This is a genomic window from Xylanivirga thermophila, from assembly GCF_004138105.1.
GTDB classification, from domain to species: Bacteria; Bacillota; Clostridia; order Caldicoprobacterales; family Xylanivirgaceae; genus Xylanivirga; species Xylanivirga thermophila.
This window is the reverse complement of record NZ_RXHQ01000002.1, coordinates 1-115343: the sequence shown is the minus strand read 5'-3', so window position 1 is coordinate 115343 and position 115343 is coordinate 1. Positions and strand designations below refer to the sequence as shown.

Annotated in this window: 97 protein-coding genes, 1 rRNA gene and 2 pseudogenes (1 of these 100 running past the window's edge); 84 read left to right on the top strand and 16 right to left on the bottom strand. The window is 36.3% G+C overall.

The window, feature by feature from the left end; translation table 11 throughout:
• Positions 1-78: the 3' end of an LURP-one-related/scramblase family protein gene (locus EJN67_RS01665; RefSeq protein ID WP_129721559.1), read on the top strand. It extends 420 nt beyond the left edge of the window; the window shows 78 of its 498 coding nt (coding positions 421-498); the start codon falls outside the window, past its left edge; its stop codon occupies positions 76-78.
• A 20-nt stretch (positions 79-98) separates the two neighbouring features.
• On the top strand, positions 99-1238 hold the full coding sequence (locus EJN67_RS01660; protein ID WP_129721558.1) for a THUMP domain-containing class I SAM-dependent RNA methyltransferase: 1140 nt from the start codon (positions 99-101) through the stop codon (positions 1236-1238).
• A 36-nt stretch (positions 1239-1274) separates the two neighbouring features.
• On the opposite strand, the gene EJN67_RS01655 is transcribed toward EJN67_RS01660, so the two are convergent.
• The gene (locus EJN67_RS01655) at positions 1275-2636 is read right to left on the bottom strand and encodes a hypothetical protein (RefSeq protein ID WP_129721557.1); all 1362 of its coding nucleotides are present in this window, start codon (positions 2634-2636) and stop codon (positions 1275-1277) included.
• A gap of 165 nt (positions 2637-2801) precedes the next feature.
• On the opposite strand from EJN67_RS01655, the gene EJN67_RS01650 reads away from it, so the two are divergent.
• The 6 genes from EJN67_RS01650 (at position 2802) to radA (ending at position 9572) form a co-directional block, all read left to right on the top strand.
• Complete coding sequence (locus tag EJN67_RS01650; RefSeq protein ID WP_129721556.1) at positions 2802-3428, top strand: RecX family transcriptional regulator; 627 nt, start codon at positions 2802-2804, stop codon at positions 3426-3428.
• 73 nt (positions 3429-3501) lie between these two features.
• Positions 3502-3978: a CtsR family transcriptional regulator gene (locus EJN67_RS01645; RefSeq protein ID WP_129721555.1), complete on the top strand. Its 477-nt coding sequence runs from the start codon at positions 3502-3504 to the stop codon at positions 3976-3978.
• 68 nt (positions 3979-4046) lie between these two features.
• Positions 4047-4553 (top strand): UvrB/UvrC motif-containing protein, encoded by a 507-nt coding sequence (locus EJN67_RS01640; protein WP_129721554.1) that lies wholly within the window; start codon positions 4047-4049, stop codon positions 4551-4553.
• A 15-nt stretch (positions 4554-4568) separates the two neighbouring features.
• Positions 4569-5597, top strand: a complete 1029-nt coding sequence (locus EJN67_RS01635) for a protein arginine kinase (RefSeq protein ID WP_129721553.1) — start codon at positions 4569-4571, stop codon at positions 5595-5597.
• A gap of 14 nt (positions 5598-5611) precedes the next feature.
• Positions 5612-8065: an ATP-dependent Clp protease ATP-binding subunit gene (locus tag EJN67_RS01630; RefSeq protein ID WP_129721552.1), complete on the top strand. Its 2454-nt coding sequence runs from the start codon at positions 5612-5614 to the stop codon at positions 8063-8065.
• Between the two features lie 124 nt (positions 8066-8189).
• Positions 8190-9572, top strand: a complete 1383-nt coding sequence (radA, locus tag EJN67_RS01625; protein WP_129721551.1) for a DNA repair protein RadA — start codon at positions 8190-8192, stop codon at positions 9570-9572.
• Here radA and EJN67_RS01620 read toward each other — a convergent pair.
• Positions 9544-9939: a nucleoside triphosphate pyrophosphohydrolase family protein gene (locus EJN67_RS01620; RefSeq protein ID WP_129721550.1), complete on the bottom strand. Its 396-nt coding sequence runs from the start codon at positions 9937-9939 to the stop codon at positions 9544-9546. The genes radA and EJN67_RS01620 overlap by 29 nt on opposite strands.
• Before the next feature lie 332 nt (positions 9940-10271).
• Between EJN67_RS01620 and EJN67_RS01615 the strand changes: the two genes are divergently transcribed.
• From EJN67_RS01615 to EJN67_RS01600, 4 genes are read left to right on the top strand one after another with little or no spacing between them, the layout of a single operon-like run.
• Complete coding sequence (locus EJN67_RS01615) at positions 10272-11273, top strand: efflux RND transporter periplasmic adaptor subunit (RefSeq protein ID WP_165000678.1); 1002 nt, start codon at positions 10272-10274, stop codon at positions 11271-11273.
• 13 nt (positions 11274-11286) lie between these two features.
• The gene (locus EJN67_RS01610; protein ID WP_129721548.1) at positions 11287-14250 is read left to right on the top strand and encodes an ABC transporter permease; all 2964 of its coding nucleotides are present in this window, start codon (positions 11287-11289) and stop codon (positions 14248-14250) included.
• Positions 14251-14254: 4 nt separating this feature from the next.
• A complete protein-coding gene (locus EJN67_RS01605) occupies positions 14255-14938 on the top strand; it encodes an ABC transporter ATP-binding protein (RefSeq protein ID WP_129721547.1) in 684 nt (227 codons plus the stop codon).
• Positions 14939-14948: 10 nt separating this feature from the next.
• Positions 14949-15854 (top strand): ATP-binding cassette domain-containing protein, encoded by a 906-nt coding sequence (locus tag EJN67_RS01600; protein WP_129721724.1) that lies wholly within the window; start codon positions 14949-14951, stop codon positions 15852-15854.
• Positions 15855-15960: 106 nt separating this feature from the next.
• Here the strand turns inward: EJN67_RS01600 and EJN67_RS01595 are convergent, their stop codons facing one another.
• Both EJN67_RS01595 and EJN67_RS01590 read right to left on the bottom strand, forming a co-directional pair.
• Entirely contained in the window at positions 15961-17160 is a 1200-nt protein-coding gene (locus tag EJN67_RS01595; RefSeq protein ID WP_129721546.1) for a sensor histidine kinase, read from the bottom strand.
• A 2-nt stretch (positions 17161-17162) separates the two neighbouring features.
• Entirely contained in the window at positions 17163-17834 is a 672-nt protein-coding gene (locus tag EJN67_RS01590; protein ID WP_129721545.1) for a response regulator transcription factor, read from the bottom strand.
• 205 nt (positions 17835-18039) lie between these two features.
• Between EJN67_RS01590 and EJN67_RS01585 the strand changes: the two genes are divergently transcribed.
• The 17 genes and pseudogenes from EJN67_RS01585 (at position 18040) to EJN67_RS01520 (ending at position 38048) form a co-directional block, all read left to right on the top strand.
• Positions 18040-19659, top strand: coding sequence for an HlyD family efflux transporter periplasmic adaptor subunit (locus EJN67_RS01585; RefSeq protein WP_129721544.1), 1620 nt, complete (start codon positions 18040-18042; stop codon positions 19657-19659).
• Between the two features lies 1 nt (position 19660).
• Positions 19661-20329: an ABC transporter ATP-binding protein gene (locus EJN67_RS01580; RefSeq protein WP_129721543.1), complete on the top strand. Its 669-nt coding sequence runs from the start codon at positions 19661-19663 to the stop codon at positions 20327-20329.
• A 12-nt stretch (positions 20330-20341) separates the two neighbouring features.
• Positions 20342-21517 (top strand): ABC transporter permease, encoded by a 1176-nt coding sequence (locus EJN67_RS01575; protein WP_129721542.1) that lies wholly within the window; start codon positions 20342-20344, stop codon positions 21515-21517.
• Positions 21518-21762: 245 nt separating this feature from the next.
• Complete coding sequence (locus tag EJN67_RS01570) at positions 21763-22527, top strand: iron-containing alcohol dehydrogenase (RefSeq protein WP_165000677.1); 765 nt, start codon at positions 21763-21765, stop codon at positions 22525-22527.
• A gap of 272 nt (positions 22528-22799) precedes the next feature.
• Positions 22800-24311, top strand: a complete 1512-nt coding sequence (gene arfA / locus EJN67_RS01565) for an arabinosylfuranosidase ArfA (protein WP_129721540.1) — start codon at positions 22800-22802, stop codon at positions 24309-24311.
• A gap of 125 nt (positions 24312-24436) precedes the next feature.
• Positions 24437-24700 (top strand): DUF6171 family protein, encoded by a 264-nt coding sequence (locus tag EJN67_RS14505; RefSeq protein ID WP_394347499.1) that lies wholly within the window; start codon positions 24437-24439, stop codon positions 24698-24700.
• A 369-nt stretch (positions 24701-25069) separates the two neighbouring features.
• On the top strand, positions 25070-25198 hold the full coding sequence (locus tag EJN67_RS14500; protein WP_394347503.1) for a hypothetical protein: 129 nt from the start codon (positions 25070-25072) through the stop codon (positions 25196-25198).
• A gap of 128 nt (positions 25199-25326) precedes the next feature.
• Positions 25327-25509 (top strand): alpha-L-arabinofuranosidase C-terminal domain-containing protein, encoded by a 183-nt coding sequence (locus EJN67_RS14355; RefSeq protein ID WP_341538789.1) that lies wholly within the window; start codon positions 25327-25329, stop codon positions 25507-25509.
• Positions 25510-25565: 56 nt separating this feature from the next.
• Positions 25566-26822: an endo-1,4-beta-xylanase gene (locus EJN67_RS01555; protein WP_243641200.1), complete on the top strand. Its 1257-nt coding sequence runs from the start codon at positions 25566-25568 to the stop codon at positions 26820-26822.
• A 92-nt stretch (positions 26823-26914) separates the two neighbouring features.
• On the top strand, positions 26915-28021 hold the full coding sequence (locus EJN67_RS01550; RefSeq protein ID WP_129721539.1) for a glycosyl hydrolase family 8: 1107 nt from the start codon (positions 26915-26917) through the stop codon (positions 28019-28021).
• Between the two features lie 98 nt (positions 28022-28119).
• Positions 28120-29640 (top strand): annotated as a pseudogene (locus EJN67_RS01545) (carboxylesterase/lipase family protein).
• A 131-nt stretch (positions 29641-29771) separates the two neighbouring features.
• A complete protein-coding gene (locus EJN67_RS01540; protein WP_129721538.1) occupies positions 29772-31280 on the top strand; it encodes a GH39 family glycosyl hydrolase in 1509 nt (502 codons plus the stop codon).
• Positions 31281-31328: 48 nt separating this feature from the next.
• Positions 31329-32408: an alpha/beta hydrolase gene (locus EJN67_RS01535; protein ID WP_243641199.1), complete on the top strand. Its 1080-nt coding sequence runs from the start codon at positions 31329-31331 to the stop codon at positions 32406-32408.
• Between the two features lie 86 nt (positions 32409-32494).
• Complete coding sequence (locus tag EJN67_RS01530) at positions 32495-33910, top strand: family 43 glycosylhydrolase (protein WP_129721537.1); 1416 nt, start codon at positions 32495-32497, stop codon at positions 33908-33910.
• 190 nt (positions 33911-34100) lie between these two features.
• Positions 34101-34334 (top strand): annotated as a pseudogene (locus EJN67_RS14495) (glycosyl hydrolase family 95 catalytic domain-containing protein); the annotation flags it as partial.
• Positions 34335-34648: 314 nt separating this feature from the next.
• Positions 34649-36127, top strand: a complete 1479-nt coding sequence (locus EJN67_RS01525) for an alpha-N-arabinofuranosidase (protein ID WP_129721536.1) — start codon at positions 34649-34651, stop codon at positions 36125-36127.
• Positions 36128-36773: 646 nt separating this feature from the next.
• Positions 36774-38048 (top strand): MFS transporter, encoded by a 1275-nt coding sequence (locus tag EJN67_RS01520; RefSeq protein ID WP_129721535.1) that lies wholly within the window; start codon positions 36774-36776, stop codon positions 38046-38048.
• A gap of 98 nt (positions 38049-38146) precedes the next feature.
• Here the strand turns inward: EJN67_RS01520 and EJN67_RS01515 are convergent, their stop codons facing one another.
• Together EJN67_RS01515 and EJN67_RS01510 are read right to left on the bottom strand one after the other, a co-directional pair.
• Positions 38147-39649, bottom strand: a complete 1503-nt coding sequence (locus EJN67_RS01515) for a sugar ABC transporter ATP-binding protein (RefSeq protein WP_129721534.1) — start codon at positions 39647-39649, stop codon at positions 38147-38149.
• A gap of 1 nt (position 39650) precedes the next feature.
• On the bottom strand, positions 39651-40436 hold the full coding sequence (locus EJN67_RS01510) for a DeoR/GlpR family DNA-binding transcription regulator (protein WP_129721533.1): 786 nt from the start codon (positions 40434-40436) through the stop codon (positions 39651-39653).
• A gap of 281 nt (positions 40437-40717) precedes the next feature.
• On the opposite strand from EJN67_RS01510, the gene chvE reads away from it, so the two are divergent.
• From chvE to mmsB, 3 genes are all read left to right on the top strand, one after another.
• On the top strand, positions 40718-41842 hold the full coding sequence (chvE, locus tag EJN67_RS01505; RefSeq protein WP_129721532.1) for a multiple monosaccharide ABC transporter substrate-binding protein: 1125 nt from the start codon (positions 40718-40720) through the stop codon (positions 41840-41842).
• Between the two features lie 98 nt (positions 41843-41940).
• Positions 41941-43482, top strand: a complete 1542-nt coding sequence (gene mmsA / locus EJN67_RS01500) for a multiple monosaccharide ABC transporter ATP-binding protein (protein WP_129721531.1) — start codon at positions 41941-41943, stop codon at positions 43480-43482.
• Positions 43479-44645, top strand: a complete 1167-nt coding sequence (mmsB, locus tag EJN67_RS01495) for a multiple monosaccharide ABC transporter permease (protein WP_129721530.1) — start codon at positions 43479-43481, stop codon at positions 44643-44645. Before mmsA ends, mmsB begins: the two co-directional genes overlap by 4 nt.
• A 353-nt stretch (positions 44646-44998) precedes the next feature.
• Here mmsB and EJN67_RS01490 read toward each other — a convergent pair whose 3' ends face one another.
• Positions 44999-46078, bottom strand: a complete 1080-nt coding sequence (locus EJN67_RS01490) for a GntR family transcriptional regulator (RefSeq protein ID WP_129721529.1) — start codon at positions 46076-46078, stop codon at positions 44999-45001.
• Between the two features lie 321 nt (positions 46079-46399).
• On the opposite strand from EJN67_RS01490, the gene araB reads away from it, so the two are divergent.
• From araB to EJN67_RS01435, 11 genes are all read left to right on the top strand, one after another.
• Entirely contained in the window at positions 46400-48070 is a 1671-nt protein-coding gene (araB, locus tag EJN67_RS01485) for a ribulokinase (protein WP_129721528.1), read from the top strand.
• Positions 48071-48091: 21 nt separating this feature from the next.
• Positions 48092-49576: an L-arabinose isomerase gene (gene araA / locus EJN67_RS01480; RefSeq protein ID WP_129721527.1), complete on the top strand. Its 1485-nt coding sequence runs from the start codon at positions 48092-48094 to the stop codon at positions 49574-49576.
• 33 nt (positions 49577-49609) lie between these two features.
• The gene (locus EJN67_RS01475; protein WP_129721526.1) at positions 49610-50311 is read left to right on the top strand and encodes an L-ribulose-5-phosphate 4-epimerase; all 702 of its coding nucleotides are present in this window, start codon (positions 49610-49612) and stop codon (positions 50309-50311) included.
• A gap of 238 nt (positions 50312-50549) precedes the next feature.
• Positions 50550-51197, top strand: coding sequence for a fructose-6-phosphate aldolase (gene fsa / locus EJN67_RS01470; protein WP_129721525.1), 648 nt, complete (start codon positions 50550-50552; stop codon positions 51195-51197).
• Between the two features lie 33 nt (positions 51198-51230).
• On the top strand, positions 51231-53219 hold the full coding sequence (tkt, locus tag EJN67_RS01465; protein ID WP_129721524.1) for a transketolase: 1989 nt from the start codon (positions 51231-51233) through the stop codon (positions 53217-53219).
• 17 nt (positions 53220-53236) lie between these two features.
• Complete coding sequence (locus EJN67_RS14200) at positions 53237-54046, top strand: glucosaminidase domain-containing protein (protein WP_243641198.1); 810 nt, start codon at positions 53237-53239, stop codon at positions 54044-54046.
• A 221-nt stretch (positions 54047-54267) separates the two neighbouring features.
• Positions 54268-54705: a MarR family winged helix-turn-helix transcriptional regulator gene (locus tag EJN67_RS01455; protein WP_129721523.1), complete on the top strand. Its 438-nt coding sequence runs from the start codon at positions 54268-54270 to the stop codon at positions 54703-54705.
• Positions 54706-54795: 90 nt separating this feature from the next.
• Positions 54796-56901 carry an efflux RND transporter permease subunit gene (locus EJN67_RS01450; RefSeq protein WP_129721522.1) on the top strand — a complete coding sequence of 702 codons (2106 nt, stop codon included), beginning with the start codon at positions 54796-54798 and terminating at the stop codon, positions 56899-56901.
• Between the two features lie 28 nt (positions 56902-56929).
• Positions 56930-59206, top strand: coding sequence for a hypothetical protein (locus tag EJN67_RS01445; RefSeq protein ID WP_165000676.1), 2277 nt, complete (start codon positions 56930-56932; stop codon positions 59204-59206).
• Positions 59207-59291: 85 nt separating this feature from the next.
• Complete coding sequence (locus EJN67_RS01440; protein ID WP_129721520.1) at positions 59292-60008, top strand: ABC transporter ATP-binding protein; 717 nt, start codon at positions 59292-59294, stop codon at positions 60006-60008.
• A gap of 4 nt (positions 60009-60012) precedes the next feature.
• On the top strand, positions 60013-60774 hold the full coding sequence (locus tag EJN67_RS01435) for an ABC transporter permease (protein ID WP_129721519.1): 762 nt from the start codon (positions 60013-60015) through the stop codon (positions 60772-60774).
• 3 nt (positions 60775-60777) lie between these two features.
• Here EJN67_RS01435 and EJN67_RS01430 read toward each other — a convergent pair whose 3' ends face one another.
• Positions 60778-61284, bottom strand: coding sequence for a flavin reductase family protein (locus tag EJN67_RS01430; RefSeq protein ID WP_129721518.1), 507 nt, complete (start codon positions 61282-61284; stop codon positions 60778-60780).
• A 193-nt stretch (positions 61285-61477) separates the two neighbouring features.
• Between EJN67_RS01430 and EJN67_RS13965 the strand changes: the two genes are divergently transcribed.
• Together EJN67_RS13965 and EJN67_RS01425 are read left to right on the top strand one after the other, a co-directional pair.
• The gene (locus EJN67_RS13965; RefSeq protein ID WP_165000675.1) at positions 61478-61636 is read left to right on the top strand and encodes a hypothetical protein; all 159 of its coding nucleotides are present in this window, start codon (positions 61478-61480) and stop codon (positions 61634-61636) included.
• Positions 61637-61825: 189 nt separating this feature from the next.
• Entirely contained in the window at positions 61826-62722 is an 897-nt protein-coding gene (locus EJN67_RS01425) for an MBL fold metallo-hydrolase (RefSeq protein ID WP_129721517.1), read from the top strand.
• Between the two features lie 100 nt (positions 62723-62822).
• Here EJN67_RS01425 and EJN67_RS01420 read toward each other — a convergent pair whose 3' ends face one another.
• The gene (locus EJN67_RS01420) at positions 62823-63500 is read right to left on the bottom strand and encodes a hydrolase (protein WP_165000674.1); all 678 of its coding nucleotides are present in this window, start codon (positions 63498-63500) and stop codon (positions 62823-62825) included.
• Positions 63501-63664: 164 nt separating this feature from the next.
• Here EJN67_RS01420 and fusA point away from each other — a divergent pair, with 164 nt between their 5' ends.
• The 5 genes from fusA to EJN67_RS01395 all read left to right on the top strand — a co-directional run bounded on the left by fusA (position 63665) and on the right by EJN67_RS01395 (position 69359).
• Entirely contained in the window at positions 63665-65746 is a 2082-nt protein-coding gene (gene fusA / locus EJN67_RS01415) for an elongation factor G (RefSeq protein ID WP_129721515.1), read from the top strand.
• Between the two features lie 129 nt (positions 65747-65875).
• Positions 65876-65959 carry an AraC family transcriptional regulator gene (locus tag EJN67_RS14490; protein ID WP_129721716.1) on the top strand — a complete coding sequence of 28 codons (84 nt, stop codon included), beginning with the start codon at positions 65876-65878 and terminating at the stop codon, positions 65957-65959.
• 226 nt (positions 65960-66185) lie between these two features.
• Entirely contained in the window at positions 66186-67568 is a 1383-nt protein-coding gene (locus EJN67_RS01405; RefSeq protein WP_129721514.1) for a glycoside hydrolase family 30 protein, read from the top strand.
• A complete protein-coding gene (locus EJN67_RS01400) occupies positions 67561-67740 on the top strand; it encodes a DUF3502 domain-containing protein (RefSeq protein ID WP_341538788.1) in 180 nt (59 codons plus the stop codon). The genes EJN67_RS01405 and EJN67_RS01400 overlap by 8 nt, the downstream gene beginning before the upstream one ends.
• A gap of 260 nt (positions 67741-68000) precedes the next feature.
• The gene (locus EJN67_RS01395; RefSeq protein ID WP_129721512.1) at positions 68001-69359 is read left to right on the top strand and encodes a glycoside hydrolase family 30 protein; all 1359 of its coding nucleotides are present in this window, start codon (positions 68001-68003) and stop codon (positions 69357-69359) included.
• Positions 69360-69415: 56 nt separating this feature from the next.
• On the opposite strand, the gene EJN67_RS01390 is transcribed toward EJN67_RS01395, so the two are convergent.
• Positions 69416-69940, bottom strand: coding sequence for a hypothetical protein (locus tag EJN67_RS01390; RefSeq protein ID WP_129721511.1), 525 nt, complete (start codon positions 69938-69940; stop codon positions 69416-69418).
• 156 nt (positions 69941-70096) lie between these two features.
• On the opposite strand from EJN67_RS01390, the gene EJN67_RS01385 reads away from it, so the two are divergent.
• Genes EJN67_RS01385 through pfkB form a run of 4 tightly spaced genes read left to right on the top strand, consistent with a single transcriptional unit; the run spans position 70097 to position 72895 of the window.
• On the top strand, positions 70097-70459 hold the full coding sequence (locus EJN67_RS01385; RefSeq protein ID WP_129721510.1) for a GntR family transcriptional regulator: 363 nt from the start codon (positions 70097-70099) through the stop codon (positions 70457-70459).
• Between the two features lie 8 nt (positions 70460-70467).
• On the top strand, positions 70468-71169 hold the full coding sequence (locus EJN67_RS01380) for an ABC transporter ATP-binding protein (RefSeq protein WP_129721509.1): 702 nt from the start codon (positions 70468-70470) through the stop codon (positions 71167-71169).
• Entirely contained in the window at positions 71162-71941 is a 780-nt protein-coding gene (locus EJN67_RS01375; RefSeq protein ID WP_129721508.1) for a hypothetical protein, read from the top strand. Before EJN67_RS01380 ends, EJN67_RS01375 begins: the two co-directional genes overlap by 8 nt.
• A gap of 21 nt (positions 71942-71962) precedes the next feature.
• Positions 71963-72895 (top strand): 1-phosphofructokinase, encoded by a 933-nt coding sequence (gene pfkB / locus EJN67_RS01370; protein ID WP_129721507.1) that lies wholly within the window; start codon positions 71963-71965, stop codon positions 72893-72895.
• A gap of 44 nt (positions 72896-72939) precedes the next feature.
• Here pfkB and EJN67_RS01365 read toward each other — a convergent pair whose 3' ends face one another.
• A complete protein-coding gene (locus EJN67_RS01365; protein WP_129721506.1) occupies positions 72940-73587 on the bottom strand; it encodes a bifunctional 2-keto-4-hydroxyglutarate aldolase/2-keto-3-deoxy-6-phosphogluconate aldolase in 648 nt (215 codons plus the stop codon).
• 307 nt (positions 73588-73894) lie between these two features.
• Here EJN67_RS01365 and EJN67_RS14350 point away from each other — a divergent pair, with 307 nt between their 5' ends.
• The 11 genes from EJN67_RS14350 to EJN67_RS01310 all read left to right on the top strand — a co-directional run bounded on the left by EJN67_RS14350 (position 73895) and on the right by EJN67_RS01310 (position 88705).
• Complete coding sequence (locus EJN67_RS14350; protein WP_129721505.1) at positions 73895-74590, top strand: cell wall hydrolase; 696 nt, start codon at positions 73895-73897, stop codon at positions 74588-74590.
• 284 nt (positions 74591-74874) lie between these two features.
• Positions 74875-76023 carry an N-acetylglucosamine-6-phosphate deacetylase gene (nagA, locus tag EJN67_RS01355; RefSeq protein WP_129721504.1) on the top strand — a complete coding sequence of 383 codons (1149 nt, stop codon included), beginning with the start codon at positions 74875-74877 and terminating at the stop codon, positions 76021-76023.
• Positions 76024-76241: 218 nt separating this feature from the next.
• Positions 76242-77246: an efflux RND transporter periplasmic adaptor subunit gene (locus tag EJN67_RS01350; RefSeq protein WP_129721503.1), complete on the top strand. Its 1005-nt coding sequence runs from the start codon at positions 76242-76244 to the stop codon at positions 77244-77246.
• An 11-nt stretch (positions 77247-77257) separates the two neighbouring features.
• The gene (locus EJN67_RS01345; RefSeq protein WP_129721502.1) at positions 77258-80107 is read left to right on the top strand and encodes an ABC transporter permease; all 2850 of its coding nucleotides are present in this window, start codon (positions 77258-77260) and stop codon (positions 80105-80107) included.
• Between the two features lie 13 nt (positions 80108-80120).
• Positions 80121-81113 carry a biotin--[acetyl-CoA-carboxylase] ligase gene (locus EJN67_RS01340; protein ID WP_129721501.1) on the top strand — a complete coding sequence of 331 codons (993 nt, stop codon included), beginning with the start codon at positions 80121-80123 and terminating at the stop codon, positions 81111-81113.
• Positions 81106-82044: a P1 family peptidase gene (locus tag EJN67_RS01335; RefSeq protein ID WP_129721500.1), complete on the top strand. Its 939-nt coding sequence runs from the start codon at positions 81106-81108 to the stop codon at positions 82042-82044. The genes EJN67_RS01340 and EJN67_RS01335 overlap by 8 nt, the downstream gene beginning before the upstream one ends.
• A gap of 161 nt (positions 82045-82205) precedes the next feature.
• Positions 82206-82823 (top strand): ECF transporter S component, encoded by a 618-nt coding sequence (locus EJN67_RS01330; protein ID WP_129721499.1) that lies wholly within the window; start codon positions 82206-82208, stop codon positions 82821-82823.
• A gap of 70 nt (positions 82824-82893) precedes the next feature.
• Positions 82894-83661, top strand: coding sequence for a type III pantothenate kinase (locus tag EJN67_RS01325; protein WP_129721498.1), 768 nt, complete (start codon positions 82894-82896; stop codon positions 83659-83661).
• 14 nt (positions 83662-83675) lie between these two features.
• Complete coding sequence (locus tag EJN67_RS01320) at positions 83676-84998, top strand: efflux RND transporter periplasmic adaptor subunit (protein ID WP_129721497.1); 1323 nt, start codon at positions 83676-83678, stop codon at positions 84996-84998.
• Positions 84999-88055, top strand: coding sequence for an efflux RND transporter permease subunit (locus EJN67_RS01315; RefSeq protein WP_129721496.1), 3057 nt, complete (start codon positions 84999-85001; stop codon positions 88053-88055). It abuts the gene before it with no gap.
• 131 nt (positions 88056-88186) lie between these two features.
• Positions 88187-88705: a hypothetical protein gene (locus EJN67_RS01310; RefSeq protein ID WP_129721495.1), complete on the top strand. Its 519-nt coding sequence runs from the start codon at positions 88187-88189 to the stop codon at positions 88703-88705.
• A 48-nt stretch (positions 88706-88753) separates the two neighbouring features.
• Here EJN67_RS01310 and EJN67_RS01305 read toward each other — a convergent pair whose 3' ends face one another.
• On the bottom strand, positions 88754-90538 hold the full coding sequence (locus EJN67_RS01305) for an ABC transporter ATP-binding protein (RefSeq protein ID WP_129721494.1): 1785 nt from the start codon (positions 90536-90538) through the stop codon (positions 88754-88756).
• Positions 90539-92290 carry an ABC transporter ATP-binding protein gene (locus EJN67_RS01300; protein ID WP_207207938.1) on the bottom strand — a complete coding sequence of 584 codons (1752 nt, stop codon included), beginning with the start codon at positions 92288-92290 and terminating at the stop codon, positions 90539-90541.
• Between the two features lie 404 nt (positions 92291-92694).
• Between EJN67_RS01300 and EJN67_RS01295 the strand changes: the two genes are divergently transcribed.
• On the top strand, positions 92695-93660 hold the full coding sequence (locus EJN67_RS01295; protein ID WP_129721493.1) for a sugar phosphate isomerase/epimerase family protein: 966 nt from the start codon (positions 92695-92697) through the stop codon (positions 93658-93660).
• 61 nt (positions 93661-93721) lie between these two features.
• Here EJN67_RS01295 and EJN67_RS01290 read toward each other — a convergent pair whose 3' ends face one another.
• On the bottom strand, positions 93722-94729 hold the full coding sequence (locus EJN67_RS01290) for a LacI family DNA-binding transcriptional regulator (protein WP_129721492.1): 1008 nt from the start codon (positions 94727-94729) through the stop codon (positions 93722-93724).
• Between the two features lie 323 nt (positions 94730-95052).
• On the opposite strand from EJN67_RS01290, the gene EJN67_RS01285 reads away from it, so the two are divergent.
• The 12 genes from EJN67_RS01285 to EJN67_RS01230 all read left to right on the top strand — a co-directional run bounded on the left by EJN67_RS01285 (position 95053) and on the right by EJN67_RS01230 (position 108422).
• A complete protein-coding gene (locus tag EJN67_RS01285; protein ID WP_129721491.1) occupies positions 95053-96447 on the top strand; it encodes an ABC transporter substrate-binding protein in 1395 nt (464 codons plus the stop codon).
• A gap of 118 nt (positions 96448-96565) precedes the next feature.
• Positions 96566-97501, top strand: a complete 936-nt coding sequence (locus EJN67_RS01280; protein WP_129721490.1) for a carbohydrate ABC transporter permease — start codon at positions 96566-96568, stop codon at positions 97499-97501.
• Positions 97501-98343 (top strand): carbohydrate ABC transporter permease, encoded by an 843-nt coding sequence (locus tag EJN67_RS01275; RefSeq protein ID WP_129721489.1) that lies wholly within the window; start codon positions 97501-97503, stop codon positions 98341-98343. The genes EJN67_RS01280 and EJN67_RS01275 overlap by 1 nt, the downstream gene beginning before the upstream one ends.
• Positions 98344-98360: 17 nt before the next feature.
• Positions 98361-99917 (top strand): DUF4127 family protein, encoded by a 1557-nt coding sequence (locus EJN67_RS01270; protein ID WP_165000673.1) that lies wholly within the window; start codon positions 98361-98363, stop codon positions 99915-99917.
• Positions 99917-101269 (top strand): ADP-ribosylglycohydrolase family protein, encoded by a 1353-nt coding sequence (locus EJN67_RS01265; RefSeq protein WP_129721487.1) that lies wholly within the window; start codon positions 99917-99919, stop codon positions 101267-101269. Before EJN67_RS01270 ends, EJN67_RS01265 begins: the two co-directional genes overlap by 1 nt.
• Before the next feature lie 81 nt (positions 101270-101350).
• Complete coding sequence (locus tag EJN67_RS01260) at positions 101351-103828, top strand: DUF4434 domain-containing protein (RefSeq protein ID WP_129721486.1); 2478 nt, start codon at positions 101351-101353, stop codon at positions 103826-103828.
• Positions 103829-104116: a discoidin domain-containing protein gene (locus EJN67_RS01255; RefSeq protein ID WP_341538787.1), complete on the top strand. Its 288-nt coding sequence runs from the start codon at positions 103829-103831 to the stop codon at positions 104114-104116.
• Positions 104117-104500: 384 nt separating this feature from the next.
• Entirely contained in the window at positions 104501-104893 is a 393-nt protein-coding gene (locus tag EJN67_RS01250; protein ID WP_129721484.1) for a hypothetical protein, read from the top strand.
• A gap of 75 nt (positions 104894-104968) precedes the next feature.
• Positions 104969-106132 (top strand): two-component system regulatory protein YycI, encoded by a 1164-nt coding sequence (locus EJN67_RS01245; RefSeq protein ID WP_129721483.1) that lies wholly within the window; start codon positions 104969-104971, stop codon positions 106130-106132.
• Positions 106129-106896, top strand: coding sequence for a hypothetical protein (locus EJN67_RS01240; RefSeq protein ID WP_129721482.1), 768 nt, complete (start codon positions 106129-106131; stop codon positions 106894-106896). The genes EJN67_RS01245 and EJN67_RS01240 overlap by 4 nt, the downstream gene beginning before the upstream one ends.
• Positions 106889-107770: a hypothetical protein gene (locus EJN67_RS01235; RefSeq protein WP_129721481.1), complete on the top strand. Its 882-nt coding sequence runs from the start codon at positions 106889-106891 to the stop codon at positions 107768-107770. The genes EJN67_RS01240 and EJN67_RS01235 overlap by 8 nt, the downstream gene beginning before the upstream one ends.
• A 1-nt stretch (position 107771) precedes the next feature.
• Positions 107772-108422: an ABC transporter ATP-binding protein gene (locus tag EJN67_RS01230; protein ID WP_129721480.1), complete on the top strand. Its 651-nt coding sequence runs from the start codon at positions 107772-107774 to the stop codon at positions 108420-108422.
• Positions 108423-108549: 127 nt separating this feature from the next.
• On the opposite strand, the gene EJN67_RS01225 is transcribed toward EJN67_RS01230, so the two are convergent.
• On the bottom strand, positions 108550-109182 hold the full coding sequence (locus EJN67_RS01225; protein WP_165000672.1) for an SdpI family protein: 633 nt from the start codon (positions 109180-109182) through the stop codon (positions 108550-108552).
• Positions 109169-109447, bottom strand: coding sequence for an autorepressor SdpR family transcription factor (locus EJN67_RS01220; RefSeq protein ID WP_129721478.1), 279 nt, complete (start codon positions 109445-109447; stop codon positions 109169-109171). Before EJN67_RS01220 ends, EJN67_RS01225 begins: the two co-directional genes overlap by 14 nt.
• Before the next feature lie 201 nt (positions 109448-109648).
• Between EJN67_RS01220 and dusB the strand changes: the two genes are divergently transcribed.
• From dusB to EJN67_RS01190, 6 genes are all read left to right on the top strand, one after another.
• Positions 109649-110617, top strand: a complete 969-nt coding sequence (gene dusB, locus EJN67_RS01215) for a tRNA dihydrouridine synthase DusB (protein WP_129721477.1) — start codon at positions 109649-109651, stop codon at positions 110615-110617.
• A gap of 62 nt (positions 110618-110679) precedes the next feature.
• A complete protein-coding gene (locus EJN67_RS01210; protein WP_129721476.1) occupies positions 110680-111738 on the top strand; it encodes a hypothetical protein in 1059 nt (352 codons plus the stop codon).
• Between the two features lie 214 nt (positions 111739-111952).
• A complete protein-coding gene (gene greA, locus EJN67_RS01205) occupies positions 111953-112429 on the top strand; it encodes a transcription elongation factor GreA (RefSeq protein WP_129721475.1) in 477 nt (158 codons plus the stop codon).
• Positions 112430-112437: 8 nt separating this feature from the next.
• Positions 112438-113940 carry a lysine--tRNA ligase gene (lysS, locus tag EJN67_RS01200; RefSeq protein ID WP_129721474.1) on the top strand — a complete coding sequence of 501 codons (1503 nt, stop codon included), beginning with the start codon at positions 112438-112440 and terminating at the stop codon, positions 113938-113940.
• 93 nt (positions 113941-114033) lie between these two features.
• Positions 114034-114816, top strand: a complete 783-nt coding sequence (locus EJN67_RS01195; protein WP_129721473.1) for a type 2 periplasmic-binding domain-containing protein — start codon at positions 114034-114036, stop codon at positions 114814-114816.
• A 327-nt stretch (positions 114817-115143) separates the two neighbouring features.
• Positions 115144-115343 (top strand): 16S ribosomal RNA (locus tag EJN67_RS01190); the annotation flags it as partial.

Genomic DNA, 115343 nt, shown 5'->3' with positions numbered 1-115343 from the left:
GCCTTTATATTGGCATTAGTTATAGTAATAGACCAGGTGTTGCACGATAATAATGCAAGTAACAATGGACAAAATTAAAACTGAGGTGTTAAATGGGCATGAGTAAATTTGAGTTTATAGCTACTGCTACTTTCGGTCTGGAATCGGTTGTGGCCAAGGAGCTTAGAAATTTAGGATATAATGATCTTAAGATAGAGAATGCAAAGGTTACTTTTAAAGCAGACTTGTTTGCCATATGTAGATGTAATCTATGGCTAAGATCAGCTGATAGACTTCTCATAAAGATGGGTGAATTTTCTGCTGTTACATTTGAAGAGCTTTTTGAGGGTACCAAGGCCCTTCCTTGGGAGAATATGTTGCCGATAGATGCAAATTTTCCTGTACAGGGTAAGGCTGTAAAGTCAAAGCTTATGAGTGTACCAGATTGTCAGGCTATTGTAAAAAAGGCTATAGTAGAGCGATTAAAGACTAAATATAAAAAAGAGTGGTTTGAAGAGGATGGACCGGTTTTTCCTATAGAGGTATCTTTGCTTAAAGATATAGCTGTTTTGACTATAGATACTAGTGGGCCAGGTCTGCATAAGAGGGGATACAGAGAGCTGGCCAGTCAGGCACCACTTAAGGAGACTTTGGCAGCGGCACTTGTGCAGATAAGTTATTGGAATGCGAATAGATTGCTTATTGATCCCCTCTGTGGTTCTGGTACTATTCCCATTGAGGCAGCTATGATAGGCAAAAATATGGCTCCAGGTATTAATAGATCCTTTATTTGTGAGAAGTGGCCTTGGTTAGAGGATCGATTATGGAAAGATGCTAGAATGGAAGCAGAGGATAGTATAAAAAGAGATGGAGATATAAAGATACTTGGATCCGATATAGATGGGAGAGTGTTAAGAATAGCTCGACATAATGCAACTTTAGCTGGAGTAGATGATTGTGTTTTTTTCCAGAAGCTACCCGTTGAGGAGTTACGCTCCAGTAAAAAATATGGATGTATAATATGTAATCCTCCCTATGGTCAAAGATTGGGTGAGAGATGGGAGGTAGAGGAACTCTATCGCAATATGGGTAAGGTATTTAAGGAATTTGATACTTGGTCTATATATGTATTAACTGCACATGAGGGCTTTGAACGGTTGTTTGGTAGAAAAGCCAGTAAGAAGCGCAAATTGTATAATGGAAGAATAAAAGTTGATTATTATCAGTTTTTTGGGCCACCGCCACCGTTTCAAAATTAAAATGGAATAGGGTTTAAACCCTATTCCATTTTAATTTTACTGTTCTTTATATTGAGAATAGCCAAATGAATGGTTTATAATGGCATCTTCCAGTTTTTCATTATCCTTTGCATCTTCATTGCTAATATCTAAATCCCCGGGCATCAGATTTGAAAATCCTATTAATCCATATCCAGCTTCAAAGGTACGTGTCTCAATATAAGTATCTTTGTAATAACCTTTTGTGTCAGGAACGGTATACTTAACCTTTATTCTTTGACCATCAGCCTCTTCTATAGTAGCCTTTAGTTTATGTGTTTTTCCATCTATCTTTATTTCTTGTTCCCAGGTATTTCCCTTTTCAAAGGGAAGTTTTAATATTACTAATTCATTTAGTTTAGAATTTAATTCATCTTTTTTAGTGCGCTCATTCGATAATACCTTTTCCATTATGGTACCTTTTGTATAGTCTATGGAATATTGTATTTCAAATTTATCTGGGGTACCTACGCCGTCATCATATACCCCGTTAAATTGGTATACTGCCTTTTCTTGATCTGCAGATACCTTTGTTAGCTTACCATTATGGCCATATTCGGCATATCCAAAGAATCCTAGCTCTTTATCAATGGGCGGGAGATATTTATTGATTTCGACCTTTTCGCTAAATCCAGTCATAGGATAATATAGCCCATATCCCATTGTGAAATTTTGTTTTTTATCCTTTGGATCCACATATAATTTTTCAAAGGATATTACGCCTACCCCTTCTTTTATCTCCCGCCTTTCATAATAATCACTGTTCTTGTCTTTATACGTGACAACATATATTTTTTTATCCTGTTCAGATTTCACATCATCAATGGAAGATTCTAATTCTATTATATTTCCATCTTTATCTTTTACCTTCTGAGTCCATTTAGTTTCCTTTTCAAGGGGCGTTCGAATAAGCTCCATCTCATCAAAGGTATCCATTAGCATATTACCTTTTTTCTTCTGTATAACCGTATTTGAGTTTATAATATATTCTGCTTCGAATGAAAAGTCATTTTTAGATTCTCCGTCTGACATATCATCTACTTTGCCTTCAATTTTATAAATTACGCTGTCCTTATTTTTTTCAATAGTTTTTAGCGTCATATTATGCCCATATTCTACCGAACCATCGTATGTCCAATGGTAGTTTTCTTTATATGGAAACAATCCAGTCAGCCTCTTTATCGAGTCATTATTTTCATTACTATCTTTGTTTTCCCCATCAATATCCTTTTCATTATTTGTTTGCTTTTCATTATCCTTGATTTCTACCTTTTCTATATCTGCCCCAGGAGAACGCATTACCTTTTGATTCACACACCCTGCCAATATGGTAAAAAGCAGTATTATGGATAATGTTAAGATTCCATATCGCTTTGTCATATATTTCTACCTCCTTTGATCTAATAACAATACATCTATATTCATATTATACCTATAAATCCTTTCAATACCATGACTTTATTATAAAAAAAGTATTAAGTTTTTGCCAATAAGGATTAAAATATTGTATTATATGGGTATGGATATATTAGAAAGGGTGGTTAGATGTCATCCATAACCGATATAAGGGCGCAAAAAAGGCATAAGGAATGGTATAATATCTATATAGATGATGAATTTGCATTTTCAATTCAGGATGAATTGATAGTAAGATACAATCTTAAAATAGGCATGGAAGTTGACCAGGATAGCTTAAAAAAGATGGTTGCCGAAAATAATCGGAAGAAGGCCTTTGACAGGGCTTTAGGATATCTTTCCCATAATATGCATACAGAGAAGCAAGTAACCCAGTATTTAGAGGGTAAAGGATTTGATGATAAATCTATAGATTATGCAATAGAAAAGCTTAAGGAATATGACTTGGTAGATGATATGCAATATGCCGTTGCTTGGATTAAAAATTCCATTGTAGGTAAGCCTAAGGGTAAAAGGATGCTCATGTATGAGCTAGGGCAAAAGGGTATACCAGATACAATAGCTAGATTAGCACTAGATACGATGGATGAAGATACTGAAAAGGAACAAGCAAAAAAATTAGCGGATAAATATATGAAAAAATATACTTCTTTGGATGATAGAAGGCGTAGGCAAAAGGTGGGACAGGCCATGGCAAGGCGTGGCTTTGATTGGGAGATTATAAGATGGGCTATCGATAATTGGGCTGATGAGTAGCTTGATTTTAATTATAAAAGGATATATAATATAAAACAAGGTCAAAGAAGGTCAAGGACAGAGAGGTGGTATTATGGCACGTTTAAGCGATATAATAGAGGATTTTTTAAAAGTATTGTTGGAAGAGAGCAATGGGGAGCTTGAGATTCAGCGCAATGAGCTTGCAGATTATTTCGAATGTGCTCCTTCCCAAATCAATTATGTATTAGCTACCCGTTTTTCTTTAGACAGGGGATACTATATTGAGAGCAGAAGGGGAGGCGGTGGTTATATAAGGATTATCCATTTGGACATAGAGGATGATGATTATATATTAGATCTTATAACCAACCGTATAGGTGCTAAGCTTTCTCAACAGGAGACATATAATATAATAGACAGGATGGAAGAAAAGGAGATAGTTACGCCTAGGGAAGCTGTTTTGATGAAATATGCCCTTCAGGACAAGGCTATAGCCCTGCCTTCTTCATTAAAGGACAATATACGTGCTGGAATATTGAAATCCATGCTTACTGCCATATTGGCCTTTCAAAGTAGTGATAATGAATAATATTTTTATTTTATTAGTGTGTATACTGGTATAGATATGGTTATTATAATCTAAGAGGAGGGATTTGGATGTTATGCCAAGATTGTAATAAAAGGCCGGCTACTGTACATCTCACAAAGGTAATAAATAATCAGCGAACTGATTTGTACTTATGCCAGGAATGTGCTCGAAAAAGAGGGGATATAAGCGTATTTACACCATTTAGTATAAACGACTTATTAGCTAGTTTTCTAGATATGGGCAATTCATCTGCTTCCTTAGGCAAAGAAGATATGCAAAAATGTAATACCTGTGGTATGAATTATGCCCAGTTTAAAAAGACCAGCAGGCTAGGATGTGAGGATTGCTATAAACAGTTTCAAACCGATCTTGATCCCATTTTAAAAAGGATGCAGGCGGGAGTTGAGCATAATGGTAAAGTGCCTAAAAGGGCGGGGATTGATCTACGCCTAAAGCGTAAGATCCAAGAACTTAAAGGAAATCTTGATAAGGCAGTAAAGCATGAAGAATTTGAGGAAGCAGCCCGCATTAGGGACGAGATAAGGGCGTTGGAAAAACAGATAAAGAATGGATAAGAGGGGATGACAGGTATGAGCTGGATAACAGACGATGGACCTTTAGGTGATGTGGTTATAAGCAGCAGAATAAGGCTAGCCAGAAACATATCGGGAGTAAAATTTCCATCATCATTGGATCAGGAAGGTGCAAGTTATGTAATAAACAGCGTAGAAAAAAGTATAATGGATACCAATTCCACATTAAGCGGACATTTTAAATCCATTGTGATGAAGGATTTATCTCCCCTAGATAGAAATATTCTTGTGGAAAAACATCTTATAAGTCCTGATCTGGCTGATAAACCTGATATATCGGCTGTTATGATAGATGATAGGGAAGAAATCAGTATAATGATAAATGAAGAGGATCATATAAGGATGCAATCAATTACTCCAGGATTTTCACTCAATGATTCTTGGAATGTGTTGGATAAGATTGATGATCTTATAGAAGAAAATGTTCCGTATGCATTTGATGAAAGATTGGGCTATCTTACTGCTTGTCCTACCAATGTAGGTACAGGAATGAGGGCGTCGGTAATGATGCATCTGCCAGGGTTGGTATATGCAGGTCAAATGGGGCCCATGCTTCAGACAATATCTAAAATTGGTCTTACCTTGCGTGGACTTTATGGCGAAGGTAGTGAAGCGCTAGGCAATATATACCAAATGTCTAATCAAGTTACTTTAGGGCCATCAGAACATGAGATAATAAACAATATAAATATAGTAGCCAAACAGATAATAGAGAAGGAGAGGGCTACTAGGCAGGCATTGGCTCAGGCAAATGGAGTAGATCTCGATGACAACATATGGCGTGCATTTGGCATATTACGATATGCACAAAAACTGAATTTAAAAGAATTTATGGCACTTATATCCCAAATACGTTTAGGTATTGCTCTGGGGAAAATAGATGCCATTGCTTTAAACGATATAAATAGGATTATGATAATGGTTCAACCGGCCAATATACAGAAATATGCCCTGTCAACTCTTAAGGTAGAGGATATGGATGTGGCAAGGGCACATATAGTACGAGAAATGTTTTCGAAGTTATAAGGAGGGAAATATAGATGGCGTTTTTTGGAAGATTTACAGAACGGGCCCAAAGGTCTCTCATATATGCACAGGAAGAAGCCAGGGCTTTAGGTCATAATTATGTAGGAACGGAACATCTATTATTGGGACTTCTTAGGGAAGACCAGGGAGTGGCTGCCCAGGTGCTTAGTCAGCAGGGAGTAAATATAGATGATGTACGTGAGGAGATAGAAGAACTGCTTGGCAAGGGCGATTTTAAATTTGATCAATCATTTGGATATACGCCTAGGAGCAAGAGGATTATGGAGCTTAGCTTTTATGAAGCACGTAATTTAGGTCACAATTATGTAGGAACGGAGCATCTTCTTTTAGCCCTTATAAGGGAAGGTGAAGGTGTTGGTATAAGAATACTCAAAGATTTAGGGATAGATCTACAGATGTTGAGGGAACAGGTGATAAATATACTTCGCGAGGAGGGCGTAGAATCAAACAACCGAAGTGGAAGGGGCAAGAGTAATACTCCAACCCTTGATCAATTCGGTAGGGATCTTACAGATGCTGCCAGAGAAGGCAAGTTAGACCCTGTAATAGGTCGGGATAAGGAGATACAACGGGTCATACAGATACTTAGTCGGCGTACAAAAAATAATCCTGTGCTAATAGGGGAGCCAGGTGTGGGTAAGACTGCCATAGCTGAAGGACTGGCCCAGCGCATAGTTGAAGGGAATATCCCAGAGCTTTTAAGAGATAAAAGGCTTGTTACACTGGATCTTTCAGGCATGGTGGCAGGTGCAAAATATCGAGGAGAGTTTGAAGAACGACTGAAAACAGTTATGGCAGAGATAAAAAAGGCCAATGATATTATACTGTTTATAGATGAGATGCACACCATCATAGGGGCGGGAGCTGCAGAAGGGGCTATAGATGCATCGAATATACTAAAACCTGCATTGTCTAGAGGGGAGATCCAGGCTATTGGTGCAACAACAATAGATGAATATAGAAAGTATGTAGAAAAGGACCCTGCACTTGAAAGACGTTTTCAGCCTGTAACGGTGGGTGAACCTTCAAAAGAGGAAAGTGTGCAGATACTTCTTGGTCTTAGGGATAAATATGAGGCTCATCATAAGGTACGTATTACCGATGAGGCCATAGAGGCAGCGGTTAATCTATCAGATAGGTATATAACGGATAGGTATTTACCAGATAAAGCTATCGATCTTATCGATGAGGCTGCATCTCGGGTGAGATTGCAGGCTTTTACAGCACCTCCAAAGATAAAAGAGCTTGAAGATAGGTTGGAGAACTTAAAAAAGGAAAAAGAAGAAGCTGTAATGAACCAAAATTATGAAAAAGCTGCCCAGATGAGGGATGAAGAGCAACAGGTAAGGGAGCAAATAGAACAGGAAAAGGAAAAATGGAAGAAGAAAAATGGTGGCAATAGTGAAACAGTTGGAGAAGAGGATATAGCCCATATTGTGTCCAGTTGGACCGGTATTCCGGTAGTAAGGCTTACTGAGGATGAGGCAGAGAGACTTTTAAATATGGAAGCCATACTCCATAGCCGTGTGATAGGACAGGAAGAGGCGGTTAAAGCGGTATCAAGGGCTATAAGGCGTGCTAGGGCAGGCCTTAAGGATCCCCACAGACCCATTGGTTCTTTTATATTCTTAGGACCAACAGGTGTTGGAAAAACTGAATTATGCAAGGCTTTGGCTGAAGCATTATTTGGTGATGAAGATGCTATGGTGCGTATAGATATGTCAGAATATATGGAGAAGTACTCCGTATCTCGCTTGGTAGGATCTCCTCCTGGTTATGTAGGGTATGAAGAGGGGGGACAGCTTACTGAGCAGATAAGACGTAAACCTTATTCAGTAATATTGTTTGATGAGGTGGAAAAGGCCCATCCCGATGTATTTAATATTTTACTTCAGATATTGGAGGATGGACGACTTACTGATTCCCAAGGACGTACGGTTGATTTTAGAAATACTGTAATAGTACTTACCTCCAATGTAGGTGCCCATACCATGAGAAAGCAGACTACCCTAGGATTTGCTGTCGATGATGACAGGGCACAGGGCGAATATGAGCGTATGAAGGAGAATGTACTTGAAGAGTTAAAGCGTACCTTCAGACCTGAATTTTTAAATAGACTGGATGAGATTATAGTATTCCATTCTCTAGAACAGCAACACATAAGACGAATTGTAGACTTAATGCTCAAAAACGTGGCAAAGCGTCTTGAAGAGAAGGATATTCATATAGAGGTAACTGATGCAGTAAAGGATTATATGGCTCAGGAGGGATTTGACCCAGTATATGGCGCTAGACCATTAAGGAGAACAATACAGAGGTTATTAGAGGATAATATAGCAGAAGAGATACTTGCAGGTAGGATAAAAGTAGGGGATAAGGTATTAGTAGACGTAAAAGAAGGAAAGCTTACATTCAATAATGCTGCAAAAGAGCTATTAAATTCCTAACCTCATCGAGCAAAGGACGGATTATTTATCTGTCATTTGCTCGATTTTTTTGTGTTTTCATATTTTTACTGGGGTTTATGGTATAATATTAATATTAATGATTAATAGCGATGGAGGCGTATTTATGGCAAAGGTAAAGAGGGTTTTCATATGCCAGGAATGTGGTTATGAATCGCCAAAATGGATGGGGAAGTGTCCTTCCTGTGAGCAGTGGAATACAATGGTTGAAGAAATTCAAAAACCTGAATCTGCTCAAAGAAATATAGGAATAGGTTCTTTTTCCACATCTCATCCCCAGAGCATAAATAATATATCCATAGAGAATGAGGAGCGATATAAAACGGGCATTGATGAATTGGACAGGGTATTAGGTGGAGGTATAGTAAAGGGCTCGTTAATATTAATAGGTGGAGATCCAGGTATAGGAAAATCTACTTTGCTGCTTCAGATATGTAATATTCTAGGTCAAAGACATGGTACCGTATTGTATGTATCTGGCGAAGAATCGACTAAACAGATAAAAATAAGGGCAAATCGATTAGATGTGGATGGGAGAGGCATATACATTATATCTGAAACCAATTTGGAGACCATATTAGAGCATATAAGATCGGTACAACCTGCCTTCTTAATAATAGATTCCATACAAACCATATTCAATTCCCAATTGTCATCGGCTCCTGGAAGTGTGAGCCAAGTAAGGGAGTGTACAGCTGCTTTTATGAATGTAGCAAAAACAAATGATATTGCCACATTTGTAGTTGGACATGTTACTAAAGAAGGTTCCATTGCAGGGCCTAGGGTTCTAGAGCATATGGTGGATACGGTGTTATATTTTGAAGGAGAGAGGCATCATACATATAGAATTTTGCGCAGCGTAAAAAATCGCTTTGGATCCACTAATGAAATAGGGCTATTTGAAATGCGCGACAGGGGTTTAGTAGAGGTGCAAAATCCTTCTGAACTTATGCTCTCCGGCAGAACGAATGGTGTATCGGGTTCTGTAGTATTGTGCAGTATAGAAGGCACTCGGCCTATGCTGGTGGAAATACAGGCTCTAGTCAGTACTACTGCCTTTGGCATGGCTCGCCGCATGTCTACCGGGATAGATTATAACAGGGTGGTGCTGCTTATGGCAGTACTAGAGAAAAAAGTAGGCATGCAGCTTTATAATCAGGATACCTACGTAAATGTGGCAGGTGGGCTTAAAATAGATGAACCTGCAGCTGATTTGGCGGTCATAGCTGCAATTGCCTCTAGCTTTAGAAATATAGCCATACCGCCAAATATAGTGGTTATGGGTGAAGTAGGCCTTACCGGAGAGGTAAGGGGCATAAGTCAGGTAGAAAAGAGGATCAGTGAATGTGCAAAGCTGGGTTTTGATACATGTGTAATTCCCGGCGATAGCTTGAAGGGTATCAAGCAAAATAAAAATATAAACATTGTCGGTGTTGACAATGTTTCAGAGGCATTGAATGTTATTTTAGGTGGAACTTCCCCAAGGTAGACAAATCTTTTTGTTCGTTTAGTATGACATCATATATATTTATATCCAATGTTTCAGCTAGGCTAACTAGATAGAAGAGATTATTCCCCAATTCTTTTTCTATAATGCTTCGGCAGTTATCACAGAGCTCTCCTTCTATATGGCTATCCATAAATTGTTGTAGTTGTTCTAATGTTGCATCGTCTGGAATTTGTTGACGTTGTGCATTAATACTTATACAGCCACAGCTGGTTACCGATTTGGCTATTGCCCTGTTGACACGTGCATTTGACTCTTGATATTTTGACAATAGGTCTACTATGCTCCTGTGTCTAGTCAGTAATTGTGAAACTGTTGTTTGAAAATCATCATATAGTATACCATCCATTGTATCGACCATCCCCTCAAATATTTACAAAATTTCACTGGCATAATTTTATTATATAGCTTTATTTTTCTTTGTCAATGGTCAACTTATTTGGAAAATTAAAAAGGCCCTCAAAAACTTGAGAGCCTTTTATGTAAGGGGTTTGGGGGTTTGGGTAACTTACATTATTTATATTAACCAATTTTCAGAATATTAAACATATAAACATAAAAATTTTATTATGGATAAATGGAAGTGTGAATACCTATTCTGGAAAATATTACTTGAAAAATATATCCTATGATGTTACAATTTGAGTGAACAAAATATTTAATATATTGGGGGTGTATTATTTGCAATTGCATAAGAATCCTTGTATATTACTTATTCTCATCATTTTTATAAGCTTTTTATCTGGATGCAATTTTATACCGGAAGAAGAAGAGGCCCTTGCACCTCCTCTGGTAAAACCCAAAAGAGAAGAATATGAACTATACGAAGTACAAAAAAAGGATATTACGAATTATGTAAAAGGCAGTGGCAATTTAGTGGCTTCTGAAGAGAAGGCATTATTTTTTAAACAATCAGGGAGTAGGCTAAAAGATATAGATGCTAAGGTTGGGAGAGAGGTAAAAAAGGGGGATGTATTGGGGAGATTAGATACGGGAGATTTGGATACTCGTATTAAACTACAGGAATATGCCCTTAAAAAGGCAGAATTGAATCTTGCAAGGCTTAAAGAGGAGAGCGGGGATAGATATTCTATAGAATCGGCAAAATTAGATGTATTGAGCAATAAGCTATTACTGGATGATCTAAAAAAGGAAATGGACAATTCTTTATTAATTGCGCCAATGGATGGCGTGGTTACATTTGTTGATAATCTAAGCGAAGGAGACATGGTGGAAGCATATAAGAGGATAATAACCATATCGGATCCTAAAAAGCTGAGAGTGTACTATCAATCCAATGATGTTAATAAGGTAAAAGCCGGGATGGAGGCGGAAATACGCATTAAAGGACAGGCATATACTGGGGAAGTAGTATTATCTCCCGATAATATACCAAAAGATGCCCACGAGTCTCTTAAAAATGCTATTATAATAGATGTAAAAGATTTGCCCCAAGATGCAAAGATGGGGGATTTAGCGGAGATATCTATTCCTATAGAAACCAGGCAAGGTGTTTTAGTTATTCCTAAACGGGCATTAAAGCAATATATGGGTGGCAACACAGTGCAGATAATAGAAGGTGAAAGCAAAAAGGAGCTAGATGTGGAGATAGGAATACAGACTCCTACTGAAGTAGAGATTATTTCAGGTCTTGAGGAAGGACAAAAGGTAATATTAAGGTAGGAGGAGGATAGATATGGCACTATTTTCAATGGTTTTTAAAAAAATGCTAAAGAATAAGTGGCTGGTAGCATCTCTCATTTTGGGACTTATCATATCGGTAGCCCTTATTACCAGCATACCTATGTACACAAACGGTGTATTGCAAAAGATGCTTATAAAGGAATTGGAAAAATATCAGCTAGAAAAAGAACGATTTCCAGGTGGTTATCTGGTATCCATGCATTTGGATGATCAACCTATAAACGACGCTGTAAGGGATGCTATGGACAAAGGAGAGATACCTTATGAAAATGATAAGGTTCAAAGACTGTATCAAAAATGGTTTGATGAGTTTATGGAGATAGATGTATATACCAAGGATACGTTGCCACAAAGGCTGGGATTGTCGGTATTAGCGAAAAAATTTAACTATTCTACAGATGTTTGTGCTATGGTAAGGGAAGGAATGGGCAATTCAGATGATCCTGATGGACGTAGATATGTCCGTTTGCAATCATTAAGCGATATAGAAGATCATATTACACTCATAGATGGAAAATTGCCTGAAAAAGAGAAGATAGATGGGGCATATGAGGTATTGATCCCTGAAATTGCCCTTAACAAGCTAAAAATAGTGCTAAACAAGGTGTTTGTAGTATCAGATCTAAGCATGAAGGGCATGGAACCGATTAGGGTAAAACCAGTAGGAGTATTTACAGTAAAGGATGAATCAGATCCATATTGGACTTTTCTCACACCACAGAGTTTTAGCGAGAGCCTTCTAGTGCCTGAAAATCTTATGGAGCGGGATTTTGTAAAAAGATCCCCTGTTACGTTACTTCAAAGCGCCAGATGGTATTATGCATTTGACTATCATATGCTTACCTTGGATAACCTATCCAAGGTAATAGGTGGCCATAACAAAAATGTTAAAAATATCAGGGGTATATATAAAAATGCATATATTGATGCACCTACTATAAAGATAATAGGTACATATTTTAACAAGGAAAGACAATTGCGCATAATGATGTGGGCTCTTAATGTACCTGTAATCGTCATGCTGTTTTTATACCTATTCATGGTATGCAAACTTATTATGGATAGGGAAAAAAATGAAATCGCCCTTATATCCAGTAGGGGTGCGACCAGGGGGCAAATAGTATTAGGGTATCTGCTTCAGGGACTTATATTAGGTATTATTGCCTTTATAATAGGACCTAGGGTGGGCCTTTTACTATGCAAGGTACTTGGTGCCTCCAGTGGTTTTTTAGAATTCGTACAAAGGAAGGCATTGCCTGTAACTGTAGGTAAGAAGGCATATATATATGCTGGTATAACTATAGTGATATCTATGTTTATAATAATAATTCCAGCTTATTTTGCAAGCAAGGTGAGTATTGTAAATTACAAAAGAAATATTTCAAGGCGATCTAATAGGATGCCTTGGGAGAAATTTGGATTAGATTTTATACTCCTTGGCATATCAGGGTATGGATATTATACCTTTACCCAAAGACAAAATGTGTTATATATGACTGGCATATCAGGCAGTGATATATCAGTTGACCCCCTTTTATTTTTTATACCGGCTTTGTTTATACTGGGTGCGGGACTTTTATGTATAAGATTGTATCCGTTTATAATAAAATTTATATACTGGCTAGGCAAAAGTATATGGCCTGCCCATCTTTACAATACTTTGATACAGGTTGGTAGGTCATCGGGAAATTATCATTTTTTAATGGTATTCCTTATAATGACCTTATCCATAGGCTTATTCAGTGCTACTGCAGCACGTACAATAAATAAGAATATAGAAGAAAGGATAATGTATGATGTAGGATGTGACATGGCCCTCAAGCCAGTTTGGCAAAGTGATGCCCCTATATCAGAGGGTTTGTCTAAGCCTGAAGGGGAGGATCCGGACAAAAGTGCCATGCAAAAAGAAGATCAGGATTTCAAAAAGGTGCAGTTTGCAGAACCGCCATTTTTGCCCTATACCCAATTGTCTGGAGTTCAGCATGCGGCCAAGGTATTTATAAAGGATGATGCATGGATTGAAACAAATGGACAGAGTGGAGAGGGTATACGTCTTATGGGGATAGAGCCGTATGATTTTGGAAGTACCGCATGGTTTAGGGAGAAGCTTCTCAAGCATCATATAAATGAATATCTAAATTTACTGGCAGATGAACCGAGTGCCTGTCTTATATCACGTTCCATAAGCAAAGCCTATGGGATAAAGGCGGGAGATCAGATAAATATTTTATGGCAGGGTAATAATGCAGCAGTATTTACCGTGTATGCCATAGTCGACTATTGGCCATCTTGGAATCCGTGCAAAGATGGGTCAAAAACCGATGTGACGGAGCCTATGCTGGTGGTGGCAAACCTATCATACATCCAGGATCATATAGCTTTAGAACCATATGAGGTTTGGTTAAAGCTTGATAAGGGGATAAAGAGCAGTGAGGTATATGATAATATAAGGGAAAAGGGGCTTCCCATCCTTACTCTAAGAGATGCAGGACAACAGGTTATAGAGGCTAGAAATAATCCTTCCCAGCTTGCCATAAATGGCTCAATGACCCTTGGATTTATAATAAGTGGCATAATATGCTTTTTAGGTTTTCTATTATATTGGGTACTTTCATTAAGTGCTAGAACTTTGCAGTTTGGTATATTAAGGGGTATGGGGTTGTCTTTAAAGCATCTTATACTTATGATGGTATGGGAACAGTTATTGACATCTGGAGCAGCTATGGTAATAGGAATATTTATAGGGCTTGGAGCCAGTAGGATGTTTGTACCCTTATTTCAAATGGCATATAGTGCTGTATCCCAGGTACCACCATTTAGGGTGATCTCGTATGCTAGTGATAGGATAAGAATATATATACTGATGGCCTGTACATTGGGACTTGGTCTTATAATACTTGGTTATTTACTATCTCGCATCAAAATTCATCAAGCTATAAAATTAGGGGAGGACTAAATAGATGGATGATACACCTATTATCACTACCAAAGGGTTATGTAGAGATTTTATATCAGGCAGGCAGGTTGTGCATGCCCTTAAAGATGTAAATATATCCATATATCCTGGGACATTGACCATATTAAGGGGGCGGTCCGGATCGGGCAAGACTACCCTTATAAATCTTTTGGGCGCTTTGGATAGACCTACAAGTGGCAATGTATTTTTTGATGGTGATGATATAACACGTATGTCTGAGCATAAAAGGGATGAGCTGAGAAGGCGGGAGATGGGCTTTGTATTTCAGTCCATAGCACTTATATCACTTATGTCTGCATATGAAAATGTAGAATTTGGGCTTAGAATATCCGATTATGATAAAAAACTGCGTAAAAAGAGGGCGGAGGAATGTCTGACATTTGTGGGGCTCCAAAAGAGGATGGATCATAGACCACAGGAGATGTCTGGCGGTGAACAACAACGAGTAGCCATAGCGAGGGCTATTGCCCATAATCCCAAGGTAATATTTGCAGATGAACCTACTGCTGAACTGGATACTGCCATGGCATTGCAGGTTATGAAGGTGTTTAGGGATTTGGTGGAGAAGGAAGGTCTAACGGTTATTATGACCACCCATGATCCCTATATGATGGAATTGGCCGATAAAGTATTTACTTTAGAGGATGGGGAGATTATAGATGTATAATGAACAAAACATGATAGTATGTGAAAATCTAGTAAAGATATATAAGACTAATGACATTGAAGTAGTAGCCTTGCAAGGACTGGATCTTACCGTTACTAGGGGAGAACTTATGGCCATAATAGGCAATAGCGGTAGTGGAAAATCTACATTGCTTAATATGTTAGGCGGACTTGATAGACCGTCGGCTGGGAGATTATTTGTAGATGACAAGGATCTCCTAAAGATGGGTGATAAGGCACTTATAAGATATAAGCGAGAGACCGTCGGTTTTGTATGGCAAAACAATGCTAGGAATCTCATACCATATCTTACTGCCCTGGAAAATATAGAACTGCCTATGGTGCTTACAGGTAAAGTAAAAAGGGATAGGGCCTTAGAATTATTGGATATGGTAGGATTATCCCATAAAAAGAATAGCAGGTTAGGTGAGTTATCAGGGGGAGAGCAACAGAGAATAGCAATTGCAATTGCCTTATCCAATAGTCCTAAACTTTTACTAGCTGATGAGCCTACTGGCGCAGTAGATACAAAAACGGCATCTCAAATACTTGATGTATTTCGCAAGCTAAACAGGGAACTAGGCATTACCATAGTTATAGTTACCCATGATAGGCAGCTTTCTAAAAAGGTAGATAGGGTAGTGGCTATAAGGGATGGCCGCACCAGTAGTGAGTTTATAAGGAAAAGAACGTATGCTCAGGAATTGGCGGATATGTCTCAAGGTATACAGGATCAGGAAGAGGAGACCCATGAAGAGCTAGCGGTAGTCGATAAGGCAGGTAGGGTACAGATACCTAGGGAATATTTAGACATACTAGGTCTTAAGGGGCAGAATAAGATAAAAATAGAGATGGAAGGTGACAAGATAGTATTGGTAGCGCCCCAAGCAGAAGGCAAAATAAAGGTTAATGCATAGGTTTTAGGTATATACTCTATTTATTTGGTGATTTATATGAATTGATATATAGTGGATAACATTAGTAAAGGGCGTTTCTGCATAGTTATTATGATACAATAAAGTTTTAAACTATTGGCAATTCAACTATAAATTCAGTATAGCTTTTAGGCATACTCTGTGCCCATATTTTACCATTATGCTGTGTGGTTATGGACTTTGCAATTGCCAGTCCAAGTCCATAGCCTCCATTTTTTTGAGTTCTTGCACTATCAGCTCGATAAAAGCGGTCAAAAATTTTATCAATATGTTCACTGGGTATGCTTATGCCAGTATTTCTAATTTTTAATACAAGTTTTGATTTTTCATGTGTAAGCGTAACAGATACCTTTTCATTCTTTGGTGAATATTTAAGGGTATTTTCAAGTAATATATATATAAGTTTTTCAAGTGATGCAGTATCTCCTAAGACATAGATATCTTCATAGATATTTTGCTCAAGAGTTATATTCTTTTCATATAATGCAACCTCAAAATATAGTAGAGCATTATTTAGAATATCAGAAAAGTTTACTTTTGAAAAAATCATTTTATATTCATCCATGCGGGCTAACATTAGCATATCATTTATAAGCTTTGACATTCTGTCTACCTGTGTGTATATATATCCTATCCATTTATGCTGTTCGTTTACCGTTTGATTTCCATTTGATGATATTAAATCTAAGTTTGTATTTATTATAGTAAGAGGGGTTTTTAATTCATGGGAGGCATCGGCTACAAATTGTTTTTGATGTTCAAATGCCATCTTTACAGGTTCTATTGCCTTATTTGCAAAAAACCATGAAATAACAAATAATATTCCAAGGCTTAAAGCTCCCACAACAATAAAGGTAAATAGTAGGGTATTAATTGTATTATCGTATATTGTACGGCTTACTAATACGATTTTTGAACCGAAGGGCATGTCTTTTTTGAGGTAAGCAAACCGGTTACCATCCATGGTTACTGTACCCCTAAAATTATTGTTGTGAGTTACTATACTCAATGTTTCGGTAAGTATTGGCATATCTACTTCAACAAATGAACGAATATCCAATATATCCCCATCTTTACTAAGTTCAACGGATATACTACTTGTATAGAGGGGATCATGCAGCGATATTTTATGATTAGGGGTATGCATGATGTTATTAAGTGTCATATCTATCTGATGTTGTACCTTGATTGTGGTTGAGATAAATACGACAGTGAATATAATAAAAAATACCAATGTCAATATACCCATGGTAAACCACAGGAATTTATTTCGAAGTTTATCGAACAAATTTATGCCTCCAGTTTGTAACCAACATTTCTTATTGTAACTATTCTGACTTTAGATTTTATGGCAACTAGCTTTTTCCGCAAAAATGATATATATACTTCTAAATTGTTATATTCAGCATCAGAATCATAACCCCAAACTTTGACTATTAAAAATTCTTTTTGCGCAATTGAATCAGGATTGCTCAAAAAATGTTGCATGAGTTCAAACTCTTTAAGCGATAGACGTACCTTGTTTTTGCTTGTACTCAATTCCATATTAGAGAGATCTAATGTTAAATCTTTGTATGAGATAATGTCATCAGGTATAAATTCGCCTTTTCGTCTTGAAAGTGCCCTTATTCTAGCGAGGAGTTCTTCTGAGTAGAAAGGTTTTGCAAGGTAGTCATCAGCTCCAAGGTCAAGTCCTTTCACTTTATCCCTTACATCGCTTCTAGCTGTTAGCATAAGTATTGGAGTATTTATATTGCCCTCTCTTATTTGTCTAAGTATTGACAGTCCATCAAGTTTAGGCAGCATTATATCGAGAATAATTATATCATATATATCGGATAGCGCGCTATCAAGTCCTGTTTCACCGTCATATGCGTTGTCGACTATATAATTATTTTTCTTTAATATTTGCGCTAATGATTCAGCAAGTTGTTTTTCATCTTCTACAAGTAATATTCTCATATCATTCCCCCCCGATTAATATTTTAATTATATCATGGAAAACTTGAAATAGCCTTAAAAAACCATAGGCTTTTAAGATTATTTTAAGGTTAGGTAGCTATTATTGATATAGGCAATAGGAAAGAATCTGAAGAAGGTAATAAAAGTCTTTTAAATAGTCAAAGATCTAAGTTTTACATAATTATTTCGAGGAGGGTTTTATAGGATGAAAAAAAGAATGGAGATAAAAAGGGTGCTTATTATTGCTGTTGCTATTATAGTATTAGGTACAGCAGTATATCTACTTTTTTTTACTGGAAGATCAAAAGCTAAGGTAAGTACAAACTATCAAATCAGCGAATTGAAAACTGGTGATTTAACACAATCTATAACTGGTACGGGTACAATCTGGCCTGAAGGGACCGTAAGTATTGTTGCGCCTTTTGATTTTAAAATTTTATCGGTAGAAGTGGAGGCAGGTCAACAAATTAAAGCAGGTGATACAATTGCTAAACTGGATTTGGATGCACTTGATACTGAAATTATGAAGCTAAAAGAAGAAATTTCGGCTATAGATGATACGATTGTAAAAGTAAAAGAGAAGGAAAGTAGTACAGAGACAATAAAAGCACCTGTATCTGGTAGGATAAAACAAATATTTGCACAGACCGGAGATAATGTAAAATCCATTATTTCAGATAATGATGCGATTCTTGTAATATCTACTGATGGAAAGATGAATGTAACAATTGAAACTTCTGCAGTAGAAGAGGGTGATAATGTAAATGTTGAAGTAGATGGTAAAACATATAGTGGTGTAGTTGCTAATGTTTCAAATGGGAGAGCAATGATCACTATTACTGATAATGGAACAGCCGTGGGTGCAACTGCAACTATATATAATGGAGATGGAGATAAACTCGGTTCGGGAACTCTATCAATAAACCAGCCACTTAAAGTAACGGCTGATGCAGGCACCGTCTCAAAAATTTATGTCAGTGAAAATAGCAGGGTGTATAAAGGCACTTCATTATTATATTTAAAGAATTTACCTACTTCAGAGGAATATGAAACACAGATTAGAAACCGTTTAGAAAAACAAAATCTTTTAATTGCTGTACAGAAAATGCGTGAGAGTGGGAAATTCACGTCGGAATATAATGGAATAGTAAATAGTATTTCTATAAATGATGGTATGCAGGTTGCTGCAAATGGTGAAATACTATCTCTTTATACAGGTGATGTAAATACTTTGACGGTATCGGTTGATGAGTTGGATATAAAAAATGTAGAAAAAGGGCAGAATGCAAAAATTACGGTTGATGCCATAGAGGATAAAACCTATAATGCAAAGGTTCAGAGTATATCCCAAGTGGGTGAAGTAAATAATGGCGTAACCACATATAACGTAAGTTTGAAGGTTGAGGGTGATGAACAATTAAGAATTGGAATGAATGCTACGGCAGAGATTATAGTTAAAGAGCGTAAAGATGTATTGTTATTACCCTTTGAAGCATTGCAGTCTACACAAGGAGAACAATATGTATGGCTCTATACCGGAACGCTACCTAAAGATTCTGGGGCGGATCCAGGGAAAAGAACAGTAGTGAAAACTGGGCTTTCAAATGCTAATTACGTAGAGATCACAGATGGCTTGAATAGTGATGATAAGGTCGTGATTGTACGTACTAAAACAACAAATACCAATAGACAGCAAGATAAAATGATGGCGCCAGGAATGGATATGGGGAATCCTCCCCAAATGCAAGGGAATTTTCCTCAAGATAAACCTAAACCCGATGGAACACCATTAGGTGGAAAGCCTCAAAGACAGGGGCGTGACTAGAATGATTGAACTAAATAGCATAGTAAAAAAGTATGAAATGGGTGGCGAAACTGTATATGCACTTAATAAAGTTTCACTTAATATAGCTGAGGGAGAATTTGTGGCTATAGTAGGTCCTTCAGGTAGTGGTAAGTCAACGTTAATGAATATTATGGGATGTTTGGATGTTGCCGATGAAGGAAATTATATTTTGGATGGTCTAAATATTTCAGAATATTCAGAGAGACAATTAGCACAGATAAGGAGCCAAAAAATAGGTTTTATATTTCAAGGTTTCAATCTTCTAACAAAACTTAATGCATTGGAGAATGTAGAGTTGCCCCTTGTATACCAAGGTATAAAAGGCGTTGAGCGGAAAAAGCGTGCAGTGGGTGCCCTTGAAAAGGTAGAACTTTCAAACAGGTTGTATCATAAGCCAACGGAGCTTTCGGGTGGCCAGCAACAAAGGGTGGCAATAGCGAGGGCATTGGTTACTAATCCATCACTTATACTTGCAGATGAGCCTACAGGAAATCTGGATAGTTCAACTGGCAGACAGATAATGTCTTTATTTCATGAACTTCACGAAAGTGGGAATACAATAGTGCTTATTACCCATGATAGCAATGTTGCTGCTGAGGCTGAGCGCAGAGTTTATATTGAAGATGGTAGAATAAAGGAGAAGCTTTGAGGAGGTGATTAGATGTTTATACAATCATTTAGAATGGCAATAAAGTCAATTGCATCAAATAAGGTGCGTTCCTTTCTTACCATATTAGGTGTGATTATAGGAGTCATTGCAGTAGTTGTATTAGTTGCTATTGGACAAGGGACGACTTCACAGGTAACATCTAATATTGAGGGGATGGGTACCAATCTTTTAACTGTTAATATAAGAACCCAACGTAGTAACCCCATTACTATGGATGATTTAAATAAATTAGTAAATTCTAATGTATTTATTAGTGGTATTGCACCTATGATAAGTCAGTCCGCTACTGTAAAAGCAGGTAATATCACCTATGAGGATTCTACCATTGAGGCAACAACACCTGAATATAGCGAAATCAAAAATTATCCAGTATTTCAGGGGAGATTTTTAAAACAGCCAGATATAGACAATAGAAGTTTTGTTGCAGTTGTTGGTACGGAGGTGGCAGATGAGCTTTTCGGTACACGAAATGTTATTGGAGAGAAAATATCATATAATGGATATGTATTTACAATTGTAGGTGTGCTTGAAGAAAAAGGTAGTTCATCTTTAGGCTCTAACGATTCAAAAATTATAATTCCATTTACACTAGGTGAACGCATACTTTTTCAAAAAGGTATACGTACATTCTATGCATCGGCAACTTCGGGCGATACAGTAGATATGGCTCAGGTATCACTTAAAAATTATCTTAATAGAATATTTGATAGTGATACTGATGCATATAATTTATTTAGTCAATCGGAGATACTCGATACTTTAAGTGAAACCACTAGAACCCTTACTCTTATGTTAGGTGGAATTGCTGCTATCAGCCTACTTGTTGGTGGTATAGGTATAATGAACATAATGCTTGTTTCAGTATCTGAGCGTACAAGGGAGATAGGCATAAGAAAGGCTATAGGTGCAGCAAGGGAGAATATATTGAGCCAATTTTTGATAGAGGCTTTAGTTATAAGCCTTCTGGGTGGATGTCTAGGGTTATTAATTGCATGGATACTTATAATTATTTTATCTAAAATAATGAATATGACTCTTGTAATGTCGGGGAGTACGGCACTTTTGGCTGTATGCTTTTCTTTGGTAATTGGCATTGTATTTGGACTATATCCGGCAAATAAGGCAAGTAAACTAAATCCTATTGATGCACTTAGGTATGAAGGATGAATAATTTTTTAGAATAGGTAAATAGGAGAATTAATTCTCCTATTTACCTATTCTTAATATAAAGAGATCTACTATACTTAACCATGTTGTAGAAGGCATCAATTATAAAATGGAAGATGGAAGGTTTAAAGTATAAATTTATTGGTTAACAACTTAAATGTTTTTATTGAGAAGGTGAACACAAAATGATATGATATGTACGTACAACATAGTTATATAAGATTATGGGGGAGGATGATAATAATATGAAGTTGAGTCTAGATAATATAGCCCAATTAACTATAGATGACCTTTTAAATAAGGAGTTTGAATGTCAGTGTGGCAAGTTGCATAGTGTTAGCATTGACAGAGTTATAATAGGGAAAAATGCTGTTAATAAATTGCCAGATGTACTTAAAAGTTTTAATTATAATCGTATATTTATGGTGGCTGATAGTAACACATATAGGGTAGCTGGCAAAAATGTAGAAAATATATTGTTATCATTAGATTTTGCATTAAGTAGTATCATATATCAAAGGGGAAGTGTTCTTGTCCCTGATGAACGTGCTATTGGTGAATTTATGTTAAATTACAATAGAAATACAGATGTAATAGTGGCAGTGGGTTCAGGGGTAATAAATGATATATCTAAATATATGAGTTTTATACTAGGTGTTCCATATATAATAATAGCTACAGCGCCTTCCATGGATGGTTATACTTCCGATTGTTCTGCTTTTATAATAAATAACACTAAGATATCTATACCGTCTTCTCCGCCCAAGGTTATAATAGGAGACATAGAGATACTAAAAAATGCACCAATGGAGATGATATTATCTGGACTTGGGGATATGGTGGGGAAGTATTCTGCCCTTAGAGATTGGAAAATAGGGCATATAGTAACAGGTGAATATTATTGTGAAGTGATCAGAAAAATCGTTGAAACATCAGTAACCAAATGTGTACAAGGAGTACAAGGTTTTAAAAGCCGGGATGAAGAAGATAACCCTATATTTTCATATTGAGCTTTTATAGGTTATAAAACCTTAGTAAGGATTTGTGATTAACCTTGCATGGTTTATTTTCTAAAATAAAACAAAAATAGCAGTTGACAAAATATAAAGGGTAGATTATTATATATTTAAATATGTACGTACAATGCGAGCGAGATATAAACACAACCTTAGTATATTTAAACATGGCTAAAAATGCTATTGTAAAAGTCTTATATGTGCATAAAAAATACTTGTTAACTAATATGGTTTGGGCTTATTACTTTTGAGGGGGTACATAAAGAATGGCAAATACTCAAAAAGCAATGATGATAGTTGATAAGCACTATAAAATAGGCAAAGTTGATCCTAGACTCTATGGTTCATTCATAGAACATCTAGGAAGAGCGGTATACGAAGGTATATATGAGCCAGACCATCCAAAAGCAGATGTTAGAGGCTTTAGGAAAGATGTATTGGAACTTGTGTGCGAATTGAATGTACCAATAGTTAGATATCCTGGGGGGAATTTTGTATCAGGATATAACTGGGAAGATGGTATTGGCCCTGTAGAAGAGAGACCTAGCAGACTCGAGCTTGCATGGCGTGTTATAGAAACTAATGAAGTAGGTTTGAATGAATTTTGTGAATGGGCAAATAAAGCAAATACCGAAGTTATGATGGCAGTTAATTTAGGCACTAGGGGAATACAAGATGCAAAGAATATATTAGAATATTGTAACCATCCTGGAGGAACATATTGGAGTGATTTAAGAAAGAAACATGGTTATAGGGATCCATACAATATCAAAGTATGGTGTCTAGGGAATGAAATGGACGGTCCTTGGCAAATAGGACATAAGACGGCAGAAGAATATGGACGTATTGCCTATGAAACGGCAAAGGTAATGAAATGGGTTGATCCAGAAATAGAGCTTGTAGCATGTGGAAGTTCTTCTTCAAAAATGCCTACTTTTCCAGAGTGGGAGGCTACTGTATTAGAGCATACATATGATTATGTTGATTATCTATCCCTTCATATATATTACGGCAATCAAGATAATAATACTCCAAACTTTTTAGCCAATTCCCTTGATATGGATGAATTTATAAAGACGGTCATATCTACTTGTGATTATGTTAAAGCCAAAAAACGTAGTAAGAAGAAAATAAACCTTTCATTTGATGAATGGAATGTGTGGTATCACTCTAATGAAGCTGATAGCAAATTAGAGCCATGGTGTATGGCACCTCATCAGCTAGAGGATATATATAATTTAGAAGATGCTTTACTAGTCGGATGTATGCTTATAACGCTGTTAAAACATGTTGATAGGGTTAAAATAGGGTGTCTAGCACAGCTTGTGAATGTAATAGCTCCTATAATGACTGAAAAAGGAGGTCTAGCTTGGAGGCAAACTATTTATTATCCTTTTATGCATGCTTCAAATTATGGTAGAGGTACAGTTTTAAATCCTATTATAGATGCACCGAAATATGATACTAAAGATTATATGGATGTACCTATAATTGAAGCAATAGCAGTAGAAAATGATGACAAAGATGAGCTTACCATATTTGCAGTAAATAGGGATATGGAAGATGGGGTTGATCTTGAGTGTACAATAGCAGGTTATGAAGGGTATAAGATAAAAGAACATATTGTACTTGATGGAGATGATGTAAAAGCAAGTAATACGCTTGAAAATCCTAATAGAATAGTACCAAGAAATTTAAGTAATGCCCAAATTGATGGTGAGATGCTATTTGTAAATCTTCCAAGGCTTTCATGGAATGTTATAAGGCTAGCAAAATAGTAAAACAAACATGAAACTTTATGTTACTATATTTTATATATGTTGATGTTTATCTAAGTTTAGACTAAAAATATGAACTAAATCATTTAACATTATGTAATTATTTGAATTAGGAGTGAGCATTCATGCTTAATTTTTCAGACTGTAAAGGTTGTTCTGCAAATGTCCATATATCTAAGGAGGAGATAAACAGAGCAATTGCAATTCTACATAAAAACAAAAATACAAAATTTGTCGATGATAAAACGTACGAATTTCGGCTTGGACAGTGTAGAAATTGTGAGTTTCTCGAATATGAAACTACTTGTCTTAAATGTGGATGCATTGTACAGATTCGGGCTAAACTTGCTGATTCTTCATGTCCATATGCTAAAGAGCGCAAGTGGTGAACTAATATGAGTAACGTATAGGCATCTAATTGACAAAATGCTATTTTTAAAGTGCAAAGATTAAATCGATAGTTGTTTGCAAACTGGGGATGATATAAGTATTACCCAGAAAACTGACTATCCGTAGGATGAGAAAATCAATGTAGAGCTTGCATTGCAAAGAGAAAGAGAAAATACACTTGCTTTTCGCATTCCCGAATGGTGTAAAATGCTCAGACAGTTGTAAATGATCATGTTGTGGATGTAGATAGTAATATGGAAAATGGTTATATTATGCTCAACAGCAGGTGGAAAGACGGCGATATCGTTAAATTGCTTTTTTTTATGAAAATACTTAGAATGCAAAGCAATCCATTTGTTAGGTAAAATATTGGAAGAGTTACTCTTCAATATGGCCCTATAATTTACTGTTTAGAAAAAGTGGACAATTTGACGAAAATTTATTTTCTGGATGGATTGAGATTCTATTATTATACAATTCCTGGTTCGCTTTGGTAGTAAAAGGATTCGACCACAGAATTTGATGAGGATGAATGATTTATAACCTTGAAAAAACGCTTCATATGGATAAGCCTCATTCAAAATCGTTCTATTATCATGGATAAATATGATTCTGATAAAAAGGTATATTAATCATAGATGAGTCTGGTAGCTGGTATGATACAGAACCCGGTACAAATCCAGGATTCTTATTCCAACAAAATACATTGCGCGATGCATTAATCGCCGGAATCAGTCTTAATATATTCAATAGTCATTCTGATAGAGTTCAGATGGCAAATATAGCCCAGACAATTAATGTGCTTTAGGCAATAATCCATACAGAAGGTGTATCTAAACTAAGATTTAAGGGGGCAGTATGAGGATGAAAGAGAGATTGGCGCTTTTGTTAACTATTTTAATATTTACCTCATTTGTGATGGTTGGTTGTGGCAAATCTGCTGATGAGGATAAAGAAGTAACAGGCAAGTCTGACAAAGAACAGGTGCTAAATGACGGCGGAGAAAAAGTTGGTAGTTCGAAAGAATTATCTGATGACAATGAACAAGATAAAGTTAAAGGAGAATTTCAACAGTTGATCGAAGAGGATATTCCGTCGGTTGCTGAAACGCACAAGGATTATTTTTTCATAGGTGCAGCAGTTGAACCGTATCAGATGACTGGGCCAATGGGTGATTTACTAAAGAAGCATGTAAATATGTTGGTTGCAGAAAATGTAATGAAACCGGATTCGATTCAACCAACGGAGGGCAATTTTCAATGGGAGCAAGCAGATAAAATCGTAGAATTTGCAAAAGAGAATGACATGGAACTTCGGTTCCATACTCTTGTCTGGCATAATCAAACTCCGGACTGGTTTTTTAAAGATGAAGAGGGTAAACAGATGATTGAAGAGGCCGATTCAGAGAAACGCGAGTTAAATAAAAAATTGCTACTTGATCGACTTGAAACACATGTATATACAGTTGTGGATCGTTACAAAGATGATATTAAATCATGGGATGTTGTGAATGAAGTTATTGAATTAGATGATCCAGATGGAATGCGAAATAGTCTCTGGTATCAGATCACTGGGACTGAATATATTGAAACTGCATTTCGCGCTGCACGCGAAGCAGGCGGCGAAGATATCAAACTTTATATTAATGACTATGGAACTGATGATCCAGTCAAGCGAGATCGACTATATGAACTGGTTAAGGAATTACTTGACAGGGGAGTACCTATTGATGGAGTAGGTCATCAAACACATATCGACATTTATTGGCCTTCTATTGACAGAATCATCGAATCGATGAAGAAATTCCACGAACTTGGATTGGATAATATTGTTACCGAATTAGATATGAGCATTTATGCTTGGGAAGATCATGGTGATTATGGTAATAATATTCCTGAGAATGTGATTGACATTCAGGCCCAGCGATACAAAGAATTATTTGAGGCATTGAGAAAAAACAGTGATATATTGAGTGCAGTCGTCTTTTGGGGTTTTTCGGATAGCCATACATGGTTGGATTCATTTCCAGTGAATCAAAATGATGCACCATTTCTGTTTGATGAAGACTTTCATGCAAAACCTGCATACTGGGGTGTAGTTGATCCTTCCAAAATCCCTTAAGAGCCCATTCCCTTATATTAAAAAAGTAAAATATTCAAATTTATAGCACAGATAATTTTTAGGTGTTCATATAAAAGAAGGAGGAAGATATAATGCGTACTTATCCAAATTTATTTCTTGAGTTAGGAATATCACAGGAAGAAATAGATAAAAAAATAAATGATACTTTTAAAACAATATTCTTTGATCCAGAAGAGCGAATATATTTTGAGATGGGCGATGATATGGGCTATATGTTGGATACAGGAAACGATGATGCCAGAACTGAGGGAATGAGCTATGGCATGATGATGGCAGTACAAATGGATAGAAAGGATATTTTTGATCGGTTGTGGCTTTTTTCTAAGACCTATATGTATCAAAATAGTGGAAAATATAAGGGATATTTTGCTTGGTCTGTGACACCAGATGGTTCCAAAAATGCAGAAGGTCCTGCACCAGATGGGGAAGAATACTTTGCAATGGCACTATTTTTTGCTAGTGAACGCTGGGGAGACGGGGAACAACCCTTTAATTATAGTGTACAAGCTAGAGAGATCTTACGCCATTGTATTCATCAAAATGAATTGGTTGAGGGAGGGGAGCCGATGTGGGATAACACAAACTATTATATAAAATTTGTACCCGAGGCAGATTTTACAGATCCTTCCTACCATTTACCGCATTTTTATGAGATTTTCGCCCAAAGGGCTGATCCACAGGATAGGGAGTTTTGGAAAAAAGCAGCTGAGGAAAGTCGGAAATACTTACACCTTGCATGCCATCCTATAACTGGTATGGCATCAGAGTATGCAGAATATGACGGTACTCCAAAACGGCTATTTAGAGAAGTACAATTTTATTCTGATTCTTATCGTGTAGCCATGAATATTGGGTTAGATGCAGCATGGTTCAATAAGGATGAAAGTTTGGGAGAAATTGTTGATAAATTGCAGGCGTTTTTCAGTGAGAATACTACTTTGGGAAATTACTCTTCTTATATGATAGATGGAACAGCTTTGGATGAGCCTGCATTGCATTCATTTGCTATTATTGCAACAAATGCAGCAGGATCCCTTGCTGCAAAAGGAAAATATCGAATGGGGTGGGTTAAGGATTTTTGGGAGTTGCCACTTCGTAAGGGGAAACGAAGATACTATGATAATTGTCTTTACTTTTTTAGCCTACTCATGCTTTCAGGAAGATATATCATTTATTAAATGGCATATCACTTTCTAAATTATAAGATTAAATCGAATGTTTTTTTGGAAAATCAGGTTTGATAGATTAAATTAATAAATGGAAGGAGCTAGTAAACATGATCAGAATAGTGAAAGCTGAAAATGGTGTGATACAAGGACTACCAGCAGCTGATCCTCGCATAACAAGTTTCAAAGGTATTCCTTTTGCAGCGCCACCTATAGGCAAAAATCGTTGGCGTGCTCCTCAACCTGTAGAAAATTGGGACGGTGTTTTAAAAGCGTTTCAATTTGCTCCAATATCTATGCAGGCTACTCCAGGTTTGAACAAAAATGACATATACACAAGGGAATGGGCTGTAGACCCAGATATTGCTATGGACGAAGACTGTCTCTATTTAAATGTATGGACGCCGGCATTCAGTACTGATGAAAAACTGCCAGTATTTGTTTGGTTTTTCGGTGGAGGGCTTTAGGTTGGTAATACGGCTGAGATGGAATTTGACGGTGAGCGTATTGCTCGCAGGGGTATAGTTGTAGTAACAGTCAATTATCGTTTGAATGTTTTTGGATTTCTATGTCATCCTGAGATAACAGCAGAAGCTCCAGATGCTCCCGCGAACTTCGGCCATCTAGATCAGCAGGCAGGTATGCGATGGGTTAAACGCAATATAGTAGCTTTCGGTGGTGCTCATGATAACATTACTATCGGAGGACAGTCTGCTGGTGGTGGAAGTGTATTGAATCATCTTACTTCGCCTCAGAATAAAGATCTTTTTCAGAAAGCCATTATCCAGAGTGGTATTTTTACGAGAATTTATCCAGACAGTCATGTTCCTGAAGGCAAGTGCACTCTAGTTGAGGCTGAACAGGAAGGTGTAAAATTCTTTGAATTCCTTGGGGTATCTTCACTTGAGGAAGCCCGACAACTTGATGCCGAATACATTCGTGATAAATCACTGGAATATAATAGGTTTTGGGGTACGGTTGTTGATAATTTATTCAATGTAGGAAATGCATTTGACCTTTTCCTTGAAAATAAGCGTTGGATGGTACCAGTACTTTTAGGACACACTTCATCTGAATTCTACAGCATTCCGAATGTTAAAACTCTTGATGAATTTAGGGATATGGCCGTTGATATGTTTGGTGATAATGCCGATGAGTATCTTGCGCTTTGCAATGTCCAGTCGGGAGATTTAGATGAAATTCTGAAAGAAGCTTCAGTAAATAGTATCGAATATGCTATTCGCATTGTAGATCAGGCTAACGCCGATACCGGAGCAAATATGGAACTATATTATTATATTTTTGATGCGGAAATACCAGGATGGGATAACCCTGGTACATTTCATTCAGTAGATCTCTGGTTCTTCTTTGAGACCCTTGCCAAATGCTGGAGGCCATTTGTCGGCAAACATTATGATCTTGCTCGCCAAATGTGTAAATACTGGGCCAATTTCATACGTTCTGGAAATCCGAATGGCAAGGATGCTACAGGAGAGAATATGCCACAGTGGGCTCCCTATGCTCCCGAAGTGCCGTATACAATGGTATTCGGGGATAAGCCTGAATTTATCAAGAAACAACCAAATGCTCTCATGAAATTTCTTGTTAAGGAATATTTCAAGAAAAAGTAATATTAAGAAGTGAGCTAAAAATTATCTTTAATTAAATGTTCTTTTAACCTGCGAAAATATATATAAGAATTTTTATACTAAAGTATTATAACTATAGAACTATATTATAAAAATATAAAGGAGGATTTAGTATGGTTAAAAAGATACAAGTACCACTTTCAGGTGAGCCTTTCAAAAACAATGCAACCTATTGTGTTGGTACAGGTAGGATGGGCTTAGCCCTCCAAAAAGAATACGTCGATCATTTGAGAATAGTCCAGGAATCTATAAATTTCCGTTATATTCGCGGTCACGGCTTGTTTTGCGATGATGTTGGAATATATCGTGAAGATGAAATAGATGGACAGATACATCCTTTTTATAATTTTACTTATTTAGATCGTATTATAGACACCTATCTTGAAAACGGAATTAAACCATTTTTAGAACTGGGATTCATGCCGGAAAAGTTGAAGACAGGTGAGCAGACAATATTTTATTGGAAGGGCAATGTGACACCTCCGGCATCTTATGAAAAATGGGCAAAGCTCATTCAAGTTACTTTAAATCACCTTATTGATCGGTATGGTCGGGAAGAGGTTATAACATGGCCAATTGAAGTATGGAATGAACCTAATATTGGGTTTTGGGCAGGAACCATGGAAGAGTACTTTAAACTTTACGATTATTCATCTAGAGCCGTCAAAGAAGTTGACCCGCGTATTCAAGTGGGGGGTCCAGCTATCTGCGGTGTTGAAACGGAAAAATGGCTAAGATCATTCTTTGAGCATTGTATTCAGAACAATTTGCCACTGGATTTTATCACCCGACATTGTTATACTGCTAACCAGCCAACCAAGCAGGGAGAATACATATATCATACTTTGAAAGACCCAACTTTTATGATTGAGGAACTGAAAGAAACCAGACATATTATGGCCGATTATCCGGAAATCGCCGATATGCCATTACACATAACGGAGTTTAATAGCTCCTATGTCCCGATTTGTCCTGCTCATGATACTGATTTCCAAGCTGCATATATTGCACGTATTCTCAGTGAAGCCGGAGAATATGCGGATTCCTATTCATATTGGACATTCAGTGATGTATTTGAAGAGATGGATGTTCCAAGAGCCATATTTCATGGAGGCTTCGGTTTAGTTTCTTTGAATTCGATAAAAAAGCCGACCTTCTATGCATTTGAGTTTTTCTCCAACGCCGGTGAAGAATTACTCTATCGCGATGAACATCTGATTGTCACTAAAGAAAATGATAGGTATGTAATCATCGGATGGAATTGGCATGATATGCGTGATAACAAATCATCTCCTGATGAAAGTTACACTCTTTTGTTACCTTCCATTGGCAAACAGGCTATATTGGTAAAAAAGGAAGTCGGAGGTTCACATGCAAATCCAATGCAGACCTGGAGCAACCTTGGTAAGCCGCGTAACTTAAATAGAGATCAATTGGAGATACTAAAGGCTGCTGCAGAACCGCTTCAAACGGATTTCAAGCTATTTGAGCAAAATGGTGTCTATGAAGTGGAACTTACCATTCCATGTAACCACCTATGTATGCTAGAAATTATGCCGGTAAAGGATAAGACCAAAACCTACCGTGGTTATGATTCCAAGGAATTTTATGGGTTGGAATAGACTTCATATGTATAGCCCAATAAAATTAGTGTATAAAGGATGATCATTATGAAAATTGATGTAACGGCCGTGCCTGCCGGATATAAAAGAAAGGTTGCAAAGAAGTTTCAGGGTACTGTTACTGAGGTTTCATATCGTGTTGCAAACTATATTAACTCGTCGCGACAGCTTGTGACGGATCAGAATATTAGTTATAAGGACGCGGGAAGGGAAACGGTTGAAGGAGATGCAATTATAAAGAAATGTAACGTCTATCTGCCTGCGGGTTATGATAAAATGGATGTGGACACCAGATATGATGTATTATATCTACTCCATGGAGTGGGTGGGAATTGTTATGAATGGTTGTACGGTAGTGGTAAATGTGATGGAAATTATATCATATGTAATATACTAGATAATCTTATTGCAGATGGTCACATTGATCCGATTATTGTTGTATTTCCCAATGGTAGAAGTGCATATAACTGGGGGGATTGTTCATTCAATGCTGTTGGGACCAATATGCTTGGCTTCTATTATTTCGATTATGAATTACGATATGATCTAATTCCCTTTATCGAATCCGAATATAATACATACGCCAATATAGAAGACAGATCTTCAGAAAGGATTGTATATAATCGATTACATAGGGCTATAGCAGGTTTATCTATGGGTGGAATGCAATCCTTAAATCTGGGTCTTGGAGGATACAGATGCGATTCTACTGATTATACAGGAACAATGAGTCCTTGGGGGAATGGGCTTGATACAACTGTACGTGCACCTGGGATGGTAGATTTATTTGCTTATGTGGGGAGCTTTTCCAATGCCCCTACATCTAGTGATGGGAAGGTACTTGGAGAAAAAATAGCCTCATATGAGCACGGGCTTAATTTGCTTTATATTACCTGCGGGGATGCAGATCAAATAGCATATCAAAGTGGTTACACAAAAACGATTAACGATCTTATGGAAACATCTGGTAATAATCTCAGAGCTTATTATCAGGTACTCATAAGAGATGGAGTGCATGATTTTAATGTATGGAATAATGGTGCATATAATTTTATCCGGCTATCCTTTGGAAAACGAGTAGGATATTTTAAACCTAATTTTGTAAAAATGACTTTAGATTCATATTAAAGCTGAAATTAAGTAAAACTAGGGGAAGCTAAAAAGCTCTTAGAGTTTTCAAAAGCTTACTATTAAGTAAATGGAGGTAACTATTCATGAACAAACAGGCTTTTAATCCATATCTTCCATCATGGGAGTACATTCCTGATGGGGAACCCTATGTATTTGGAGATAGGGTGTATGTATATGGTTCCCATGATCAATTTAGGGGACATGCTTATTGTTTGAATGATTATGTTTGTTGGTCAGCACCTATAGATGATTTGGGTAATTGGAGATATGAGGGAGTTATTTATCCAAAGATATCCGATCCACTGAATAAGGCTGGCAATATGTGTCTGTATGCTCCTGATGTTACGGTGGGACCGGATGGACGTTACTATCTATATTATGTTTTAGATAAAGTCAGTATTGTATCTGTTGCGGTATGTGATGAACCTGCAGGAAGATATGAATTTTATGGATATGTGCACTATGCAGATGGAACGCGATTGGGAGAGAGAGAAGGCGATGAGCCACAGTTTGATCCGGCTGTACTTACTGAAGGTGATAGAACCTATTTATATACTGGATTTTGCAGGGCTGGGGATAAAACTAGAAGTGGAGCAATGGCTACTGTATTGGATCTTGATATGCTTACTATAGTGGAAGAACCGGTGGTTGTTGTACCAAGTGAGCCGTATAGTGAAGGAACTACTTTTGTAGGGCATGAGTTTTTTGAAGCACCATCTATCAGAAAAAGGGGAGATACTTATTACTTTGTTTATTCATCCATTGCAATGCATGAGCTATGTTACGCAACTAGTAAATATCCTAATAAGGATTTCATTTATGGTGGAGTGGTAATCAGCAATTGTGATATGCATATTGATTCTTACAAACCGGCTGAAAAACCTATGTATTATGGTTGGAATAATCATGGAAGCATTGTAGAGCTCAATGGAGAATGGTATGTCTTTTATCATCGACATACGAATGGGATACCCTTTAGTAGACAAGGATGCGTAGAGCCAATCCAGTTTAGAAAAGATGGCTCCATAATACAGTCTGAGATGACATCTTGTGGACTAAATGGTGGACCATTGATTGGAAAAGGTGAATATCCCGCATATATAGCTTGTAATCTTTTTTGCAAACACGAATCCATGTATACAGCTTCCGAAGGCGCATGGATGGATTCTAGGTTCCCGAAAATCACACAGGATGGAAGAGATGGTGATGAAGAAACTGGTTATATACTTAATATGCGTGATTCTGCAACTGCTGGATTTAAATATTTTGACTGCCATGGAATAAAAAAAGTGTCAATAAAAGTACGTGGATACTGCATGGGAGCATTTGAGATAAAAACTTCATGGAATGGTGAACCACTTGGAAGTATTCCAGTAGGATTCTCTAATATATGGGAAGAATATACAGCAGATATCGCTATGCCCAATGGTGTTCATGCTCTTTATTTCACTTACAAGGGAGAAGGCAGTGTAGCATTAAAATCCTTTACACTTATTTAGTGCCCCAAAGGTAGCATAGTCATATTAAAAATGTTCCTAATTTAAAATTGGTTTATTATATTATTACAACATTGGTACAGACCACTGTATACGACCATCGAGAATTTTTTTGATATGGTTACTATTGTGAAGTATTAAATTCCAACAGAGTTCGGATAATTAATAGGAGTTAAAGTTTCTCCCTACTGATGAGAGACTTAAGAGGTCAAGGGATGGAAAGGATGGTTTAGGGTTTATTTGTTTGTATTTCCAATTTGGACGCTATATTATGATTTCTAGTAGCCGACTAGGAACGTTAACGGCTAAACTGCAAGAAATATGGGAAAAAAACATGACTCCATCATGGGATAGTAAATATCCTATAAAGATGCCGCTAAATTATATAATAAATGTTCAACTTTTTGTGCCTACGATATTGAGATAAATCCAGTTTTTATATTGGATGTAAGTACAACTTTGAGTTTAATAATATTGGCTTATAAAAGATAAGAAAGCCGAAAATGATACATAACAAGGTGGTTATTTACTTATTGTTATTAATCTTTTAAAAAATAATTGAATCCCAGTTGCAAAGGTTTATTGACAGATGTACGTATGTTTGCTATCATTAAATCGATCATATAAGAATTTGTTTTAAGATATAAGCTCTTGTAAAGATATATTGCTATATCTATATATAATGAGAGTTATTTATATGTAAACTACATACGTGACATAATTAAATGAAAGGGGAATTATATGATAAATGTAACTATCAATGCAGATGTAAAAAAAGGAACTATAAACAAAAACATCTATGGGCATTTTGCAGAACATCTTGGTAGATGTATATATGAAGGTATATGGGTGGGTGAAGATTCCCATATTCCAAATACAAATGGTATACGCAATGATGTAATGGAGGCTCTTAGGAATCTTAAGATTCCAGTTTTAAGATGGCCAGGAGGATGTTTTGCTGATGAATACCATTGGAAGGAAGGTATTGGACCACGTAAAGATCGTCCATATATGATAAATACTCACTGGGGTGGTGTTGTGGAAAACAACCATTTTGGAACCCATGAATTTATGATGCTCTGTGAATTGATAGGTGCAGAGCCATATATATGTGGGAATGTTGGCAGTGGTACTATTTACGAAATGCAGCAATGGATTGAATACATGACATTTGGTGGAAACTCCACTATGGCAGATTTAAGGAGGGCAAATGGACGTGAGAAGCCTTGGAAATTGAAATATTTTGGCATAGGAAATGAAAACTGGGGATGCGGTGGGAATATGACTCCTGAATACTATGCAGATTTATATAGAAGATATTCCACATATGTAAGAAACTACGGCGATAATACTGTATACAAGGTAGCATGTGGTCCAAATGTTGATGACTACAATTGGACAGATGTTTTAATGAAAAAAGCTGGTCATCTGATGGATGGACTGAGCCTCCACTACTATACAATACCTGGTTTATTTTGGGAAGGCAAAGGTTCAGCCGCAGAGTTTGACGAAGATGAATGGTTTATAACATTGAAAAAAGCATTGCATATAGATGAGCTCATTAAAAAACATTCTACCATTATGGATAAATATGATCCTGATAAGAGAGTAGGACTAATTGTAGATGAATGGGGTAGCTGGTATGATGCAGAATCTGGTACAAATCCAGGATTCTTATTCCAACAAAATACATTGCGCGATGCATTAATCGCTGGAATAAGTCTTAACATATTCAATAGTCATTGTGACAGAGTTCAGATGGCAAATATAGCTCAGACAATTAATGTGCTTCAGGCAATAATCCATACAGAAGATGAAAAGATGCTACTTACACCTACATATCATATATTCGATATGTATAAGGTACATCAAGATGCAGAGCTTTTAGATGTACATGTTAAAAACACCATGTACAAATACGGTAAGGATGCAATTCCCCAAATAAGTATATCATCTTCCGTTGATAAAGACGATAAAATACACATATCTATGTGTAATCTGGATCCTAATGGGGAACTTGAAGTAGTTTGTGAGTTCAGGGGAACAAGCAGAACTGAAGTTTCAGGGACAATCTTGACAGCTACTGAGATGAATGCAATGAACACCTTTGACAATCCAAATAAAGTTGCTCCTACATCCTTTGACAGTGCAACAATTGTTGATAATAAGCTCACTGTTTCACTTCCAGCAAAATCTGTTGTTGTTTTAGAGGTTTGCTAGGGTGATATTGCAAAACCAGATGTCAAAGAAATTCATTTTCTTAGACATCTGGTTTGAGGATATAGAGATTTCCTTAGTTTCATCTATAACACGGAAATTAGGGAATAGGGATGGCTGATATATAAGGAAGTTTTTTTTCATCCACTTTGTCATTTTTACTTTCCTTATTTCAATATTTTTGATAGAATCAATTTCAATGGAGTTTATGATAGAGAGATAAATCTATTTTTATAAAGTCAGTGAAAAATGATTTTGTGATAGTTCTATTATATAGATTTGATGAGAATGAAAGGTCTTGACTTAGGGTTCTTTTTTGCTTTTTTAAGCAGATTAATAATTATTTGTATGTAGATATTGAAATTATGGTTGGTTTTTATGTAGGCAATTATCTGATTAGATGGTGAAAGGATAATTATCTTACTAAAGAACTTGCCCCACCCATTTAAAAAATAGGTTTAAAATTTATTACACATGTTTCATTAAAAGATTAATTGAATTAAATTATATCCTTTACTTTCGTAGCAATAAACTCCAGGTGTTATATGCTAAATGATAAAATCATTTCAAAGTGGATAAAGGGGTCTTGCTTTGAATTGAAGAGAGGCTCAATTGTGTTGTAATTAGATGTGCTAGGGGTGATTGAACTATGAAAAGGCGTAATCCCATGGTAGATACTCTTTTAAAATTAAAAGGAAATCCTAGGGCTTGTGTCTATACAGAGCCATTATGGGGGATTCCTTTTAATTTATATGGTCCCTATGTATCTATATATATGTATTCTTTGGGCGTGAATGATGCACAGATAGGACTAATAGTCAGTATAGGAATGATATTCCAGATTATATTTGCCCTATTAAGTGGAGCAATAACGGATAAGTTAGGTAGAAAAAAAACTACCCTTATATTTGACATTATAGCTTGGAGTATACCTTGTATTATTTGGGCTTTTGCACAAAGTTTCACTTATTTTTTGGTAGCAGCTATAATTAACAGCGTATGGAGAGTGACTGCCAATTCTTGGATGTGTTTAATGGTGGAAGATGCTAACGAAGATCAGTTGGTTCATATCTATGGATGGGTACATATTGCAGGTTTATTGGCTGCATTTTTTGCTCCGTTAGCTGGGATATTTGTAGTTAAATTTGAAGTAGTGCCTACAATGCGGATATTATATTTAATAGCTTTTGTTATGATGACATCCAAATTTATCATTTTATATATTCATTCTACGGAGACTGGGCAAGGTAGTCGTAGAATGGAAGAATCGAAAAATGAGGGCGTTTTTTCACTATTAGGCCAGTATGGTAGCGTGTTCAAGATTATTATAAAAACACCTGAAACACTATTGACACTTGTTATTATGTTAGTTATGAATATATGTAATACAGTAAATACTACTTTTTGGCCCCTTTTTATTACAGAAAAAATAGGTGTTCCCGTAAAAAATGTATCTTTGTTTCATTTTATGCGTTCTGCTACTATGCTGATAATATATTTTGTCATTATACCTAGGGTAAATACATATAGTTTTAAAAGGCCATTATTAACAGGTTTTAGTTTATTTATACTTAGTCAACTTTTGCTCATTAGTACTCCGACTCAAGGTTATGCCTTTTTAATTATAAGTACATTATTAGAGGCATTTAGTCTATCACTTATCAATCCTCTTATGGATTCGCTTGCGGTTATAACTGTTAATCCTATGGAAAGAGCTAGAATTATATCTATTTTGCATGTAATTATGATTGGCTTGACTTCACCATTTGGTTGGATAGCGGGTATATTATCAGAAAAACAACGTATATTACCATTTGTATTGAATATAGTATTGTTTATCATTGGGTTAATATTCACATACTATCTATCTATTGTTTTAGACAAAAAAAGTAATATTGATGTAAGTAATACGATGGGTGTATAATAAAATCCAATATTTTTATATTGATAATTGTACGAAATTAAATAGCACTAGCATAAGCTGATAAAGTAGAAAGTAGGATGAAAAGTTAGTTCTAGATTTTAAGAATCAGCTGTTTTTATAATATTATATAATATTTTTTCTTTAGTTGCCTCTTTTCGTGGCATTTCACAAGATATCTTACCGTCTGTTAAGACAATTATTGTATCGCACATACCAAGAATCTCTTCAATATCCGATGATATAAAAATAATAGATCCTTTATTTGCCACAATACTATTCATTATATTATATATATCAATTTTAGATGCTATATCTATACCACGTGTAGGCTCATCTAATATATATATTTGTGAACGTGTCATTATAGCTCTGCCTAATATGGTCTTTTGTTGATTTCCACCACTATATGTATAAAAAAGATCTTCTGGATTACCCGGTTTTATATTGAGATTTTTTATATAGTGCAATGCTGTATTATTAATTAAATAGGGATATAAAACAGGTCCATGTGCAAAGCGTTTTAATGAAGAAATACTTAAATTTTCTTCTAGGTCAAGACAGCCTATAACAGTATTTATAATTCTATCTTCCGGTACAAGAGTTATACCTGCGTTTATAGCATCAGAGGGGTCAGAAAAATTAACATGTTGTCCATTTAATTCTATAGTGCCTTCGTATTGATTAATCAAACCAAAGAGACATTTTGCAAGGAGGGTTCTTCCGGAACCAACTAGCCCAGTTATACCCAATATTTCACCTTTATGCAAATTGAAGCTGACATCATTGAGTATATTTAGATATCTTAGATTTTTAACAGATAATACTTTTTCTCCAATAACAGAAGGTAGTTTTGGATATCTATCTTTAAATGTTTCTCCTGTCATCATTTGTACTACTGTATTACAGTCAATTTCATTTATGTTTTTTGTACCTATAATTCGACCTTGATTTATTATGGTTATACGATCACCAATCTTTAAGGCATCATCTAATTTGTGAGATATATAAAATATTGCCATTCCTTCTTTTTTCAGAGTAGTTATTATTTCAAACAAAATTTTTCTTTCCGATTCTGTAAGTGCTGCAGAAGGCTCATCTAATATAAGTATTTTTGCAGGAGATATGGATGCCTTTGCTAGTTCAACTAGTTGTTTTTGGCCAAAACCGAGTTGACTAACAGATTTAAATGGATCAATGTCTATATTCAGTTTATTAAAAAGCACATAACAATTATAATACATCTTATTAATATCTATCAATTTCAAAACATTATTAATATGTGGCATTTGGTCGAAAAATACGTTCTCGGCTACACTAAGATTTTCATAAAGATTTGTATCTTGCATTATATAGTGGATACCATTTCTTTTGGCCTCATAGGCACTTGAGAAGTGTATAGTTGTACCTTCCATTATAATTTTACCACTATCATATTGAAATATGCCATTTATAATTTTCATTATCGCCGATTTTCCGGAACCATTTTCACCCATTAGTATATGGACTTCTCCTTTATACAACTCTAAATTTATATTGTATAAAGAAAAGCCCTCGCTAAAATACTTATTAATATCATTGAGTACTAAAATAGGTGAAGACATTTTATTCACTTCCCTCACATATTTTAATTGATGTGAATAATTGTACGTTTTTATTGAAAATATAGTTTTTCTTTTCATCAGAAAGTCTAGGACTTGTAATTATTTTATCTACTATATCTAGTTTATCAATATAGAAAAAAGAAGGTTTATCAAATGCATCTGCAGTACATACTGCAATTTTTTCATCGGAAATTTCTATTGCAAGCTTTATTAGAGAAGCTTTCTCTAAGCTTGAAGCAGTAAGCTGCATTTGAGGGGTTATACCGTCGATTTCTATGAAAACTTTATTGACAAAAAAATTATCTATATTCGAAGTTGCAAGTGTTCCAAAGGTTGCTTTGGAAGCACAATCTATAGTTCCACCTAATAACACAGTTTTTATAGATGGGTTCTTTGTAAGTTCATTGGCGATTAGAATATCATTGGTCAATATAGTTACGTTATTTTTCTGTGAAATCTTTTTTGCAATTTGAAGATTTATAGGACCATTAAATAACATTATTGTATCACTATCATCTATCATATGAGCAGCGATATCAGCAATTCCATTGTAATCTTCTAATATTTCATCATTTAATGTTGTTTTTATATCGTTAGAATTTTTTTGCTCATTTAGTATAGCTCCTCCATGAGTCCTAATGAGGAATCCTTCTTTTTCTAATTTTTCTAAATCGCGTCTTATTGTAACTTCAGATACATCTAAGAGCTTGCTGAGACTATTTACTTCTACTTGTTTTTTATTCATTAGATATTTTTTTATGATATTAGCCCGTTGTACTGCGAACATATTTTCACCACCATCTTTTATTATTATAAACGAATTTAGATTATAAAAGCAAGAAAAAATAAGTATATGTATATAAAAATATAGTATAAATCTTTAGGCAAATGGTTGTTGACAAACGTACGTACATGTGTTATGATTTAATCGCATTCGAAATAGAACGAAACATAAAACAACTAAAAGTACTTTCTTTCTTCCTTCGGCAACTCTGGAAACATAGTTTTTCATCTATATAGTTTCCATATAGATGAAAATAAAATAAAATATTTTAAGGAGAGGTTGTCATGAAAAAAATTATATCATTAATACTTGTAGGAATATTAATTTTTTCACTAACTGCTTGTTCTAATAGTGAGGTTTCGGATGAGAACGTTGATAGTGCGGATAAGAATGTTAACAGTTCAGGTGAAAGTGACATAAAGACGGTAGGCGTTGCAATGCCTACAAAATCATCCCAGCGTTGGATACAAGATGGTGCTTATTTAAAAGAACATCTTGAGGACAGGGGATATAAAGTAGATCTTCAATATGCAGAGGATGATGTAAATACTCAAGTATCTCAACTTGAAAATATGATTGCTAAAGATGTAAATGCTATCGTTATTGCTTCCATTGATGGTGAAGCGTTAACTGATGTATGTGAGAAAGCACATGATTCAAATATTCCTGTAATTGCATACGATCGTCTTATAATGAATAGTCCTTATGTAGATTATTATGCTACATTTGATAACTTTAAAGTAGGAGTTTTACATGGTAGTTATATTGAAGAAAAATTAGGGCTTAAAGAAGGTGAAGGTCCCTATAATATAGAGCTATTTGGTGGTTCGCCGGATGATAATAATGCATATTTCTTCTATGATGGAGCTATGTCAATTCTTGAACCATATATTGAAGATGGGAAATTAGTGGTGAAGAGTGGTCAGATGGGTATGGATAAAGTAGCTACTTTACGCTGGGATGGTGCAACGGCACAGCAGCGTATGGAGAATATACTTAGTGCATATTATACAGATGATATTTTACATGCTATTCTTTCTCCAATTGACCAGATGAGTATTGGTTGTATCTCAGCTCTTAAGGATGCAGGTTACGGTTCAGAAGATAAACCACTTCCTATTATTACAGGTCAAGATGCAGACATTATAGGAGTTAAGTCTATAATTGCCGGCGAGCAAACGCAAACCATTTTCAAAGATACAAGGATTCTTGCAGAGAAAGCAACAGAAATGGTTGATGCACTCTTGAAAGGTGCTAAAGTTGAAGTCAATGATACAACATCCTATGATAACAAAGAAAAGGTTGTGCCAGCTTACCTTTGTGAACCAGTTTCAGTGGATAAAACTAATTATAAGGAAATTCTTATAGATTCTGGATATTATACTAAAGAAGAGTTAGGCTTAAAATAGATGTATAAATTGATTGTAGATAATATGTAATTTCAATACTTCCATTCCGATGATAGAAACTATCGGAATGGAAGTATGGAAAAGAAAGGGGTGTGAAAATGTCTGGAGCATATTTAGAGATGAGGAACATTACCAAGACCTTTTATGGTGTTAAAGCACTTGATGATGTAAATCTATCTATAAAGAAAAACGAAATTCATGCCTTAGTAGGAGAAAATGGGGCTGGAAAGTCGACGTTAATGAATATTCTCAGTGGTGTTTATCCTTATGGAACATATTCCGGCAAAATTATACTCGATGGACAAGAATGCATATTTAAGGATATAAAAGACAGCGAAAGGCATGGTATAGCGATTATTCATCAGGAACTAGCCTTAATACCGTATTTATCCATAGCTGAAAATATTTTTTTGGGAAATGAACAGGCCAGCAAAGGAATAATTGATTGGAATAAAACTATATTGAAAGCAGATAAAATTTTGGAGAAGGTGGGATTAAGGGAAGCCTCGGATATTCTTGTTACGAATATTAGTGTAGGAAAGCAGCAGCTAGTCGAAATAGCAAAAGCTCTTGCAAAGGAGGCAAAATTAATTATATTTGATGAGCCTACAGCAGCATTGAATGAAGAAGAAAGCGATAATTTGCTGAATCTATTATTGACTTTACAGGAATCAGGGGTAACATCTATACTTATCTCACATAAGCTTAATGAAGTTGAAAATGTAGCAGACTCAATTACAATACTTCGTGATGGAAAGACAATAGAAACTCTTGAAAAAGATGTAGATGATATCAGCGAAGGTAGGATAATAAAAGGAATGGTAGGTCGTGATATTGTAGATAGGTATCCAAAGCGTGATATTGATATCGGAGATATAGTTTTTGAAGTGAAGGATTGGACAGTTTGCCATCCGTTACAAGATGATAGAGAGATAATCAAAAATGTAAGTTTTAATCTAAGACGTGGTGAAATACTCGGGTTTGCTGGTTTAATGGGAGCTGGTCGTACAGAACTTGCCATGAGCATATTTGGGAAATCATATGGAAGCAATATATCAGGTCATATATATAAGGCAGGTAAAGAAATTCATTTAAATAACACTACCGAAGCTATAAACAATGGTATTGCATATTTGACAGAAGATAGAAAAAATTATGGGCTTATATTAATAGATGATATAAAAGACAATATAACACTTGCAAAACTAGATAAAGTGGCGAAAAAAAATATTATTGATCACAACAAAGAATATGTTGTTGCTGAGGAATATAGGAAAAAGATGAATATAAAATCTTCTAGTGTTAATCAGACTGTTGCTAGTCTTTCTGGTGGAAATCAACAAAAGGTCGTTCTTAGCAAATGGATATTTGCCCAACCAGATATATTAATACTTGATGAACCTACTCGTGGAATAGATGTAGGTGCAAAGTATGAGATATATACTATTATGAATAAATTAGTAGCTGAAGGTAAATCCATAATACTTATTTCATCTGAGCTTCCAGAATTACTTGGAATGTGCGATAGAATTTATATCCTTAATGAAGGAGAAATAATTGAAGAAGTTGATCGATCACGGGCAACCCAGGAATATATTATGGGATGTATTATGGAACATAGCAAGGAGGGAAAGAAATGAAGAAAGAGGGAATTTTATTAAAAAAGAATATGAGAAAATATGGGATGCTAATTGCCTTGGTGGCTATAATGATCCTATTTGGTATTCTTACTGAAGGTATTTTATTTAAACCTGTAAATATATCTAATCTTATTCAACAAAATGCCTATGTTCTCATATTAGCCATAGGAATGTTATTGGTAATATTAACAGGAAATGTTGATTTATCGGTAGGTTCAGTTGTTGCTTTTATCGGAGCTATATCGGCGGTGTTTATGCTCCGGTGGAATGTGCCTGTATGGATTTCTGTAGTTATATCCATATTGATTGGGGCACTGGTAGGGGCTTTTCAAGGTTTTTTTATTGCGTATATTAACATTCCACCATTTATAGTGACACTGGCAGGTATGCTTATATTTAGGGGATTGACATTGGTTATTCTTGAAGGAAGAACCTTGGGACCGTTTGACAAATCTTTTCAAAACATTGCTTCAGGTTTTATACATGGAGGAGAAATAAGTGGACTTGATATAATATCTATTTTGATAGGTATAATCTTATCGGTAATATATGTTATTTTAAATTTTAATGATAGAAAGAAAAAGATTAAGTATAAGTTTCAGGTGCCTTCAATGAGCGTAGAAATATTAAAAACAATACTTATTGTTATAGTGATTAACTGGTTTACTTACTGCTTTGCAGCACATAAAGGGCTTCCAATTGTTCTAATTATTTTGGCTGTACTTATAGTAGTATATTCCTTTATTACAAATAGAACTATAGCAGGACGCCATATTTATGCATTGGGGGGTAACGCAAAGGCAGCAAAATTATCTGGAATAAAGACAGAAAAGGTCTTGTTTTGGGTATATGTAAATATGGGAGTCCTTGCAGCTCTTGCCGGTTTAGTTGTTGCAGGACGTCTTAATGCAGCTACGCCAAAGGCGGGAACAGGTTTTGAGTTAGATGCGATAGCTGCTTGTTATATAGGTGGAGCATCTGCATCAGGTGGTGTAGGTACTGTTATGGGTGCTATTATTGGAGGTCTTGTAATGGGGGTTTTAAATAATGGTATGTCAATTTTAGGTATTGGTGTAGATTGGCAACAGGCTATAAAAGGACTTGTTCTTTTAGCTGCTGTTACATTTGATGTATATACAAAATCTAAATCGCGTCCCCAGTAGAATATTAAAATAAATAGAAATTGAATATGATATATAATATAACAAAATAGAGGTTACGGTGGAAAGTTGGTTCTATATTTTAGGAACCAGCTTTTTTTATATAAACAATGATAGTTCTACTATACTCTAAAATAATAAAGGCTTGTTAATATATTATATGATTTTAAATATCATATTTTAGTTATTAAGTTGAAATGGGATAAAGGAAAAGGTTTCATTTTTGAGTATTGATAACTAATATCCGTATACTCAGTAGAGTTAATAGGGTTTTAAATCTTCGAATATTATGGTCATATTCCTTACTATTGGAAATATGACCATAAGTTTTAGTGGATTTTAAAACATATATAAAATTATATATTTCTACATGATGTCCTTACAATAAGCTCCGGTTCATATGTGTACCTAGGCTTATAGTCAATTTTATCTAGCATATCAAGGAGAAAATTAGCTACTTGTTTTCCCATTTCCTTTTTCGGATGACTTATTGTTGTAAGTTTTACTTCTGAAGCAGTGGCAAAACTAGAATCATCATATCCTACTATAGAGATATCATCCGGAATTTTTAAACCGTTATCCTTTATTGCATCTATAACTTTCATAGCGATTTGATCGTTATAACATACTATAGCAGTAGGTTTATTATTATTGATCAAATAGCTGGTAAATTGATAAGGATAATAGTTCATGTTTTCAGTTGTATAATTTCCAATTAGATTATCATCAGGCATTATATTATATTCTTTAAGTGCGTTAATAAAGCCTTGTTGACGCTTTGCACCTTGTATATCATCGGATTTAAATATTCCGGCAATATTCTTATGACCTAATTGCAACAAATATTTTGTAGCTAAATATCCTCCTTTTATATCATCCATTACTACGAAGGCTGAATTGATATTTGGATAGGTAGCATGTAACATTATGTACTTAATGTTTTTTTGTTCCATCTGCAAAAAATAATCTAAGTTTGGATTATTTTTTGCACTTTTTGTTGGCTCAATAATCATGCCTGCTACTTTTTGGTCTATGAATTTTTGCAAAAAGAGGGCTTCATTATCCTTATTATTATTTGTACTTGCAAGGCTAAGTGTATAGCCTTTGCTACTTAGTACATCTTCTATACCGTTAATTATATGTGGGAATATATAATCAGAAATATAAGTGGTAACTACGGCAATGGTCCTATTGCTATGAGTTTTCTTTTTTCCCAGGCATATAGTACCCCGTCCCTGTTCCCTTTTAATATATCCTTCATTTTCAAGTAAAGCAAAGGCTTGTCTTACTGTATGCCTGCTTACATTAAAATTCTTTACTATTTCATTTTCAGAAGGTAGTAATTCACCATTTGCAATCTCTTCGGCTTCTATTTTATTAACGAAATATTCCTTTATCTGCTGATATAAAGGTAATTTTTCATCTACTTTGAGCATTTATTTATCCACCTTTCAGTATTTGTGCGTACAATAGTATTAAAAATAGTCTAAATAATGTTTATTATATAATTATTATACCTCAAAATTCTGAAGGTTAAAACCAAAATTTAAAACATTTATATCTAAACTAATAAATATATAAATTATAACAGCAAATTATGTTTAATTGTTTTAACATCTCCGGCCAAAACAATTATTGGAACATGTATAGCCAGTATATATTTTTAGACTATATTCCTTGATTGTTTTAGGGTTTTGATGTAAAATGAATATAGCTAGTTGTACGTACAATAACTCTTAAAAAGGAGGTTGTTTTAAATGGGCAAATATTCAATAGGGGTAGATTTTGGAACGCTATCAGGTCGCGCGGTACTTGTTGATGTGCGTACAGGTAATGAAATTGCATCTGAAGTATATGAGTATCCACATGGGGTTATGGATGAAGAGTTACCTTCAGGTAAAAGGCTTGGCCACGATTGGGCCCTTCAAGATCCTCAGGATTACCTTGATGTTTTATCAAATACTATACCAGCTGTTTTGAAAAAGTCAGGGATTGCTCCAGATGATGTAATAGGTGTAGGTACAGATTTTACTGCATGTACTATTTTACCTGTAAAATTTGATGGGACACCATTGTGTTTTCTTCCTGAATATGAGAATCACCCCCATGCCTATGTGAAACTTTGGAAACACCATGCAGCTCAAGATAAGGCAAATATACTCAATCAAATTGCTAAAGAGAGGAAGGAAAAATGGCTTAATAATTACGGTGGTAAAATTTCTTCTGAATGGGTTTTCCCAAAGATATGGCAAGTGCTAGATGAGGCACCTGATATTTATGAGGCAGCTGATAAATTCATTGAGGCAGCTGATTGGATCATTTGGCAGCTTACAGGGAATGAGACAAGAAATTCATGTACAGCAGGATATAAAGCTATTTGGAATAAGAGATCAGGATATCCTTCTAATGGGTTCTTTAAGGCCCTTGATCCACGTCTTGAACATGTAGTAGATGAAAAATTGTCGAGGGATATAATCCCTTTGGGAAATAAAGCAGGTGAAATAAGTAGAAAATGGGCAGATATTACAGGATTAAAGCCAGGTACAGCAGTAGCAGTTGGTAATGTTGATGCCCATGTTTGTGTGCCGGCAGTGGGTATAGATGGACCAGGGAAAATGCTTGCAATAATGGGTACTTCTACTTGTCATGTTTTGATGGGTATGAATGAGACATATGTACCAGGTATATGTGGTGTGGTAGAGGATGGTATTTTACCTGGCTTTTTTGGGTATGAAGCTGGTCAATCTTGCGTAGGTGACCATTTTGCGTGGTTTATAGATAATTGTTTACCCGTTTCTTACTATGATGATGCAAAAAGGCAGGGGAAAAATATACATGCTTATCTTAGAGAAAAGGTGGAAAAGCAAAGACCTGGTGAAAGTGGCTTATTAGCTCTCGATTGGTGGAATGGCAATCGTTCTGTGCTGGTTGATGTGGATCTTGCCGGTATGATGTTGGGTATGACCTTACAGACTAAGCCAGAAGAGATATATAGGGCTTTAATAGAAGCTACTGCATATGGTACTAGAATGATAATTGAGAATTTTAAAGGTCATGGTGTACCAGTAAATGAATTTTACGCGTCTGGAGGTATATCACAAAAAGATCCTATGACTATGCAGATATATGCTGATGTTATCAATATGCCAATAAAGATAGCAGGTACTACACAAGGACCAGCCCTTGGCTCTGCCATATTTGCTGCAGTGGCAGCTGGTAAAAAACGTGGGGGCTATGATTCAGTATTTGATGCAATAGAAGTAATGGGCAAGGTGAAAGACACTATATATTATCCTATACCTGAAAATGTGGATATATATAACAAGCTTTTTGCCGAATATAAAACCTTACATGATTACTTTGGTCGGGGTACCAACGATGTTATGAAAAGACTTAAAGAATTGAAAAAATCCGCTACTTTAAAATAGGTAAAAATGGAGGAATGTTACATGTCTGATTTAAAAAAATATACATTTTGGTTTATACCGGGGGGTCAAGACCTTTACGGAGAAGATGTATTAAAACAGGTAAATAATGATTCAGCAAAAATAGCTAATGCATTTGATAATGATCCTAATATACCTGGAAAAGTTATTTGTAAACCAGTGGTAAGAAATTCTGAAGAAATTACAAATATAATAATGGAAGCAAATAATGATTCCAGCTGTGCAGGAATTATTACCTGGATGCATACATTTTCTCCAGCTAAGATGTGGATAAGGGGACTTTCCATTCTTCAAAAACCATATTTGCACATAAATACACAATACAATTTAAGTATTCCATGGGATGAGATAGATATGGATTTCATGAACCTTAATCAGTCTGCTCATGGTGATAGGGAACATGGATTCATTGGGGCAAGAATGCGCTTGCCTCGTAAAGTAATTGTTGGTCATTGGACTGATGATAATGTAAAGAAAAAGATAGGTAGTTGGATGCGTTCTGCTATTGGTGTATATGAAAGTAGAACATTAAAAGTATTGAGATTTTCAGATAATATGCGTGATGTTGCTGTTACTGAAGGCGATAAGGTAGAGACAGAGATTAAATTGGGCTGGTCTGTAAATCACTGGGGTATTGGTGATCTAGTTTGTAGAATGAACGAAGTAACCGATGCAGAAATTGATGAGCAGATAGATAGATATCTGATGAATTATGAAATGGCGACTGATAATATTACTTCTGTTCGTTATCAGGCTAAGATAGAGGTTGCAATTAGAAAGATGCTTGAGGAAGGTAAGTTTGGAGCGTTTACTACAAATTTTCAGGACCTTCATGGGATGGCCCAGCTCCCAGGTCTGGCTGTGCAAGATCTAATGAAAGAAGGATATGGGTTTGGGGCAGAAGGAGATTGGAAAACGGCAGCTATGACACGGATAATAAAGCAAATGTCAAAGGACGGAACAAAAGGTACGGCATTTATGGAGGATTATACTTATAACTTTGAACCTGGCAATGAAATGATACTAGGTGCCCATATGCTTGAAGTATGTCCGTCAATTGCTGATAAAAAACCCCGTATCGAAGTATACCCCCTTTCTATTGGCGGTAAAGATGATCCTGCCAGGTTAATCTTTGATGGAGCAGAAGGTTCGGCCATTGTTGTTAGTTTAATTGATATGGGAGGGCGTTTGCGTATGATAGTTAATGATATAGAATGTGTTAAGCCTTTGAAAGATATGCCTAGACTACCAGTTGCTAGAGTTACATGGAAACCTCTACCCAACCTTACAACTTCTGCTGAAGCATGGATATTATCTGGTGGTGCCCATCACTCTGTACTTACTTATGATGTTACAGCGAGTGAAATGCGTGATTTTGCTGAAATTTTAGGTATTGAGTTTATACATATCGACTCAAATACCAATATAGATGAACTTAAAAAAGAAATTTTCTGGAATGATATTGCATGGAAATTAAAAAGTATATAATCCCATAATATTTAATTAAAGGGGATGAGATGAATGTTAGAACAGTTAAAACAAGAGGTTTATGAAGCTAATATGCTTCTCCCAAAACATAATTTGGTTGTATATACATGGGGTAATGTATCTGGTATTGATAGGAAAAATGGACTTGTTGTTATAAAACCATCAGGTGTACCATATGAAAGTATGCGGGTGGAAAATATGGTTGTTGTTGATTTGAAAGGTAACAAAGTAGAAGGTGAGTTAAATCCGTCTTCTGATACGCCAACCCATCTGGAGTTATATAGAAATTTCCATAATATTGGCGGTATAGTTCATACGCATTCTCGCTGGGCTACAATTTGGGCACAAGCTGGGCGTGGAATTCCTGCCTATGGAACTACACATGGAGATTATTTTTATGGAGAGATCCCTTGTACAAGGGATATGACCTCCAATGAAATTTCTAATCAATATGAACTTAATACGGGAAAGATTATTACTGAATGTTTCGCAGATATAAGTCCTGATTATATTCCTGCAGTACTTGTAAAGTATCATGGCCCATTTTGTTGGGGCAAAGACCCTAGTGATGCGGTGTACAATTCTGTTGTATTAGAAGAAGTTGCGATGATGTCGTGGCATACAGAGATGTTACCTAAAAATCCAGATTTATCACCGATGCAGCAAGGATTATTAGACAAACATTTTCTTAGAAAACATGGTCCTGATGCTTACTACGGGCAAAAATCTAAATAAATATTATATATTGAAAAATGTTTAAGCCTATTTAGAATCAATTTCAAATAGGTTTAAATAAACGGAATTTTTGAAAATCTCCATTTATATATATAAATTACTATGGTACAATATTTATAGAATATATAATGGAGGTAGGAATGTTTTAATGTCATATTAAATTTCCATATAGATATAATGTTATGTATACGGGAATTTTTATAGGATAAGTAAACTTTAAATAAGGAGTTGTTCTTAAATGAAATTATTTATAGACACGGCCAATGTAGATGAAATACGCAAGGCAAATGACATGGGTATCATATGTGGAGTTACCACTAATCCATCTCTTATTGCCAAGGAAGGCAGGGATTTTGTAGAGGTAGTAAAGGAGATTACAAGCATCGTAGATGGTCCCATAAGTGCTGAAGTGGTCAGCTTAGATGCAGATGGTATGGTAAAGGAAGCCAGAGAGCTGGCAAAGATACATAAAAATATCATCATTAAAATCCCAATGTGTGTTGAAGGTTTAAAAGCGGTAAAGATATTGACTGAGGAAGGCATTAAAACAAATGTTACCCTTATATTTTCATCTGCTCAGGCACTATTGGCTGCCAGGGCGGGAGCTACCTATGTAAGCCCATTTATAGGCAGATTGGATGATGTAGGCAGTGATGGTCTAGATGTAGTAGCGGAAACGGTAGATATATTTAATATTCATGGCATATCAACAGAAGTTATTGCTGCTAGTATTCGTCATCCTAGACATGTAATTGAAGCTGCTCGTATAGGATCACATATAGCGACAGTACCCTATAAAGTACTTGTACAGATGACGAAACATCCTTTAACAGATAATGGCATACAAAAGTTTTTAAAGGATTGGGAGACAGTTCCCAAACACTGATGAAAAAGTATTAAATAATGGAGGCTGTATAAAATGCATGATGTTGAACAGTTAGCTATAAACACTATTCGTATATTATCGGCTGAAGCAGTACAGAAAGCAAACTCAGGACATCCAGGTTTACCATTGGGAGTCGCACCTATGGCATACACATTATGGGGCAGACATATGAAACATAATCCTAAAAATCCGAACTGGTTAAATAGGGATAGATTTATATTGTCTGCAGGTCATGGTTCAGCCCTTTTATATTCCCTTTTGCATCTTTTTGGTTATGGACTTACCATAGATGATCTTAAGCAGTTTAGACAATGGGGTAGTAAAACGCCGGGGCATCCGGAATATGGGCATACAGTAGGTATAGAAACCACTACTGGTCCATTGGGACAGGGTGTAGCTAATGGCGTAGGTATGGCTATTGCCGAGGCGTATTTGGAGGCAAAGTTTAACAAACCAGGTTATGATATAGTGAATCATTATACCTATGTCATAGCTGGAGATGGTTGTATGATGGAGGGTATATCATCGGAGGCAGCATCATTGGCAGGAACCCTATCACTTGACAAGCTTATAATGCTGTATGATTCAAACAATATATCCATAGAAGGCGGGACTGATATTGCCTTTAGGGAAGACGTAGGGAAGAGATATGAGGCTTACGGTTGGCAGGTAATTAAGGTAGAAGATGGGAATGATATAGATGCCATAAGTGATGCTATAGATGAGGCAAAACGGGATAATACCAGACCATCACTTATAATAGTAAAAACCAGTATAGGATATGGTTGCCCGGCAAAACAAGGTAAGGCATCGGCACATGGTGAACCTCTAGGCGATGACAATATAAAGGCTATGAAAGAGTTTTTAGGCTGGAAATGGAATGAGGCTTTTTATGTGCCTGATGATGTAAAAAATCATATGAATACCTTGATTGAGAATGGCATACAATATGAGAAACAATGGAAAGAACTATGGGGAGAATATAAAAAGGCTTATCCAGAGCTTGCCCATGAGTGGGAAATATGGCATGATGCTAAATTACCGGTAGATTTGCTAAATGATGAAGAGTTTTGGAAGTTTGATGGACCATCAGCTACCAGGGCATCTTCAGGTGAAACAATAAATAGGCTAGCTAAAGCTATACCAAATCTCATAGGTGGCTCTGCTGATTTAGCGCCTTCTAACAAGACAAATATGAAGGAAAGAGGGGATTTTTCAGCTGAGGATCGTACAGGCTCCAATATGCACTTTGGTGTAAGGGAGCATGGTATGGCTGCCATAGCAAATGGTATGGCTCTTCATGGCGGATTAAGACCATATGTAGCGACATTTTTTGTATTTAGTGACTATATGAAGCCGGCTATGAGATTATCCGCCCTTATGGGATTGCCGGTTGTATATGTGCTTACCCACGATAGTATTGGGGTAGGTGAGGATGGACCTACACATCAGCCAATAGAACAATTGGCGGCTCTTAGGAGTATTCCTAATTTTACCGTATTTCGTCCAGCTGATGCCCGGGAAGTAGCTGCTGGATGGTATGCAGCATTAACACGAAGGAATAGTCCAACAGCACTAGTACTTACCAGGCAAAATTTGCCCCTTTATGACGAAACGGGTAAAGATGCATTAAAGGGTGGTTATATACTACTTGATTCACAGAAATCTGATCCTGATATTATACTTATGGCATCAGGTTCGGAAGTGGAATTGGTATATAATGCAGGTAAAAAGCTTAAAGAACAGGGTGTAGATGCACGGGTAGTCAGTATGCCATCTTGGGAATTGTTCGAAGAACAATCAGAAGAATATAGACAACAAGTGATACCAAAGCATGTTAAGGCTAGAATCGCAGTAGAGGCTGCATGTAGTATGGGATGGCATAAATATGTAGGTGATGAAGGGGATATAATATCTATTGACAGATTTGGAGCTTCAGCTCCCGCCTCCATCCTATTCAAAGATTTTGGTTTTACAGTAGATAATGTGGTGAACAAGGCCTTAAAGCTATTAAATAAATAGTCTGGAAGGGAGAGCTAATGTATAGCTTGCAATATGATGAGGGATATACCAGACAATTGCTGTCAGAGGTATTGGATATGCTTATGCTTTCCCTATCTCTGATAGCTTTGCTCCTTGGATTTGTTATTGTAACCGAAGATGGGATTGTACCAAGATTGGTATGCGGCTCTAGCTGGGTTAAATATGATCCTATAATCAGATTAACTGTATCGGCCCCCAAGGATAATGTGGTATGTTTAGAACAGATACCGCCCTTACCATCCCAATCTTTGAAATGGAGTCCTATATCTAGAGGAAGTGTAGACAGAGGTGACATGGGAAAGCCATGTATGATTGCTGCTAATAGCAACTCATGTGTAGAGCAGATGAAGGCATGGGCAAAGAAACGTGGAGCGACTGAAACATTTATAGAATTAGCGGAGATCTATTATAGGCTAGGAGTAAAAAAAGGTATAAATCCTGAAGGTGCATATGCTCAGGCGGCCAAAGAGACTGGATTTGGTAGGTTTGATGGTGTAATATCTGAAGAATTTCATAATCCATGTGGGCTTAAAATTACTGAGGGCGGGTCAAATATTGACCCCAAAGCGCATCAGGTTTTTAAGAGCTGGCAGGAAGGGGTAGATGCCCATCTGGATCATTTAGCGTTATATGCCGGTACTCCGGGATATCCTAAAGAAAAAACATATGATCCTAGGCATTTTTCATATTTATATGGTAAGGCGGAAACATTTGAGGATTTAGGCGAACAATGGGCACCTAGCTCTGATTATGGTACTTCATTGATAGAGGATTTTTTGCTAGACTTACTTAAAACTTCATATTAAGAATATAGGGGGGCAGAGTGTGGTTTTCTGTCCCTTTTGCAATACTATTTTAAATATGTGTAATTTTTATAACGGTATATTTATGATTTTACTAGAAGGTTCTTACAATATGATATAATAGTAATAGAATCTTAACGAAAAATTAATTGACAAAAATATATGTTAGTGCTAATATACGGTTATGAAATATTTCGAAATTCCAAATAACCGGGGGTGAGATAATGACAAATGATGACATATTTATTATTGATGATTTATTAAGAAAAATAACTAATAAATATGAGTCTATAGAGAGCAAGAGCAGGGCCTTTAAGCATCTTAAGGATCTTACTATAACTGAAATAAAGACCATATATGCCATAGGAGATGACAGACCTAAGACTATGAAGGAAATTGCTAGAGAGCTTAATGTGTCTGTTAGCACCCCTACAACCACTATAGACAGACTAATTGACAAAAAATATGTAGACAGATATACTGGTACAGAAGACAGGCGCCAAGTACTGGTTAAACTGACCAAGGAAGGTATAAGGATACTTAAGGAAATCCGGAGGATAAAAATTGAGACGACAGAATTTATCTTAAGAGTGCTAACATATGATGAGCTAGAGTTTATGAAAGAGATTCTGGTAAAGGTAAATGCAGGTCTACAAGTATAGAAATTATATATTTTTTTGGCAAAATATTATGAATTTCGGAATATACAATATTACAACAATTAAGGCTTGCTAATAAAGGAGAGATGACCGATGGAGAAATTTGGTTTATTCATAGCACGAAACAGAGCATTGGTATTAATAATTGCCATATTGCTTCTTATTCCTTCCCTTTATGGTATGTCAATAAGTAGGGTAAACTATGACCTTTTAACATATTTGCCCGAAGAACTGGATACCAGAAAGGGCGAGAGGATAATGCAGGACACATTCTCAACGGCTGCTACTTCTTTTTTGGTTATAGAGGATATGCCAGAGAAGGATGTTGCAAAATTGAAGGATAAAGTGGCAGATGTAGATGGTGTCCAAGAGGCCATATGGATAGATGATCTGGTAGATACTACAATCCCTAAGGAGATATTACCAGACGATGTAAAGGATATATTCTATAGCGAAAATGCTACCATGATAATAATAAAATACGATGAGCCGGCGGCTAGTGAACGAACGATGGACGCAATAGATGAGGTCAGAAAGTTGTCTAACAAGCAGTGCTTCTTAAGTGGAGCAGCGCCAATTATGCGAGATACAAAGGCTCTATCTGATAAGGAAACACCTTTTTATGTACTTTTAGCCGTTATATTGGCGGTTATAGTACTTATGCTTAGTATGGAGTCCACATTTGTACCTGTTGTATTTTTGCTTAGTATAGGATTTGCAATAGTGTATAATTTGGGCACCAATGTCCTCTTGAGTTTCCTTGACAATATTTCCTATGTTACAAAGGCATTAGCGGCAGTATTGCAGCTAGGTGTTACAATGGACTATTCCATATTCCTTATGCATAGGTATGATGAAGAATTGAGTAAGGGACAGGAGAAAAACCATGCAATGGCTACAGCTATTGCTAGTACATTTGCAGCTATAACTGGAAGTTCTTTGACTACAGTTGCAGGTTTTCTAGCATTATGTGCTATGCAGCTAGGCATAGGTAAGGATATAGGTATTGTTATGGCAAAGGGTGTCTTGCTTGGCGTCTTAACTACTATAACGGTACTACCAGCCATGATACTATATTTTGATAAGCTCATTCACAGATTTAGACATGGAACAGTACTTCCGAGGTTTGAAAAATCGGCAGCGTTTGTTACGAAGCACTACAAGGTTTTCGTTGTAGTATTCCTATTAGCATTTTTGCCGGCAGTATATGGTCAACAAAGTGTAGACGTATACTATAACTTAGATGATTCCTTACCTAAGGATTTGGAATCTGTGGTAGCTACAAATAAATTAAAAGAAGAGTTTGATATGACTACCACCCACTTTATAATAGTGAATGATGATGTCCCAGGATATAAGCTGCGGGAGATGACCGATAGAATTGAGAAAGTGGATGGAATAAATAAAGTAGTGTCATATGACAGCATCATAGGCGAAGGAATTCCTGAGAGTTTTGTCCCTGATGATTTAAGGGATATATTTAAACAGGGAGGTTATAACCTTATAATTGCAAATTCAGAGTATAAGGCGGCAAGGGATGAAGAAAATGCTCAGATAGATGCTGTAAAAGATATTATAAAGGAATATGATAAAAACGGTATAGTCGCAGGTGAAGGTCCGCTTACCAAGGATCTTATAGAGATAGCAGAGCAGGACTTTAAGCATGTAAATAGTGTATCCATAATAGCTATATTTGCTATAATACTGCTAGTATTCGGTTCCATATCGATTCCAATAATACTGGTTGCATCTATAGAACTTGCAATATTTATGAATATGGGAATACCATTCTATACGAATACTTCAATACCGTTTATATCTTCAATAGTAGTAGGTACGATACAATTAGGGGCTACGGTAGACTATGCCATACTTATGACTACTAGATTCAAGGAAGAGATGTTAAATGGTCACGATAAATTTGAAGCTGCTCGTATCAGCGTTTTAGGTAGTGCCAGATCCATTGTAACTAGTGCATTGACATTCTTTGGTGCTACTGCTGGTGTAGGCTTTATATCCCATATGGAGGTTATAAAGAGCTTGTGTAGCTTAATTTCCCGTGGAGCAATCATAAGTATGGTAGTTATAATATTTATACTACCTTCACTATTAATTGCTTTTGAAGGTTTTATAGCTAAGACAACAAGGGGTTGGGCAAAGCATCCTAAGGTTTCGCGACCTCAAGAAGCAACCAACTAAAGCATATTTATAGAAGGAGATGTTAGACATGGATAGAAGAAAGACCATATCAAAAGCATCAAAAGCGGTGCTAAGTGTGACTTTGGCAGCTAGTATGCTATGCAGCACTGCATTTGCAGCAATGCCTGTTAAAAAAGATGAATCTGTCTATATAACTCTGGATTCAAATGGCGGAGTTAAAGATGTAATAGTAAGCGATTGGCTTAAGACGGATGGACAGACTGAAATAAAGGATAAATCCATATTAAATGATATAATAAATGTAAAAGGCGATGAAGAGCCGGAGCTCAAAGGCGAAGAGTTAATATGGAAGACAGATAAGGAGAATATATTCTATCAGGGGAAAACAGATAAGGATCTTCCTTTGGATGTTAAAATAGTATATACCCTCGATGGTAAGGAAGTAGCGCCTGAAGAGCTTGGTGGTAAATCGGGTAGGCTAAAGATAAATTTAAGCATCAAGAATAAGGATGCCCATACTGTTAAAATAAACGGAAGGCAAAAGACCATATATACCCCCTTTATGGCGGTAGCTGTAGTAAACTTGCCAATGGATCGGTTTACAAATATTGAAATAAACAGGGGAGAAATTGCATCCGATGGTAAAAACCAAGTGGTAACCTTTGCTACTATTCCTGGGTTGAAGGATAGTATAGATACAAAAAACGATATATTGAATCTGGATCTGGAAGAAGATTTGGAGATTATAGCTGATGTAACAAACTTCGAAATGAAACCTATGATGATAGTTGCTACTCCAAATCTACCTAGTACTGAAAAGCTGGAAGATGCCAAGGGCTTTGATGACTTGACAGATGGTATAGATGAACTTAGAGATGCTACACAAAAGCTTGTAGATGGAGCAAAGGAACTATCTGATAATATGGAGCTTTTCAAGGAAAATTTCGACAAGCTGGACAGTGGAGTAGGTGAGCTTAGAAATGGTATATCTGCATTGTCTGATGGGATAAATAATGCCAAGGATGGTGCTTTTAAATTAAACGATGGGGTAAAACAGCTTACAAACGGAGTAGGAGAGTTTGGAAAAGGTGCTACAGAATATGCTGCCGGTGCAAAGAAATTTGCAGGGGGCGCACAGATGTTTGTAGAACAGGTTCCTGCTAAATTATCTCAAGGTGTGGATAAGATAGTAGGTGGTGCAAACGAGATACAAAAGGGTGCAAATAAATTGGCCGGCGGTTCAAGTGAATTAGCTCAAAAAAGTGGTGAGCTAAGTGCAGGATTGGAGCAGTTATCTGGCGGTGTATCTAAGCTTCATGCAGGGCAGGAGCAGGTAGTAGGCGGTGTAGATGAAGCACTGAAAGGTGTTCAAAAGATAAAGGCAGGTAAGTCTGCAGAACGTGAAGGTGTCAAGGCTTTGCTAGGCAGTGTAGATGTACTAGAAAAACTGGTAAATGGAGTTGCTAAGGTGCCTGGTGCCGAAGGCTTGGCTAATCAGATGCTAGGAGTACTTGAAAAGCAAAAGACAGGTCTGAATGGACTATTGCAATCTTCTGATCAGCTTTTAGCAGGTCTGAATGACCTTGAAGAAGGACTAAATACTTTGAAGGCGGGAGCAGGAGCAGTAAATGGAGGCCTGTCCGAGCTTGAAGGAAAGAGTAATCAAGCAGCTGAAGGTAGTAAAAAGCTTACCGCTGGTGCACAGGGGATATCAAAAGGTGCATCTGATCTATCAAAAGGCGCTAATCAGTTTTCAAAAGAGGTGTCTACTGGACTTGGTGGTGCATCAAAGGAACTTAAAGGTGTTACCAAGCAATTAACAGATGGTGCTAAAGGACTAGAGCAAGGTGCTAAGGGGTTAGATGATGGAGCTGGTAAGATAAAAGGTGGAGTAGCACCACTCAATAAAGGTGTCGATGATTTAACTGGCGGTATGGGTCAGCTATCTGATGGGGCTAAAAAGCTTGATGATGGTGCAGCTACCTTGCAGGATGGTATATCGAAATTATCCGATGGTGCAGGGAAGCTAAGCGATGGCTCTAAAGAATTAAGTGATGGTATGAACAAATTTAAAGAAGAAGGTATTGATAAGATAGATTCAGAGGTTTCTGACAGGTTAGATGACTTGCGTGATGCGCTAGATACAAAGGATGAGGTGTTAAAATTATCCGAGGATTATAGTACCTTTACTGGTATTGGTGAGGGTATGGAAGGTAGCGTCAAGTTTGTCATGAAGACCGATGAGATAAAGGGCAAGGAAGAAAAGACAGAAAAGATAGATAACAAGGAAGAAGAAAAATCCGGATTCTTCCAATGGATAAAGAGTTGGTTTAAAAAGGATTAAGGAAACCCCCATATCCTATGGTTATGATATAATAGCCATAGGATATTTTTTTATATATAGAAGATGTGAAAGGGGGTATTTATGTATGGAAGAGATATTCAAGCTGGAGAATGTATCTGTAGTAAGAAAGAACGGTGCTATACTAAAAAATATAAGCTTGGAGATACATAAAGGGGATTTTATAACCATAATAGGACCTTCAGGAAGTGGCAAGAGTACATTCCTTAGAATTTTATCGACTTTAAATAGCCCTAGTTCAGGCAGGATATTGTATAAAGGAAAAGATATTATGGAATATGACAAATTGGATTTTAGGAAAAAAGTTAGATATGTATTTCAAAAGCCCTACCTATTTGGTGATACGGTGATGGAGAATATAGAGTTCCCATTTGCGATTAACCATCAGTCTATAGATATTGAAAGGGTGTATAAAATGATGGGGGCCCTTGATCTTCCAAAGGATTTTTTAGATAAAAAGAATTACCAGCTTTCAGGTGGAGAGCAGCAAAGGATCGCCTTTATAAGGAGCCTTATAATAAGGCCGGAGGTATTGCTTTTAGATGAAGTTACGGCCTCACTTGATCCTGTAAATGTTAAGAGGGTAGAAGAATTTATAAGCATATATGCAAGGGATGAAGACATTACTGTTTTGATAGTAACCCATGATATAGCTCAAGCAGAACGTTGGGGAGAAGAGACCTTATATCTAAAAAAGGGACAGATAGAGCATTTTTTACCTACTAATCAATTGTTTACAGAATACAAGTCTGAAATAGAAAAATTTAGACAGGGGGAGGAATGAAGTTATGGAAGGTATGACATTAAATATACAATCCCTCATTATGGCATCAATTTTGGTCCTCATTGCTTTATTTTTTTCCGCATGGCAAAAATTAAAGTTGGAGAAAGATATCATTGTGGGAACATTAAGGGCGGTCATCCAGCTCACTGCTGTTGGATTTATTCTTAACTATATATTCAGTCTGGATAATTGGCTTTTCACCACATTGATGATGATATTTATGGTATATAATGCTAGTAGAATTGCGGGTAAAAGGGGGAAGGGCATAGAAAAAAGTGGACTAATAGCATTTGTATCAATTGGCGTGGCGGCGGGAGTTACGCTGGCTATTTTGGTAGGTGTTGGTGCAATAAAATATATTCCCTCTGAGGTTATACCTGTAAGTGGGATGGTTATTGGTAATGCAATGGTAGCTGTGGGATTGTGCTTTAGACAGATGAAACAGCAATTTTCCGACAGGGCACAGGAGGTAGAAATAAAGCTATCCCTTGGGGCTTCGGAAAAGATGGCCTCTATGTATATAATAAGGGATAGCATAAGGCTGGCAATGCAGCCCACCATAGATTCTATGAAGACCCTTGGGATAGTATCATTGCCAGGCATGATGACGGGACTCATACTTGCAGGTACACCACCAATTAAGGCTATACAATACCAGATAATGGTAACGTTCATGCTGACAGCCACTGTATCCATATCTACATTTATGGCAGGTTACATTGCATATAGAAATTTTTTCAATGAACAAAGGCAGTTAAAGCTTTAGATATTATATGGTATAACAGTTTAGTATTTCGCCAAAATATAGGGTATGATAATCAGGATACCATTTATCATCTATTGTTTTATCCAATGTATTAGGCACTATATCCGTCTTATAAATTATTTTACATTCATAGTGAAGGGGACATTCACCAATGATTGGTACATCTATACTCCTCCCGCCTACTGGGGTGATGTTGCATTTTCTGAATTTATCCATATCACGTCCAGATTTGCTCCCACAGAAAGCCAGGGTTTTTTTCATATTTTCATCTGGTTTTAGAGGAACACTAACGGAAAATTCGCTGGATTTCTCTAAAAGTTCGTGTGTATATCTAGATTGCCTTACCGGTGCTATGAATATAGGTTTACCCCAGAATATTGTTATGCCTCCCCAACCTATGACCATGGTGTTTACAGTATCTCCCGCCTTGGTGTTTAAAAACAATCCTCCATGACCTAATTGATGTGTTACTTCCTGTATAAAGGTATCATATTTTATATCATTTGCCATTGTAAAAACTCCTTTCTAATTATATACTATTTTGCATCTATATAATCTATTCTATATCAATTTTGTTAGTCTTTTCAAGTTATTAAATGCCCATAAAGGCAAAATAAATAATTAGAAAATTGCACTGTTGACGGTATAAAATAGTCTAAAAGATAGATATATGGCATACCTTTTTATTAGGGGGTGTGCATCCATGAAGGTGTTTTTTTTTGACAAGAAGAATATAATGTGGATAGTAATAGTAATAATTGTAATAATAGCATTATCTATAATATTGAGAGTAGCTAATAGCAGTGTTTCATCATTTGATACAGGGATTGCATTGAGAACGATGAAGTATTTTCCATCTTAACGCAAGAAAAATGATAGATTATAAAAATTTTATACTAAAACAGAAAAGGATACTGCTTTTATGAACTAGTATCCTTTTTCTGATGCTATGAAGGGGATCAAAAGATATATTTAGTCAATTTGCAATTTTCAAAAAGATAGAGTTATAATATGAATAGTAATTATTTGTTTACTGAAAGGAAAATGACAGATGACACTCAGAAAAATACGTGGCAATACCTATTATATACATGGAGCTACCAATGTAGGTATATATGCATTTAAAAATAAGAACTGTATACTTATAGATACGGGTATAAATAATACTGCAGCCAGAAGGGTTGAGAACACTTTAGATGAAAATGGGCTTCATCCTAAATATATAATAAATACCCATAGCCATTTGGATCACTGCGGAGGGAATAATTATTTTATAGATAATTATCCGGGATGTATAGTGTATGCTTCGGAAAAGGAAAAGATATTTATGGAAAATCCAGATTTTCTGCCATATACACTATTTTCATCCCACGGATTAAAGAACATGAAAAAGGGAAATAACCCCATAAGGGTAGACTATAATCCTGAATACGGTATAAATAAGATAAATGATGAGAAGTTCGAGATAGTAGCTTTAAGGGGTCATTCCATAGAGCAGATAGGTATAATAACACCTGATAAGGTATGCTTTTTGGGAGATAGTATTTTTAGTGAAAAGATATTAGATAAATATTCATTTCCCTATCTATACAATATAGAGGATTCCTTAAGCACATTATCCGCCATAAAGGATGTAGATGCAGAGTATTTTGTTGTAGGTCATAGCGACCAAATATATGAGAAAAGTGAAATAATATCATTAGCCGATAGAAATATTGCTAATATAGAATTCTATTGTAGTCAATGTCTAACTATTTTAGAACAGCCCCTTACAAGGGAAGATCTACTTCAAAATATTGCCATACTGAACAATTTACCAATGGACAAGCAGCAGTATTATTTAAATTTTGCAGCCGTATCAGCTTTTATATCCTATTTATATAATAAGGGACAGCTAGATGAATTTATAGACGATGGCAAGATATACTATTACAATAATAAAAATTAGGGACATAAAATAAAAAATACCTCCAAGTAGATAATCTAATTTTTAATTAATTAGACTGTCTACTTTGGAAGTATCATATCATATTAAGCTCTTTTTTATTTTATGCTAGCTCATCTCTATACTTTTCCATGAGTCCCTTGAATAGATCTGCAGGTGTAGGTGGAGTGTAGGTGATGGCATTTGCACCTGCGCTTATGGTTTCCAATATAGTATCATCATTTGGCCCACCAGTAGCGATTATAGGTACTTCGGGGAATTCGTCACGTATTTTCCTTACTATTTGGGCGGTTTTGGCTGCCCCGGATACGTTTAATATATTGGCTCCCGCCTCTAATCTAGCCCTAAAATCAGTATGCTCCGATACTACTGTCACTACAATAGGTATGTCAATAACCCCACGCATAGCCCTTATGGTATCATTTGGCGTAGGCGCATTTACCACCACTCCCATAGCTCCTTTAAATTCTGCGTCTAATGCCAAATTGACCACTCGCCTCTTATCGCTAGTAGTACCTCCTCCTACCCCACAGAATACTGGTATATCTGCAGCCATGGTGATAGCCTGTGTGATGGTGGGTTGTGGAGTAAATGGATATACAGCGATTATGGCGTCTGAATTGATGTTCTTTATGACTGCCACATCTGTAGTAAAGGCAAGGGATTTTATTCTTCGTCCAAAGATTCTTATGCCACTTGCGTTACGAATACATAGCGGTACCTCTATCATATGCCGCCTTAATACAGTTTTCACTTCTGGTATATATTTATCCATGAGCATCCTCCTCCGTGCGTATATATTCATATATCTATTTAGATATATTTTACCACATTTGCATTTTAATTAAAAACCTTTTTGCTTTGACTATTGTTTATACATGGCAAAGTATGTTACAATTAACTATAAGGACACAGGTGTCTATTATAAGGCTAGGGGGAATGTTAATGAAAAACTATGCAACAAGCGATATTCGAAATGTAGCTATAGTAGGTCACGGCAGCGAAGGCAAGACCACATTAACAGAAGCAATGCTCTATAATGCCAAGGCTACTGACCGATTTGGCCGAGTTGACGATGGCACCACTACCACAGATTCTGATTCTGAAGAAATAAAAAGGCATATATCAATTAGTGCCGCTTTAGCCCCGCTAGAGTGGAATAATCATAAAATAAATATCATTGATGTGCCTGGATATTTTGATTTCATAGGAGAGATGCTACAGGCATTTAAGGTGGTAGATAGCGCCGTCATTGTGGTTGGTGCTACTTCAGGAGTAGCTGTTGGTACTGAAAAGGCATGGGACTATTGTGAAAAATATGATATCCCCAAATTGGTTTTTATAAACCAAATGGATAAGGAACATGCCAATTTCATGAAGGTTATAGATCAGCTTAAAGACAAGTATGGTCCAGTTATTGCGCCTTTCCAGGTACCCATTATGAAGGGCGATACGTTCAAAGGTTTTGTAGATGTTGTCAATATGACAGCTAGGGAGTTCACAGCTCAAGGTATGAAGGACATTCCAGTACCCGATGACATAAATGATTTGCTTGAGCCGGTGCGAACTATGCTTGTAGAGGCAGCGGCTGAAACCGATGAAGAACTTATGGAAAAATATTTTGAAGGCGAAGAACTTACCGTGGATGAAATTCGAACTGCATTGCGCAAAGGAGTGTTAAATGGTGATATAGTACCTGTACTTTGCGGGTCTGCATTTAACAACGTGGGTATACAAATGCTCATGGATACCATTGTTTATTATTTCCCATCGCCGTTAGACAGGCAAACATCAATTGGAACTAATCCTAATAATGAGACACAGGAAGAACGTAAATATGATTCAAAAGAACCATTCTCAGCTATAGTATTTAAAACATTAGTAGATCCATTCGTAGGAAAACTCTCACTTTTTAAGGTTTTATCCGGAACATTATCATCTGGAATGAATGTATATAATCCAAATCAAGACAAGACTGAAAAAGTAGGCTCAATATATTTTCTAAAAGGTAAAAAGCAAACACAAATAGATAGCATACAGCCCGGTGATATTGGTGCCATTTCCAAATTACAGTTTACTACTACAGGGGATACATTGTGTGATAATAATGCCCCAATTATATATGAAGGTATTGAATTTCCAGAGCCGGCCATATCCCTGGCTGTGAAGTCTGAAAAACAGGGCGAGGAAGATAAGGTCTTTGGAGGATTGTATCGTTTGATGGAAGAAGATCCTACATTTAAAGTAATACAGAATAATGAAACAGGTCAAACACTGGTATCTGGTGTTGGAGAGCTTCAGTTGGAGGTCGTTGCAAACAAACTAAAGACCAAATTTGGTGTAGGTTTGGTATATGAAGAGCCTAAAGTGGCCTATAGAGAGACAATAAGAAAATCCATAAAGGCTGAAGGCAAACACAAAAAGCAAAGTGGTGGACATGGACAGTATGGTCATGTATGGATGCAGTTTGAACCACTAAATGATCCTTCAAAGGATTTTGAATTTGTAGATAAGATAGTAGGCGGTGTAGTACCTAGGCAATATATACCTGCAGTTGAAAAGGGTCTTATAGAATGTTTGCCAAAGGGCGTCTTGGCAGGTTATCCTGTAATAGGTTTAAAAGCTACTCTGTATGATGGGTCATATCATAGCGTAGACTCATCTGAGATGGCATTTAAGGTAGCTGCATCCTTGGCATTTAGAAAGTTAGAGCAGGCAAATCCTGTACTATTAGAACCTATAATGAAGGCTGAGGTAGTAGTACCTGATGAATGCATGGGTGATATAATAGGTGATTTAAATAGGAGACGAGGACGTATATTGGGTATGATCCCCTTGGGGAGCGGGTTACAAAAGGTAGAGGCTGAAGTCCCCCAAGCAGAGATGACCAAATATGCTACAGATCTTAGATCAATGACCCAAGGCAGGGGATGGTTCAAACTTGTATTTGAAAGATATGAAGAGGTGCCAGGTAATATAAGTGGTAAGATAATAGAACAGACTAAAAAAGAATTGGAAGCAGAATAGAACAAAATAAAAAAATACCGATCTCTTGGATATTATTACCCCATAGAGATCGGTATTTTTTACAATATACAGAAAATAAATATATGTAAATATAGATTATAAAACATATGAAATTGGTGAAAATGTTGTATACCAGATTTAAATTACTTTTGTAAGCTTTTTAAAAAATATACAGGATTTACGACTATAGAGTATAGAAATTCTATAGAATGAGTTATAGTAATTTCTTGTTATGATTCAAAACCCATAGTAAAAACAATAAAATATATAGTTTAACATGTATAAAACAAAATCTTCTATTCATAAGATTATATATAGATGGTAAGTTCTTAAGTGGGAGATATAACAGTTCTATTGTTTTTATAAATGATAAATTTCTAATATTTCAAGTTAATTTTTATATAAATATATAATATTAAAAATTAAAGGGGGAAAATGGATGGATACAAGATACAAGGTGTTCAGGTGGATAATATGTATTATGGCAATATTGATTGTTATATTGTCATTACCGTTTAATTCAGCATGTGCATGTACAGATAATAGAGTTGTGATTGAGTGGAACAATGAACATCAGAAGATAGATGGATTTGGCGTATCTCAAGCTGCTGATATTTATGCTAAAGAGTTATATGATTTTAGCGAGCGAAAAAAAGTTATGGATTTATTGTTTTCTCAATCTAAAGGTATAGGTCTGTCAATACTAAGATGTGAAGTAGGAAATGGATTAAATATGCCTACCATCGAACCTGAAGATGGAGTGTGGGATTTTTCTGGTGATGATGCAGAATTATGGGTTATAAACGAAGCTAAAAAAAGGGGAGTTGATAAGATATTCAGTACTGTATGGAGTCCTCCAGCATGGATGAAAACTAATAATAGGATTCAAAGGGGAGGATTTTTAAAAAAAGAATGTTATCAAAAATATGCTGATTATTTAGCCCAATATGTAAAAGGGTATAAACAATATCATGATGTGGATATTTATGCTGTATCTATTGCAAATGAACCAGAATATGCTGCCCAATGGCAGTCATGTTTATGGACAGGTAGCATGATGGAAGATTTTATAGGTAATTATTTAAAACCAACATTTGAGCGAGAAAACGTAGAAACAAAAGTAATAGCGGGTGAGATGGGAATAAACTGGAATGAGTCTGTAGTTATTCCAGCATTAAAAAGTGCTAATGCTTGTTCAATGGTTGATATAGTAGGGGGTCATTATTATCGGGGAATAATAAAGCCTTTTTTTGTTGCTAATGCTAAGGGAAAAAAAGTATGGCTGACCGAAACATCAGATACTGGCACACCATTTAAGACAGATATTGAAGATGGACTTAGCTGGGCAAAGACCATTCATAAATTTATGTCATCGGCAGAAGCCAATGCTTTTTGCTACTGGCTAGGTGCTTCATATAAAGATACCAATGAAATGCTAATAAAGATGGATAAAGATAATAATCAGTACATCGTATCTAAAAGATTCTATACACTAGGTAATTATAGTAAATTTATACGTCCAGAATACATTCGTATAGAAACGACGAAAAACCCAATTAAGGGGATATATACAACGGCATATAAAAATCCTAAAACTGATGAACTTATTATAGTAGCTATAAACGAAACTGATAAAGAATATAATATTGATTTCAATCTGCAAGGGTTTTCACCCAAAATTATTAAATCTTATGTAACGAATCAAGAGAAAAATCTTAAAAGGCAGCCAATGAAATTGATCAAAAATGAAGAATTTACAGTTCAACTAGGTGAGAAAAGTGTAACAACATTTTTAGTAAAAGGGAGTTCAATAGATTATTAATATACTTAATATTGTAGCTCAAGATTATGATGCAGGATTAGAGAGTGGTATGCTAGATCCGGACAAATATCTACCTAAATATATAAATGCGTTTAAAGATGCTGGTGTGGATAAGATTATACAAGAAAAGCAAAACCAATTAGATGCTTGGATAGCAAGTGGAAAAAAATAATAATAGAATATCGATGCTATAAGCAGTAAATATCAGAGTTTATGTAGTAAAAAGCAAGCTATATTGATGTAATATTTTTGTATCTTTATAGCTTGCTTTTGTATAATATCAAATGATATTCAAAATGCATTAGTAGATGGGGTGGATAAGGATAAAATATATAGTCTGGATTATAATGAGCATGAATAGACTAGGAGATTAATGTTGGAACGTCTTAAAAAAATGTGAAGGCCGAAAAAAGTATAAGGAGGTAGTAATTCATGAAATCACGTTCTAAGAAGGTATATATTGCAAATATACTAATGGCAATATTTATTGCTACAGCCATTGTACCTTTGATGAATGCAGAGGCATGCTCTAATGTAGTTATAGACTGGAACGATATCCATCAAGAGATTGATGGATTTGGCATTACACAAGATGAAGAAGATACCTATAGCATGTCAGAGCCTCAAAGAACAGAAGTAATGGATCTTCTATACTCAAGGGATAATGGCATAGGATTATCTATACTTAGGACAGAAATAGGATGTGGGGATAGTAAGGCTACAATTGAACCAGATGATGGTGTATGGAATTATGAACCGGATATGCGAGAACTATGGTATTTTAATGAAGCCAAGGTAAGGGGAGTAGAAAAAATATTTGGCACTGTATGGAGTCCTCCTGCTTGGATGAAAACTAATAATAAGCTGGAACGAGGAGGATTTTTAAAAAAAGAATATTATCAAAAATATGCAGATTACTTGGCACAGTATATAAAGATATATAAGGAGTATCATGGCGTGGATATATATGGAGTATCCATTGCAAACGAACCTGAATACGCTGCACCATGGAAATCATGCTTATGGACTGGAAGTATGTTTAAAAATTTTATAAAAGATTACCTTAAGCCTACATTTGAAAATGAAAACATAGATGCAAAAGTTATTGCAGGTGAAATGGCGATATGGAGTGAAGTTGTAGTCAAAGATGCTTTAAAAGATCCAGAGTCTTGTTCAAGGGTGGATATTGTAGCTGCACATCAATATCAGGGTATAATAAAGGAATTACCTACGGCTAAGAAGACGGGGAAAAAGATATGGATGACAGAATTGTCTGATACTACAGGTGGTTTTGATACTGGTATGTCTGATGCACTAAAATGGGGAAAGAAAATTCATAAATTTATGACTATACCGGAGATAAGTGCATTTTGTTACTGGCGTGGCTCACATACTGTTAATGATAATCAAACACTTATTCACATAAATCCTGATCTTGCTTCATATATAGTGTCTAAAAGGTTATTTACCCTTGGACATTTTAGTAGATTTGTAAGACCTGGATATGTAAGGATAGGTGCTACTGATAATCCTACTTTGGGAGTTTATATTACTGCCTATAAAGATATAGAGACTGGTAATTTTGCTATAGTGGCAATTAATGATAGTAAATATGACAAAACTTTGGATATAGTGCCAAAGGGCTTTGTATCTGGACAAATAACCCCATATATTACAAATGAACAGGTAGATATGGAAAAACGTTCTGACATAAAAAGTATAGATGAAAAATTTACTATTTCTTTAGAGGGCAAAAGTATAACTACGTTTATAGGGATAAATAAGAAATAGAATATATAAAAAAACACTAGCTGGTAGGCTTTTCAGCTAGTGTTTTTTTATATATTCTATATCATAGGCCCCATTATACCTATTTCCATCCAATCAATGGCTATCCAGTCATCTACCCCTGCTCTAGAGGTATTTTGTATTACCACTCTGTTATTCCTTCTTAAATTAGGTATTGTAAAGTTTAAAAGGCGCCAGTTATTAAATTGTTGCCCTTCTGGCCTACCATGTACTAAAGGTACAGGGCCATCATGTACGATAGATCCATTTATAATTATTCTAGCAGAATACCTATTTGCCGGTACTCCAGTGTGATCATCTAATACAGCAGATATTATCAGTTGTGCATTACCGCCTACAAAGAATAATAACCAAGAAGGAAGTTCAAAGGTCCATACTCCTCTATTTCCTGTATATAGTATGTCGGCATTGCCACTTGGATTTCCATAGTTTGGGTATCCGGTCATTTCTTTACGCAATACTATTACTGGTATAGCAGGGTTGTTACTCAGTATGGGAGGTGGATCGGCAAAAATATTACCACCTTCATACATATAAGTATAGTCATAATAGTATGGTGTCATGTAAGTATACCTCCTCTTTTTTTATATGCTTAAGATATATTATGAATTGATATGTATTATTGCTACCTAAAAATTTATAAAACCATTGACATATATACAACATTAGTGTACTATATTACTAGTGCACTAATATTGTATATGGGGGAGGATGAAAAAATGTCCCAATTTGATGATAATATACCCATATATGTTCAAATATCGAACATGATAAAAGGGGAGATAGCATCGGGAAAATTAAAGCAAGGTGATAAGTTACCTTCAATAAGGGATATGAGTAATAGACTTAAGGTAAACCCAAATACAATACAAAGGGTATATGGGGAATTAGAACGTGAAGGTATAACATTTACTCAAAGGGGTATGGGTACCTTTATCACTCAAGATAAAAAAAAGATAAAGGATTTAAGGCGGGAGATGGCCGAGACTGAAATAAAATCATTTATTTCAACCATGGGGGATCTAGGTTTTACTGATGTTGAGATTATGGATTTAATAGAATTTTATATGGAAAGGGGATAAGGAAAATAATGGACACAATACTTTTTGCTCAAAATCTGGGGAAAAAATTTTTTAACAATAAGGCATTAGATGGATTTAATATTAAAGTGCCTATAGGTAGCATAGTGGGTCTTTTAGGTCCTAATGGAAGTGGTAAGACTACATTTATGAAGATTGCTGCAGGGCTTATAAAGCCATCATATGGGGAGATAAAAATAGGAGGACATGAACCGGGAATTATAACCAAGTCCATGGTATCATATTTGCCAGACACCCAGCATCTTTACAAATGGATGCGAATTGCCGATGCTATTGATTTTTATGATGATATGTATGATGATTTTGATCGTTCAAAATGTATGGAACTTTTGAAATTTATGAACCTGACCAAAGATAATAAAGTGACTGCTCTCTCAAAGGGTATGTACGAAAAGGCCACATTGACATTAGGTCTTTCAAGAAATGCCAAGTTGTACATTTTTGATGAACCTTTGGGAGGAATTGATCCAGTGGCCAGGGAGAAGATAATGGATGCCATAATATCTAATTTTAGAACGGACTGTTCGTTTTTGATTTCTACCCACCTTGTGAATGATATAGAGAGATTGTTTGACAGAGTAACTTTTATATCAAATGGCAAGGCAATCCTTGAGGACAATGCAGAAGAGTTGAGAGAAGAGAAGGGTAAATCTATAGATGATATCTATAAGGAGGTATTCCAAGATGTTTAAGCTTTTAAAGTATGAACTTAAAGGACGTAAAAAGGTCATGCTAGGAGGAGCTGCCGCTATAATAATTGCAAATTTGCTTTTGATGTTAGATTATAAGCTGCAAAATGGGGATGCAAGTCAATTTGGTGCTATTATGATGTTAGTTATATTTGCAATGGGAGTAGCTGCCTGTGTACTTATAATCATAGATTCTATAAATATATTAAAGAAGGACTTATTTGAAGATACAGGTAGTATGCTTTTTATGGTGCCCCAAAGTAGTTTCAGCATATTAGGTTCAAAAATACTTACTACTATTATTGAATGTTTGATATTTGGTGGATTGTATACATTATTTGCAGTTTTTCATGCCCATAACCTAACTCCAGATAGTCTATTAAAGGTATTTGATAATAACGTTGCTAATAATATGGATATTATCGCAACTGTTATATTAGCCATATTTACAAGTTTAATTACTTTTTTATCTACCATATATTTTTCTTTGGTATTAGCAAAGAGCATGCTAAAAAATAATAAATATGCAGGTGGATTGACATTTGGTATTGTAATACTTATAAACATTCTTATAACTAAACTAAATAGAGTAATATCTAAGTATCTGCCTGATATAAAAATGATAGATCATGAACTAAATATTAGTAATCTAACTATGGAAATGAAGTTTGCCATGGCTAATCAGGGCATATGGGCTATAATATTTAATTTATGTGTATTTATTATACTATTTATTAGTACTGGGTATTTATTAGAGCATAAGACAGACATTTAAAGAGATGCAGGGGGAATAGGCTTGATAACAACGGTAACTTTAAATCCATGTATGGATACAGGTATAATACTAGATGAATTTTTATATGGTGGTTTAAACAGGGTGGATAAGAATATGTATGATGTGGGTGGCAAAGGGATAAATGTATCGGTAGTTATAAAAATGCTGGGTATACAGAGTATATGCACAGGTATAAACTATTTTGATAATAAAGAAATATTGGAAAAATTTTTAAATAAAAAGGGTATAGGATATGATTTTGTATTAGCACCGGGCAGACTTAGGAATAATATAAAAATATTTGATAAAAAAACAGGCACGATTACTGAAATAAATGAAAAAGGTAGTTTTATATCAGATGAAATTATATATAGGCTGAAAGAAAAGATAATATATTATGCTAGGCAGAGTGATATTCTTATATTAAGCGGTAGTGTACCCCAAGGGGTAGATACATCGATATACGGACAGATTATAAATGATGTGAGGAATCTTTCTGTCAAGGTAATATTAGATGCAGATGGCTCCCTTTTAAAGGCAGGTATACATTCGAAACCATATATGATAAAACCCAATATATATGAGTTGGAGGGTATAATGGGCAGAAAATTTAAAAATATTTATGATATAATAGATTCTAGTAGATCCCTTGTAGAACAAGGTATATCATTGGTTATTGTCTCTATGGGGGATGGTGGTGCAGTGGCTGTGGATAAAAAATCTGCCTATTTTGCTCCCGCCTTATCCTTAGATGTGAAAAGCGCTGTTGGGGCGGGGGATAGCATGGTGGCAGCAGCAGCGGCTGCTATTATAAAAGGTTTGGATTTGGCTGACACACTAAAAATGGCATCAGCAGCAGCCAGTGCTACGGTCATACAATCTGGTACCAAGCTATGCGGCTTGTCTGATTTTGAATACATGCTGGATAGGATAAAGATAATTCCATATAAATAAAAAATAAGGGACATGGTCTTTTAAAAGACCATGTCCCTTATTTTTTATTTCTGTCTTGCTAATTTTATCCTTTGTACAAATTCAGCTGCTAATTTTTGCATACCTTCGTAATCACCTGTCTTTGCACCCTTTGTAAGACTCCCGCCAACACCAACGGCAACTGCTCCTGCCTTTATCCATTGGTCAACATTGTCTATATTAACACCGCCAGTAGGCATTAAATTTGCTTGGGGTAGAGGACCCTTTATGGATTTTATTATGGAAGGTCCAAATGCTTCTCCAGGGAATACTTTTACAATATCCGCTCCGAATTCCATTGCATGTACTACATCAGCTATAGTCATTGCACCAGGCATACAAGGGATCTGATATCTATTACATAGCTTTAATGTGTCTATATCCAGACAGGGGGATACTATGTACTGTGCTCCGGCTAAAATGGCCGCACGAGCAGTTTCGGTGTCAAGTACAGTACCTGCGCCTATTATTATCTGTTCAGGACTATAGTTTTTAGCTAATTCTTCTATTACCTTTGTTGCTCCAGGTGTAGTATAGGTTATCTCGATTGCAGCTGCCCCACCAGCTAGACAGGCATCGGTTATTTTCTTTGCTTGATCAGCACTATCTGCCCTTACTACTACTACAAGTCCAGATTCTTCGATACGATTTAACGTATTCCATTTGTTACTCATAAAAAACCTCCTCATTAATTTGCATTAAGTTAATCTAAGAACCATCAAGTTTCAAATGATATATATAATTATATTTAATAATATAACAAAATACTAGGATTTTATTATAAAATTTGTAGTGAAATAGTCCACACATGGGGGATAAAAATACCATATGTATGAAATAGGGAGGAAATATTACGACACATTAACAATTACTTAATAGTTTTGTAATACATAGAGCTAACATAAAATAGGAACTTTGACTAGGGGTTCCCCTTTATATATAATTATCACTAAATTAACATAAAGGGAGGAGCTCGTATTTATGCAAGGATCTAGGAAAAGAATGATAATGATAATGTTGGTAATTACTATAGTTTTTATGTCTGCTATGCCAGCCCTCGCAGCGGATAGACTACTTAAAGTAGGTGTACGTGGAGATGATGTTTCCAGAGTACAGCAGAGATTAAAAGATCTAGGATATTATAAATATTATAAGGTGACCGGGTACTATGGTCCCATAACTAGACAGGCAGTTATAGACTTTCAAAGAGCAAATGGTTTGGCGGCAGATGGTATTGTAGGACCGAACACCTCGGCGAAATTGTATAATAATAAAACTAATACTACAAATAGGGCTTCTACAGATAGATCAAGTCCGGATATATACTGGTTATCTAGGATAATACATGCCGAGGCCTGCGGTGAAAGCTATGTAGGCAAGGTAGCTGTTGGTAATGTAATATTAAATAGGGTGAAATCTTCTGCCTTTCCTAACACTATATATAATGTAGTTTTTGAATATTATGGAGGAATTCCCCAATTTAGCCCTGTGGCCGACGGAAGTATATATAATACACCTAACAGTGAGAGTATAAGGGCAGCACAGGATGCATATAATGGTTCAAGGCCTGTGGGAGATGCTTTGTATTTCTTTAATCCTGCAAAGGCTGAGGGCAAATGGATAGTGAACAATAAAACATATGTGGCTAAAATCGGTCAGCATGCCTTCTATAGATAAATAGATTTTTAGTATAATTATATAATACTATTGAAAGTTTGAGCTTTAAGAAAATGGGAAAAGAAGACCTTTTAAATTAAATCTTCTTTTCCCATTTTTTAAACCTAAAAGCACGATTATAAATTGAAGGGAATATTCAAAAATATTGATTGATAGTAAGAAAAATGATATTATTAAGTAAAATGTTGTTGTGCATCCTTGATGTACAATAGTAGGTAGAAGTGCTCATTTTTTTGTAAATTATATTACGGTATATAAAAAAGAAAGGGTATGAGGTGAGGGATATGTTAATCATTACTGGTGGCAAGGTATTTAAAGATGGTAAGTGGTTGTGTGGTTATGATGTGCTTGTTGAAAATAATAAGATTCATGACATAGTTCCATCTGGTGAATGTACAGATGGTGAGGTTATAGATGCGAAGGGATTATATGTATGTCCCGGCTTTATAGATATACATATCCATGGTGCTTTAAGGCATGATGTTGCAGATGGTACAATGGAGGCTATAGAGACCATGGCGAAATTTGTATCTCAGCATGGTACTACTTCATTTTTGCCAACTAATATGACTACTTCAATGTCAAATACACAAAGGACAATGGATGCCATTGCAAAGGCTATGAAAAAGGATATTAAAGGTGCTGAGATAATGGGTGTTCACCTTGAGGGACCATTTTTGAATCCATTGAAAAAAGGTGCACAGGAAGAGGAACATATACTAAAGCCCAGTGTAAAGACATACAAAGAGTTGGTAGGCTCCCATGAGGATATAGTAAAACATATAACCATAGCACCGGAGATGGAGGGTGTTAAAGAACTGGTTGACTATCTAGTAGATAGACATGTAAGTATTTCAGTAGGTCATACAAATTGCACTTATAGCCGATGTATGGAAGCCTTTTCATGGGGGATACACCATTCCACCCATTTCTACAATGCAATGACAGGTTTGAATCACAGGGAACCAGGGGCAGTAGGTGCTATCCTCGATAATGATGATGTTACACTAGAACTTATTTCAGATCTTATTCATGTACATCCTGCTGCATTAAGGCTTGCCTATAGGGTAAAAGGTGCTCAAAAAATAGCCCTTATTACAGATGCTATGCCTGCTGCAGGATTGGGTGACGGAGAATATACATTAGGAGGACAGAAGGTATTTGTAAAGGATGGAGCAGCAAGGATTAAGGAAGGTAATCTTGCAGGTAGCGTGCTTACTTTAGATAAGGCACTTGTCAATATGGTGGACATAGGAGTATCTCTAGAGGACGTACTTACCATGCTTACCCATACTCCTGCCAGCATAATAGGAGTAGATGATCATAAGGGCCTTATAGACAGGGGATATGATGCAGACATTGTCTTATTAGATAGGAATTTATCCGTGGTAGAGACTATTGTGCAAGGTAAAAAGGTTTTCAGCAATAGATAATCAACATAAAGGAATAGCAGGGTGTCTAATAAGGCACCCTGCTTCCATATAAAAGTGTTAACATTTATAGATTGTTTTATTTCTACATATTTTAGCCATTGTTCATTCACAGCATATTATTTATGTATTTAAGGCAGTTTCAGACAAGTAATGCTCCCAAGAAATCCATTGATTTTATTGATGGAAAGTTTAGAGTAAAAATAATAGGGGGATGAAAAATGCATAAATCAAAGGATGTAATTGCCTTTGGGATTTTGGTATTTACTATGGCTTTTACGTTAAGTGGATGCTATCTTATGCCAAAGGAGGAGCCTATTCTTAATCCGCCTCTCAGTGAACCTGAAGAAATAACATATGAAACTATTGAGGCAAAGCGTAATGATATTGAGCGGAGGATAACAGGTTCCGCTACTTTTATCTCAGCAGAACAAAATAATGTATTTTTTAGCCATGGGGGCGGGCGAATTAAAAAGATATATATAAAAGCGGGAGATGAAGTAAAAAAAGGCGATATTTTGGCAGAATTAGAAACGGATAATCTGGAGAGCAGGATAAAACAGCAGGAAATTATGGTTAAAAAGGCAGATATTATATATAAGAAGACAAAGGAAGGGGAGGATAAGTATACACAGGAAGCAGCTATGCTTGACTTGGAGCTAGAACAGTTGCGTCTTGAAGACTTGAGGCGGGAGCTGGATGAAGCAAAATTGTATGCATCAATAGATGGCAAGATTGTATATATGGACAATAAGTTATCTATTGGAGATTTTGTGGAAGCTTATCAAAGTATAATGAGCATAGCAGATCCTCAAAATTTGCTTCTTGAGTACAGTGGAAATGATCTATCCGAATTTAAGCCAGGTATGAAGGTGGATTTAAAGGTAAAAGGTAATAATTTTGTAGGTGAAGTGGTTATGACTCCTGCCAATTTGCCATTAGGTGCTGATGATCATCTAAAGAATGTGGTAAGGATAAGTGTAGATAAATTACCAAATGACATAAAACCTGGGGATTCAGCTGAAATAAATTTGGTCTTAGATAGGCGGGAGGATGTAATAGTGCTTCCTAGAAATGCGGTACATAATTATATGGGTCGGAGGTTTGTGAATGTACTGGAGGATGGCATAAAGAGGGAACAGGATGTTGAAATAGGTATAGAAACTGCTACAGAGGTAGAGATAAAGAAGGGCATAGATGAAGGCAAAAAAGTTATAGTAGAATAGGGGGCATTAAATTGCTGCGTTTTATATTTAGGAAAATGGCCAGCAATAAATGGATGGTTCTATGCCTTTTAATCGGGTTTATGCTGGCAGTTGGGATGATAAGCAGTATACCAATGTATACAGATGGTGTGTTACAGCGTATGCTTACAAAAGATCTGGAAAATTATCAAGTAGATACAAAGGGTTACCCCGGTACCTATCATGTAAAGATACCATATGGAGGAGAGAATTGGCGTAGCAAGTACTTAGAGCATGATGAAAGAATAAATGCACATGTTAAAGAAGAGATGGGGATACCCTATTTAAGCTCATATAATAAATTTACAGTTGACTATATATATGCTTTGCCAGAGGTGGAACGGGAAGCAAAACCCAAAAAACGTTTTTTTAAATTAGAGTCAGTCTCCAATATGGAGTCCCATGTAGACATCATTCATGGTAAATATCCTTCAAATGAGGTGAAAAATGGTGTATATGAGGTGATGGTAAGCCAGGAAGCCTTTAAAGCCATGGATTTGTTACTAGATGAGGTATATACTATAAAAAGTATAGTGGGTAAGGAGGATGTTCCTTTCAGAATTAAGGTAGTAGGTGTATTTAATATAAAGGATATGGGAGATGGTTATTGGTTTCAGGGTATATTGCCGTATAAGGAAAGCTTTATAATGGATTATGCCATATTCTATAAGGATTTTGTAGAAAATGCAGATATGCAAGTTATGCTTAAGGAGTCCCAATGGTATTTTGCATTGGATTATCATGCAATAAGCATAGAGGACTTATCTAAAATATTAAATGCATACAAAAGTGAAAAGGAATGGTTTGCTTCCAATAGGGCAATAAGCATCAAGTTTCCGGCTATCTCGATAATAGATGAATACTATAATAGGGCAAAAAAACTCAAGGTATCCCTATGGATATTGGATGTACCTATCATACTAATGCTTACCTTTTATTTATCCATGATATCAAAATTGGTTGTAGACCATGACAGAAATGAGATAGCGGTGATGCAAAGTAGGGGGGCAGGGAGCAAACATGTATTTTTAGCCTATTTCATGGAGAGTGCTATATTAGCCAGTATTGCCATTATTATAGGACCTCCCATAGGATTTGGAATATGTCAGATATTAGGATCGGCAAATGGCTTTCTAGAGTTTGTTGATAGGGTAGCACTTCCGGTAGTGATAAAGCCTAGGTATTATCTATATGCCATTGGAGCTGGGATTTTTGCTATGATGGCAATGCTCATACCAGTAGTTTTAAGTGGAGGGGAAGGTATAGTACAGCACAAGAGGCAGATAACAAGAACAGATAGAAAACCTATCTGGCAGCGTTATTATATAGATATAGTGCTACTTGCCATATCGGCATATGGTATATATACCTTTAGAATGAGGCAAAAAACCCTTGTATTAACCGGTGTTCAATCGGTAGAATTGGGAATAGATCCTGTTCTTTTTGTAGTATCTATATTTTTTATATTGGGTATTGGATTGTTTTTTATAAGACTATACCCTTATATTATAAGACTTATATTTTGGTTGGGTAAAAAGAGGTGGAGTTCAGCCATATATGCATCATTTGTACAAATAGGGCGTTCCAGGGGCCAAAATCAGTTTTTGATGATATTTCTTATGTTAGCACTATCAGTAGGGCTTTTTAGTGCGAATGCAGCTCGAACGGTAAATGCAAATATGGAAGAACGTATAAGGTATGAAATAGGTGCAGATATAACTATAAAAGGTGATTGGCAAACTATGGATGTGCCATCCTCTGGAATGAACATGGATGAGAATGCATCTGTATCGGATATTGATAGCAAACCAGCTCTCAAATATATAGAGCCGCCCTTTGAACCGTATACAAAGCTATCGGACGTAGAACTTGTGACTAAGGTATTTCGTACTACAAATGGTACTGTACAGCTGAGCGATAAATGGTTACAGAATGTATATATTATGGGCATAGTACCCCATGAGTTTGGAAAAGTTTCATGGTTTAGAGGTGATCTTTTAAAGCCATACCATTGGTATCAATACTTAAACCTGTTGTCAAAGGCACCTAAGGCATTTTTGATATCATCAAATATGGGTGAGGATTATAATATTAAACAGGGGGATAACATCACCATAAAATGGGGAGATCAGGACTATTTAGATGGAGTAGTATATGGCAGAGTAGATTATTGGCCTACATACAATCCCAATATAATAAAGGGAGAAAAGCAGGGAAAGAATTATTTGGTGGTAGCTAATTTAGCATATATTCAGGCTAAGACATCTATAGAACCATATGAAGTATGGCTAAAGAAATCTGAGGGAGCTAATAGTCAAAAGATATACGATGAAATTAAGGAAAATAAAATATCCGTTTTAAAGCTTACGGATGCCAGCCAACAGATAATTATGGGCAAGAATGATCCAATGCTGCAAGGGATGAATGGTGCCCTTACGTTGGGTTTTGTGATATCCATGCTTATAAGCGCAATAGGTTTTTTGATATACTGGATATTATCAATACAAAAGAGAACACTTCAATTTGGAGTGCTTCGTGCCATGGGTATGCCCAAAAATTCAGTACTGGGTATGCTAATATGGGAGCAAATAATGACATCGGGGATTTCAGTTATTGTGGGAATAGTAATAGGAGGTATGGCTAGTGAGCTATTTGTACCATTTTTGCAATTGGCCCATGGTGCAGCAGAGCAGGTGCCGCCATTTAAAGTACTTGCGTTGCGTAAAGACTATATAAAGGTATACTTAGTAATGGGGATAATGCTGACCTTGAGTTTTTTAACTCTGGCGTGGTTTATATCTCACATAAAGATCCATCAAGCATTAAAATTAGGGGAGGATTAAAGGGGATAGGAAAATGCGAGAAAAAATTTTGGCTATTTTATTAGATAATAAAGGTAAATACATATCCGGTCAGGAGATAAGTGAGGTTGTTGGAGTTACCCGTGCAGCTGTATGGAAGCATATAAAGGGTTTAAGGGAGGAAGGATATTATATAGAATCTGCTACCAAAAAGGGGTATTGCTTAAAAAAAGTACCTGATATATTGGATCCGTTCCTTCTCACTTATGGGTTAAATACTAATCGATTTGGGAAGGTAGTACAGGTATATGATAGTATCAACTCTACCAATATAAAAGCAAAGACATTGGCTCAGGAAGGCTGGCCGGAAGGTACTTTGGTTATTGCAGATCAGCAGACCGGTGGTAGGGGTAGGCTAGATAGGAAGTGGGCATCTCCCGCCGGCAAGGGGGCATGGATGTCCATAATATTGAAGCCTGATTTACTATCACCTAAGGATGCACCTCAAATAACTGCCATGGCTGCTTTGGCAGTGGCTAGGTGCATATACAAGTTGTATGGGATAAAGGTCGATATAAAATGGCCAAATGACATATTGGTAGAAGGTAAGAAATTATGCGGTATACTCACAGAAATCCAGTGTGATCCAGACGTGATACGCTATATAATTGTAGGTATAGGCATAAATGTAAATATAGGTTTGGAAGAGTTTTCAGGTGGTATACGGCATATGGCCACATCCATAGGTATTGAGAAGGGTGAATATGTAAATCGCAACGCACTTATACAGGGTGTAATGGAGGAACTAGAGGAGCTCTATCTTAGCTACATATCCAGTTGTGATTTTGCACCTATACTAGAGGAGTATAAAAAGTGGTGTATAACTATAGGTAGACGGGTAAGGGTAATAGGTACCGATATGGAATTTGAAGGAGAGGCTATAGACTTTACTCCAGAGGGGCATCTTATTATAAAGAAAGATGACGGTACTCTTGAAACGGTGATGTCTGGTGATGTATCCATAAGGGGGCTTACGGATTATGTATGATGGAAAAATAACTGATGTACCCGGTATAGAGGTGGGGCATGCAGAACATAGCTCTAAGAAGACTGGGTGCACTGTAGTGCTTTGTAGAAACGGCGCAGTAGGTGGTGTAGATGTTAGAGGTGCATCTCCCGGGACCAGAGAAACTGATCTCATGCGGCCTACCAATGCGGTGCAAGAGGTGAATGCAGTGTTTCTTACGGGAGGCAGTGCCTTTGGTCTTTCTGTAGGCGATGGTATAATGGAATACCTTGAAGAGCAGGGCATAGGATATGATACTGGAGTAGCCAGAGTGCCTATAGTCCCAGGTGCGGTGCTTTTTGATCTGGCCTATGGGGATTCATCCATAAGACCGGACGCACAAATGGGGTATATGGCATGCAAAAATGCTTCGGCCAAAGAAGTATCTCAAGGTATAGTGGGTGCTGGTGCAGGAGCTACTGTAGGCAAGATACTAGGTATGGATTTTTGCATGAAGGGCGGTATAGGTACTGCCAGTATAAAACTACCAAGCGGTGTAATAGTAGGGGCGATAGTTGCAGTCAATGCATTTGGAGATGTAATAGATATAGAGAATGGCAATATACTAGCAGGTGCAAGGCATCCTGATAACAAAGGGGTATTTTTGAATACAAAGGAATTTTTGTTTAAAAAAGATATGAATATAGAGTTCTCATCTACTAATACTACAATAGGGGTAGTGGCTACCAATGCAAAGTTATCAAAGGAAGGTGCCAACAAGTTGGCTAGTATGGCCCATGATGGATTGGCCATATCAATAAGTCCGGTCCATACTATGGTGGATGGTGATACACTCTTTTGTCTATCTACTGGTGATAAAAAAGAGGATATCAACATATTAGGTATGGCGGCGGTAGAAGTAGTTGCAAGGGCAGTAAACAATGCTTTATTATCTGTAATGCTGAAAAGATAGAATTTTTATTGTATATTAAAACATATTTTGGTACAATATTATCTGTAAATTAAAACTATAGCCGACATCCCATAGGGAGTTGGACTATAGGGATACCATTACAACTTTATATTTTATATACGTCAGGTATCCATTTTGGAACTTGAACGGAGGTGAAAGTGATGAAAATATCTACTCGAAGGCTGGTTGTGATAGGTATGCTAGCTGCCATTTCTATAGTACTTGGCGCCACTCCATTAGGTTTTATTGCCTTGCCTTTTAGTCCCACCAAAGCTACCATAATGCATATACCTGTAATAATAGGGTCTATTATGGAAGGTCCTGTAGTAGGTCTTTTTATAGGTTTGGTGTTCGGTGGATTCAGTATGTATCAGGCGGTGGCCATGCCTACCAGCCCAGCCCAGTTTGTATTCCTAGACCCTATAGTAGCTATTCTTCCAAGACTTTGTATTGCCATTACATCATATTATACCTATGTTGGCATAAAGCGTTTATTCAAGGATAGGGATAGCTCAAAGGGCGCAAAGGGGAGCCATATGCTCGCCAGTGCATTTGCGGGAGCAGTGGGAACCGTTACGAATACAGCAGGGGTACTATCAGCCATCTATTTAAGGCATGGGGTGGAGTATGCTGGCAAGATAGGTATACCAGCTGCGGGACTTGGTAAATTCCTAATAGGCATTGCCGTTACCCACGGCATACCGGAGATAGTGGTGGCAATAGTTATAGTTAGCGCTGTAACAGGGGCATTGCAAAAGATATATAATAAAGGATTTTAATTTGATAGCGAGAAATAAAGGCAGGGATACTATTTCCCTGCCTTTATTTAAGAGCAAAGGAGGAATATATATGATATTTGTAATGGATGTGGGTAATACTGATATAGTTCTTGGGATATATGATAATACAGAATTGGTTGCATACTGGCGTATGGCTACTACACATAATAGATCGGGAGACGAGTTTGGCATGATCATACTTGAGCTTTTTAAGTACAACAATTTATCATATAAGGATGTAGAAGCCATAGTAATATCGTCAGTAGTACCAAATGTAATGTATTCATTGGAGCAGATGTGTGATAAATATTTTAATATAAAGCCCATTGTTGTAGGTCCTGGTATAAAGACGGGAATAAATATATTATATGATAATCCAAAGGAGGTGGGGGCAGATAGGATTGTAAATGCAGTAGCTGGATATGAGAAATATGGGGGCCCCCTTATAATAATAGATTTCGGTACTGCTACTACATATTGTGCCATATCTGAAAAAGGTGAATACTTGGGAGGTTGCATATCCCCGGGCATTATTATATCTACAAATGCATTGTTTGAACATGCGGCAAAGCTACCTAGGGTAGAACTTGTAAAGCCTCAAAATGTTATAAGCAAAAATACTGTGAGCAGTATGCAGGCGGGGATAGTGTATGGGTATGCAGGTCAGGTAAATTATATAGTAAACAAGATGAAAAGAGAGTTAGGTGGCAATGCAAAGGTAATAGCAACAGGAGGTTTAGCGTTTCTTATAGCAGAGGAATCAGGAGTTGTAGATGAGGTTGATGCATTGCTTACCTTAGAAGGCCTAAGGATTATATACGACCGTAATAGGGATTAGAAGGGAGCAGTGGTATGAATAAAAATAAAAAGACGTTATTTTTATCCTGTCTTATTATACTTTTGTTAGTATTATCCTCATGTACATCAAATAAGGAAAATAATCAGGATGAGCAGGTAGAAAATAAGACGGAGGTAGTATCCGTACAAACTCAAGGGGTGGTATTGGGTGATATAGAAGTATTAAGGGAGTTCTCAAGCAAGTTTCAGCCTGTAAAAACCCATGCCGTTATTCCTAAGATGCCTGGCAAATTAAATAAACTTCATGTAAAGGTTGGTCAGGAAGTAAAAAAAGGGGATGTGCTTTTAGAATTAGATACCTCTGAGGTAGAACTTCAGGTTAAGCAGGCCCAGATTGCTTATGATATTGCAAAATTAAACGTTCAGTCGGCAAATGAAAAAAGAGATGGTCTAAATGCAGACAAGAAACGTTTGGATCAGGCTGTTGAAGATATAAAAAATGCTGAATCCCAGATAGATGATGGCATTTTAAAACTTGATGGAGGTATGGCAGATCTTGATAAATTATTAGCAGCAGGGCAAATTGATAAAAAGACATATGAAGTTAAAAAAGGTGCTATTAATAATCAAAAAGAAGAATTACAGGATAAAAGGCGGGAGCTTTATAATCAGCGATCTGAGGTAGAGCAAGGTAGAAAGGCTATAGACAGCGGCATACAATCTATTCCATCAAAAGAGCTCCTTGATCTGCAGCTTGAACAAGCAAAGATAGGGTTAGATATGGCTAATAATACGAAACAAAACCTCAAGATCACATCTCCAATAGATGGGGTAATAGCAACAGTATCGGCAGAAGAAGGGGATATAATAGCCCAGACTATGCCACCTATTACCATAATAGATATTGATACTCTATATTTTAACATAAATGTACCAGATAGTGACATAAACAAGTTAAGAGTTGACCAAGAAGTAAAGGTGCATGTAGATGCATTGAATAAAGACATGGATGGGATAGTAGAGTCCATAAGTCCTGCGATCGATATGAAAACCCAAGCCTTTTTGGTAACTATAAAGGTCAATAACGACGAAAAAAACATAAGGGCGGGTATGTTTGGAAAGGCTAATATAATCCTTGATAGGAAAGAGCAAGTGATTACCATCCCTAAAAATACTGTTATAATGCAAGGTGGGAAAAATTATGTGTTTATAGTGGATAATGATACGGCCTATAGGCGGGAGATAGGGACGGGACTTGATGATGGCGAAAATGTAGAGGTGCTATCGGGGATAAGCCAGGGAGATAATGTAGTAGTTAAAGGTCAGGACTATTTAAAAGATGGCGTAAAGGTCAATATTGTAAGAGGTGAACAATAAATGAGTTTATCAGATGTAAGTATTCGCAGACCCGTTACCATATTTATGTTGGTATGTATAGTCCTCATATTGGGTTCTGTATCTTTAAGCAGACTTAATGTGGATCTTTTGCCATCTATAGAGCTTCCAATTTCGGTAGTATCTACACAATACAGTGGAGCAGGCCCTAAAGAGGTAGAATCAATTGTTACAAAAAATATAGAGAACGTAATGGCTACGGTCAACAATGTAAAATCTATACGCTCCATATCCTCTGAAGGCAGTTCATTAGTAATATTGGAATTCAACTATGGAACGGATATGAATTTTGCTACTTTGAACATGAGGGAAAAACTCGATCTCATAAAGGGTATGTTCCCAGATGGCGTTTCCAATCCCATGGTTATAAAATTGGATCCAAATATGCTGCCCATAATGGCGTTGGGTGTATCAGAGGAAGGGAAGGCGCCGTCCCAATTAAAAACGTGGGTAGATGAAACATTAAAGCCTAGGTTAGAGCGTATTGAAGGGGTAGCCTCAATAAGTATATATGGCGGGAGTCAGGATGAAATAAAAGTAATAGTTGATCCTGACAAACTGGCTAGTAATGAAGTGGCTATGAATACCATTATAAATGCTATACGCATGGAAAATATAAGCGCACCTGGGGGTATCATATCCGATGGAAGCTATGATTTACTTGTGAGAACCACTGGCACCTTTACCAGCATAGATGATATAAAAAAGCTACCCATCACCAATGGCCAAGGCTCAATGTTTTTACTGGGAGATTTGGCATCTATTGAAGAGAGCACTGCGAACCAAAAACAGTATTCAAAGATAAATGGCAAGGACAGCTTGTCCATATCCATTCAGAAGGAAAGTGGGGCCAATACGGTCAGGGTAGTAAAAATGCTTAACAAGGAGCTTAAAAATATAAGATCTGAATATGGTGATGTAAATATTACCACTGTATTGGATCAGTCTACATATATAAATAAATCCATATCCACGGTAGTAAAAAATACACTATTGGGTGGCGCATTAGCCATATTAATATTATTTATATTTCTTAAAGATTTTAGACCTGCATTAGTTATAGGGTTATCCATTCCTATTTCCATAGTGGCTACCTTTATACTCGTATATTTTTCAGGGGTCACTCTTAATATGGTATCTCTAGGAGGTTTAGCATTGGGCGTAGGTATGTTGGTGGATAACTCCATAGTGGTACTGGAGAATATATATAGGATGCGACAGGATGGTTATATGCCAATGGAGGCAGCAAAGCAGGGTGCAAATCAGGTATCTATGGCAATAATTGCTTCTACTCTTACTACCATATGTGTATTTTTACCCATTGTCTTTGTTCAGGGATTGACAGCCCAAATATTTAGGGAAATGGCACTTACGGTTACATTTTCATTGTTGGCTTCTTTAATAGTTGCCCTTACTTTGGTGCCACTTTTATCTGTAAAACTTACAGGGCGCATGACCTCTGAAAAACGGAATAAGACATTTGATAGGCTACACGGTTATTATGAACGGGCACTTGGAAGGGCGTTAAAGCACAGAGGCTGGGTGGTAATTGTAACCATACTGCTATTTGTATCTAGCATATTCATGGTGGTATTTGAGGGAAGAGAATTTTTCCCACTTACCGATACTGGTCAGATAGATATAACGGTTAAGATGCCCCGTGGTACTAGATATGAAGAAACAATAGAATCTATGGGTAAATTAGAGGATATAGTTTCAAATATACCTGAAGCAGATACGGTATACTCCAGTATAGGCGGAGGAATGATGGGCGATCTTGCAAGTGGAGCGACAAATGATAGAGGCAGTATCACGCTTATTTTGAAGCCCATATCTGAGAGAAAGCGGAGCAGCCAGGATGTAGGAGATGAAATAAGAAAGAAGACGGCAGACATACCTGGATGTGAGGTTCAGGTAACGGATGCATCTTCTATGATGGGAGCAGGAGTAGGGGGAGCTGTTTCACCTGTCTCTGTCAGTATAAAGGGCGAAGATCTGGATCAATTAAAAAAGATAGGAAATGATATTAAAGACATAGTGGAGGGTGTGTCTGGTACTCGTGAGGTACGTTCAAGCTTTGCAGAAGGTATGCCCGAACTTAAGGTGGTTATTGATAGGCAAAAAGCCAGCCAATATGGTATAAATGTAGCTGTAGTATCGTCCACAGTCCAAAGCTATATACAAGGTACAGTAGCTACTCGATATAAGACAGGCGGGAGCGAAATAGATGTTAGGGTGCAAACGCCCAATAAAGAGATGCTAGATGTAAAAGCTATGGAGGATGTCATAATAGCTTCACCTTTAGGCTTTATGGTACCATTAAAGGAAATAGCTAGTTTTGAATATGATAGGGGACCTGTGGAAATTGAAAGGGCAAACCAGACCAGGGTTGTTACGGTATCAAGTTCAATTAGTGGGCGGGCGCTTAGTAGTGTTATGGATGAAATACAAAAAAAGCTTGAGGCATATGATATACCAGCTGGTTATACTGTAGAATTTGGAGGAGATGTAGAACAATTAAATGAAGCGTTTTCAAATCTCAGACTTGCGCTTATACTGGGTATAATACTTGTGTATATGGTGATGGCGGCACAATTTGAATCTTTTATCCATCCATTTATTATAATGTTTACAGTCCCTCTGGCATTTACCGGAGCTTTTATAGGGCTCTTTATGAGACATATATCCCTTAGTGTGCCAGCATATCTTGGTATGATCATACTTACTGGTATAGTGGTTAACAACGGGATTGTGCTGGTTGATTATATAAATATGCTAAGGGAGGAAGGTATGTCTAGAGATGAAGCAGTACAAAAAGCTGCGCCTACCAGGCTGAGACCTATTCTTATGACTAGTATGACTACTGTATTAGGATTGTTTCCATTATCCCTTGGTATAGGGGAGGGTGCAGAATTTCAAATGCCATTAGCAGTATCTGTTATAGGAGGTCTAATTCTGTCCACTCTGCTTACTTTGATTGTTGTACCTGTCATATATACAATCTTTGATGATATGGTAAGCAAATTTAAAAGGGTATAATCAATATGGCTGCCTTAAAATCAAAAGGCAGCTTTTTTCTTTCCAGTCTTGTAGATATTGCTCATTTCGTGTTATTATTATAGTATTCTACGAAATTTTTATAAATAGTGCATGTGAGAGGGGAATATGATTTGGATACGTTAGCAAGGATTTTGTTGTACATAGCCAAAAGATTTACAGGGATTATAGTGTTTATATTGGTTGTCCTGCTGGTAATATCTATATCCTATGATTGTTCTAATATATTTATAACACTAAATGAAGGATTAAATGCAAGGACTGATGTGGTATTTGGAAATAAAGAGATTACTTCCTTGAATAAGTTCTTTACTCCGTCATTTTTAAGTAGTGATCCTATGTTGGTTACTAACCCATACGAAGAGTATGTAATAAATGATTACGATTATAGACTGAAGGTAGTAAAATGGTGGGCGTGGCCATGGAGTAATACTGGTAAGGCTACTATACAGGAGATTGTACCTAAAATACGTGGTGAACTTAGGGATCGCGATGACGATGAGGAACCTACAAATCCGCCTAAGTGGCAAAATGGTGAAAAAGTTATTATTCTCAAAAAAAGTTATGGAAATTGGAGAATAGATAATATTGTATTCAAGAAATCCCTTGATAAATTTACTAACAAAAAGTAAAAAATTAATGGGACTGAGGTCTATATAGACGTCAGTCCCATTAATTTTTTATACAGCTTTTAAATATCTATATTGTGCCTGACAAAGATCATAGTATATACCCTTTTCCTTCAATAATTCATCATGGGTACCACTTTCCATTATCTGGCCATTATCTATTACCATTATCCTATCTGCCTGTCTTATGGTAGATAGCCTATGGGCAATGACAAATGATGTTCTGCCTTCTAATAGTCTTTCTAGTGCCTTTTGTATAAGTATTTCAGTCTGGGTATCTATACTAGAGGTAGCTTCGTCAAGTATAAGTATTTTAGGGTCTGCTAAAAGGGCACGGGCGAAGGAGATGAGTTGTCTTTCGCCTACCGATAATCTAGAACCCCGCTCGCTCACTTCAGTATAATATCCATTTTCCATTTTTGATATAAATTCATGGGCATGCACAGCCTTTGCTGCTTCTATGATTTCTTCGTCTGTAGCATCTAGTTTACCGTATCTTATGTTATCCAATATGGTGCCAGAGAATATGAAACTGTCTTGCATCATTACGCCCATCTGTTCCCTTAGTGATCGAAGGTTAACACTTTTTATATCATATCCGTCTATTAACACAGCTCCTTCAGTAGGGTCATAAAATCGACTGACTAGGTTTATTATGGTGCTTTTACCTGCGCCGGTAGGACCTACTAATGCTATTGACTGTCCAGGCTGTACCGTAAAACTTACATTCTTTAAGATGGTCTTTTCATTGTCATAGCTGAATGTTACGTTGTCGAATTCTACCTTACCCTGGATATAAGGCATTTTTATTGCATCAGGCAACTCTTTTATATCTGTAGGTGTATCCATTATCTCAAAAATTCTTTCGGTAGATGCCATGGCTACCAGAATGGAATTATAGAAATTTGAGATGTTATTGAGAGGTTCCCAAAACCTACCGAGATACCATATGATGGCCATTAATGTACCTAGGGTAATTTCTTCAGTTCTCATCATGTTTATACCAAAGTGGTATATGAGGACAGTACCTACAGTAGATACTAGATCTATGGCAGGCCAAAAGAGTGTATTTATCCTTATGGCACTCATCCATGACTGCTTTATATCATTGTTTAAATCCACGAATATCTGTTCATTTTCCTTTTCTCTTACGAATGCCTGAGTAACCCTCATGCCTGAAAGGCTTTCGTGGAGGTAGGCATTCATATTTGAATGTTTTTTTCTTACTTCTTGCCAACGATACCTTATTATCTTTTTTAATCTAAAGACTATCAGCATGATAAAGGGTATGGTAGATAATGATATTAATGTCAGTTTTATATTGATGGAGAGCATAATGATTATGACTAGTATTAAGGTGATAAAGTCTATCAATACATTTATGACTCCATCTGTAAAGAGGCCATTTAGGGAGTTTACATCATTTATTACCCTTACCATTATCTTGCCGGCAGGACGGCTATCGAAGAATGAAAAGGATAATTCCTGTATATGGTCGAACAAATCCTGCCTAAGGTTTGCAATGGCCTTTCTTCCTGCCACATCCATTATGCGTACCCTGTATTTTAGACAGACAGCATACAGTCCATTTGCAACAAAAAAGAGTAGTAGTATCCATTGCAATCCTTCAAGCTTACCAACACGTATATGATTATCCAAGGCTAATTTTATAAGATATGGCCCTGCCAGGTTTGCCAGAGACGCTATTATCATGAGGACAAAGGCTATAGATACCTGCTTTTTAAAGGGCTTCATATAGCTTAATAATCTTTTAAATTGGTTAGCGTTAAAAGGTCTTTCAACTGCTTCATCTTCTAAAATCTTATTTTGAGCCATTTATATCACCTGCTCTTTATAATTTAATTGTTCAAAATCTTTATATTGGTCTTTATACATTCCGTAGTAACGGCCTTTTTTAGCCAATAGCTCATCATGGGTTCCCCGTTCTACTATGCTGCCTTGATCTAATATAATTATTTCATCGGCATTTTTAACAGAGGATATCCTATGGGCTATAATAAAGGTAGTTTTCCCTTTCATATTCTTTTCCAATTCCCTCTGTATATTAAACTCAGTCTCCATATCTACACTAGAGGTACTGTCATCTAGTATGAGTATTTTAGGGTTTTTAAGGATAGCTCGGGCGATTGCTATACGCTGCTTTTGACCACCTGAGAGTCCCGTTCCCCTCTCACCTACTACTGTATCATAGCCATCAGGCATTTCCATTATGAATTCGTGTGCTTCGGCTATCTTTGCTGCCTTTATAATTTCATCAAAGGATGCATCAGGACGACCAAACGCAATATTTGCCTTAATGGTATCAGAAAACAGGAAGGTTTCTTGCATTACGTAACCTATCTCCCGCCTTAAATTCTTGAGTTTGTAATCCCTCACATCTATGCCATCTACTGTTATCCTACCTTGACTACAATCATAGAATCGACCTATGAGGTTTATTATTGAAGTTTTTCCACTGCCGGTGGGACCCATTATTGCTATAGTCTTTCCTGGAGGGGCATCAATTTCTATATTATGTAATACTTCATCATCCTTGTACTTAAAGGATACATTTTCAAACCTTACATGGCCATGAAATTCCTCAGGAAATACGGCATTTGGTTTTTCTTTTATTGAAGAGCCAAGATCAAGATAGTAAAATATTTTTTCCCCAGACGATATGGCCTGTTCAAGCATATTTATTAGCCAACCAACCATACGCATAGGGCCGGTAATCATCCATATATAACCGGTAAATGCTAAAAGAGTACCTAATGATATTTCACCCTTTACTACCATGCTCCCGCCGAAGCCTAAAAGTACCACAGGACTTAGGCTGCTTATAAAGTCCATGAAAGGTATATATTTGGACCATATAAAGGTGGCATTTATGTTTTTATCCAATTGTTTTATATTCTCTCTGGAGAATGCGTCTTTTTCATATTCTTCCCGGGCGAATGCCTTTACTACCCTGACGCCAGAAATATTTTCTTGGGTACGGGTATTTAGCACAGCATTTTGTTCCCTAATCTCGTCAAACGCTGGACGGATCATCTTATCGAATTTTCTTGCGACAAATGCTAAAATGGGAGTAGTTATGATAACTATTAAAGTAAGTTTTACATTCATTGCAAACAGTATGCATAATGCTCCCACAAAATAGATAAGATTTTCGAGGAGTGTGATGGCACCACCGGCTACAAAATTTCTAATGCCATCTATATCCCCAGTCATACGTGACATTATCTCTCCTATACGATTCTCATCATAGAACTTATAAGGTAGTTCTTGTAAATGAGCGAATAGTTGATGCCTAAGATCAAACACCAGATTTTGTGAGATATCCTCAAAGAGATACGAACGTGCATATATAAGCACTCCACGTACTATACTCAGTATGATGAGGAGCCATAGAACTTTAGGCAATATCTCTACTTTTCCATCTTTTATGACATCATCGGCGATGATCTTGGTCAAATAAGGAGTGACAAGTCTTGTAGACATCACAATAATTAAGAGGGCTACAGCTCCTGCAGTCCTCTTCCTATACTTGGCCATAAGACCGAATATTCTTTTTAAAATGTACAAAAGGAATACCCCCTAACATAAAAATATGTATTATACCATTTTGTACTATATTATAGTGGTTTTAGCCATTCGTCAAAGTAAAAAAACAGTCATATATGAGTAAATTAGTAATAGAGCAGTCCTCTGGTTTAATCTTCTAGTTAAGTATGCTAAATAATCAAAATAATGCAATATTCCTTATGCACCTATTTATGTTGCTTTTTAGATGTATATGTAGAGCGCCATGTATGCTGAAAAGCAGTATATAAAGGATTTATAGGTAAAAATATAAATCCAAAAATAGTTTATATAACTCTAAAAATAGTTGATGATATAACCTGTATATGGGATAAAATAAAAGTAACAGCAGTGTATAAAGTTTATTTTTAAGCATAAAGATATAATATTTAAGAGGAGGCGTTTTTATGAAGCTAGGTGTTTTTACTGTGCTTTTAGGTGATAAAAGTTTAGAAGAGGCATTAAAATATTTATCTAATTCTGGTGTGCAGGCTGTAGAATTGGGAACAGGTGGATTTCCAGGTACCGCCCATGTAAACCCGGATGATCTTTTGGATAACCCCGCAAAGATTAATGAACTTAAGGATCTTATAAATAAGTATAATATGGAAATAAGTGCCCTTAGCTGCCATGGCAATGCTGTGCATCCCCAAAAAGAAGTGGCTGCAAAATTCCAGAAGGATTTTGAAAAGACAGTGCTTTTGGCAGAACAGATGGGATTACACAGAGTAAATACATTTTCCGGTTGCCCTGGGGATTCTGAAGGTTCCAAATATCCAAATTGGGTAGTGTGCCCATGGCCTGACGATTTTTTGACCATTTTAGATTATCAATGGAATGAAGTGCTTATTCCCTATTGGGAGAAGGCTGTAAAATTTGCAAATGATCATGGAGTCAACCAAATATGCCTTGAGATGCATCCAGGATTCTGTGTATATAATCCTGAAACACTTCTCAAACTTCGTGATGCGGTAGGAGATACGATTGGTGCCAATTTTGATCCTAGTCATCTTTTCTGGCAGGGAATAGATCCGGTGGCAGCTATAAGAAAGCTTGGTCCTGCTATATATCACTTCCATGCAAAGGATACAAAGATAGATCCTATAAATGCACCTATAAATGGCGTATTAGATACAAAACATTATGGGGATGAGATAAATAGATCATGGGTATTCCGTTCAGTGGGGTATGGACATGACTATCAGGTATGGAAGGATATAGTTAGTAATTTGCGCATGGTAGGCTATGACTATGTACTTAGTATAGAGCATGAGGACAGCTTAATGACTCCAAACGAGGGTCTGCAAAAAGCTATTGCGTTTTTAAAGGATGTAATGACATTTGAAGATAAGGGTGCCATGTGGTGGGCGTAAACAGATAGTAACGAAGATTTAATATAGATGCTATGCACCGGTTATAAAAAGAGATGGTATATTAAACAGTACCATCTCTTTTTATAACCGATTCTCTAATCATTAAGTGGTTTTGCTTTAACACAATCTGATCAGGTTTATATTTCTTATCTTTAATCATATTTAATAGCATTTTTGCAGCTTCTTTTCCTATATCATATATAGGTTGATTTACAGTAGTAAGGGGTGGACTGGTATGGCATGCAATCTCTAAATTATCATAACCTATTACAGATACTTGTTCCGGTACTTTAATGCCTTTATCCTGTAAAGCTCTAACAACCCTTATTGCTTCTTGATCTCCACCTACAAAAATGGCGTCTGTCTTGGAGTTTTTAAATATAAATTCCAATCGATATTCCAGATCCCTATCATTTAAAATATATGAGTCCGTTATATTGAATGGATGTAATTTCAATCCATGATCGTTTAATGATTTTTTTGCACCTTCATATCTATCCCTGTGATCCATATAGTGCATATCAGCCATTACAAGTAATATATTTTTATGTCCAAGTTTTATTAAATGTTCTATTGCTTTGTATGCACCATGAAAATTATCGCTTCTTACGCTGCCTATGTATTTGGGGTCAAGTTCATTCCCAGTTACGACAATAGGAATATATTTTGCCAGCTCTTTTATATACATGTCATCCAGAGTAGAGGAAATAAATATTCCTCCGCTTATCCTCCTTTGTATACAAAAATTTAAAAAATCTATCCCTTTTTTAGGAATTTTGGTAGAGGGTATTAACGTAAGGCTTAAATCATTATTAAATAAGATATTACTTATACCGCTTAGTATAAGTGAAGTATAAGGGTTTGATATCTCTGTATTATTATTGGATATAAAGATTCCTATATTATCTATTGTTTGTGCAGCAGCAATTTTGGGTTTAAAATCTTTTTCTTGTATTAAACGAAGAACCTTTTCCCTTGTCTCATCACTTACATCACTTTTACCATTTATTACTCTAGATACGGTAGCTATGGAGACCCCGGCTTCTAATGCAATTTCCTTTATATTCAAAGTATCACCTCGTGTTTTGTATAGAATTTATAAAGTACCGTAAATATAACGCAATATTTTGTATTAATCAGTTTATTCTATATATATTACTGGTATCACTTTTTTATGAATGATTAGTCACTTCAATTTACCAGTATTAGATCTATTAAATAAAAATTTCCGTAACTTTTACGTAAAAATGAGTAATTTTATTATCACAAATAGAATATATTTATAACGAAAATAGAAATGTATTCAATATTAAAGATAAGTGAAGGGGGGCCTGCAATACAAAAATTATAATGTTTTGTTTTTAAAATAAAAATATAAATGGGGGGTCAAAGATGTTAAAGGGGAAAAGTAAAAGGTTTATTTCTATATTGCTAGTTATAATTATGATAATCGCATTTCCTTTGGTAGGTTGCGAGAAAAAAGAGGATACTTCGGAAGATGGCTCCAAAGAGGAGAAACAAGAAATTGCAAGTGAAAATAAAAAAGAGGACGAAAAGCCCGATGAAAAGGAGCAAGAAAAATCTAAGGTAGTTTTTTGGTACCTTTGGGGAGGCGAAACGGGCAAATGGGTACAAAACCGCGTAGATCATTTTAATGAAAGTCAAGATAAATACTTCGTGGAAGGCTTATCAGTACCTGACAAGCAAAAAATAATAGTAGCCATTTCAAGTGGTAGTGGTCCTGATCTTACAGATGATTTTAGTAATTTCGTGGCTGATTATGCTGAAAAAGGAGTTGCAGAGCCCCTTGATGATTACATACAAAAAGATAATGATGAGTTTAAGATAGATGATTTTATACCAATGGCCCTTGAAAGTTGTAAATATGACGGAAAAACTTATGCTATACCATGTAGTATTAACTTTATGATGCTTTTTTATAATAAAAAATTATTTAATGAGGCTGGATTGGAAGGACCTCCTAAAACAGATAAGGAATTATTAGAATATGCAATTAAATTGACAAAGGTAAATGATGACGGAACTATCGATGTATTGGGATTTCCGGATTTTCCTATAGTATATTATCTAGGACCTATGTCGGCTGCATTTGGTGCTCAGTTAATCTCTGAAGATGGGAAAACTTTAACCCCGGATAATCCGGGTACATTAAGAGCATTAAACTTAATCGTTGAATATATTAAAAAATTTGGATATGATAACGTAGCAAAATTTAGAGCCGCAGGTAAATATTTAGATGCAACAGATCCTTTCTTTACAGATAAACAGGCAATGAGAATAGACGGTATGTGGTTAGGTAGCAAGGTAAGAACGGAGTTAAAGCTTTCAAAAGAAGATTTTGATTATGGAATAGCCCCATTACCATATCCAGAAGGACATCCAGAATTGGAACTTGGAAACAGCATCTCATGTTCAATGTACTATATACCCAAGAATGCAAAGAACAAGGAGGGGGCATGGGAATATTTGAAATGGGCAATGGGAGAAGAGGAATGCCAAGTAATTAACCCAGTTGCTGCAGGATTCCCTACAAGATTTTCATCTGTTAATGCTCCTATTTTTCAAGAGGTTATAGATTTTCCTGAGTTTTCTGTAATGGCAGATAGCAAAAACTTAAGGTTGTTTCCTGCATTGTCTATACAAAACAAATATAATGAAATTATTGACGAAGAAGCGGAATTAGTCATGAATTTGAAAAAATCTCCTGAAGAAGCTATGAAAGATGCAGCCAAAAAGGCAAATGAATTGATGAAAGAATTAAAATAGATTAAATCCTTTGTAAGGATCAGTTTTAAATCTTCAGAAGGCCTATAGGCCTTCTGAAGATTTAGATACTAAAAAGTTCTTTAATCAACGGGTAAATATCAGGAGGAGGGGTAGAGAGATGGCAAAGGTAAAATCATCAATGAGTAGTACAAAAAAGCGTTATGCAATTATAGGATTTTTGTTTGCAAGCCCGTGGATAATAGGGTTTATAATTTTTCAATTGTATCCCATTGCTATTTCTATATACAATAGCTTTACAGATTTTAATATTTTTCAGACAGCTAAATGGATAGGCTTAAAAAATTATATAGAATTGTTTCGTGATGAAAAGTATTTTAAAAGTTTATATAATACAATGTATATGACATTAATTGGAACTCCTATTACATTGCTTGCAGGATTAATTTCGGCAATTTTATTAAATACAAAGGTCAAGGGTATGTCTTTTTTCAGAACAGTATTTTATATCCCTAATATTGTACCTGCAATTGCATCCGCAATGCTTTGGCTATGGATATTAGATCCTCAATATGGTCTCATTAACACCATTCTTAGACAGCTAAGTCTTCCTCAACCTAATTGGTTGGTAGATCCAAAATTAACAAAGCCATCTATGATATTGATGAGCATATGGAGAACAGGCGGGATAATGATTATTTTTCTCGCTGCGTTACAGGATGTGCCAAAGTCATTATATGAGGCCGCTGAGGTTGATGGTGCGAGTAGATGGAGTAGATTTATTCACATTACATTACCATGTATATCACCAATAATACTATATCAGTTGATTATGGGGGTTATCACCAATCTACAGTCTTTTAGTGAAGTATATATACTCTCAAGAGCAAATAAGACAGGATTGAATGAAGCAAGTGGAGGACCGGAGAATTCACTTTTATTTTACTCACTCTATCTTTATCAAAATGCCTTTTACTACTTTAAGATGGGAAAGGCTTCAGCACAGGCATGGATTATGTTCATCATTGTTGCGTTAATAACTTGGTTAATATTTAATACTTCCCATAAATGGGTAACGTATGGAGGCGAAGAATAATGGGGGTAAAGAGCAAGACGAAGAAAAATGCTTATAATATAATAATTTATATTATATTAATTCTTTTTAGCATAATTTTTTTAGTTCCATTTTTATGGATGTTATCTACTTCCTTAAAATCTCCGCAAGAAGCGTGTTCAACAGTACTTAATCTTATTCCCAAAAAACCACGTTGGGCCAATTATGTTGAAGTGTTTCAAAAAATACCGTTTTTACGTTATATATTTAATACATTATTTATAACGATTATTAGCGTTATTGGACATGTACTGACAGGATCCATGGTAGCATATTCAATGTCTAAAATAGATTGGTGGGGGAAAAAATATATCTTTCCGATTATATTAGCTACTATGATGATACCATACCAAGTTACAATGATTCCAGTTTATATGATATGGTTAAAGCTTGATATGGTAGGTACTTTTGCTCCCCTTACTATCCCAACATTTACTGGAGGAGCGTTTTATATCTTTTTATTGAGACAGTTTTTTATGACTATTCCAAATTCTATTGTGGATTCTTCCAGATTAGACGGTGCATCAGAAACAAGGATTTTTTGGCAGATAATGTTGCCACTTTGTAAACCTGCTATAGCATCAGTTGCAATCTTTTCCTTTTTAAATGCGTGGTCGGATTTTTTAGGTCCCCTTTTATATTTAAATAAGCCGGAGAAGTATACTTTATCTCTAGGGTTGCATGCCTTTTTAGAAGAACATACAGTACAATGGGGACTATTAATGGCAGCTTCAACTATGTTTACTGTCCCTATTATTATTATATTCTTTTTGTTCCAAAAACAATTTATAGAAGGTATTACATTGACAGGTATAAAGGGCTAAATAGGAGAGTGATAAAATTGACGAAGAACATACTTTATATACCCCTCGATGAAAGACCATGTAATTATAAGTATCCTCAACTATTAGCTGATATGGTTGATGATATAAATTTATTAGTGCCTCCAATAGAATATATGGGTAAGAAAAAGCAACCGGCTGATATGGAAAAGTTATGGGCATGGGTATTTGAAAATGCAGCTGATTGTGATTATGCGATTCTATCGATTGATACGTTAGTATATGGTAATATAATCAATTCTCGTATCCACCATTTAACTTTTGAGCAAGCTGAAAATTATTTAAACAATATAAAAAAGATAAAAGATATAAATCCAATGATAGAAATACATGCATTCAATCTTGTTGCACGGGTAGCAAATAGTAACAATGATTCGGAGGATCCAGATTATTGGAAAACATATGGCACAAGGATATGGAGATATGCATATTTAATGGATAAAATACATAGAAAGTGTGCATCAATATCTGAAGAGCAAGATCTTGAGTTATTAGAAGAGGAGATCCCCAATGAATATATGGATGATTTTTTATCCCGTAGGAAAATTAACAGGTATGTCAATCTAATGTGTATAGACATGGTCAAAAGTTCTATTATTGATTATTTAGTCATTCCTAAAGATGATACGGCGGAATACGGATTTGCCGCGCTAGATCAGATGAAAATTGCAAAAAAAATCACGGAATACAATATTATGCACCGAATAATGGTATATCCAGGAGCGGATGAAGTAGGATGTGTTTTGTTTGCACGTATATTTAATGGGGTCAAAAGGTATATTCCAAAGATACATATACATTATTCCTCCGTATTAGGCCCGTCAATTGTGCCTAAATATGAGGATAGGCCATTACACGAGGGTATAAAAGCACAGATAGCTTCTTTAGGGGGTATATGCGTTAATGATGCACAAAATTCTGATTTGCTACTTGCAGTGCATTCGCCAGGAAAATATATGATTGAATCTTTTGATCAATACGCTAAGGACATTACCTTTTTTAGTTATAATAACCTTCATGAGTTTTTATCGTATATAAAGTATTATATAGAAACATTTCAAAAACCGTGTGCTATTGCCGATGTAGCCTTTGCAAATGGTGCAGATAATGACCTTATGCTATATGCAAATGAATTGGGAATACTTGAGAACATTTGTGCATATGGTGGATGGAATACTGCTCAAAATACGATTGGCGTGGTACTATCTCAGGCAGTTATTTATAGTTATTATAATGAGTTTAAAGGCGGTAGGGGGGAAAATCAAAAATCGGAGCAGTTGCTTGTTAGAAAGTTGATTGAAGATTGGCTGTTTCAATCAAATGTCTTGCATCAAATGATTAAGCAAAAAGATACCTTTTCATATATTGATCCCTATGATGTAGGAGATTATAGAGATGAAGTAAGCATGTATATTTTAGAGTGTCTACAAGAAGAGGTAAAGGAGAAGTTTAATGGAGAATTTTGTGGCAAAAAGATCGAGATAGAAAAATTAAAATTGCCTTGGAACAGGATTTTTGAAATTGATTTTAATATTAGGTTTGGGGAGGGGATATAATGTTGCCATCTTATGAGTTTTTTCGCAAAACTTTGGAATTGGTGCTGAAAAACAAGGATGAACAGGGTTACATGGTGTTTGATTTATACAAAGAACTGTATAGTCTTCCTGATAGTTATGATGCATTAAATGAATTTGCCAGAAAGATACTAAGAGCTCCTTTAAGGGATGAATGGTCCTATGTGGAGCCAAATAATCTTGATGAAATTTGGGAAGAGTGTAATGCTAACAGACCATTAGATAAAATTGGGGAAATAGATATAGCGGATATTTCAAAACGTGTGGAAACGGCATTTTATGGATCGGTTTGCGGATGCATGCTTGGTAAGCCTATTGAAGAATTTCCTTTTCCCACATTGTATGAAATAAAATCTGCATTGGAGAAAGCTAATGAATGGCCACTAAATGATTATATCTCGGAAGAAGTTCTTGAAGAGCTCGGAAGGCGCAATATATCATGGGATGAAACAACCAAAGGTAGAATTAATTATGTGGCACCTGATGATGATATTACCTATAGCATTATAGGGATGTTGCTAATAGAAGAGTATGGTAGATATTTTACCAAGGAGCATATTAAATCCATCTGGCTGGAGAATTTACCTATATACACGACTTGGGGACCAGAGCGGACTCTGTTGTTAAAATCAGGTATTTCATCTGTGTATCCTGATTGCAGTTATGATATGGACGATTGGGTCAATGTTTTTAATCCCAATGATGAGAGGTGTGGTGCATTGATACGGGCCGATGCTTATGGATATGCCTGTTCAGGGAGACCAGCACTTGCTGCTGAGTTGGCATGGGTAGATGCAAGTTGGACACATAGGCGAACGGGGATATATGGTGCTATGTTTGTTGCTGCAGCTATTGCATCGGCACCTTTTATGAAAGATCCCCTAGATATTTTTGATATGGCATTGAAGTTTATTCCACAAAATAGTCGTTTTTATAAAATTGCATCCGATTCTTTAAATGAAATTGATAAGGCAAAGGATTGGTTAGATGGATATAAAAGGATTCATAATAGATATAAAAAATATACCGCATGTCAAATTTATCAGGAGATAGGTACTCTTATGAACACCCTTAAGTTCGCAGAGGATATTGGAGATGGTATATGCAAGCAAGTGTCCCAAGGTAATGATACGGATAGCTTCGGTGCTACTTCTGGGTCAATATTAGGTGCATACTTTGGACCGGATTATTTGGATAAACGCTGGGTGGAGGTTTTTAATGATGATATATATACTACAATGAGTGGATTTAGAGAGAGAAAATTATCAAATATAGCAAAGCGAATGGCAAAATTACCACAATTAATCGATCAAGAGTTAGCATTAGATCAATAGATTTATCCTTAAAACTCTAATTTATATATTGGGATTAAAATATATTTATAAAAATTAAAAAGAAATGGGAGGAATGAGTTTATGTATAATAAATTTTATATAAATGTTCTATGCATGACAGTGTTTTTGTTTTTTATCTTTACTGTATGTACACCTTGTACAGCTAATGCTGCCGTTACAACTCAGCCCAAACTTGCGGGTACATTTATTCAAGAAGGGCTTATGAAAGACTGGGATGATGCTAAATGGCAAAGTGAATTAAGGCTTTTGAAAGATGCTGGAATGGAATATATAATTATTGGTGCAGTAGCTGAAAATGATCGTAGTGGAGAATACACAATGCTTACTAATTATCCTACATCCATTCCGGGTTGTGCAATGAAACCTAATCATCAAGATACAGTTGATTTATGTTTGAGAAACGCAGAACTAGTAGGAATGAAGGTTTTCATGGGGACTAATTGCAGATCTGACTGGTTTCAAAATATGGCTAAGGATGAAAAATGGCTTTATGCACGTATGCATGAAAGTAATCTTATAGCTGATGAATTATGGGAGAAATATAAAAGCAAATATCCAAATGCTTTCTATGGATGGTATTGGTGTTATGAAGTAGATAATGCCAACTATAATACTACAGAAAAACGTGATAGATTGGCCAATGCATTGAATATTATTCTTGATCATCTTGATGATGCTAATAAGAGATTGCCCATTATGTTGTGCCCATTTATGAATGCTAAATGTAGTACACCTCAAGATTATGAAAATATGTGGAAGTATATATTTGAACGTACGCATTTTGCAGAAGGAGATATTTTTGCACCACAGGATAGTGTTGGTGCCGGGGGAACAAATCTGGACAATTTTGCAGAATGGTTTGAGGCATTAAAAAGGGCGGTTGACTCAAAACCAGGTTTAAAGCTATGGTCTGACCTTGAAACTTTTGATCATACTGATTGGACTGCAGCTACAATAGATAGAATATATATACAGATGGATAGGATAAAGCAGTATGTAGAAAACTATGTTACATTTGCTTATAGTCATTATCAAAGTCCCAACAATATTAACGAAGGGTATCATGCTACATATCTAGACTATTTAAAAAATGGAGTGGTTGAAACTAATCCACCAAGTCAGCCACAAAATTTAGAGGCAAAGGTTCTTCCAACAGGTGGTATTTTATTGGACTGGGATGAATCTACAGACAATATTGGTGTGTGTGGATATTATATATATCGCAATGGAGAACTTATAGATAAATTGCAGATGAGAAGAAAGGAAAAAAGGCCGAGTACGCCGGGTATTGATACTCATTATGTAGATTTATCTGTAAGTGCTCTTAATTTATATAATTATGAGGTTAGAGCCTTTGATTTTGCAGGTAATATTTCAGCTGCAGCTGGTCCAATAGCTGTAACAGCTAATCAGCCTAAAATATTTGCCAATAATATTTCAAAGGGCTGTAGTTATACCATATCTCCAAGTGCTGATATCGAATATCCTGATACTGATAATAAAGAACTTACTGATGGGGTATATGCAGATTCATCTAATTATTCAGATCCTGCATGGCAGGGCTGGTATAATGAGCCTAGAGAAGTTATAGTGGATTTGGGAGATATAAAAGAAGTTCAGCAGTTTATTGCAAACTGTCTATACGATAGGCATGGAGAAGATTTGGAAATTTTCCCTCCATATAAGATGGAGGTTTCCATATCTGAAGATGGACTGACATATATTGATGTCGGTGAATTGGCTATACCTCATAAAATATCTAAAGGCTCTTATAAATTAGGATTAACACTAGAGCAACCAATAAATGCTCGATATATAAAATTAATTTCTACCCCGGGAGGTCTTCCATGGACATGGCCATGCTGGACTTTTATTGATGAATTTGAAGTGAGAAACAATGATTATAGCTATATTGACTTACCAAATTTAATATCACGAGGGTGTTCTTATACGGTTACACCACAAGCGCATGAGAGATATCCAGATACATCGGGAAAAGAATTGATAAATGGGGAATATGCATCATCCACATCTTATCTTGACAGTGCATGGCAAGGCTGGGATGCGGGTACTAGGGAAGTAGTTATAGATCTTGGAAATAATAAAAAAATTCAGCAGGTATCAGGCAGTTTTTTGTATCATCCCGATTATTATATGTATACACCAAGATCAGCAACTGTTTGGGTATCTGATGATGGGGTAAATTTTACGGAGATTGGTTGTCTATCGGGCGTGCCGTCCAAAAATCAACCAGAAAGATGTAAGCAATATCTTACGCTGACCGATGCTATAGAGGCTAGGTATGTAAAGCTCACTGTAACAGGAGGAGCATGGATATTCGTCGATGAAATAGAGATAAGAAACTCCTTTATAGATCTTCCTAATATTATTTCTAAAAATTGCAGTTATAATGTGACACCAAAAGCGCATATTGACTATCCTGATACAGGTGATAAAGAACTTACTGATAGAATATTTGCCAAATCTACAAACTATCTAGATTCTGCATGGCAAGGCTGGGATGCAGGTACTAGATAAATAGTCATAGATCTGGGAAGCCAAAAACTTATGCAACAGGTTACTGCTAATTTTTTAAATAACCCTCAATATTATATGTATCCACCTGGAACTGCAACTGTATGGATATCTAATGATGCAATGAATTACACTAAGGTTGGTTCATTGGACAGTGATAATCCGGGAGCAGAGTTGTGTACATGTAAGAGATATGTTACGTTAAAAGCTCCGATTCAAGCTAGGTATGTAAAGCTCATTGTAGCGGGAGGAGCATGGATATTTGTTGATGAAATAGAAGTAAGAATTTAGAAGAAAGATCACTAGAAAAACTCATTAAACAGGTTCTTCTAGTGATCTTTTTTTATTATCTGATTATATGCATCATATATTGTGTGCTTAATATCCATTTTTCGACATTTCTCCAAATGTGGTATTGACAAGCTACCCAAAATAGTCTAAAATTGTATTTAGTTACATATATAGCTGCTTGTTTTTAATTATAAAACTATACGTTGTAAAATCATCAACACATAAACTAACACTTTAATACCAAATAAAACGAGAAATTCATATAATTTCAAGTATCTTGTACGATTCGTCAGTATTGCTCAATCAATGCTATTTAGTTTGTTTCATGCGAGTTCTTGGCAGGTTGAATATAAAAAATACAACTTACTAGAGGAGGAGTCTAACGTGAGAAAAAGAATTATTGCTTTACTTGTAGTTTCTTGTTGCTTTTTGGGGCTGTCTACCTCTGCGTTTGCCGAGGAATCAGAGTACGACTTAAACATACCATATCCATTTGTCAATAGCATGCGATCTACAAAAATTATTGAAAAGAAGCCAGGGGAGAGCCCTTATGTTAACCCAAAGACAAACACAATTTACACAAATTATTTTCTTTCCCCTGAGCCGCGTAGTTCAATAACGGCCACGAATGTTATAAGAACAAATACTACCGGGCGAAGGAATTTTACCTATAACTCTGGATATGGTGGTGTTGGGACATCTTATTGCTTATCAGCTTATCCAGGAGTGACAGGAGATTATGATCCGTATAATGTAAGGGGTAAATGGTGTAGATAACACTGATCTTGAAAGCAGGCGTACTCGCCGCCTGCTTTTTTGCTTAATACGGTTATATTAAAAGGATGTGATACCATGAAAAAGATCCTTATTACTGTAATCTGCCTAGGAATGGTACTATCTGTGTCAGGATGTAAAAACGCTTCACAAAAGGAAGAGGATGCTTCAGGTTATTTGAAAGGGGTTGACTTGGCAGAGTACATAAAATCTATAGAGCTGCCCAAAAACCTTTCCATTACATTTGATCCTTCCAAGGTTGTGGAGAGGGCTTCTGCAAAAGTATATAATGCTACATGGCTGAGGTTTGATCCTGAAAAAACGGCAGAGCATCTTCTACGATATGATATCATCTCGACGGGAATTTATGCGACGGGTCCGTATTTTGAGGCAGGCAATGAGGAGTGGGCAGAATACCTCAATATGTACGATGATGTGGTAAAGGGTGGGTTTTCATATTCACTTATTAATAATCAACATGATTTAATAAACAGACTACAATGTGTAATAAGCTCGTCTCCGGAGTTTCCGGATAATGTAGACCAGCTATTTCATTATTCTTGCAAAACTGATTACGATTTAAATAAAGATCTATCCTTTTTAAAGTATGAAGAGGCCGTAAATGAAACGGAAAAAGTGTTCACTGAATGCGGTTTTCCTGCACTTAGTGTTCAGACAGTATATTCTATGGATGTAGAGACAATGAAAAATCATTATCAATTATATTTAGATGCAAGGGAATCAGAAAACTCTGGAGATAAATTCGAATGGTCTAAAGAGGATGAATGTTATCTCATTCATTTCCGGCAGGATTGTGATGGGATTCCCTTAATCAATACCATATGGGTTGAGGGGGTGCGAGAAGGCTGGGAACCGACGGAAACACGGATTCACGTTTTTTATTCAAAGGACGGCATAATATCGATTCATGCGACGGGGCTTTATAAAATTGGAGAAGAAATAGAGGAAGGATCTATTATTAGCGCGCCAGCGGCGTTAAAGATTTTACTAGATGATTATAAAAATACCATTTTGACTTCAGAAACAAAGATATTATCTATGGAACTTAATTATGTGGGGATCTATCGGAATGAACAGATAGAGCTGGTTCCCACCTGGGTTTTTTCTGTTTCTTATCCCGTTGAAAGGGAGGATAAGGATGAAACTGTATATGAATGTACTTATTTTGTCATAAATGCCTTTACTGGAGAACGAATTAGAACGGCGGTGGATGATAGATGAAACTAAGAAATCTTATTGCAGCCGATCTGCGGCGGGCGTTATTATCCTGGCGTTTCCTATTTTCCGCATGCGGTGTTGCATTGATGATGTTTTCGGCGGTGTCGGGTTTACTAAAGAATGCTTCTTCCATATGGTATCTTATGGATTTGAGCTTAGGCGGGAGCGGCATGGCCAGTATGATTTTGTGCATTCTTCCCGTATTTGCATTTGGAATCAGCTTTGCAAAGGAATGGGAGGAGAAGGCTGTAAACTTCTGGATTATACGTACAGGTGTAGTGAGATATACTATTTCTAAAATTATAGTCAGTTTTATATCGGGATTTCTGACTATTGCTATGGGAATGGCAATATTTATATTTGTTCTAAGACCGTGGTTTCCTCTTTTTTTAGACTTATCGGCAGATTATTCTTACGAAGCTCTTATGGAGCAGGGACATGTTTTTTTTGGCATTTTGCTCTATGTTATGCATTTTGGACTTTCAGGGGCATTAACGGCTGTATGTGCCATGTGGCTTTCTACTTATCTGCCGAATCGCTTTGTTGCCACGGTATCGCCGGTTGTTCTTGATTTTACAGTGCCTCGTATAACCGGTCGTATGGAGCTCCCGCCATATTTGAATCCAGTCTTTTGGGTCGAGGCGATTTATAGTGTTCCATCGCCAGCTGCGACATTTCTGATAAAATTGGTGACTATTCTGATCTTATGTTGTCTTATATGTATTGCTACAATACTGCAAATGAAAAGGAGAATCGGCCATGCATAATTTCAAAAAAATTTTCTTCTGTGCTAGGGTTAATTTCAAAAAATGGTCTGTTACACCGCGAATGTATGCGATCCTCTCCATTATCATTATTTTTGAGTACTATACTTTTTTTGGCATACATCAGATAGCAGACTATCTTGGAGTTAATGCTGCCCCGTGGGTGTTTCCATTCTTTATGGGGCACCCGTCTATGTTCATTATCATTGGGAGTCTGACGACTATGTTTTATTGCAATGCACCTTTTTCAGACAGGCATATGCCGTTTTTAGTCATACGGATTGGTCGACGAAATTGGATAATAGGTCAGCTGCTATATATTTATTTATCAAGTTTTGTCTATACAGCGTGTTTTCTTCTACTTTCTGTAGTTATGTTAATTCCAAGGGTGCAATTTACGACCGAATGGGGGGCACTATTGCATACACTTTCTAAATCACCTATGGAAGTTATGAAACAAGCCGGTACAATCATTAGTTTTATGCCTGTTGAAGAACTGCTTGCGCTACTGACGCCGATTCAAGCGACTGTTTTAGCATTTATTTTATTTTGGCTAGTTACAGCGTTTATCGGTGTTTTAATTTGCTGCTTTAATATTACAGTAGGGAAAATGAGCGGAATTATTATAGCCGGCATATTTACTTGCATAGCCTATTTTTCAGCATTTCTTGGTACAATTAGTATTGGGAAGTGGCTATATTATATATCGCCCATTAGCTGGGGCTGCATTAGCTATCTAGATTGGTATAATACCGGTGCTATACCATCGCCAACTTATGCAATTATTTGCCTGCTGAGTGCAATTGTTTTGATGAGCATAATTTCTGTTATCATCTTCTGCAAAAAAGACTTAGAGATACAGGAAGGGGAGTTTTAATATGGGGGATTATATGGTGGAAGTTATTGATGCTGTTAAACAGTTTAAGGACACAACTGCATTGAATCATGTATCCGTAAAATTTGAAGCAGGGAAAATACATGGTGTTATCGGACGAAATGGTTCTGGAAAAACGGTTCTGTTCAAATGTATCTGTGGGTTTATGCGATTGGATTCTGGCAAAATCCTTATAAATGGAGAACTCGTTAAGCCTCAAACAGTACAAGAGATAGGTGTTATTATTGAAGAGCCAGGTTTTATTGGATCCATTGATGGATATAAAAATCTAAAATTATTGGCTTCTCTACGTAGGGAGATATCGGATGATGATATACGTGAAACACTTATGCAGGTTGGTCTTGACCCTAATAGTAAAAAACATGTGAATAAATACTCATTAGGTATGCGCCACCGGCTTGGTATTGCTCAAGCCATTATGGAAAAGCCCAAACTGTTAGTTCTCGACGAGCCGATGAATGGTTTGGACAGACAGGGGGTAAAGGAAATTCGTCAGGTCTTGAAAAGAATGAACAGTGAAGGGAGTACGATAATTTTGTCGTCCCATTATGCAGAAGATATCGAGGAATTATGTGATACCGTTTGCGAAATGGATGGTGGAGTTATTATAAGAACCGGTACAGGCTTGCTATAATATATAAGAGATTTATTGGATTCAGCTTCAGATAATTATAGTTTATGATAAAGGAAAGAAGCTATTAAGGATGCAGAAGAAGCTACGTAGCCCCTTCTGCATCCTTAATATAATGGGACATATTATTTTACTGAGAATCTTTTTTATATACAAAATACGAATATACAGTTACTATTACTATAAGTATCATCAGGGCTACAAAGCATAGCATGGAGAAAAGTTGATTTCTTATGGGGGAGGCTATAACAAATAAAATACCAACTATTATAAATCCAATGCCGCCAATCTTGTGGGTTTTTCTCCAAGAGGTTTCACTAGCTAATGTCCATGGTGTGCGTATGCCGAAAAAGTAGTTGTGTCTTATCTGCCCCATATAGTTTCCAATGATGATAAAGAGAATTCCTATGCATATTTTTACTATCATATCTACAGGTATTTCATATCCTAAGCCGACGGATATAGTTATCCAATGTAACAGAATAAATAATAGTGTCATGGCGAGGATGGTAATTTCATATGCTTTGGCGTGTTTTTTATAGGACTCTTTTTTAGGATCTATTCTGGGGATAAAAACCATCAAAACATAAAGTATAAGGGGTAAGGTAGCAGTAGCAAATACAGATGTACGATTCCCATATCCGTCAATTTCTCCTTTAAAATTCCAGTGCATAGGTATTTTATCTGGTAGCTTTGGATAGATTACGATTGTAGCTATTATAGATAAAATTACTAATACTATTAACCACTTATTTATCTTCATCATTGTTTCTCCTTCCTGTAATATTAAATATCCATTTAATGGCATCCTGAAAAGCTGTGGTATTTAGCGAGTATATTATATTCTGTCCATCCTTTTCCCATAAAACCAGCTCTGTATTTTTTAGTATATTCAAGTGATGACTTATTGATGGCTTGCTTATATCAAAATATTCTGCTATTTCTCCCGCAGTCATATCCTTGTCCATAAGCAGTTCTAGTATTTGTCGTCTAGTAGGATCAGATAAGGCTTTAAATACTCCATTCACGGAATCACCTGCCCTTTATATTATTAGATATTTAGATAATTACCTAATTGTCTAATAATATTATAATGCTTAATGCATTTTTAATCAATAATTTTAAGTAATAACGTAAAAACGAATGGAGTGATAAATGATATGGGTATTTTAAATATTAAATCTTTTTGGTAAAATAATATGATTAAAGGAAATAGGATGGGTGAAAAAGTGAGAATAGGAAATATAGAGACAAAGAGCAATGTATTTTTAGCTCCCATGGCAGGTATAACGGATAAGGTGTTTCGCATTATATGCAGACAATATGGATGTGGGCTTGCATATACGGAGATGGTAAGTGCAAAGGGACTCTTTTATGAAAGTGAGCGTACATGGGAACTGTTGGATATAGAGGGGGAAGAGCATCCAATAGGGGCTCAGATATTTGGTAGTGACCCCAAAATAATGGCCAAGATGGTAGCAAAGATAGGAGATACCCCTATTGACATAATAGATATAAATATGGGTTGCCCTGCTCCAAAGATAGTAAAAAATGGTGAGGGAAGTGCCCTTATTAAGGACCCTCAATTGGCAGGTCAAATAGTTGATGCAGTTGTCACTGCATCTAAAAAGCCTGTTACCGTAAAGATACGCAAGGGTTGGGATGATAATAATATAAATGCAGTAGAAGTGGCACGCGCTATTGAAGAGGCGGGGGCAGCTGCTATAACTGTACATGGTCGCACCCGCCAGCAATTTTATAGTGGACAGGCTGATTGGGACATTATAAAAAAAGTAAAAGAGGCGGTAGATATACCGGTCATAGGAAATGGCGATATAGCGGATCCAGAGAGTGCAAAGGCCATGCTGGAGGAGACCAATTGTGATGCTATCATGATAGGACGGGGGAGCCAGGGAAACCCGTGGATATTTTCTAGCATTATATACTATTTAGAAACTGGCGAATTTTTAACTGCCCCATCTCCAAAGGAACGGATAGATATGGCCATTTATCATGTTAATATGGTAGTTGATTATAAAGGCGAACATGTGGGACTTCCCCAAATGCGCAAGCATATTGCTTGGTATCTTAAAGGTCTTAAAGATGCAAATAAGGTTAAGACAGCTATAAATAGTGCAAGCTCTATTAAAGAAGTGGAATATATACTAAGTAAATATTTAAATTATTTGGGAGAGTAAATGGTATAGCTACATAAAAAGGGTAAAAGGGACATATCCTATAAATTGAAGGGGGTAAAGCCATGGAGAAATTCGCCTTTATAACTTGGCCGGATGGTGGCAAAAGGGCTATAGAGGATACTTGGTTAATCAAAAAATTACCTTTATCCTGGCGGGGTTTGTATATGAGACGGCAAAAACCATATATTATTGGCACAGTGGAAGATGGGGATGCTGAAGAGGATGATTTTAATAGGCGGGAGCTGGGATATATTATTTATATGCCTGGCTTTTTTTATGATATGGATGCATTGGATCAAAAGTGGAGGAATAAGCAGATAGATATGCTTATTAGATTTTTACACGAGAATAATTTATGGACTATCTCGTTTCCTTTTTATGAGAGTTTTTTATACAGAGATGAAATAGAGTATATTAAAGATTGTGGATTTACTTTTCTTGATGGCTATATGCTCAGGATGTCCAGCATGGTAAAGAGCATACAGCACATTATAAATATAATAAAGGGGAGATTGGTATATTTAAATATAGGTATATGGAGAGCGGATCATGATCTAGGAAGGTTATATTTAGAGATGTTTGCTCCTTATTGTAATAATATTACGATAGGGGGAGAGAATATCGATTATCTATATAGGATTGGAGATGATATTTTAAAGCAAACTGGTCTGTCATGCCAGGTAACAAGTGATATGGATACCTGTATACAAGACAAGAATATGATTATCATGACCGAATACTGCAATATAGATAAATATTGTGGAAATACCTTTATTGTCTGTTGTTACCCCATGGATATAAACAGGGATTTTAAGCGGCAAGATATTAAATCATCATCTGTAGTTTCAGGATTGGTAGAATTTCCTGAGGATATAATTGTCAGTACCTCTATGAATACATGGGAGAAATTTTTTGTTCTGGATGCGATACTTGGTACCATAAGCAATAATTATAAGGATGCTGCATGGCTGTATCCGTATACTATAGAGGGTATAGATACCATAATGGATATATTTGAACTCTATCCACTAAAGGTTAAGGGTTTTATTTCAGATGCGGGTGAAGTAAGTTATGATAAATTTCGAATGCAGTACTTGGGGAAAAAGTGGAATTATTCTTGACAATCAAAATCTACTGCTCTATAATTATAACAATAAAAACATAACAAATTTCAAGCACTGCTAAATAATAGGTTTTGTGCAGTGCTTATATTTATATGTATATAACGAAAATAGATGATAAAATTGTTTCTTACTGCATATATTATCAACATGCTATTTTAAATATTTAAAACTTTGCAAAAACATTTAACATAAATAAAAGGGGAGAAATACAATGACGAATAAGGAGACCATATTAACACCTGAAGGTGTAGCTAAACTAGAGCAGGAGCTCACTAATCTAAAGACGGTTAAGCGCAGAGAAGTTGCTGAAAGGATAAAACAAGCTTTAGCATTTGGGGATCTCAGTGAAAATTCTGAATATGATGAGGCAAAAAATGAACAAGCTTTTGTAGAAGGGCGTATTATAGCCCTTGAAAACATGCTAAAAAACGCCAAGGTAATAGATGATGAGGATATAAATACAGATACAGTAAGTGTTGGAGCTACCGTTAAACTTTTAGATATAGAATTTGACGAAGAAATAGAGTATACTATTGTAGGGTCGGCTGAAGCCAATCCTTCTCAAAATAAAATATCCAATGAATCTCCATTGGGAGAAGCACTTATAGGTAAAACTGTTGGTTCTGAGGTAAATGTAAATGCGCCAGATGGTGTTATAAAATTTAAGATATTAGAAATAAGAAAATAAAGGTGAGGATGCAAGTGAGCGGAACTAAAGATGAAAATCTTATTGTTGAGCAGGATTTAAACGAGGTACTAAAGGTTAGACGTGACAAGTTAGAAAAGTTACGGGAGGAAGGCAAGGATCCATACAAGATTACTAGATTTTCTCCCACCCATTATTCTCAACAAGTAGTAGATGCCTTCGATGAGCTAGAAGATGAGGAAGTAGTGGTAGCTGGTCGAATGGTAGGTAAGCGCATAATGGGTAAGGCTAGCTTTGCCCATATATTAGATGCTAAGGGTAAAATACAGATCTTTGCCCAGGTAAATCAGTTGGGCAAGGAGCTCTATGATGACTTTAAGACCATGGATATAGGAGATATCATAGGTGTTACTGGGGAAGTCTTTAAAACAAGAACAGGCGAAATAACTATAAGGGCAAAGGAAATAGTGCTTTTATCCAAATCTTTGCAGCCACTCCCGGAGAAGTGGCATGGACTAAAGGATATGGATTTGCGTTATAGACAAAGACATTTGGATCTTATAGTAAATCCTGAGACTAGAAGGACATTTACAATAAGGACCCGGATAATGCGTGAAATCAGAAACTATCTTGATGCTAGGGGTTATTTGGAAGTAGAGACTCCAATACTTCATACTACCGCAGGGGGTGCAAATGCTAGACCATTTATCACCCATCATAATACGTTGGATATAGATATGTATATGCGCATAGCTACTGAGCTTCACTTAAAGAGGCTTATAATAGGAGGATTTGATAGGGTATATGAAATCGGTCGTATATTCAGAAATGAAGGCATGGATACAAGGCATAATCCGGAATTCACTACTATAGAGCTGTATCAGGCATATGCTGACTACCATGACATGATGGACTTGACCGAAGATATGATATCTACAATAGCAAAAAATATCCTAGGGACCACTCATATTACATACCAGGGGCATGAGGTAGATCTGACGGCTCCATGGAGACGCATCACAATGATAGATGCAGTAAAGGAATATGTGGGTGTAGATTTTAATGAAATAAGCGATGATGGTGAAGCAAGACAGATTGCAAAGAAACTGGGTGTGGAAATAGACAAGGACGCCAGCTGGGGTCAGGTACTCTATAATATCTTTGACGAAAAGGTTGAAGAAAAGCTCATTCAACCGACATTTATAATGGATTATCCAATAGAGGTATCTCCACTGGCAAAGCGTATGGGAGAAGACCCAAGGTTAACCTATAGGTTTGAGGTCTTTATAGTGGCATCAGAGATGGGAAATGCTTTTTCAGAGCTTAATGATCCTATAGATCAACGGGATCGTTTTATTGAACAGGCTAGGCAAAGGGTGGCTGGAGATGATGAGGCTCATATGATGGATGAAGATTTTGTACTAGCGTTGGAAGCTGGTATGCCACCTACTGGTGGCTTGGGTATAGGAATAGACCGATTGGTGATGTTACTTACCGATTCATCATCCATAAGGGATGTAATATTGTTTCCTACTATGAAGCCAAAGGAATAATGTTAATAAATTGTGAACTTTGCGGCCGGAAAAATCCGGTCGCTTGTGTATTTTGGAGAATTGGGCTATAATTTTGAATGAGGGGGGTGCTATATGTATCAGGTAGAGGTTAACAAGCAATCAGTGCAAAATCATATGCAATATGATTGGTGGAAGTATTTAGTGGCAATTCTCTTGACTATAGCTATTTGGAATTTTACAACTATGCGTATAGAGGACCGGAAGATCCCCAAAGATGCCCGCATGGAGATATATCTAGTGGGTGATTTCCTATTTGATAATGATATAGTCGATTCTGTCAGTGAAGATATATTAAATAATATTACCAGTCTAAAGAAATTGGATATTATAAATATACCTGTAGCTAATCTGACTGAACAGATAAAAAAGTTAGAGCAGAATGAAAAGACGGCTATGGGAGAAAAAACAGATGTGCCAGAAGATGAAAATGCTGGGCAGGCGGGAGAAGAGGATAGCGCTGTAAAACAGCCAGAGATGGATCCGCAGCTTAGCTATATGGGAGAACAAAAATTAGCGGCTATAATAGGAAGCAGGTCAGGGGATATTTTTCTGTTTGAGAGGGATAGATACGAGGTATATGCAAAAAATGGTGCATTTATGCCATTGGATGATAATGTTGATAGGTTGTCACCCTATATCAAAAACAAAGATGAACTAGAAGAGCTAAAGATAAAGGGTGAGGAAGATGATCAGCCAAAGCTATATGGGGTTCCAGCCGATAGTATATCCTTGTTTGATGGTAGTGGATATGATACTGATGGAAAAGTAGTCTGTATAATGGCATATACCAATATACCTGACAAGTCAATGGATGTGCTTGAATGGCTATTATCAAATGGCAAACAGACTAAATAGATTTATAAAGCAATATGTTATATTAAGTAGATTGATGGGGAATAATTAAAATACGGGATGTTTATAGGCCAAAATTGCGAGTTATGAGCAGGATTGATAGTTGAAAAACGCATATAGATTATGTTATAGTTATAACTGCCCTTTGGAACACAAGATGTTTTAAAGGGCAGAAAAAAAGATTTAAAAAAAGTTGTTGACAAACCAAGAGTTATTTGATACTATAATAAAGCCGCTTGCGAGGGCGGCAGGAAATTGGATCTTGAAAACTAGACAGTGCAAAGAAAAAAACAGCCATAAGTCGATTCTTATGAGTTAAGGATAAACTTTTAAATTGAGAGTTTGATCCTGGCTCAGGACGAACGCTGGCGGCGTGCCTAACACATGCAAGTCGAGCGAGGGATAAGGAGTTAGCTTGCTAACACCTTAAACCTAGCGGCGGACGGGTGAGTAACGCGTGAGCAACCTGCCTTGTACAGGGGGATAACAGGTGGAAACACTTGCTAATACCGCATAAGGCCACAGTATCG

Bases quoted from the DNA above. Each gene is read 5' to 3' on its own strand.
- EJN67_RS01660 (WP_129721558.1), top strand. From the start codon at position 99: ATGAGTAAATTTGAGTTTATAGCTACTGCTACTTTCGGTCTGGAATCG.
- EJN67_RS01655 (WP_129721557.1), bottom strand. From the start codon at position 2,636: ATGACAAAGCGATATGGAATCTTAACATTATCCATAATACTGCTTTTT.
- EJN67_RS01650 (WP_129721556.1), top strand. From the start codon at position 2,802: ATGTCATCCATAACCGATATAAGGGCGCAAAAAAGGCATAAGGAATGG.
- EJN67_RS01645 (WP_129721555.1), top strand. From the start codon at position 3,502: ATGGCACGTTTAAGCGATATAATAGAGGATTTTTTAAAAGTATTGTTG.
- EJN67_RS01640 (WP_129721554.1), top strand. From the start codon at position 4,047: ATGTTATGCCAAGATTGTAATAAAAGGCCGGCTACTGTACATCTCACA.
- EJN67_RS01635 (WP_129721553.1), top strand. From the start codon at position 4,569: ATGAGCTGGATAACAGACGATGGACCTTTAGGTGATGTGGTTATAAGC.
- EJN67_RS01630 (WP_129721552.1), top strand. From the start codon at position 5,612: ATGGCGTTTTTTGGAAGATTTACAGAACGGGCCCAAAGGTCTCTCATA.
- radA (WP_129721551.1), top strand. From the start codon at position 8,190: ATGGCAAAGGTAAAGAGGGTTTTCATATGCCAGGAATGTGGTTATGAA.
- EJN67_RS01620 (WP_129721550.1), bottom strand. From the start codon at position 9,939: ATGGATGGTATACTATATGATGATTTTCAAACAACAGTTTCACAATTA.
- EJN67_RS01610 (WP_129721548.1), top strand. From the start codon at position 11,287: ATGGCACTATTTTCAATGGTTTTTAAAAAAATGCTAAAGAATAAGTGG.
- EJN67_RS01605 (WP_129721547.1), top strand. From the start codon at position 14,255: ATGGATGATACACCTATTATCACTACCAAAGGGTTATGTAGAGATTTT.
- EJN67_RS01600 (WP_129721724.1), top strand. From the start codon at position 14,949: ATGATAGTATGTGAAAATCTAGTAAAGATATATAAGACTAATGACATT.
- EJN67_RS01590 (WP_129721545.1), bottom strand. From the start codon at position 17,834: ATGAGAATATTACTTGTAGAAGATGAAAAACAACTTGCTGAATCATTA.
- EJN67_RS01585 (WP_129721544.1), top strand. From the start codon at position 18,040: ATGAAAAAAAGAATGGAGATAAAAAGGGTGCTTATTATTGCTGTTGCT.
- EJN67_RS01580 (WP_129721543.1), top strand. From the start codon at position 19,661: ATGATTGAACTAAATAGCATAGTAAAAAAGTATGAAATGGGTGGCGAA.
- EJN67_RS01575 (WP_129721542.1), top strand. From the start codon at position 20,342: ATGTTTATACAATCATTTAGAATGGCAATAAAGTCAATTGCATCAAAT.
- EJN67_RS01570 (WP_165000677.1), top strand. From the start codon at position 21,763: ATGAAGTTGAGTCTAGATAATATAGCCCAATTAACTATAGATGACCTT.
- arfA (WP_129721540.1), top strand. From the start codon at position 22,800: ATGGCAAATACTCAAAAAGCAATGATGATAGTTGATAAGCACTATAAA.
- EJN67_RS14505 (WP_394347499.1), top strand. From the start codon at position 24,437: ATGCTTAATTTTTCAGACTGTAAAGGTTGTTCTGCAAATGTCCATATA.
- EJN67_RS01555 (WP_243641200.1), top strand. From the start codon at position 25,566: ATGAAAGAGAGATTGGCGCTTTTGTTAACTATTTTAATATTTACCTCA.
- EJN67_RS01550 (WP_129721539.1), top strand. From the start codon at position 26,915: ATGCGTACTTATCCAAATTTATTTCTTGAGTTAGGAATATCACAGGAA.
- EJN67_RS01540 (WP_129721538.1), top strand. From the start codon at position 29,772: ATGGTTAAAAAGATACAAGTACCACTTTCAGGTGAGCCTTTCAAAAAC.
- EJN67_RS01535 (WP_243641199.1), top strand. From the start codon at position 31,329: ATGAAAATTGATGTAACGGCCGTGCCTGCCGGATATAAAAGAAAGGTT.
- EJN67_RS01530 (WP_129721537.1), top strand. From the start codon at position 32,495: ATGAACAAACAGGCTTTTAATCCATATCTTCCATCATGGGAGTACATT.
- EJN67_RS01525 (WP_129721536.1), top strand. From the start codon at position 34,649: ATGATAAATGTAACTATCAATGCAGATGTAAAAAAAGGAACTATAAAC.
- EJN67_RS01520 (WP_129721535.1), top strand. From the start codon at position 36,774: ATGAAAAGGCGTAATCCCATGGTAGATACTCTTTTAAAATTAAAAGGA.
- EJN67_RS01515 (WP_129721534.1), bottom strand. From the start codon at position 39,649: ATGTCTTCACCTATTTTAGTACTCAATGATATTAATAAGTATTTTAGC.
- EJN67_RS01510 (WP_129721533.1), bottom strand. From the start codon at position 40,436: ATGTTCGCAGTACAACGGGCTAATATCATAAAAAAATATCTAATGAAT.
- chvE (WP_129721532.1), top strand. From the start codon at position 40,718: ATGAAAAAAATTATATCATTAATACTTGTAGGAATATTAATTTTTTCA.
- mmsA (WP_129721531.1), top strand. From the start codon at position 41,941: ATGTCTGGAGCATATTTAGAGATGAGGAACATTACCAAGACCTTTTAT.
- mmsB (WP_129721530.1), top strand. From the start codon at position 43,479: ATGAAGAAAGAGGGAATTTTATTAAAAAAGAATATGAGAAAATATGGG.
- EJN67_RS01490 (WP_129721529.1), bottom strand. From the start codon at position 46,078: ATGCTCAAAGTAGATGAAAAATTACCTTTATATCAGCAGATAAAGGAA.
- araB (WP_129721528.1), top strand. From the start codon at position 46,400: ATGGGCAAATATTCAATAGGGGTAGATTTTGGAACGCTATCAGGTCGC.
- araA (WP_129721527.1), top strand. From the start codon at position 48,092: ATGTCTGATTTAAAAAAATATACATTTTGGTTTATACCGGGGGGTCAA.
- EJN67_RS01475 (WP_129721526.1), top strand. From the start codon at position 49,610: ATGTTAGAACAGTTAAAACAAGAGGTTTATGAAGCTAATATGCTTCTC.
- fsa (WP_129721525.1), top strand. From the start codon at position 50,550: ATGAAATTATTTATAGACACGGCCAATGTAGATGAAATACGCAAGGCA.
- tkt (WP_129721524.1), top strand. From the start codon at position 51,231: ATGCATGATGTTGAACAGTTAGCTATAAACACTATTCGTATATTATCG.
- EJN67_RS14200 (WP_243641198.1), top strand. From the start codon at position 53,237: ATGTATAGCTTGCAATATGATGAGGGATATACCAGACAATTGCTGTCA.
- EJN67_RS01455 (WP_129721523.1), top strand. From the start codon at position 54,268: ATGACAAATGATGACATATTTATTATTGATGATTTATTAAGAAAAATA.
- EJN67_RS01450 (WP_129721522.1), top strand. From the start codon at position 54,796: ATGGAGAAATTTGGTTTATTCATAGCACGAAACAGAGCATTGGTATTA.
- EJN67_RS01445 (WP_165000676.1), top strand. From the start codon at position 56,930: ATGGATAGAAGAAAGACCATATCAAAAGCATCAAAAGCGGTGCTAAGT.
- EJN67_RS01440 (WP_129721520.1), top strand. From the start codon at position 59,292: ATGGAAGAGATATTCAAGCTGGAGAATGTATCTGTAGTAAGAAAGAAC.
- EJN67_RS01435 (WP_129721519.1), top strand. From the start codon at position 60,013: ATGGAAGGTATGACATTAAATATACAATCCCTCATTATGGCATCAATT.
- EJN67_RS01430 (WP_129721518.1), bottom strand. From the start codon at position 61,284: ATGGCAAATGATATAAAATATGATACCTTTATACAGGAAGTAACACAT.
- EJN67_RS13965 (WP_165000675.1), top strand. From the start codon at position 61,478: ATGAAGGTGTTTTTTTTTGACAAGAAGAATATAATGTGGATAGTAATA.
- EJN67_RS01425 (WP_129721517.1), top strand. From the start codon at position 61,826: ATGACACTCAGAAAAATACGTGGCAATACCTATTATATACATGGAGCT.
- EJN67_RS01420 (WP_165000674.1), bottom strand. From the start codon at position 63,500: ATGCTCATGGATAAATATATACCAGAAGTGAAAACTGTATTAAGGCGG.
- fusA (WP_129721515.1), top strand. From the start codon at position 63,665: ATGAAAAACTATGCAACAAGCGATATTCGAAATGTAGCTATAGTAGGT.
- EJN67_RS01405 (WP_129721514.1), top strand. From the start codon at position 66,186: ATGGATACAAGATACAAGGTGTTCAGGTGGATAATATGTATTATGGCA.
- EJN67_RS01395 (WP_129721512.1), top strand. From the start codon at position 68,001: ATGAAATCACGTTCTAAGAAGGTATATATTGCAAATATACTAATGGCA.
- EJN67_RS01390 (WP_129721511.1), bottom strand. From the start codon at position 69,940: ATGACACCATACTATTATGACTATACTTATATGTATGAAGGTGGTAAT.
- EJN67_RS01385 (WP_129721510.1), top strand. From the start codon at position 70,097: ATGTCCCAATTTGATGATAATATACCCATATATGTTCAAATATCGAAC.
- EJN67_RS01380 (WP_129721509.1), top strand. From the start codon at position 70,468: ATGGACACAATACTTTTTGCTCAAAATCTGGGGAAAAAATTTTTTAAC.
- EJN67_RS01375 (WP_129721508.1), top strand. From the start codon at position 71,162: ATGTTTAAGCTTTTAAAGTATGAACTTAAAGGACGTAAAAAGGTCATG.
- EJN67_RS01365 (WP_129721506.1), bottom strand. From the start codon at position 73,587: ATGAGTAACAAATGGAATACGTTAAATCGTATCGAAGAATCTGGACTT.
- EJN67_RS14350 (WP_129721505.1), top strand. From the start codon at position 73,895: ATGCAAGGATCTAGGAAAAGAATGATAATGATAATGTTGGTAATTACT.
- nagA (WP_129721504.1), top strand. From the start codon at position 74,875: ATGTTAATCATTACTGGTGGCAAGGTATTTAAAGATGGTAAGTGGTTG.
- EJN67_RS01350 (WP_129721503.1), top strand. From the start codon at position 76,242: ATGCATAAATCAAAGGATGTAATTGCCTTTGGGATTTTGGTATTTACT.
- EJN67_RS01340 (WP_129721501.1), top strand. From the start codon at position 80,121: ATGCGAGAAAAAATTTTGGCTATTTTATTAGATAATAAAGGTAAATAC.
- EJN67_RS01335 (WP_129721500.1), top strand. From the start codon at position 81,106: ATGTATGATGGAAAAATAACTGATGTACCCGGTATAGAGGTGGGGCAT.
- EJN67_RS01330 (WP_129721499.1), top strand. From the start codon at position 82,206: ATGAAAATATCTACTCGAAGGCTGGTTGTGATAGGTATGCTAGCTGCC.
- EJN67_RS01325 (WP_129721498.1), top strand. From the start codon at position 82,894: ATGATATTTGTAATGGATGTGGGTAATACTGATATAGTTCTTGGGATA.
- EJN67_RS01320 (WP_129721497.1), top strand. From the start codon at position 83,676: ATGAATAAAAATAAAAAGACGTTATTTTTATCCTGTCTTATTATACTT.
- EJN67_RS01315 (WP_129721496.1), top strand. From the start codon at position 84,999: ATGAGTTTATCAGATGTAAGTATTCGCAGACCCGTTACCATATTTATG.
- EJN67_RS01305 (WP_129721494.1), bottom strand. From the start codon at position 90,538: ATGGCTCAAAATAAGATTTTAGAAGATGAAGCAGTTGAAAGACCTTTT.
- EJN67_RS01295 (WP_129721493.1), top strand. From the start codon at position 92,695: ATGAAGCTAGGTGTTTTTACTGTGCTTTTAGGTGATAAAAGTTTAGAA.
- EJN67_RS01285 (WP_129721491.1), top strand. From the start codon at position 95,053: ATGTTAAAGGGGAAAAGTAAAAGGTTTATTTCTATATTGCTAGTTATA.
- EJN67_RS01280 (WP_129721490.1), top strand. From the start codon at position 96,566: ATGGCAAAGGTAAAATCATCAATGAGTAGTACAAAAAAGCGTTATGCA.
- EJN67_RS01275 (WP_129721489.1), top strand. From the start codon at position 97,501: ATGGGGGTAAAGAGCAAGACGAAGAAAAATGCTTATAATATAATAATT.
- EJN67_RS01265 (WP_129721487.1), top strand. From the start codon at position 99,917: ATGTTGCCATCTTATGAGTTTTTTCGCAAAACTTTGGAATTGGTGCTG.
- EJN67_RS01260 (WP_129721486.1), top strand. From the start codon at position 101,351: ATGTATAATAAATTTTATATAAATGTTCTATGCATGACAGTGTTTTTG.
- EJN67_RS01245 (WP_129721483.1), top strand. From the start codon at position 104,969: ATGAAAAAGATCCTTATTACTGTAATCTGCCTAGGAATGGTACTATCT.
- EJN67_RS01240 (WP_129721482.1), top strand. From the start codon at position 106,129: ATGAAACTAAGAAATCTTATTGCAGCCGATCTGCGGCGGGCGTTATTA.
- EJN67_RS01235 (WP_129721481.1), top strand. From the start codon at position 106,889: ATGCATAATTTCAAAAAAATTTTCTTCTGTGCTAGGGTTAATTTCAAA.
- EJN67_RS01230 (WP_129721480.1), top strand. From the start codon at position 107,772: ATGGGGGATTATATGGTGGAAGTTATTGATGCTGTTAAACAGTTTAAG.
- EJN67_RS01225 (WP_165000672.1), bottom strand. From the start codon at position 109,182: ATGAAGATAAATAAGTGGTTAATAGTATTAGTAATTTTATCTATAATA.
- EJN67_RS01210 (WP_129721476.1), top strand. From the start codon at position 110,680: ATGGAGAAATTCGCCTTTATAACTTGGCCGGATGGTGGCAAAAGGGCT.
- greA (WP_129721475.1), top strand. From the start codon at position 111,953: ATGACGAATAAGGAGACCATATTAACACCTGAAGGTGTAGCTAAACTA.
- lysS (WP_129721474.1), top strand. From the start codon at position 112,438: ATGCAAGTGAGCGGAACTAAAGATGAAAATCTTATTGTTGAGCAGGAT.
- EJN67_RS01195 (WP_129721473.1), top strand. From the start codon at position 114,034: ATGTATCAGGTAGAGGTTAACAAGCAATCAGTGCAAAATCATATGCAA.